This is a genomic window from Lactobacillus sp. 3B(2020) (assembly GCF_013487845.1).
GTDB classification, from domain to species: domain Bacteria; phylum Bacillota; class Bacilli; order Lactobacillales; family Lactobacillaceae; genus Limosilactobacillus; species Limosilactobacillus alvi.
In genome coordinates this window covers 1556007-1669913 of record NZ_CP047410.1, presented here as the reverse complement: position 1 = coordinate 1669913, position 113907 = coordinate 1556007, and the positions used below count along the sequence as shown (strand labels likewise).

Genomic DNA, 113907 nt, shown 5'->3' with positions numbered 1-113907 from the left:
GGTTCCAATCTTTCTGGGGTGATGTACGTCTTGGATGAACCATCAATTGGACTCCATCAACGGGATAATGACCGTTTGATTGCTTCCTTAAAGAAGATGCGTGACCTGGGGAATACCCTAATTGTTGTTGAACACGATGAAGATACGATGTTAGCAGCGGATTACATTGTCGACATTGGTCCCGGCGCTGGAGAAAAGGGTGGTCAAGTAATGGCCGCCGGGACCCCCAAGCAAATTATGCGGTCGCGGAAGTCCTTAACCGGGCAATTCTTATCCGGTAAGCAACAAATCGAAGTCCCTGCAACTCGGCGGCCTGGTAATGGAAAATTCATTACCTTAACTGGGGCGAGTGAAAATAACTTGAAGAATCTGACGGTCAAGTTCCCGCTAGGTGACTTTATTTGCGTGACCGGGGTTTCGGGCTCTGGGAAGTCAACCTTGGTTAACCAAATTTTGAAGCGGATTTTAGCGCAAAAGCTCAATCATAATTCAGAAAAGCCCGGGAAATACAAGTCAATCGCGGGACTAGAAAATATTGAAAAGATCATTGATATTGACCAGTCGCCAATTGGCCGGACCCCACGGAGTAACCCAGCAACCTACACTGGGGTTTTTGATGACATCCGTGACCTCTTTGCCCAAACTAATGCTGCTAAGGTCCGGGGTTACAGTAAGGGCCGCTTCAGTTTCAATGTTAAGGGGGGCCGCTGTGAAGCCTGTCATGGGGATGGAATTATCAAGATCGAGATGAACTTCTTACCTGACGTTTATGTACCATGTGAAGTTTGTCATGGGACCCGGTATAACTCCGAAACCCTAGAAGTCGAATACAAGGGAAAGAATATCGCGCAAATTCTTGATATGACGGTAAGTGAAGCCCTTGACTTCTTTAGCGCGATTCCAAAGATTCGTCGTAAGCTGCAAACAATTGAAGATGTTGGCCTTGGTTACGTTCGTCTTGGTCAACCAGCGACAACCCTTTCTGGTGGGGAAGCTCAACGGATGAAGTTGGCCAGTGAATTACACCGCCAATCGCATGGCAAGAGTTTCTACATTTTGGATGAACCAACGACCGGTCTTCACATGGCGGATATTCGGCGCTTATTAGCAGTCCTCCAACGGTTAGTTAATGCTGGCAATACCGTCTTGGTCATCGAACACGATCTTGACGTGGTGAAGTCTGCTGACTATCTTATTGACCTTGGTCCCGAAGGGGGCGAAGCCGGTGGTCAAATTGTTGCCACGGGGACTCCTGAAGAAGTTGCCCAAGTTGCTGAATCTTATACCGGTCAATACCTCAAGAAGATGTTGGAACGGGATAAGGAACGGGCAGAAGCAAAGTAGTAGCCAAACGCTTGGTTGCCCTATTTGATCTGTCAAAAATAAGTTGGCTAGTTTGCACAAACGTTCCTTAAATAAGAGCGGTTTTAACAAATTGGAAAGCAAGGATAGTTAAGGGAAAATTTAAAGGAAGATACAAATGAAAACAGTTGCGCTCGGGGGAAGTAAAATTCAAGCTTCCCAAATTGCTTTAGGGATTATGCGAATGGGCAATTTAGCCCAAGCGAAGTGTGATCAAGCTTTAGAAGCTGCTCTTGAAAATGAGATTAACTTTTTTGATTCAGCGGATATCTATGGGCGGGATCCAGAAATCGGCCGTGGGTCTTCGGAAGTCCATTTTGGTCAAGCTTTAAAGGATGTTGGGGTTGATCGAGAAAAAATCTTGATTCAATCTAAGGGAGGAATTTTTGCCGATGAAAATGATCATTTAACTCGCTACGAAGCTAGTAAGGAACATCTTTTAGCCTCAGTTGATGGGATTTTAAAGCGGCTTGGAATTGACTACTTAGATTTCTTCTTAATTCATCGGTTGGATGCTTTAGTAGATCCCGAAGCCGTGGCGGAAGCCTTTGATCAACTCAAGCAAAGTGGTAAGGTCCGTCACTTTGGTGTTTCAAACTGTCATCCTGGTCAAATTGAACTTTTGCAAGCAGCAAGTCATGAACCACTCTTAGTGGATCAACTCCAATTTGGTCTTGGCCATACCCAAATGATTGACGAAGGATTGAACGTTAATCGAGCTGAGGCTGACCACACCAACGGTTTGATGGAATACTTGCGCCTTCACCACATGACCTTACAAACTTGGTCCCCCTTCCAATACGGTACCTTTGCCGGAACCTTCATTGATCATCCGGACTTTCCTGAATTAAATCAGGAATTGGCAAAGTTAGCCGCTAAGTATCAAGTTTCGAAAAATGCGATTGCGCTTGCTTGGATTTTGCGCCATCCGGTAATGCCACAAGTCTTAATTGGCACGATGAACCCTAGCCATCTTCGCGATAGTGTAGCCGGTAGCGAAGTCACATTAACTCGTCAAGAATGGTATGATTTGTACTTGGCAGCTGGTCACGAATTACCTTAATTTGACAAAAATAATGAAAAGACACGCCCGGTATGTTATGATTGTCCAGTATGTTAAAAAAGGGGAGATTCTCCATGGAAAAGAAATTTGAAGTTGTGGTTATCACGGGAATGAGTGGGGCCGGAAAAACGGTCGCCGTTCATGCTTTTGAAGACCAAGGCTATTTCGTCATCGATAATATTTTGCCTAGCCTTGCGCTACAATTTATTAATGTGATTAAGCGATCGGGCGAATTTTCTAAGATGGCCATGGTCATGGATGCCCGTTCTAAGAGTTTTTATGAAGAAATGGCCCCTTGTTTGAATACTTTGCGGTCACAAGCTGATTTAAACGTTAAATTGTTATTCCTAGATGCTGACGATGTCAAGCTGGTTTCCCGGTACAAAGAAACCCGGCGGTCGCATCCCTTAGCTGAACATGATGGGGTACTAGCGGGGATTCAGCGTGAACGGCACTTAATGGCGAGCCTCAATAGCGAAGCCGACGTTAAAATTGATACGACGACCTTAACGCCCCGGAACTTAAGTTTGCGGATTGCTGATTACTTTGGGGATGGGAGTGGGCAAACCCCATTCTACGTCCAAGTTGAATCCTTTGGCTTTAAGTATGGGTTACCCTTGGATGCTGACATCGTAATGGATGTCCGCTTTTTACCAAACCCATTTTATTTACCAGAACTTAAGCATTTAACGGGAAATGATCAGCCAGTGCAAGAGTATGTGATGGCTTCTCCAATGGCCAAGGACTTTTATTCCCACTTACGTTCCTTATTAAACGTGGCCCTACCGGGTTACGTGAAGGAAGGTAAGTCGAGTTTGACGATTGCTATTGGCTGTACAGGAGGCCAGCACCGCTCAGTGACGATCGCCAACCAGTTGGCCGAAGATTTAAAGGCTGCTGGTTACCATACCTACATTGACCATCGGGATGTGGATAAAGCTAAATAAAAGGCTCTACCCGGAATTGTGCGTTGGTAAGAGTAAGCTAATTTATATCTAGCTAATCCCCAATCTCAAGGTTAATGGGATCAAAAAATGTGTGATTAATTTTGAAGCTATACAGAAAGAAATGATTTAAATGAGACATCGTCCAAGAGTTGTGGTGATCGGGGGTGGAACGGGACTTCCGGTCATTCTCCGCGGCTTGCGGGATAAAAACGTAGATATCACGGCAGTGGTAACTGTGGCTGATGATGGGGGGTCATCCGGAATTTTGCGGAATTACGTTAACGTGGTTCCTCCTGGTGATATTCGAAATGCCTTGGTAGCGTTAACTAATATTCCCAAAATCGAGCGCGATATTTTTCAATACCGGTTTGACAGTTCTGACCAGTTCTTAGCCGGCCATGCAATTGGTAACTTAATCATCACGGCGCTGGCCGAGATGAAGGGTGATATTTACCGAGCGGTCCAGGAATTAGCAGAAATGATGCAAATTAAGGGCCACATTTATCCGGTAACGAATGAGCCGTTGACCTTAAACGCTGAATTTACCGACGGCACAACTTTGAGCGGGGAATCAGAAATTACGGCAGCGCATAAGCAAATCAAGCGGGTTTGGGTAACGCCAACCAATGATGAAGACGGCCATCAACCAGCTGCGATGCGGGCTGTGATTGAGGCGATTTATGATGCTGATCAAATTGTCCTAGGACCTGGGAGTTTATTTACCAGTATTTTGCCAAACTTGGTAATTCCAAATGTTGGTAAGGCCGTTAAAGAATCGAAGGCTGAAGTGGTCTATATTTGTAACATCATGACCCAAAAAGGGGAAACCGACCACTTTTCAGACGCCGATCACGTCCGCGTCTTAAATAACCACCTCGGTGAAAACTTTGTGGATACAGTGTTAGTTAATATCCAGCCGGTTCCCGAAGATTACATTAACTTCCAGGAATGGAATGAAATTTCAGAACCAGTTAAGCATGACTTCGCCGGTCTACGTGACCAAGGTTGCCGGGTGATTTCGGCTAATTTCTTGCGGTTACGGGACAATGGGGCCTTCCACGACCGGGATAAGGTGGTCGAAGAACTTCTCAACCGGTTGCATGATGTTCACTAGTTTGACTGGAACCTAGCCACGCTTTCAAAGGAGGAAACTATGTCATACGCAAGTGAGGTAAAAAAAGAACTCACCGGCATTAAGGTGCATGCCGATAATGCCAAAGCTGAATTAATGGCCTTAATCCGGATGAATGGCTCGTTAGGAATTGCCAATCAACAGATGGTACTTTCGGTTCAAACGGAAAGTCCGGCAATTGCTCGGCGTATTTATTCTTTACTTAAAGAATTCTTTGCGGTTGAGTCTGAAATCGTGGTTCGCCGGAAAATGAAGCTTAAGAAAAACAACACTTACGTGGTACGGTTACGCCACCATGTGCAAACAATCTTGACGACCTTAGGAATCTTGGATGGTTTTAAGATTATGGAAAAGGTGCCAACGGGGATGTTGAAGAACGATTTAATGATCCAATCCTACCTCCGGGGAGCCTTTTTAGCCGGGGGATCGGTCAATAATCCAGAAACTTCTCGTTATCATTTGGAAATCTATTCGCTTTATGAAGAACATAACCAGATGATTGCGGATTTGATCAACCGCTTCGGTCTTAATGCCCGGACCACTAGTCGGCGGAGTGGCTACATTGTTTACCTCAAAGAAGCCGAAAAAATTGCCAATTTCTTACAACTAATCGGGGCAACTTCGAGCATGTTGGAATTTGAAAATATTCGGATTGTCCGTGATATGCGAAATTCGGTCAACCGACTTGTTAACTGTGAAAATGCCAATATGGATAAGGTGGCGACGGCTTCTAACAAACAAGTTGAAAATATCCGCTTGATCGAAGCAACGGTTGGGTTAAATAGTTTGCCTGATAAGTTACGGGAAATTGCCCAGACACGGCTTGACCACCAAGAAGTTAGTTTAAAGGAACTTGGGACCCTGGTACCGGGGGGACCAATTTCAAAATCAGGGGTCAATCATCGCCTCCGAAAATTGAATGCCTATGCGGAAAAAATTCGGACAGGAGCCTGATGAACCATTGCAATCATGATAGCGTTACCACTCGCAGAGCGGTGCGCTTTTTCTTATGTATCAACGGTTTGAGCGTTTGTACTTTTTTCACAAAATCACAAGAAATGCGACTTAAAAACTGTACTTTTTAGCCGAGCGTGTTAAAATAAGTTTTGTAAATTAATTATTTGTTTTCCTAAAAGGAGGAACTTACAGTATGACTGTTAAGATTGGTATCAACGGTTTTGGTCGGATCGGTCGTTTGGCTTTCCGTCGGATTCACGAATTACACTCTGATGCTATCGAAGTTGTTGCAATCAACGATTTAACAACGCCTTCAATGCTTGCTTACTTGCTTAAGTATGACTCTACTCATGGCAAGTTCCCAGGTGAAGTTTCCGCTTACGATGAAGGGATCATCGTTGATGGTAAGAAGTACCCTGTTTACGCAGAACGCGATGCTAAGAACATTCCTTGGGTTAAGAATGATGGTGTTGACTTCGTTCTTGAATGTACTGGGTTCTACACTTCTGCTGAAAAGTCCCAAGCTCACTTGGATGCCGGCGCAAAGCGGGTATTAATCTCTGCTCCTGCTGGTAACATCCCAACGGTTGTTCCTGGTGTTAACTTGGACACTTTGAAGTCAGATGACAAGATTGTTTCTGCAGGTTCATGCACGACCTCTTGCTTGGCTCCAATGGCTTACTTCTTGAACAAGAACTTCGGCCTTAAGGTTGGTACGATGACCACTGTTCACGCCTTCACTTCTACGCAAGCTATCCTTGATGGCCCTCGTGGTAAGAAGATGCGGAACAACCGGACTGCTTCTACCAACACGATTCCTCACTCTTCTGGTGCTGCTAAGGCTATTGGTCTTGTTATCCCAGAATTGAACGGTAAGCTTTCTGGTCACGCTCAACGGGTTGGTGTTGTTGACGGTTCCTTGACTGAACTTGTTTCTATTTTGGACAAGAAGGTTACGGTTGACGAAGTTAACGATGCTATGAAGAAGGCCACTGAAGGTAACGAAGCTTACGGTTACACTGAAGACCCAATCGTTTCCTCAGACATCATTGGCTCAACTTACGGTTCTGTCTTTGACCCATCTCAAACTGAAATCATGGAAGCCGAAGACGGTACGCAATTAGTTAAGACCGTTGCTTGGTACGACAACGAATACGGGTTCACTTCAAACATGATCCGGACCTTGATCCACTTCGCAACTCTTTAATTGCGAGTTGATCTTGACAATAGGTGGGAGGAGGCGACTCCGCCCACCTTTTTTAAAAAATTAAAATAAGAGAGGAGCTAGCTGAAATGGCTAAATTAACCGTTGAAGACCTTCAATTAGAAGGCAAAAAGGTATTGATGCGGGTTGACTTCAACGTTCCTGTTAAGGACGGTGTTGTTGGCGATGACAACCGGATCGTGGCTGCTTTGCCAACGATCAAGTACGTGATCGAACACAAGGGGAAGGCAATCTTGTTCTCCCACTTGGGTCGGGTTAAGAAGGAAGAAGACAAGCCCGGCCTTTCGATGCGGCCAGTTGCTGAAAAGCTTTCTAACCTTATGCAACAACCAGTTACGTTCGTTCCAGTAACGGAAGGTCCACAATTGGAAGAAGCAATTGATAAGATGAATGATGGGGACGTTTTGGTCGTTCAAAACACCCGTTACGAAGATGTTAAGGATGGCGAATACGTTAAGCGCGAATCTGGTAACGACCCTGAATTAGGCAAGTACTGGGCATCCTTAGGCGACGTCTTTGTTAATGATGCCTTCGGGACTGCTCACCGGAAGCACGCTTCTAACGTTGGAATTGCCACTAACATGCCTGGTAAGGCGGCTGCTGGTTTCTTAATGGAAAAGGAAATCAAGTTCTTAGGTGACGCGGTTGACAACCCTGTTCGTCCATTCGTCGCTATTCTTGGTGGGGCTAAGGTTTCCGACAAGATCGGGGTTATTAACAACCTCCTCGAAAAGGCTGACAAGATTATTGTTGGTGGGGGGATGGCCTACACTTTTGCTGCTGCTAAGGGTGAAAAGATTGGTAACTCCCTCGTTGAAAAGGACAAGATCGATGTTGCTAAGGAAATCTTGACGAAGGCTGGCGACAAGTTAGTTCTCCCTGTTGATAACGTAGTGGCTAACAAGTTTGCTAACGATGCTGACTCCAAGGTTGTAGAAGGCGATATTGAAGATGGTTGGATGGGCCTTGACGTTGGTCCTAAGACCGTTGACCTCTTTAAGAGTGTCCTTGCTGATGCGAAGACGGTTGTTTGGAACGGTCCAATGGGTGTCTTTGAAATGCCAAACTTTGCTAAGGGGACCTTGGAAGTTGGTAAGTTCTTAGGGACTTTGTCTGACGCTACGACGATTGTCGGTGGTGGGGACTCTACTGCGGCCGCTAAGCAACTTGGCATTGCCGATAAGCTTACGCACATCTCCACTGGTGGTGGGGCTTCCTTGACTTACTTGGAAGGCCAACCATTACCAGGGATCGTAGCATTATCTGAAAAGTAAAAAGAGGCCTTGGTACCTCAAACTTAGTTTCCGTGTCAAATACGGAGACAGCAAAAGGGACTGTTATGGAATTTATTCCATGACAGTCCCTTTTTTTGAGGCTGGGAAGAAACTCATGTTTCTTCCCAGCCGCTCTTGCATCCCCGAATGTTACTCAGTAACTAAGGTCAAAGCAGTAGCTGAATGGCAGTTGCTTCCCTACGGTCGCACCAACCTATTCAGCCTTGCATGGGCTCACAAACGCCAAACCAGTTGGCTGGTTCGCTCCAAAGCACGGCCTTAGCGGATAAGTGCGAACGAAAGGCCGATTCTAATGAATCAACCTTCGTTCTTCTTATCCCAACCAGGCCGTCAAGGAGCTTTTTTCCCAACCTCTATACCCGAACTTATAATTGCTATCTTTTTAAAATTATTCGATAATTGAGATACAGAAGGAGGGGATTACGTGCGAAAACCATTAGTTGTTGGAAATTGGAAAATGTATAAAACGATCACAGAGGCCGTTGACTATGTTGATCAAATTAAAGGGGCGTTGCCAACACCTGAAAAGGTTGAGGTTGAAATTGCTGTGCCAACTTTGTTTTTACAATCTCTAGTTGAACGAACTGCTACTAGCCCGTTAAAAATTGCGGCGGAAAATTGTTTCTATCATGATGAAGGGGCTTTTACGGGAGAGACCAGTCCGGTTGCCTTGCGTCAATTAGGAGTTAAACACGTTATTTTAGGTCACTCCGAACGCCGACGTTTGTTTTATGAAACGGATGAAGTGGTGAACCAAAAAGTGCATGCGGCTTTAAACGCTGGAATTTGTCCAATTTTATGTGTGGATGAAACGATGAAACGCGGTCAAAGCCATGGTCAGGTTGCCTGGATGGTTAGCCAAGTCATTGCTGGCCTTAAGGGGGTGAATGAAGATGAAATGGCCCGGGTCACAATTGCTTATGAACCAAGTTGGGCAATTGGGTCTGGAAAAGTTGCAGCGACCCCCAGCGAAGCCAATGAAGGTTGCTATCTAATCCGCCAAACCATCGCGGCTTTGTATAACGACCAAATTGCTAACCGGATCCGGGTTTTATACGGTGGGAGTGTTAATGAGACTAACTTAGTTGACTTGATGGCGCGGTCGGATATCGATGGGGTACTGATTGGGCGGGCGTCCTTGGATCCAACCAATTTCTTAAAATTAGTTTCGATTGTTAGCGCCAGTGAAGGAGGAAGCGATGCTTAAAAAAGTCTTAGTAGGAAATGGTTATACTGCCATTGATCATCACCAAATCAAGTTTTTACCACAAGCTTTAATTGAGATTGATACTAGTGGGGTGATCGATCGGGTCCTAGCACCAACGGCTCCTGACTACCAAGCGGCATATCAAGCCGCTCAACAAGCACACCTGCTAGAAAAAGTACCAGCCGATCAGGTTATCTTCCCTGGTTTTGTGGACCTCCATGTCCATGCACCCCAGTGGCCTCAAGCTGGTTTGGCCTTGGATAAGCCCTTGGCTGCTTGGTTAAATGATTATACTTTTCCCCTGGAAGCTAAATATCAGGATCTTGATTTTGCCCGTCAGGTTTACCATGAACTGGTTCATGAACTACTGGCCCAAGGAACCACGACCGTCCTCTTCTTTGGGACGATTCATCCGGAAGCTAATCTCGTCCTTGGTGAGGAGAGCCTTCATCAGGGGTTGCGCACCCTAATCGGTCGGGTGGCAATGGATAATCCAGATCAACCCCCCGTTTACTACCGGGATCCAAGTTCTCAAGCAGCCATCGTTGCAACGGAAACTTTTATTCATCAATTAAATGATCTTGGTAAAGGCAATCCCTTAGCCCCAATCCCGGTAATTACCCCGCGGTTTGTGCCATCCTGTACTGATGAAACTTTAGCAGGCTTAGGAAGCCTCGCCCGGAAATACGATCTCCCCGTCCAATCTCACGTGAGTGAAAGTAATTGGGAACACCAATACGCCATTGACCGTTTTGGTATCCATGATGCAGCGGTACTGGATCACTTTGGCCTTTTGACTTCTCGGACCGTTCTTGCTCACGCCACCCAATTGACGCCAGAAGATCAAGCCCTACTCCGTCAGCGCCAAACAGCAATTGCCCACTGTCCAATTTCGAATGCTTACTTTGGCAATGGGGTTCTCCCGGTTAATGATTTATTAGCAGCCAAGAATCGGGTTGGCTTAGGAACCGATATTTCAGGTGGCTATTCCCCAAGTCTTTACGATAATCTCCGCCATGCTGTTGCGCTTTCTCAGGTGCGTAACGATGGGATTAGTCGTGATGATGAAGGAATTGCAAATGCTCGGATTTCCATGGTAGCAGCTTTTTATCTTGCCACGGTTGGTGGGGCCGAAGCTTTGAATCTGCCAGTCGGTCGGATTCAAGCAGGTAAAATTGCTGATTTACAGGTGGTTAAGGATCGCTTTAAGCGGCCAACTGAGACCGCTCAAGAACGGTTTGAACGCATTCTTTACCAAACCCACCGCAGTGAAATTATGCAAGTCTACACGCAAGGAGACCGGGTTTATCAAGCTTAATGGGAAAATATTTGTTTAAGATTATGGAACCAAGCACGCTTTTGTTGAGCCTGGGAAACGTCCTGGGTAACTTCAACGCACCCAAGATATCCACCAGTTGTATCATGTAAAGCGTAAAAGGCGATGTTGACTGGATGATGATGGTAGGTGATCAGCAAAGAGATTGATTGGCGCTTGCCACTGTGCATTTGATCCAAGACAGTCTGAACGCGTTGTTTAGCATGTCCTGGATGAACTTCTAAAACGTGTTTCCCTAAATCGGCTTCGGTTCGCTTAAATAGCCGGTGTTGATTCATGGACGACCAGCGGATAATGTCATCTTGATCAATAAAATCAAATTCAACCGGAATCGTCTGAAAAATTGCCGTTAACTGTTCAAGAGTGAGCCTGCCACCTGGTAATTTTATATCGGTCATTTTAAATTCCTCCAACTCATTATTATCCTTTGTAATAATAATACCACTTAGATTATCTTTATTATAATCAACATAAAAATATTGAAAATTGATGAAAATGTTTGGGGCCATTAAGTAATAAACAAAAGTGGGGATTACTATTGATAACGCTTTCTAAAAAATAGCTGGTAAATATGACTTGTTTTAAGGTGAACAAAATAATACAATGTAAGTCGTAAGTTTAGATACTATGCAAACCATTCCAGAGGAGAGAAAAAAATGTCATTAATTACTGATATTTACGCTCGTGAAGTCCTCGACTCACGTGGTAACCCAACTGTTGAAGCTGAAGTTTACACCGAAGCCGGTGGTGTTGGCCGGGGGATTGTTCCTTCCGGTGCTTCAACTGGTGAACACGAAGCCGTTGAACTTCGTGACGGCGACAAGAACCGTTTCGGTGGCAAGGGCGTTTTGAAGGCCGTTGCTAACGTAAACAACGTGATCGCTAAGGAAATCGTTGGGATGGAAGTTACGGACCAAATTGCAATTGACAAGGCAATGATCAAGCTTGATGGTACTCCTAACAAGGGTAAGCTTGGTGCCAACGCAATTTTGGCTGTTTCCCTTGCTGCTGCCCGGGCAGCTGCAGATGAACTCCAAGTTCCTCTGTACAATTACCTTGGTGGGTTTAACGCACACTTATTGCCAACCCCAATGATGAACGTTATCAACGGTGGTGCCCACTCTGACAACAAGGTTGACTTCCAAGAATTCATGATCATGCCGGTTGGTGCTAAGAGTGTTCGGGAAGCTATTCGGATGGGTTCCGAAACTTTCCACGCCTTGAAGAAGGAATTGGAAGCTGCCGGGAAGGTAACTTCTGTTGGTGACGAAGGTGGTTTTGCTCCTGACTTTGCTAACAATGAAGAACCATTCCAATACTTGATCAAGGCAATTGAAGATGCTGGTTACAAGCCAGGTAAGGATGTTGCCATTGCCTTTGACGTGGCTGCTTCTGAACTTTGGAACGATGAAGACAAGAAGTACAAGCTTCGTTGGTCAACTGGTGAAGAATACACCACTGAAGAATGGATCGAATACCTTTCTGGTATCATCGCTAAGTACCCAGTTGTATCTGTTGAAGACCCAATTGATGAAAACAACTGGGATGACTGGGTAACTTTGACGAACAAGCTTGGTAAGAAGGTTCAATTGGTTGGTGACGACTTCTTCGTTACGAACACGGACTACCTTGCTAAGGGGATCAAGATGGGTGCCGCTAACTCCATCTTAATCAAGTTAAACCAAATCGGGACTTTGACGGAAACGGTTGAAGCGATCGAAATGGCTAAGGAAGCTGGTTACACGGCTATTGTTTCTCACCGTTCTGGTGAAACTGAAGACACGACGATTGCTGACTTGGTTGTTGCTACTAACGCCGGCCAAATCAAGACTGGTTCTATGAGCCGGACTGACCGTTTGGCTAAGTACAACCAATTGATGCGGATTGAAGATAACTTAGGTGACGTTGCTCAATACAAGGGGATCCACTCCTTCTACAACTTGAGTGAACAAGCACGCCAAGACATCGAAAACCGTTAATAGGTTAATAATTAAAAGTAAAAGAAGGCTTTCATTTTCAGATTCGAAGGTGAAAGTCTTCTTTTTGCTTTATTAAAATACAATGAGATTTAAATCATTGAATTTTTATTCTCTTTCTCTTATAATTCTAAGTGTTGTGAATTAAAAAAATTAACTTTATAGATCCTTGCACTATTGAAAAATAATTGAGGATTTATTAGTCAAGGTTAATGGGTTCTTATGAGGAGGAAAGAGAATGTCAGAGCATAAGCTTGGTGCCCCGGAGCTTAGTCGGACAATGACAAGCGGCCAAATGGAGATGATTTCCCTTGGGGGTGCCATCGGGGTTGGGCTTTTCATGGGCTCAACTTCATCCATTAAGTGGACAGGGCCTTCAGTTTTGTTGGCATATGCCTTTGTTGGCTTATTATTATACATTGTGATGCGTTCATTGGGAGAAATGATTTATCTCAATCCGGGGACGGGCTCCTTTGCTGATTATGCAACGGAATATGTTCATCCGATTGCCGGTTACCTTGCTAAATGGGCTAACGTTTTTGAATATATCGTGGTTGGGATGTCTGAAGTCGTGGCGGCTACCGAATACCTAAAGTACTGGTGGCCAAATATTTCGCCGATGATTTCTGGATTAATCATTATCGTATTCTTAGTTTTAGCTAATCTAGCAAGTGCTAAATCCTATGGATCTCTTGAATTTTGGTTTGCGATGATTAAAGTGGTTACGATCATCTTTATGATTATTTTGGGATTCCTAGTGATCTTCTTTGGCTTTGGTAACGGAGGGCATCCAACTGGTTTTTCTAACCTCTGGAGCCATGGCGGTTTCTTCACTGGTGGTATTAGTGGATTCTTCTTCTCAATGTCAATTATCGTTGGTTCTTACCAAGGGATTGAATTATTAGGGATCTCTGCTGGAGAAGTAGCAAACCCGCAAAAGGCGGTTGTAAAATCAGTTAAATCCGTGCTTTTCCGGATTTTGATTTTCTACATTGGGGCGATCTTCGTGATTGTTACCATTTATCCATGGAATCAGTTAAGTTCAATTGGTTCACCGTTTGTTTCTACCTTTGCTAAGGTTGGGATTACAGCTGCTGCTTCGATTATTAACTTTGTTGTTTTAACAGCAGCCCTCTCCGGGGCTAACTCCGGGATCTACTCTTCAAGTCGGATGTTATTTAAGTTAGCTCACGAAGGAGATGCCCCGGGAATCTTTGGTCGCTTGTCCAAGCGAATTGTTCCCGACGCTGCCATTCTCGGAATTTCCGGTGGGATTTTGATCGGGTTTGTGATTGATTTAATTGCGGCTGGCCAAAACAAGTCAATGTCTGATCTTTTCGTGGTTGTCTTTTCATCCTCAGTTCTTCCTGGGATGATTCCATGGTTCGTGATTCTCTTGGCAGAATTAAAGTTTCGCAAGCACAATCCTGACTTGATGAAGGATCATCCCTTTAAATTACCGCTTTACCCAATTTCAAACTACTTTGCCATCATTTCTTTAATTGTGATTGTTGGTTTTATGTTTGTTAACCCTGATACGCGGATTTCCGTTATAGTTGGGGCTGCAGTCTTAATCGTTGCCATCTTAATTTACGTAATTCGTTATCATGGTGATCTCCGAAAAGAAAATGTTAGATAAGTAGATTTAAATTGAGGGGCTGGGAAGAAACGTGCGTTTCTTCCCAGCCCCTCTTTTATCTCCGAATGTTACTCAGTAACTAAGGTCAAAGCAGTAGCTGAATGGCAGTTGCTTCCCTGACGGTCGCACCAACCGATTCAGCCTTGCATGGGCTCACAAACGCCAAACCAGTTGGCTGGTTCGCTCCAAATCACGGCCTTAGCGGATAAGTGCGAACGAAAGGCCGATTCTGATGAATCAGCCTTCGTCCTTCTTATCCCAACCAGGCCGTCAAGGAGCTTTTTTCCCAACCTCCCTCTTTGCGTTAAAATAAAAATGTTAGAAATTTATAGGAGGAAGAGTATGTTTGATACAATCCATCATGTTGCCATCATTGGAAGTGATTATGCCCGTTCAAAACACTTTTACGTTGACCAATTAGGTTTTAAAGTCATTCGGGAAAATTACCGGCCCGAACGCGATGATTATAAAATTGATCTCGCTTGTGGTATGACCGAGATCGAATTGTTTATTATTAAAGGGGCGCCTGAACGGCCAAACTATCCGGAAGCTCAAGGTCTCCGCCATCTTGCTTTCAAGGTTGCCGATGTAGATGCAACGGTCAAAAAACTCAATCAGCAAGGAATTAAGACCGAACCGGTCCGGTTAGATACCTTTACGGGGAAAAAGATGACCTTCTTTTTTGATCCGGACCACTTACCATTGGAAATCCATGAATAACAATTTTGACGTGTTTGGATTGATAAAAAATGGTAAACTCGGAAAGGATAATTTGATTGAGGTGATTTTTGATGGAACAACGACGGCGGTTATATAGTTTGAATTATAGTAATAGTCGTCAGATTATCCGGGCAATTTTAATTGGGTTAGTGACAGGGCTGGTAGTGAGTTTGTTTCGTTTAAGTATCCAGACGATACTGAAGTGGACGATTGAGGCCTTTAGATATTTTCATACTCATCCATTATGGTTAATTCCTTGGGCGATAGGAGCGATTATCCTAGCCCTAATTTTAGGCCATATGACCCAAAAAAACCCGAATATTAAAGGATCAGGGATTCCCCAGGTTGAAGGTCAGCTAATGGGCGAATTTGACGAAAAATGGTGGCCTGTTCTGTGGCGGAAATTCTTTGGGGGCATCTTAAGTATTGGGCCCGGACTTTTCCTTGGTCGGGAAGGTCCTTCGATTCAACTTGGGGCGACTGTCGGTCAGGGGATTGCAGAAACCAGCCAGGTAACAGCTGTTGAACGCCGAGTCGGCATTGCAAGTGGGGCAGCTGCTGGTTTATCAGCAGCCTTTAATGCTCCAATTGCTTCTTCGATGTTTATCCTAGAAGAGGTCTACCATAACTTTTCGCCACTCGTCTGGTTGTCGGTCTTTATCAGTGCCCTATGTTCCAACATGGTTTCAATGCAGTTCTTTGGTTTAAAGCCGGATTTGAATGTTCCGCACGAGAGTGTTTTTCCTTTAAACCAATACTGGCAATTAATTATTCTGGGGCTTTTACTCGGAGTTTTAGGCCGCCTTTACCAAGTTGTGATTTTACGGCTCGGAAAATGGACTCGGCAAGTAAAGTGGTTTAAACCGGCCTGGTATCCAGTGATTCCCTTCTTATTGATGATACCAATCGCTTGGTATTGGCCAGTTACCCTCGGTGGTGGTAATGGGCTGATTGTTGACCTAGCTCGGATGCAACCAGTCTTATTATGGCTCGCTTGGCTATTTGTCCTGCGTTTTGTTTTTTCGATGATTAGTTACGCCTCGGAATTACCTGGGGGAATCTTTTTACCGATTCTAACTTTAGGAGCGGTTTTTGGAGCGCTTTATAGTGCTGCCATGGCTAGTCTTGGTTTGTTGCCGATTCACTACCTTCCAAACTACGTCATCTACGCCATGGCTGGATACTTTGCTTGTATTTCAAAGGCGCCGTTTACCGCCATCCTCTTAATTACCGAGATGGTTGGGACGATGGCTCATTTAATGCCCCTTGCGGTAGTGGCAATTGTTGCCTACTTAGTTGATGACGTCATGGGGGGCCGGCCGATTTACTTTGCGATGTTTGAAAACTTTATTCATCAACGGCCACACGCTAAGTTAAAAGGAATGACCCAGATGACCACAACTATTTTTGAGGGCGCTAAGCTTGATGGAATGGCGGTAAAAAGCTTTGCTTGGCCTGAAGGAAGCTTGGTTTTAGCGATTTATCGGGGTGAAGAACAGTTAGTTCCTCACGGCAACACTAAGTTAAAAGTTGGTGATACGCTAGTGATCCAGTTAACTGGGGCTAATCATTTAACCAATCAAAAGCAAATTAATGAAGCTGCCCATGAAAGTTAAACTAAGAGTTATCAAGAGGCCGCTATCATCTATTAGAGATAAAAAGATTGTTAATTAAATATCAATATAAATCTTGACAAAAATGGCTGAAAACGCTAACATATAGTCACAAGGTATTAAGTATTTACCTTCTAATCAATTCTCTTTCTCTCTTATGCCGATCACCGTCCCCTTGGCGGTGATTTTTGGTTTATAATGAAAAAGATTTGGATGAAGGGGGAATTATGATGGCAGAACAACCATTGCTAGGAAATTTGGATATTATTGAAGAAATTACGCGTAACGATGGGACAACCTACTACGAAATCGGCAATATGGTCCATAATGGGCGGTCTGAATTGGCAGCCGAAAAAGGCTTTATTAAACAGGTCCGAATTCTAAAACTCAATATCCCACATTCCCAAAACGTTATTAAATATGAAAAGTACATTAATGAAAATTACCGGGTCCAACCGGAATCAATGGATCATTTTGAAGAATGGCAACGGACGCCGGAAATGGAAAAGATTGTGACCGCAATTTTAAAAGAGAACCACGTTGGGTGAAAAATAATTCTTTGGTAACTTTTTTTAATGGTGGAAGTTGATTATAATGGAGAGGTCTTTTAAGAGACCGCGGGAAAGCCTTCTCGGTGGTCTTACATTAAATAGATCGAGGAAAATTTATGAGAGAATATTCAAAATGGACCCCTAATAAACAGATCAGTCAACCGCCAAAGTTTGTGAGTGGGGTTGATGGTTTAAGAACCCTTGCGGTAATTGGCGTCATTATGTATCACTTATTACCAAACATCATGAAGGGGGGCTTCTTGGGAGTCCCACTTTTTTTGTTAATTACGGGCTATTTTGTAACCAACCAATTAACGCGTCAGTGGCAGGCTGGTCAACCCCTTAAATTACGTTCGTTTTATTGGCGTCGGTTTAAGCGACTTTACCCCCCGTTAGTGGGGATGCTTTTGTTTACTAGTGCTTATATCACTCTGTTTGCTCGAGAATCACTAGTCCATCTACGGATAATTATCCTGACTAATCTAACTTGGGTTTACAACTGGTGGGCAATCGGTCATGGTCAGTCATACTTTGATCGTTTCAACGGCGCTTCGCCGTTTACTCATTTGTGGACGCTTGGGGTAGAAGCCCAGTTCTACTTAATTTGGCCAGTTATCTTAATTTGGCTCCTAAAACGAGGTGGCCTTAAGCTCACGCGAAGGGTAACAATTGGCTTAGCGGTCTTGTCAATAATCCTGATGGCCGTTTTGTATCAGCCAACTAACCTGAACCGGGTCTATTATGGGACTGATACGCGGGCATTTTCGTTACTCTTTGGGAGTTGGTTAGCCCTAGTTTGGCCCCGGCAAAAGCTTAAAGTCACATTGTTGGCTAAAGAACGGTACCTCCTAAATGGAGCTGGTGCAATCAGTCTAATCCTTTTAATCATTAGTTTCTTTACAATTAATGGGGAAGTTGCTTCAACTTACCGTGGGATAATGGCACTAGATAGTCTGGTTGGTTTAGTTTTATTAGCCACGATTGTTCATCCGGGGGCGCAGGTTAATCAATGGTTGACTAATCCAGTTTTTCATTATATTGGCCAACGTTCCTACGAAATATATATCTATCAACTACCAGTAATGGTTTTTTATGAACGGCTCTTTCCAGTTGGCGATGCTCCTTGGTTAAATGCCTTAATTGAGCTCGGATTGGTCTTTGGGATTAGTGAATTGGCATATCGATTAGTCGAATCGCCGCTCAAAAGGAAGGCCCTTGGTCCGCATCGTAAGCAGTCACAGCCCCAAAAGAAATGGGTAACGTTGACGGTAATGGGCTTGATTACAGTAATTGCGGGCGTTGGGATCTTAGGTCCCCAACCGCAACCGGCAAAATCAAGTCTGCAAAAACAACTTCAACACAATAAGCAGGCCACTTCTGACCGCAATAAAAAAATTGCGGCTGGTAAAGTTCCTAAAGTTGATGTTAATAGCCCATCCTTAAAGCAAAAGTATCAGTTGAATTCAAAGCAATTAAAACAAGCGGGGGATTGGCGGATTACAGCAGTTGGCGATTCGGTGATGGTTGATGCTGCTAATGACTTACAAGAAGTAATGCCGCACGCTATGGTTCAGGCGAAAGTCGGGATGCAGGGGGCGGCTGGTTTAAATATTCTGAAGGATTTGGCGAATAAAAACCAACTGAGCCCAATTGTGGTTGTTAATTTAGGGACCAACGGGGCAATCTCTGATCAAGTAGCGGACGAGATCGTACAAACGGTTGGGGATCGGCAACTTTATTGGATTACCCCGCATGTACCAACTCGACCATGGCAAAAGGCAGTGGTTACCCAAATTAAGCGCGAAGCTAAGCAACACCCGAATGTCCATGTCGTTGATTGGAATACTAAGAGTAAAAACCATCATAATTGGTTTGGTAAAGACAACGTGCACATGAATGAAATCGGAAATGCACAGTTTACCCGACTACTGGTGACAACAATTATTAAAGAGGAAAAGTAAAATGATTAAAATGATTGCTTTAGATTTAGATAATACCTTGTTAAACAGTCAAAAGAAGATTAGCACAGTCAACGAAAAGATCTTAAAGCAACTCCATCAAGCGGGAGTCAAAGTGGTGCTCTGTACGGGGCGACCAATTAATGCGATTAGGGATTATCTGGATCAGCTGGAATTAAATCAACCTGATGACTACACAATCACCTTTAATGGGGGCTTGGTGATCAATAACCAAACCAAGGAACCCTTATTCTCGCTGGGAATGACTAAAGCTGATTTACAACCTGTCTACGACTATCTCAAGGCTAACCAATTACCAATGGACGTTTTAGACTTTGAACGAGTATATGAATTAACTGAATTGGGGCCATCACGATACCGGCAAACCGTTCAGGGAATTGAATTTGTGGATACAACGATGGATGCTCTTCCTAATGGTAACCACGTTTTTGCAAAGGCGGTTTTGGCAACCGCACCAGCTAAAGTAACGCTTGTAAAAGAAAAGATTCAGTTACCTGCTCATATTCGGGTCGTTCAATCCCAACCCCACATTCTCGAATTCTTGCCGGCTAAGGTTAATAAGATGCTTGGGTTAAATCATCTGTTGAGTAAATTAGGAATGCAGGTGGAAAATTTGATGACCTTTGGGGATGCAGACAATGATTTGGAAATGATTGCAGGTGCTGGTGACGGGGTCGTAATGGCAAATGGATTGCCCGAAGTAAAAGCAGTTGCTAACCATTTAACGGCTTCCAATGATGAAGACGGAGTCGCGCTTTACTTGAAAAAGACATTTGACATTAATTTGTAATAAAAGCCATAAAAAAGAGGATTCTGGAACCATTTTTTTCCAAACTAGGAAAAATCTGGTTAAATTCAGAATCTTTTTTTGTGGATTTGTGAAATTTTACGAGAAAAATTAGGCCAACCGAAAACCTTATTAGCTCGGGAATTTTAAGGTTAAATTAGTTTGTTCCGTTCATGATTATTACAAAAGATTACAAAAAAGGCGCTTGTTTCGGAGGAAAAGCAATTGCTCTGTGACACGCTAGTAACATTTAATCGGTATTATAGTAACCGTTGAAAGATTTGAACGAACAAATGTAAAGGATGGTTAAATTACCTTATGTTAAAGAAAAGTATGTTAACGACTGTCGCTACTCTTGGAATTGCAGCTTTTGGGATCGCCGCTGGAACTAGTGTTGCAAACGCCGACTCAATTTACACTGTACAAGCTGGGGATACGCTTTCTTCAATTTCCCAAAAGTTTGCCAAGGATAACAGCTTAGTTAACAAGCTGGCCCAAGACAATAACATCCAAGATGTCAACTTGATTTACGTTGGTCAAAAGCTTTTGATCAAGGACAATGGTCAAATCCAAGTGGCTAGTCAACAAGACGTTGCTAACAATCAAGCAGCAACTAACAACGCGGCTACTAACACGGCAACTACCAGTCAAGCATCAGCTACTACGGCTACTAACAACAGTAGCAGTTACACTTCAAGCGTTTCTGGTAGCGAAGCAGCTGCCAAGGCTTGGATTGCTGCACGTGAATCTGGTGGTAGCTACACTGCTCAAAACGGTCAATACTACGGTAAGTACCAACTTTCTTCATCTTACCTTGGTGGGGACTACTCCGCTGCTAACCAAGAACGGGTTGCTGACCAATATGTAGCTTCGCGTTACGGTTCTTGGACGGCTGCGCAAGCCTTCTGGCAAGCAAACGGCTGGTACTAAAATAAATGATCTCCAGGTATGTCGTGCTTTGGAGCGAACCAGCCAACTGGTTTGACCTTAGTTACTGAGTAACATTCGGAGATGACAAGGAGGTTGGGAAAAAAGCTCCTTGACGGCCTGGTTGGGATAAGAAGGGCGAAGGTTGATTCATTAGAATCGACCTTTCGTTCGCACTTATCCACTAAGGCCGTGCTTTTTGACCTTAGTTACTGAGTAACATTCGGAGATGACAAAGGGGCTAGGAAGAAACTCGTATTTCTTCCTAGCCCCTTTTTTTACATATAGTAGCTGGTAATAATCGCCGGAGTCCGGTTAGTGCATGATATAATTACTGCAAGAGGTGATTTAAATGGCTTTAGCTAAAACTCGTGAGCATGTTTTAAAGATTGCCAACCAACGGTACGCAACGAAAAAATACGATCCTAAAAAGCACATTAGTGATGAAGACTGGCAAACGATTCTTCAAGTTGGCCGGTTATCACCAAGTTCATTTGGTTATGAACCTTGGCGGTTTATTTTGTTAAAAGATGAAAAGCTCAAAGAAGCAATTCGCCCATTTTCCTGGGGAGCAATTAATAGCCTTGATGGGGCTGATAAAATCCTCTTAATTTTAGCCCGGAAGGATGTTACTTATGATGCGGACTACATCCAGCATTTAGTTGCGGAGGTCAAACATAAACCGTATTCACCAGATAGCCCACAATCTCAACATTTCAAGGTTTTTCAAGAACGGGATTTAAATATCCAAACCACCGAAGAACGGTTTGACTGGGCGGCTCGCCAAGCATACATTGCAATGGCAAATATGATGACGGCTGCAACCGAATTAGGAATTGATACCTGCCCAATTGAAGGGTTTAATTATCCACAAATGAATCAATTCTTAGCAGAACATCAAATTATGGATCCAAAGCATTGGCAGATTGCGGTTATGGTTAGTTTTGGTTACCGGGATCAACCAATTAAGCCCAAGGTCCGACAACCATTGGCGGATATTTACGAAGAGATTTAAAAAGCGAGAGGTTGGGAAAAAAGCTCCTTGACGGCCTGGTTGGGATAAGAAGAACGAAGGTTGATTCATTAGAATCGGCCTTTCGTTCGCACTTATCCGCTAAGGCCGTGCTTTTTGACCTTAGTTACTGAGTAACCTTCGGAGATGAAAAAGGGGAGGCTGGGAAAAAACTCCTAGTCCAAAGTAAAAACCGGATGATGAATTTCTTAAACAATTCATCATCCGGTTTTTATGTACACAGGAAGTTGCTCCTGATATGATGTAATTATCACGAAAACAAACAAAAAGGAGCGATTTCCATGTATCAAAATTATACCATAGGGCAAACCGAATTCGTACTAAACTATAACTATGATTTACCAAAGAACCATATTGCGCGACTAATTAGTGCATTTGTCGACTCAATTCCACAGGAGGTTCTATTGGAAGAGTCGGTGGCGGCTACTGGCCGCCCTGCATCGCATCCAGCAATTATGCTTAAGATCCTCTTGTTTGCCTACTCGCGTCAAACCTATTCTGGAAGAAAGATTGAAATGATGTTGGATGAGAGTCTACCAATGCGTTGGTTAGCCCATGACTATACTTATAGTTACCACACCATCAATAACTTTCGGAGCAGTCAGCACGCTAGTAATCTGATCAAGCGTGCTTTTGTCTACTTTACCATGGCTTTAACAGATCACGGCCTAATTCAAAATGATGCAGTTTTTATTGATGGAACCAAGGTCGAAGCTGATGCCAATAAATATTCATTTACTTGGCGTCGTGCAGTGGAAAAGTACCACGCTAAGTTAAGGGAAAAGACAAGTAAGATTTATGAGGAATTAGTGGAAAAACGAGTGGTGCAAGAAATGGCGCCAGAGCTGGTCACTTCTGCCGAAGGCATGAAAACAATGGAACAAGAACTCGGAGAGCAAATCACTAAATTAGATGAAGAGATTGAGCAAGAACCCAAAATCATCAAAGGTGGTTCAGTTAGGAAACGGCGTCGTCGTTTCCTAAAAAAACTTCGCCACCAGCTAAGCAACGACTTAATTCCTCGTGCCCAAAAGTATGAACATGCCGAAGATATCTTCCAAGGTCGCAATAGCTACTCCAAGACTGATCATGATGCGACTTTTATGTGTATGAAAGAAGATCCGATGATGAATCGGGAATTGAAACCTGGCTATAACTTACAAATTGCCACTCATAAGCAATTTGTTCTTGATTACGGATTATTTTCAAACCCAACTGATACAAGGACTTTAGTGCCATTTCTTAAGCAATTTCATGCCTTAGGCTTCTTTAAACATATCGTCGCTGATGCAGGTTATGGTAGTGAATACAATTACACAACGATTCTTGATCAGTTTGAAAAGCAACCTATTATTCCCTATACAACTTATCAAAAGGAACAGAAGCGCAAGTTTAAAAACGACCCAACTAACTCACAAAATTGGCAGTATAACGCCGAAGATGATTACTATATTGATCATTTAGGGGTTCGTTTTAGCTTTTATCGGTATAGTGAGCAAATCGATAAATATGGTTTCAAACGTGATTTTAAAATCTATCGGGCAGATAAGCACCAGCCGTCAGCGCAATTGGATAAATTAACGAAAACACCAGGTGGTCGGCAACGTTATATGAAGGTTAACCCGACCTGGAATTATTACAAAGCAAAAGTGAAAGCGACCCTCTCAAGTGACGAAGGTAAGGCGATTTATCGTCGACGGAAGTTCGACGTTGAGCCAGTCTTTGGTCACATGAAGAGGGATTTTGGCATACGCCGAACTCACTTGCGTGGTCAACGGGCTGTGGAAAATGACATTGGCCTGGCCCTGATGACATTAAACATAACGAAATTGGGACAATTAATTAACCGATGGAGGGCCAATTTCATAAATAATCGAAAATCCGGACTACAATTTTTGATCAAGGCAAAAATTATAGTCCGGATTTTAATGTTAGAGGGGCAAAAATTAATAGTTAATTCCCAGCCTCTCCTCTTCCTGCCCTCGCTTTCATACCCTTATGCTCTCTAAAAGAACAACTTTGCTCCGGCAATTACAAGGGCTAATAGGAGAACCGAAGAAATACCGGCCGCTAGGAGGGCTTCTTTTCCGCGCGTGAAAAGGACGTTGAAGTTAACATTCATCCCTAAAGCAGCCATGGCCATTCCGAGCAAAAGATAGGCTAATTTAACCAAGCTAGGGACGAAAGCGGCCAAGTCAGGAATAAAGGTTCCCATAACGCTGGCAAGGATAAAGCCCACCATGAACCAGGGAATTGGGACCGGTTGCTTTTTACTTGGGTTGTTTTGTTGGCTACTCCGATGGTACCAGATCCCAATAATAATAGCAGCTGGGGCTGATAAGAGGACCCGAGAAAGCTTAGTAATGATGGCGGTATCCAAACTAACCGGCCCACCAGCGCTTCCGGCGGCAACCGCGTGGGCGATTTCGTGAAGGCTTCCCCCGGTCATCACCCCAAATTGAACGGCCGTCATATGAATAAGGGGGCGGATCGAAATATCAATTAAGGTGAAAAGCGTCCCGAGGATTGCGACGATCGCAACGGCAACCACTTCATTTTCTTGATGGCGGAGATTAGTTGTGGGATCATTGCTTTCGTGAAGTTGGGACGAGATTCCCATGACGGCAGCGGCACCGCAAATTCCAGTTCCACTCGCAGTTAAGATGGCAAGGTGCTTATCAACACCAAACTTGCGTGCTAATTGATAGGTAACGGTGATTGTGAAGGTTACGACAACAACTGCTAAGGCAATCGTCTTAATCCCCGCTTGTGCTAAGGCAAGCAAATTTAATTTGAAGCCTAAGAGGATAATTCCGGCCCGTAAGAATTTATTGGCAATTAGACCAATTCCAGGACGACTATAGTCGAGAACTGGTCGCCCAACTTGCATCACCATCCCAAGTAAGAGGGAAATTACGAGGGCCCCAATCACTTTTAAATAGGGAAGACTAGCTAAGTAACTCCCAACTAGTGAACAGATTAAGGTTAAAATCGTGGCAGTAGCAAAACGACCACTCAAGATTTTTTTCAATTTTCTTCCTCCTAAATTTTAGTACATTCTAAATTTACCATGGTAGAATGATAAATAAAAATTATGATTTCTTTCTTAGGTATAAGAAAAAATTATCAAGGAGTAAAAGATGGATCACTTTCTCGATCGCCGGATTGAAACCTTAGCCATTGTGGCGCAAACCGGATCCCTTACGGCCGCGGCCAAGGCCTTATTCATTTCCCAACCAGCGGTTTCACAGCAATTAGCCAGTTTAGAAACCGACCTTAACCTACCATTGTTAAATCATCACGGGCGCCGAATTACTTTAACTCCGGTGGCTAAAGAATTAGTTTCGTATGCCAACCGGTTAGAACATGACAACCAAGCAGTATTAAATTACTTGCGAACTGGCCAAACTCCATCGCTAAAGTTGGGGGTTACGCGTTCATTAGCGGCCTTTCTCTTACCACAATTATTGAAGAAGATTGTTGCAAGTGACCATCAAGTGACGGTTACGATTGGGAATACAGCAGAATTATCAACGCAACTTTTAGCTGGTCAACTTTCCATGGCCTTAATTGAAGGTAATTTTGAACGACGTGAATTTACTGCGGAACCAATTGGGACGGCTGCTTTTGTGGGGGTAAGTAACCGTTTAATTAAGCGGCCAACCTTAGAAGCGATTTTTGACCAGCGATTGTTAGTCCGGGAGCCGGGGTCGGGAACCAGGGAGATTTTAACAACCTGGTTGGCGGCTCATAACGCCAATTTAAATGATTTTAAGCAGAGTTTGGCGCTCAGTAGCCCCTTAGCAATTATTGAAAGTGTCAAACAGGGGATTGGAATTAGTTTTATGTATCGGGCGTTGGTTGAGGAGGAACTTGATGAACAAAGGTTATTTGAAGTTGATTTACCTGGTTTTCCCTTGCAACACCCTTTAAATGTAATCTATTTAAAAGACAGCACCTTTGCGGCCGAGTTTCAGGAAATTAGCCAGCTCGCTAGTGAGGTGCTCCCAAAAAGCTAAAGGTGTTTACTTGGCAGGTAAGTTGGCATGCGGTAAGCTGAAAAAGTTAAGTTTGCATGGGGAGGTTGAAGATTTTGGGATTAAAATGGTCCCCGTTAATAATTGCAATGATCATTTTACTGAGTTGTTACGGCCACGTTGTCCGGCAGACTAACCGCAAGTTCTGGCAAAATGTGACTGTTTATTCGTGTTTTGTTTATTTACTCGTCCTTTGCTGGCTAGTCTTTACGCCTGTCGGACCCCAAATGCCGGATTCGTACAAATTACTGATGTATTTTCATGGGGTCCCTTATAATTTACGGCCCTTGCAAAATATTGATCCTGAGTTTGTGGCCAATATTTTTATGACTTTCCCATTAGGATGTTATGTCTATTGTTGGCGCCCCCGGCTTAAAAGCTGGAATTTACTCCTAATTGCCCTAACTCCCGGTTTGATCATTGAAAGCACTCAGTTTATTAGTGATCTTTTGGTTGGCAATCATCGGGTAGCTGATATTGATGACGTAATTACCAATACGCTTGGAGTATTGATAGGGTATGGTATTTTTTGGCTGTTGTCTAAGACTCCGGGCGAACGGTTATTAAATTATTTCCGGTTAGAAAAGTAAAACCACTAGCTTGGTTGCAGCAAACCTGTTGCAACAAGTTAGTGGTTTTATTTAGATTAAATCCAGTACCGTGGTTGTCATTTCCGCAGGAGCAATCGTTAATTGGGATTGTGGCTGATCAACGAAGAGCTCTTTGACTCCGGTGGTTAAAGGTTTTGTATCAAATTTAGCGAGCGCCTCGATGGCAGTTAGGCCACTAGGTGGATTCGTTTGCGAATTGATGGCGGTAAGCACTGTTTCTGGGAATTTATATGGGCTGGCGGTTGCCAAAATCACGCACGGGTGCTGGTCATTAGTTTGAGCTTGGTATTGCTGGGTAACGAAGGACCCAACCGCAGTATGGGGATCGATTAAATAATTAGCCTGCTCATAAACGCGCCGAATTTCAGCCAGCACTTGATTTGGGGTGGCATATCCAGCAGCAAAGGTTGCTTGTAACCATGCATGGACTTGCGGAGTTACTTGATAAGCGCCTTGGCTTTGGAGCTGTTGCATCAGCTTGTTAATAACTTCAGCATCTTGTTGATAGGCATCAAAGAGTAAGCGTTCCAGATTGGATGAAACTAAAATATCCATTGAAGGAGCGTTGGTAACCTGAAATTTTCGCTGCCGATCATAAGTCCCGGTTTGGAAAAAGTCGGTTAGAACATGGTTTACATTGGAAGCGCAAATCAATTTATGGATTGGTAAGCCAAGTTTTTTGGCATAGTAACCTGCTAAAATATCACCAAAATTACCGGTAGGAACGCTAAAATTAATTTTTTCGCCAACTTTGATTACTCCTTGGCGAACTAATTGGCCATAGGCGCTAAAATAATAAGTAATTTGGGGAATTAGCCGTCCAATATTCATTGAATTAGCTGAAGAAAATTGTTGCTTTTGCTGGGCGAGCTGTTGACGAATTTGGGGATTGTTAAAAATTTGTTTGACCCTTGTTTGAGCTTGATCAAAATTACCAGTAATCCCAACAACGTGAAGGTTAGCCCCCGTTTGACCTAACATTTGTAATTTTTGAATGGGACTGATCCCATCTTGCGGATAGAAGACTACTACTTGGGTCCCCAAGATGTTTTGAAAACCGCGGAGGGCAGCCGTACCGGTATCACCAGAAGTGGCGGTTAAAATAATTGTTTCGTTTGGATTACGGCCTTGTTCTTTGGCCAGACTCATTAGTTGAGGAAGGGCTTGCAGGGCAACATCTTTAAAGGCTAAGGTCGGTCCATGGAATAGTTCAAGGTAATAGTTACCAGCGATCTGTTTGGTTAGCGGGGTAATTGATGGCGTATCCCACTGAGAACCATAGGCTTTGGTGGCTGCTACCTCAAGACCACTTAGCTCATTAAAAAACCACCCGAAAACTTGTTGGGCGATTAATTGATAAGGTTGTTGAATTAAGGTTGCAAGGTCATAGTTAGGATGAGGAAAAGCAACGGGCACAAATAAGCCCCCATCTACAGCTAATCCCTGAATAATTGCTGCTAGCGCATCAGTAGCTTGCGCCGTGACGTCACGGGTACTTCGAAATTTCATAATCGGCTCCTTTCGTTGGTAACATTTTTATTTATTATACTTCAAATTAGATAATAATGTGTTATTATTTACAAAATGATTAGAAAATGATTAAAGGAAGGTGAACAAGATGGATGAAATAAAACTTGGGATGGTGGGTCTCGGAACCGTTGGGAGCGGTGTTTTAGCAATGGTGCAGAAACATGCCGCTAAAATTTCAGCAGTAACGGGTCGCCAATTAGTCGTTAAAACGGTGGTGGTTAAAAATCCCCAAAAACACCAGCAAGTTGCTGATCTAGTTCACCTTACAACCGAGCTTGATGATCTTTTAAATGATTCAGAAATAAAAATTGTCATCGAAGTAATGGGCGGGATTCATCCGGCTAAAGAGATCATTGAACAAATGCTACGAGCCCATAAACATGTTGTTTCTGCGAATAAGGACTTAATTGCTACGGCGGGGCAAGAATTAATCGCTTTAGCTAAGCAAAATCATTGTGATTTGATGTATGAAGCAAGTGTTGCCGGGGGAATTCCCATTCTACGGACCATTGCTGATAGTTTTGCGGCGGACCAAATTACTGAGGTCAAGGGAATCGTTAACGGAACTACAAATTATATATTGACGCAAATGAGTCAGAGCAATCGCTCGTACGAAGATGCCTTAAAGCAAGCCCAGAAATTAGGTTTTGCTGAGGCTGATCCCACAAATGATGTCCAAGGGAAAGATGCCGCTTATAAAATGGCGATCTTATCCCGGTTTGCTTTTGGGACGAATGTTGCGGTTGATCAGTTTAAAATCACGGGAATTGACCAAGTCGATCAAGTTGACGTTCAGCAGGCGGCAGCTTTTGGCTATACCTTGAAACTAGTTGGCATTGCCCGTTTAGTTGACCAACGGGTTTTTGTGGAAGTTGCACCGGCACTGGTTAATATCCATCATCCCTTAGCTCAAGTTAATAATGAAAATAATGCGGTGATGGTTACGGGAAGAGCAGTTGGTGATACTTTGTTTTATGGTCCTGGAGCTGGGGGCTTACCAACTGCTAATAGTGTCTTATCCGATATTACGACAGTCACGAAAAATATGATCTTGAAAACGAATGGGAATTCCTTCAATGGTTATTCTCACCCCTTACCATTTGCGGATGCAACGATGGTCAAGGACTGTTATTACCTCAGCTTAACTTTGCCAGACCAACCTGGAGAGATGCAAAAGCTAACCACCGTCATGGCGGAATTAAATGCTAGTTTTTCCCAAATCGTCCAAAAAGCGAGTGATCAGGGGGAAGCCCGGGTGATGATTATTACTCACCGCATGAGTAAAGCCCAACTTAATCAGTTGGAGCTTGCCTTGCAGGACTTAGGGACGATCCAGCTGCATTGTGCATACCGGGTAATTAATTAGGAGGCGGGAATTATGCAAATTCGGGTTCCTGCATCTTCGGCTAATTTTGGCCCGGGCTTTGATTCAATTGGGGTTGCTCTCAAGCAGTACTTAAATCTAGCGGTTTTAGAACCAACCACGACCTGGGAGGTTGAACATGACCTACCGCACATTCCGCACAATGAACAAAATTTGATCATTAAAGCGGCATTAATGGTTGAACCAACCTTACCGCCCCACCATTTATTGGTCCAAAGTAAAATTCCACTTGCCCATGGGCTCGGTTCTTCGTCGACAGCGATTGTGGCTGGGATTGAATTGGCCAACCAATTGGCGAGTTTAAAACTTACGTCAATGGAAAAGGTCCAAATAGCGGCCCAAATTGAAGGTCATCCGGACAACGTTGCTCCCGCGATCTTAGGAGGAGTGGTGATTGGAACTAGTTTAAAGGATCAATTCATAACTTATCAAGCGCCGACGCCACCCTTTACTTTTTTGGCGTATGTTCCGAAGAATAATTTAGCAACTAGTGTTTCCCGAGCAGTTTTACCATCCCAAATTGAACGATCAGTTGCCGTTCGCGGGAGTAGTATAGCGAACGCCTTAGTGGCGGCCTTGTTTAGTCGGCAATATGAAATGATTGGTTCATTGATTGAAGCCGACCAATTCCACGAAGCAGCGCGGGCAAAATTGGTCCCTGAATTAGCAATGATTCGTCAAATTGGCCATGAGGTTGGCGCCATTGCAACCTATTTGAGTGGGGCGGGACCAACGGTGATGACTTTAATTGCACCGCACTTGATGCCGGCTTTTCAAAATCGTTTACTGCAAGCAAATTTGACGGCGCCATTATTAGAATTAGCGGTTGATCAAAATGGGGTAATGGTTACGGTATAAGCTAAAATTTGCAAAAGAAAATTATCATTTTTAAAAGCGATCGCCAAATTTTTTTGCGGTCGTTTTTAGTTTGATTTCACAAAGTGATAACGAAGTGCTTTACTTTTAATATCAAGGAATTAAGCGAGATATTTTGAGGGTTCAAAGTAACAAAAAATCAATCTTTTGGATAAATTTTGTTAGAAAAATAATTTGACAACCAAAATACTTTTTGCATATAATTCGAGCATCGGATATTTTGATACTCGAAATACTTTTTGGAAGGTAGGTGACGAATGTGCCAGTAATGACTGCCCAGGAAGTGATGGATTTAATTCCGAACCGGTATCCCATCTGCTACATTGATGCGGTGGATGAGTTGGTCGCTGACCAAAAGGTAGTGGCAAGAAAGAACGTAACGATTAATGAACGCTTCTTCCAAGGCCATTTTCCAAACAATCCGGTTATGCCAGGGGTATTAATCATTGAAGCGCTTGCTCAAGCAGCCTCGATTCTCATTTTAAAATCCCCAAAGTTTTATAAGAAAACGGCATATCTCGGGGCAATTCATAACGCGCGCTTTCGCCAAATGGTCCGGCCGGGAGATGTTTTAACCTTGACGATTGAAATGGAAAAGGTGCGGTCAAACATGGGCCAAGTTGACGCGGTCGCAACGGTTGATGGTAAGCGGGTATGCACCGCTAAGCTGGTCTTCTTTGTTGCTGATCGGGAAGCAAAAATTTAGAAAAGTCGTTGTCAGGATTTGAAGTTTATGCGGCAATGTACGAACGGTTATCGCTTATAATGTATTTTGAATCATCAAATTATTTGGGTTATCAAAGAATTGAAAGGAGAATGCATATGAACGAGAACCGGGATTATCAAGAAATTAACCAGGCCTTGATCAAAACCTACGGAGGCATTATGTGGATTGAAGAGCATGAATTGCGAAAAAGTACTTTTTCGGATTTAACGATTAAGGAAATGCACGCAATTGATGCGATCAGTATGTATAACCACCAGACTGCTTCAGCGGTAGCGAAGAAGCTCCACTTAACTCCCGGGACCATGACGGCAACTGCTGATCGGTTAGTGAAAAAAGGTTACGTGAAGCGGGTTCGTGAAGATCAAGATCGCCGGGTTGTACGGTTATATTTAACCAAAAAGGGACGGGTGCTCTATCGGGCACATCGGGCTTTCCACAATATGATGGTGGCCAAGTTCCTTGATGGAATGAATGACCAAGAATTAAAGGTTGTCCGCAAAGCGCTTGCAAACCTAGAACAATTTGTAGAAGAACACGAGTAGCAGGATGAAAAGAAACCTAAAAATTGTTACTAGCGGTCAAGCCGTTCCTAAGCCTGTCGTTGCCAACCAAGACTTAACGGCTTGGTTGGATACTAGCGATGAATGGATTACCAGCCGAACTGGGATTAAAGAACGGCATTTAAGTGACGGGGAAAATACTGCCGATTTGGCGACCCGGGCGGCTAAACAAGCTCTTGAACGGGCAAAGTGGGATCCGGCTAGTCTAAACTTGATTATTGTTGCGACGATGACGCCGGAAGCTTTGATGCCGTCAACTGCGGCGACTGTTCAAGGACGGATCGGGGCAACCCAAGCGGCTGCCTTTGATCTTTCAGCTGCTTGCACCGGTTTTGTTGATGCTTTGACGGTTGCTAATCAGATGCTCCAAAATCCGCAGTTCCAACGAATTTTAGTGATTGGAGCCGAAACAATGTCAAAGATCATCGATTGGTATGATCGGACAACGGCTGTCCTCTTTGGGGATGGAGCTGGGGCAGTTCTGGTTGAAGCAACTAGTGAACCAATTGGGATTCTTGGGGTGGATCTAATGACAGATGGCCAACAAGGTCCGAAGTTAACGGCTGGACAAACTGTGGTTACCCAAAAGGCGCCCCATCCTTTGACTAGGCTTACCCCACTAAAAATGGATGGCCGGGCGGTGTACAAATTCGCTACCCATGAGGTGCCAGCTTCAATTAACCGAGCGTTAGCCCAGGCCCAAGTCCCTGTGACCGCAGTTGATCACTTTATACTCCACCAAGCTAACGCGCGAATTATTCGCCAGGTGGCCAAACGCCTTGGTCAACCGTTAGTAAAGTTTCCCCAAAATATTGATCACGTAGGGAATACTGCCGCTGCTAGTGAACCCTTACTTTTAGACGAAATTATTACAAAAGGCCAGCTTAAGCATGGTGAGACCATCGTTTTAAGTGGCTTTGGTGGGGGGCTTACGGCGGCCACGATCATTTTGAAATACTAATTAATTACTTAAAACACGAAAGGAATTTTAATTATGACTAAAGAAGAAATTTTTAACACTGTTCAAGATATTGCTGCTGAAGAACTTGACGTTGAAAAGGACAAGATCACCTTGGATGCTAAGATCAAGGATGACCTTAACGCCGATTCTCTTGATGTTTTTGAAATTATGAACGAATTAGAAGACAAGTTTGACATTGAATTAGATGTTGACGAAGGGGTTACGACGATCCAAGATGTTGTTGACTTTGTTGAAAAGCAATTAGCAGCTAAGTAATGAAATTCGGAATTTTATTTAGTGGCCAGGGCGCCCAGCGGCCGGGAATGGGGATCGACCTAATGGCGGATCCCCTTTTTGCTAGCACGATCAAGGAGGCCAGCGAAGCCGTCAAAATGGATCTCGTCCCCATTATGAAAAATGAAGCGGGTGCGCTTGATCAGACTAAAAACGTGCAACCAGCCTTGGTAGCTGTTAGTTATGGCCTTTACCGGATGTTAATGCGGGACCTTGATTTGCCAGTTGAAGGAATGATTGGCCTTTCCCTTGGTGAATACGCAGCCTTACTCGCCAGCCAAGGTTTGGAATTTCAGAGCGGAATGGCCCTTTTGGCCGATCGGGCCCGGTACATGCAAGCAGTTGCTGATAAAACCCCATCTGCGATGGCCGCACTCTTAAAGCCAGATGTTCAATCGGTTGAAGGAATTTGTGCGCAAATTACAGCTGAAGGGGATTTGGTGGCAATCGCTAATTACAACACCCCAAAGCAGGTAGTAATCGGTGGAACCGTTGCTGGCGTTAAGGCAGCAATTGAACAAATAAAGGTAACGAAAGCAGCCCGCCGGGCAATTGAACTTCCAGTTAGCGGGGCTTTCCATACGGCTATGTTTAACCCAGCACGGGATCAAATGGTTGAACGCTTGAAGACGATATCATGCCATGATCCACAAGTTCCGGTAATTAGTAATACGACGGAAGAACCCTTTGAGGCAGCTAGTATGAAAGCCATTCTGGCAAAGCAATTAGCGGTACCAACGCATTTTGGTGCAGGTTTAAAGAAGCTGGTAACGCTCGCAAATCTTGATGCTACTTTGGAACTAGGCCCTGGTAAAACCTTAACCAGTTTTGCCCAAGTAGTTGCACCAGATTTAAAGCACTATCACATTAGTAATTTAGCTGAATACCAAGCATTTATGACGGAGGTAGAAAATGGAACTGACGAATAAAGTCGCCTTAGTGACCGGGAGTACCCGGGGAATCGGCTTGGCAATTGCCAAAAATTTTCTTCAAGCCGGTGCCAAGGTGATCTTAAACGGCCGGGGTGAAAAACTAGCTCCGGAAGTAAAATCCCAATTGAATGGTGAATTTGCCTATATCAGTGGTGATTTAAGTTCACCCGCCGGTGCGCAAGACCTTGCTAAAGCAGCCCAAGAAAAGTTTGGCCCGATCCAAATTTTAGTCAACAATGCTGGCGTTAACCGGGATAAATTACTTTTGGGAATGAAACCCGCAGACTTTCATGCCGTTTTATCAACGGACTTAATGGGACCAATGATATTGACCCAAGCCCTTTTTAAACCAATGGTGAAGCAACGAACGGGTGTCATCATTAATCTTGCCAGTGTGGTTGGGTTACATGGTAATGCTGGCCAAGCTAATTACGCTGCCGCCAAGGCTGGTTTAGTCGGTTTTACCAAGACCGTGGCCCGTGAAGGGGCCTTGCGGGGAATCCGGGTTAACGCAATTGCGCCAGGAATGGTTGATAGTGCTATGACCCAAGCTTTGAGTGATAAGGTCAAGCATCAAATCTTAACGGAAATTCCATTACACCGCTTAGGACAACCGGACGAAATTGCTCAAACGGCCCGGTTCTTAGTTGAAAATGATTATGTAACTGGTCAAACGATCGTTGTTGACGGTGGAATGACGATGTAAGACAAGTTTAAAAAGAAGGAGTAACAAATGACACGAGTTGTAATTACTGGGATGGGTGCCATTGCCGCCAACGGAAATGGTTTTGAGGCCTTTACCCAAAACAGCTTAGCTGGCAAAGTCGGGATTAAGCCAATTTCAAAGTTTGATAGTTCGCAAACTGGGATCAGCGTTGCCGGGGAGATTGATGATTTTGATCCAGCCGCTGTAATTGGTAAGAAGGCGGCCAAGCGGATGGACCTTTACTCCCAATATGCAATGCAAACGGCGATGGAAGCCATGAAAATGGCCGGCATCACGGAAGAAAACACCAAGGCAGAAGATCTAGGGGTAATCTACGGTTCTGGAATTGGTGGTTTAACAACCATTCAAGAACAAATCATCAAGATGCACGATAAGGGACCCAAACGAGTATCACCGCTTTTCGTGCCAATGGCAATTGCCAACATGGCTGCCGGAAACTTGTCGATCCACTTTAACGCTAAGAATATTAGTACCACGATCGTTACGGCGTGCGCTAGTGCGACGAACGCCATTGGGGAAGCTTTCCGCCAAATTAAGGAAGAGCGGGCCCAAGTAATGATTACTGGTGGGGCCGAAGCTTCCGTAAACGAAATCGGGATTGCTGGTTTTGCTGCCCTAACTGCCCTATCAACGACGGAAAACCCAATGAAGGCTTCGCGGCCATTTGATAAAGATCGCAATGGATTTGTTCTTGGTGAAGGGGCTGGAACCCTGGTCCTTGAAGCATACGACCATGCTAAGGCGCGCGGTGCCAAGATCCTCGGTGAAGTGGTTGGTTACGGAACGACTTCAGATGCTTACCACATTACGTCGCCAGATCCAGCTGGGGTTGAAGCTGCCCGGGCAATGCGGCTAGCAATTGAAGAAGCCGGCATTGAACCAGCAGATATTGACTACGTTAACGCTCACGGGACGGCAACCCTTGCCAATGATGCGGGTGAATCCAAAGCAATTCGCCAAGTCTTTGGGGATCACGATGTTTTGGTAAGTTCGACCAAAGGGATGACTGGCCACCTCCTCGGGGCTGCTGGGGCAATCGAAGCCGTTTTAACAGCTGAAGCCCTGCGAAAGGGCGTTTTACCACCAAACACCGGTTGTGAAATTCAAGATCCAGAATGTCCAGTTGATTTAGTAAATAGTGAAAACCAAAACCACGAAAGTCATTACGCAATCAGTAATTCTTTCGGTTTTGGGGGTCACAATGCCGTACTTGCGCTTAAGCGTTGGGAGGAGGATTAGTTAAGGATGCAAGCTGAGACGCTCGAAAAAATTATGCAGGCCTTTGAAGATGGCGATACCCGGGAATTTGAGTTAAATGATGGTGATTTTCACCTTTACCTTAGTAAAAATAAGCATGTCCGGCCAAAGGAAACTAAAGTTTCAGAAGCTCCTACTATGCCAGCTGCAATGCCTACGCAACCAGCTGCTCAATCAGCGCAACCAACTACGCATAGTATTATGGCACCCTTAGTAGGAACAGTTTACCTCCAACCCAAACTGGGTGCTAAGCCTTACGTTCAGGTTGGTGATCAAGTTAAGGTTGGCCAAGTTGTTTGTGTAATCGAAGCGATGAAGATGATGACGGAAGTCAAGAGCAAAATTAACGGGACAGTTAAGCAAATTGCGGTTGAAGATGAACAATTAGTTGAAGTTGATCAACCACTTTTTGAAATTGAACCTGCTTAGAAAGGGGAACGAAATGTTAAAAGATTTAGACGTTACCCAAATTCAAAAAATCTTACCTCACCGGTATCCAATGCTTTTAATTGACCGGGTTGATGAAGTTGAACCGGGGCAATACGCAATTGCTCGGCGTAATGTCACCATTAATGAAACGGTCTTTAATGGCCACTTTCCAAATAATCCGGTCTTACCGGGGGCATTAATTGTTGAATCATTAGCCCAAACCGGTGCAGTTGCCTTGTTAAGCCAACCAGATTTTAGCGGCAAGACAGCTTATTTTGGTGGTATTAAGAGTGCTGAATTCCGGCGCGTTGTTCGGCCTGGCGACCAAATGCTTTTAAAAGTTGAGCTCGAAAAGGTGAAAGGGTCCATCGGTATCGGTAAGGCAGTTGCGACGGTTGATGGCCAGCGAGCTTGCACGGCAGAACTCACCTTTATGATTGGGTAGGTGAATTGAATGTTTAAGAAGGTCTTAGTCGCTAATCGGGGTGAGATTGCCGTACGGATTATTCGCACCCTGAAAGAAATGGGAATTACGGCCGTGGCAATCTACTCAACGGCTGATCGTGAGAGTCTCCACGTGCAGTTGGCAGACGAAGCGGTCTGTGTTGGGGGCCCGAAAGCCAAAGATTCCTACTTGAACATGAAAAATATTTTAGCGGCCGCAATTGGCACCGGAGCGGAGGCAATTCACCCAGGTTATGGTTTTTTATCTGAAAATGCCGAATTTGCCCGTTTATGTGAGTCCTGTGGGCTAACCTTTATTGGTCCTAAACCAGAAACCATTGATTTGATGGGCAATAAGGAACACGCTCGTGAACAAATGAAACAAGCCGGTGTCCCCGTTATTCCGGGGAGTGACGGGGATGTTAATTCGGTCGAGGCAGCCTGTCAAGTTGCTAGTCAACTCGGTTACCCAGTTTTGATTAAAGCCGCTGCTGGGGGTGGCGGCAAAGGAATTCGGCGGGTTGATAATGAAGCTGAATTGAAAGAAGCTTTTCCCCAAGCGCAACAAGAAGCTCTGGTTTCATTTCGTGATGGGCGGATGTACTTGGAAAAAATTCTGGAGCACGTTAAGCACATTGAAGTGCAAGTCTTTGGGGATGCCCAAGGAAATGCAGTCTATTTTCCTGAACGGGATTGTTCATTGCAACGAAGTAAGCAAAAGGTAATTGAGGAGAGCCCTTGCGTTTTGATCAGTCCAGCCGAACGAGCAAAATTAGGGGCGATTGCAATTAAGGCCGTCCGGGCGCTTCACTATTTGAATACCGGGACGTTAGAGTTCTTGATGGATCAAGATCATCATTTCTATTTCATGGAAATGAATACCCGTATCCAGGTGGAACATACCGTGACGGAAATGGTTACCGGGGTCGACCTCGTCCAATTGCAAATTGAAGTGGCGGCAGGAATGCCATTAAAGGTTAAGCAGGATCAATTGCTCCCCCATGGACATGCGATTGAATGTCGGATCAATGCCGAAGACCCGGTCAATAATTTCCGGCCAAGTACGGGGCAAGTTAAAGATCTTTACTTGCCAGTTGGCAATTTAGGGATGCGGATTGACACAGCCCTTTATCCGGGAGTAACGATTAGTCCATTTTATGATTCAATGATTGCCAAAGTGGTTGCCTTGGGGGCCACCCGGGAAGCTGCAATTGCTAAGGTGCGGCGGTTACTAAAGGAAATGGTTATTAAGGGGATTCATACTAATCAGGCTTTCCACTTACGGATTTTAGCTGACCCGGGCTTCTTGGCTGGGAAGGCAACGACTAATTATTTGGAGCAAGTGATTTTGCCGCGTTTACAGGGTGAAATTGAAACCAAAAAACGTAGCGGGCTTAGCCGTTTGACCGGTGAGTAAAGGAGAATACAATGAAACTTTACGAAAAATCAAATACGTTAAGTGAACGTCTGGTTAAGACAGATCCTCGGGCAGATGAACGAGTTCCGGATGGTATTTACCGGCGGTGCCCAATTTGTCAAACTGTTTTTACTGCTCAACAGATGGATGAATATCAAACTTGTCCAAATTGTGGTTATGGTTTTCGAATTAGTGCCCAAAAACGGTTGGGGTGGTTAGTTGATGATTTTAAGCCCTTGTTTAGCGATCTAAAGCCCGCGGACCCGCTTAAATTTCCTGGCTATCAAGAAAAGCTTGCTAAGGCGCAAGCGGCAACAGGCTTGAATGATTCAGTTTTAACGGGTAAAGCTAAGATTAAAGAGGTTGAATTTAACTTAGCAATTATGGATCCAACCTTTATCATGGGTTCGCTTGGTTCAACAACCGGTGAAAAATTAACCCGGTTAATTGAAGTGGCGACGCAGGCTAACCAGCCGGTTGTCATTTTTACAGCTTCTGGTGGGGCCCGGATGCAAGAAGGGATCCATTCCTTAATGCAAATGCAAAAAGTCAGCACGGCTTTAGCTGAACATCATCAAGCAGGTTTACTGTCAATTGTCGTCCTGACGGATCCGACCACTGGTGGGGTCACGGCAAGTTTTGCCATGCAAGCTGATCTTACTTTAGCCGAACCGCACGCCTTAGTTGGCTTTGCTGGGCGCCGAGTAATTGAGCAGACGACCCATGAGCAAATCGCCCATGATTTACAACAAGCAGAAAATGTTTTGCGGCATGGATTCATTGATCAAATTATTCCTCGTCAAGCTGAAAAGCAAACGCTACATCAATTATTACGGTTAGGGGGTCGGCAAAATGACTAATAAATTAACCGCGGCTGAAATTGTGGCCGCGGCCCGAAGTGATGATAAAATTACGGGCCGAGAGTTAATTGATGGCCTAATTACCGACTTTTTTGAACAACATGGGGACCGCTTAGGTGGTGATGATCCTGCAATTATTGGGGGTATGGGTTACTTTCATGGTCAACCAGTCACGGTAATCACAACCCACCGGGGGACTACGCCAGAAGAAAAAATGGCGACGCACTTTGGTTGTCCTAGTCCAAGTGGCTATCGCAAAGCCTTGCGGTTAATGAAGCAGGCGGCCCATTTTAACCGGCCAATCATTTGTTTTGTTAATACACCAGGGGCTTATCCTGGGCAAACAGCCGAAGAAAATGGTCAAGGAGCAGCCATTGCCCAAAACCTATTGACTATTAGTCAATTACCAGTTCCCATGATTACGGTAATATTGGGTGAAGGTGGTAGTGGAGGAGCCTTGGCTCTTTCAGCAGGGGATGAAGTTTGGATGCTCGAGCGGAGTACTTATTCAATTCTTTCACCAGAAGGCTTTGCTTCAATTTTATGGAAAGATAGCCGGCGGGCGGACGAAGCTGCTGACCTAATGCAGTTGACACCGCAAGCATTACTGAAGCAAAAGATCATCGAAGGGATTATTGACGAACCTGATGATCACCAGGAAGTTATCAGCAAAATTGATCCAATTTTAAATCAGCAGTTGCAACAATTAGAAACGCTGACGCCAACTGAATTAATTACGCGGCGCCATGAACGCTATCGGAAATTTTAACAGGGGGAACCATGGAAAATTTATTAGCAGGAAAAAAGATTTTGGTAATGGGGGTTGCTAACCAACGGTCAATCGCGTGGGGATGTGCTCGCGTAATGGCCGCTCAAGGAGCCAAAGTAATTTATACTTACCAAAACGAACGGTTGAAGAAGAGTGTGGCAAAGTTAGTTAACGATGACGACCGTTTAATTGAATGTGATGTGGCAAGTGACGAAAGCATTACAACGGCCTTTGCAACGATTAAAACCCGGTTTGGTCAATTAGATGGGCTCGTTCACGCTATTGCTTATGCAAAGAAGGAAGAATTAGGTGGCTCCATCACTAACGTATCTCGGGAAGGTTATGCCCTTGCCCAAGACATTTCTGCTTATTCCTTATTGGCAGTTGCTAAGGAAGCAGAAAAGCAAGCTCTTTTAAAGAACCCGGCAAGTATCGTGACCTTAACTTACTTTGGTTCAGAACGAGCAATCCCTAACTACAACGTTATGGGAGTTGCTAAGGCGGCTCTGGAAGCTAATGTCCGTTACTTAGCTCGTGACATGGGTGTTAACAAGATTCGGGTTAATGCCATTTCAGCTGGGGCGATGAAGACCTTAGCGGTTACTGGAATCAAGGGACATAGTGACCTTTTGAAAGAATCCCAAAACCGGACCACCGACGGCAAGAGCGTTACCCTAGATGAAATTGGGGGAACTTGCGCTTTCTTAATGAGTGATCTCAGTACTGGGGTTGTAGGCGACGTAATTTATGTAGATAAAGGGGTCCACTTAATTTAGCTAGTGAGACAAAAAGTGGCTGAACTTCAACCACTTTTTCTTTTATAGCTCTTGTAACCCCAATTTCATATTAAGGGTTACAAGCGAAGGGAGAGTTTGATTAAATGAAAATAAATTCAATTCAATTAATTACTACAACCGCAATTATGATGGCTTTGATTATTATCTTAGGAATTTTTCCGGGAATACCAGTTGGCTTTTTACCGGTACCAATTATCTTGCAAAACTTTGGGATTATGTTGGCTGGTGAGTTGTTAGGCCCGAAACGGGGGAGTTTAGCGGTTATATTATTCTTGGTTTTGGTTGCCCTTGGTTTTCCCTTCCTCTCAGGAGGAAATGGTGGCTTAGCGAGTTTTGTTGGGCCAACTGGTGGAGCGCTCTTAAGTTGGCTGGTGCCCCCCCTAATGATTGGGAGCGTGTTAAAATTAAGCTGGTGGAAAGTGAGCTGGTGGCGGGAATGGCTCGTCCTGCTCCTCTTTGGGGTCCTTTGGATTAACCTTTGTGAAGTTATTTGGTTAGCAACCCTTTTCCATTTTGGGATTATTAAGGCCTTACTTGCCGAAATGGTCTTTTTGCCTGGCGATATCTTAAAAGCGAGTTTGAGCGTAATGGTTGCCCGGCGATTACGAAAGATCTTGCCCCACCAGTTTAGTATGTAATTATGGAGGAATGCCAAATGGTGACCACACGAGAAAAAGTTCTTGCAGAATTTCTAAACCAACCCAATCGGGCGCTTACGGGGAGCGAATTAGCAACCCGGCTTCAAATTAGTCGGGAGAGTATTTGGAAAGCAATTCAAGCTTTACGAAAAAACGGTTTTGAGATTCAAGGTCAGCCAGCAAAGGGTTATATCTATCTTGGGACTAGCAAGTTGTCTGCGCCGGTAATTCAGACCGCTTGTCGAAAATTTCGTGGTCAAGTCCTAGTGTTTGATGAGCTTTCTTCAACCCAAGATCAAGCTAAAGCTGCTATTAGTCACCGGCAAGTTACCTTACCAGCTGTGTGGTTGGCCGAAAGCCAAACCGCTGGTTATGGTCGGCGTGGGCGTCAATTTTTTTCACCGGCAGCAACCGGTCTTTACTTCTCAGTTGCCTTTCAGCTCGCAGTTCCTTTACAAAATCCGGGCTTATTAACCACCGGGGTTGCCGAAGCCATTTGGCAAGTTTTACACTCCTTTTACCCGCAAGCTGACCTCCAGTTAAAGTGGGTTAACGATATCTATTGTAATGGTAAAAAAGCGGTTGGAATTTTAACCGAAGCGGTAACCGATTTGGAAACCCAATCCGCTCAAACGGTGGTAATTGGCTGTGGCATAAACCTTTCAACAACCAATTTTCCAACCGAATTAGCCCCTAAGGCCGGAAAATTAGGGGATTTGGTTGATCGTAATCAACTTGCGGCAGCCTTATTAGATGCAATTCAAATTAGAATTGGTGATTTTACGACTGGTGATTTTCTAACTAATTACCGCAAACATTCCTTGGTTTTAGGACGCCCGGTTGAACTCCGCGGAGCCCATGAAACGGTCCACGGAACGGCCACGCAAATTAATGATGATGGGGCGCTAGTAGTTATTACTCCCGAAGGAAGTCGTACCTTTGTCAGTGGGGAAGTGACAAAGGTGAATGTGAAATAAACTAAAAGAGGAGGTTGGGAAAAAAGCTCCTTGACGGCCTGGTTGGGATAAGAAGGACGAAGGTTGATTCATTAGAATCGGCCTTTCGTTCGCACTTATCCGCTAAGGCCGTGCTTTGGAGCGAACCAGCCAACTGGTTTGGCGTTTGTGAGCCCATGCAAGGCTGAATCGGTTGGTACGACCGTTAGGGAAGCAACTGCCATTCAGCTACTGCTTTGACCTTAGTTACTGAGTAACATTCGGAGATGACAAAGAGGGGCTAGGAAGAAACATGAGTTTCTTCCTAGCCCCTCGACTCTTGCTGGAAACTATTACTTTTTTGGTAAGGTGTCTAATCCGGATCCTTCAAAGATTTTCCGGAAGTAGTGTTTTGGAATTCTTGGAAGGCTTGTTCAATGGTCTGGTATTCAGTTTTGCTTAACTGAAGTTCCATTGCCTTGGCGTTAGCTTCGACTTGTGCTGCCCGCTTAGCTCCAGGAATAACGGCGCTGATGAGTGGGTTGGTGAGATACCAAGCGAGAACGACTTGAGCAACCGTAGCCTGATGGGCGTTTGCAATTGGCCGGATTTGGTCAACTGCTTGGCGGACTTGTCTAAACCGCGGTTCCTTAAAGTCGGCAATTTGGCTTCGAATATCATCATCTGGGAAGGTTACTAGGTGGTCATACTTCCCGGTTAAGAGTCCAGAAGCTAGTGGGAAGTAAGGTACAAAGCTAATTTGATTATCATGAAGATAATTTAACATGCCATCATTTAGGTGGTCTTGATGTAATAGGCTAAATTCATCTTCAACAACGTCAACGTAACCATCAGCATTCGCCTCTTTAATTTGGGCGAGGTTGAAATTGGAAACACCAATCGCCCGGATCTTACCTTCTTCCCGTAAGCGTTGTAAAGCTCCGACGGCTTCGGCTTTTGGCGTATCATGATCTGGGAAGTGAATGTAGTAAATGTCTAAGTAATCAGTTTGAAGCCGCTTTAAGCTATTTTCAACTTGTTGACGAAGGAAAGCGGGATCGTTATTGATAACTTCTTCACCAGTTGAGAAGTCGTGAGCGCCCTTCGTTGCAACTACTAAATCTTCCCGCCGGTGATTTTTAATGACCTGACCGACCAATTCCTCAGAATGACCTAAACCGTATACATAGGCGGTATCAAGCAAGTTGATGCCGCAGGCAATCGCTGCTTCCACCAGCTGTTTTCCATCTTCATCAGCTAATTGATGGAATAAGTTATACCCCCCAACGGCGTTAGTACCTAGCCCAAGCGGGTTAGCGACAACCTCAGATTTACCGAACTTAATTGTTTCCATTTTTCCACTCCTTCTTTATGAAAACGGTAACACATTAAGTTAATTATACTCGTTTTTAAGTTTGCTTGCCCTTATTTTTCTGTTTTTAAAAGCCGATATTTAGCTTTGGTTAATTGCTCAATTTTGCTTTCGTCACTAAGGTGTTTAATCGTTCGAGAAATGGTCTCGGGGGTGGTTCCCAAATAAGCGGCTAATTCAGCTAATTTAAAAGGGAGGGTAATGACGGAACTTTGTTGGTCCATTTTTTGATCATTAAAGTAAGCCATCACCCGTTCTTCAACCCGGGTTAATCCAAGGTAGTAAGTTTGGCGTTGTAGAGCATGGTTTTGATTAATCGTGAAGCGAAGGAGACGGTAAGCTAAGGTAGGTAACTTTGCTAACAAAGCTTTAAAATCAGCCATTTCGAGGTGACAAACTAGGCTATTTTGAGCAGCTGTTAAGTAGGTTGCCTGGTTAGTTTCACCAAAAAGCCATTCAGTTCCGGCGTAATCACCAGCGCTAATAATTTGGTTCACTTGTTTGGTGCCATCACTAGCCAAGGTTTCCATCCGTAATTTTCCCTTTGCCACGATAATTAACTGTGGTTTCGAAAGTGGGTCCAAAACGATTTCACCCCGGGGATGTTTGGCTTGCTTTAATAGAGCTTCAATCTGTTCTTGATCGGCTAGTGGAAGTTGATTAAAAAGGGGCACTAACTGGACACAAAGTTCTTTTGCCATTGGTGATCCTTCCCTTGTTGTTTGTTTAATCTTCATCATCGTCTTCTTCAGCGCTAGCTAAACCTTCATTAACGTTGTGGCCGAGAATTGTTTGTCCCCGCCGGATTTGGGCTTTTTGCCAACCGTACAATTCAACTAATAAGGCTGCTTGCGCATAGTGGTGTTCCTTTTGGGCCAATTCAATTGCCCGCGTAATAAACATTAATTGCGTGTCAAAATCTTGAATTAAGTCAAAGAGTTGGTCTCGGGCGGGCCTAAATTTATTCCCCAAGGATTCTTTTAACATTGTATATTCCAAGATTTGGTGGCTAGTAGTCGGGACTAAATCACCTTCATCGGCTAAGGCTTGGTTAAGGCGGTGGATAAAGTCAGCTTCCTTTGCTTGCCATTCTGGGCCGACTTGGGTTAAGAAAAGACTAACTCCACATTTTTTAACAAAGAGGGTGGCTTGTTCAATTTTAAGTTGGTGAAGCCACAAGTTTGCAATGACATGGCTAATCATTGCCCCGGCAGTTGGCGTATGGTGTTCTTGGTCAGCCCGATCTAGTTCGGCTTGGGTAAGTTTTTCGATATCAATCATTTTAAGCGAGCTCCTTTACTTTGAGATTAGTAACTGGGTAACCGAGTTGTTCGACGATCTTTTTTAATGCATTAGGATTTGCATCGTCAGTTGCCGTTAATTTAACTTTTCCGGCATTAAAAAGGACTTTACTGGAAGTAACGGTTGTTTGTTGATCTAGAGCCGTTTGAATCTTAGTTAAACAACTAGGACAGGTTAGTTGGTCAACAGCCATGGTGATTTTTTGCATGATGATCCCTCCATTTACTTTTTTTACTATTATCAAGTTAAAACTAATAAAAAACCTTGACGTGGATCAAAAGTGGCGTAATAAACGGAAACTATTTAGAATTACCACGAGGATACTAGCTTCGTGGATAAGCATTCCGGAAGCCATGTGGATATAACCTGTAAATAGGCCAATGAATAGTAACAAAACGGTTAACAAAGCAATGCTGATGTTTTCATTCATATTCCACATCGTAGCTTTAGCAATTCGATTTAAAATCGGTAAGCGAGAAAGATCTGAGGTTGGCAGGACAATGTCGGCCGTTTCAATTGCCGTATCGCTCCCGCTTCCCATGGCGATCCCCACTTTTGCTGTCGCTAATGCTGGACCATCATTAATCCCATCGCCGATAAAGGCCACTTTTTGACCCTTATCCTGGGTTGCTTGGATAAAATTAACCTTATCTTTAGGGAGTTGGTCCCCGTGAATGGCATCAAAATCAAGGCCAGCCACGGTTGCTTCCGCCACCGCTTGATGGTCACCAGTCAAGAGGGCGAGGTGGTAGTGGGGATGGAGTTGTTTAATGGCGGCTGGAGTTGTTTCCTTTAGTGGATCCATGATTTCGAGGGCGAGGGTCAATTGATTATCAACCGCCATTAAAACATGGGTGGTAGTTGGCGTAAGATTTGGTAAATTAGTGATGCCAGCCGCTTGAATTAGCTCTTCGTTTCCAACCAGCACGTGGTGGCCAGCAACCACAGCTTTAATTCCAGCTCCTTTGACGGTGGCAAGTTGTTCGGTTGGAAAGGGGGTAACCGAAGCAAAGTGGTGGACGATGGCTTTGGCGAGGGGATGGGTAGCCTCCGTTTCAACACTAACAAGATACTGAGTGTTAAGTTTTTCGTCGCCGGTTAAGTTAACGACTTTCGTAACCGCCGGATGACCGCTAGTAATCGTACCGGTTTTGTCAAAGGCAAGCCAGTTAACCTTACGGAAGGTTTCGAAAACCGTGGCTCCTTTGACCAAAATACCACTTTTGGCAGCAGTTCCAATTCCAGCAACAGTTGAAACGGGGACCCCAATCACTAAGGCCCCTGGGCAACCAAGCACTAAGACGGTAATGGCTAATTCGATTTGTCGACTAATAATGAAGACAATGAGGGCAATCACTAAGACAATCGGGGTATAGTACTTAGCAAATTGGTCAATTTTGCGTTGGGCTTGGGTTTGGCTATCTTGGGCCTCTTCAATTAATTCGATTAGTTGACCAAAAGTAGTATCTTCACCCACCCGACTAGCTTGAATTACTAAGGTCCCATCGGTTAAGTTAGTCCCCGCATAAGTTGAATTTCCAATTTTTTTAGCTTGGGGTTTGGCCTCGCCAGTGATCGGGGCTTCGTCAACATAGCCACTCCCCCTAACCACTTTACCATCGACTGGAATTTGATCCCCCGTCCTAACCAAGACATAATCATCTTCGTCGAGGTCGTCAATTGCCACTAGTTCACCTTTTCGGTCCTCGGGGCTCATAATCCGGTAAGCCGCTTTTGGAGCGAGTTGAACAAGTTCTTTAACGGATTGACGGGTTTTCTGTAAGGAAAGCTCCTCAAGTAGGTTCCCTAAAGAAAACAACCAAACGACGATCCCTGCCTCGCTGAACTCTTGGATGAAGAAAGCACCAATTACCGCAATTGTAACTAAGAGCTCAATTGAGACTAATTTAAATTTAAGGGCACTGGCCGCCCGAAGGAAGAGGGGAATTTCCCCAATTATTGCGACAAGAGCTAAAAGGGTATTAAACAGTAAGAAATTTTGCTGCCATTTAAATAGGTAAGCAATGATTAATAAGCCGGTCATGATTCCAAGAATTGTTTTTTGATGTTGTTGGTAAAAACGTTGGATTTTCATGTTGTAACCTCCATTCATAAGAACTAGTGTTAATTTTCAACTATTATATGGAGTTTACTCAAAGAAAAAATTGATCTTTATCAAAGTTTCCAAAACGATAAAAAATTAAAGTTGTCACTTTATAAACTAGTTAACGAATTTTAACTCCTCTCATTACATAGGTTGTAATTTATAATATAGATGTAATAAAAAATTATTCATTGGAGAGGAGTGGCGAAAGATGTTATTTCAAGTCTATGGTCATAGTGCTTTATGGCAGTTCTGTGGTTGGTTAATGGTTTTTGTTGCATTAATTCTCGCAAATGAAGTTGCCCGGCGCTCAAAAGCCGGCGGGATTTTCTTCTTTATAGTTTTACCAGCAATCTTAACTATTTATTTCATTGCGATTTATGTTGGGGCTGCTCATGGACAGAGTTGGGCCCTGCATAATCAGACTTATATCCATATGAATGGTTGGTTCCACTATGCTAAGTTGTATGCAGCAACTGCTGGGTGTATTGGCTTTATGATGCTGAAATACGATTGGTGGTTTGCAAAACAGCATTGGTTTAAATGTTTTCCCTTTGTAATTGTGGCCATCAATATCTTGATTGCGGTTGGAAGTGATTTTCAATCGGCTTTTAATGGCCTATCGCATTTAGCTCAAGGCCAATCTCAATGGTGGTTATCATCAGAAGGCGTTTGGCTCTATGGTGGTTGGTGGAACATTGCTAACGGCCTAGCTGGGATCTTAAATATTTTCTGTATGACAGGTTGGTGGGCAATTTATTCCTCGAAGAATCAGCAAGATATGTTATGGCCAGACATGACCTGGCTGTTTATCTTAGCTTATGATGTTTGGAACTTTGAATATACCTATGCAAATTTACCAACACATTCTTGGTATTGTGGGGTTGCCTTACTATTGGCCCCAACGTTTGCGGCTGCCTTTTGGAACAAAGGGGGCTGGATTCAAAACCGCGCCTACACGCTTTCAATTTGGTGTATGTTTGCTCAAGTCTTTCCACTTTTCCAAGACCAAGGAAAATTTGCAGTTCTCCCGGTCTTATATAAGGATGGTTTTATGAACCCAGCTGTTCACCCAAGTTCAGTTGATCCTGTTGCGATGGGCTTGATCGCAATCCTTGCTTTAGTAATTAACGTTGTCGTTTTAGCAATTATTTTGAAGCGCTCAAAGCAACTTGGGATTAACCCTTACACTCACGAAATCTTTGTTGGTACCAAGGATTATGATGAAGCAATGCGTCGGGCATAAAATATAGTAGCTTTTAATCATCTTGCGAGTAAAATCTCGGAAGATGATTTTTTATTTAAGCGAAGAAAATGAAAATCAAAAATTAATTTCAGAAAATCCTTGATCTAAAGCAGGCTTTCTTGTATGATAGTAAAAGTGCTGAACGACAGGGGCGAGAAAGCCACTCCCCCTACTGATTCAGTCAAGTTAGGCGATGAAGTGGAAGGTTGCGACACACCCGGCCGCTTTGCCACAGGATGTGGCGGTAATTTCCACGGAGCTAGTCAAATTTTAAATCTGACGAAGGAGGGAATACAATGGCAAAACAAAAGATTCGTATTCGTTTAAAGGCTTACGAACACCGCGTTTTGGATGAATCAGCAGACAAGATTGTTGAAACTGCAAAGCGGACTGGTGCTCAAATTTCAGGTCCTATCCCGTTACCAACTGAACGGACTCTCTACACGGTTATCCGTTCACCACACAAGTTTAAGAAGTCACGGGAACAATTCGAAATGCGCACCCACAAGCGGTTGATCGATATTATCGACCCAACCCCTAAGACAGTTGACGCTTTGATGAGGCTCGACTTGCCAAGTGGTGTTGATATCGAAATTAAGCTTTAATTTAAACGTATCTATCAAATAAAAATAAATCAAAATAAATTGGAGGTGTACTCATGACCAAAGGAATCTTAGGTAAAAAGGTCGGCATGACTCAAGTTTTTACTGACAACGGTGAATTGGTTCCAGTTACGGTAATCGACGTAACGCCAAACGTTGTGCTTCAAGTTAAGACAGTTGAAAACGATGGTTACAACGCAGTTCAACTTGGTTTTGATGACAAGCGCGAAATCTTGAGCAACAAGGCTGAACAAGGTCATGTAGCAAAAGCTAACACGAATCCTAAGCGCTTCATCGGTGAAATCCGCGACGCAGAATTAGGAGACGACATTAAAGTTGGTGACGAAATCAAGGCGGACGTATTCGCGGAAGGCGAAACGGTCGACGTTACGGGTGTCACTAAGGGTCATGGTTACCAAGGTAACATTCACAAGGATGGTCAACGGCGTGGTCCTATGGCTCACGGTTCTCGTTACCACCGGCGTCCTGGTTCCTTGGGTGCGATTATCAACCACGTCTTCAAGGGTAAGAAGTTGCCAGGTCGGATGGGTAACAACACTCGGACCATGCAACATTTGAAGGTTGTTAAGGTTGACCTTGAAAACAACGTTCTTTTAATCAAGGGTAACGTACCAGGCGCAAACAAGTCTTACGTAACGATTAAGAACTCTGTTAAGGCAAACACTAAGAAGAGCCTTAGCAAGCAACACAACAACTAAGAAAGGAGGAAGCTAAAATATGACTAGCGTTGCATTATACAACCAAGACGGTAGCCAAAACGGCACTGTTGAACTCAACGATGCAATCTTTGCTGTTGAAGTTAACCAACATGCTGAATTCGAAGCTATTCTTCGTCAACGTGCTTCCCTTCGTCAAGGGACTCACGCTGTAAAGAACCGTTCAGCTGTTCGCGGTGGTGGTAAGAAGCCATGGCGTCAAAAGGGTACCGGTCGTGCACGGCAAGGTTCTATCCGCGCTCCTCAATTCCGGGGTGGTGGAATTGTCTTTGGGCCTACGCCACGTTCATACAACTACCGGTTACCACGGAAGGTTCGTCAACTTGCTATTAAGTCTGCCTTAACTGAAAAGGTAGCTGATAACAACTTCGTAGTTGTTGACGGATTAAACTTTGATGCACCTAAGACGAAGGAATTCGCCGGTGTATTAAATAACTTAAACGTCAACGAAAAGACGCTGATCGTTGTAACTGATGACGACAAGTTTGCAGCACTTTCTGCACGGAACTTGACTAACGTTACGGTTGTTACCCCAGCTGGAGTTAACATCTTAAACGTAGTTGATGCTCAAAAGGTAGTCATCACTAAGTCAGCTCTTTCTCAAGTAGAGGAGGTGCTCGCATAATGGAAGCACGCGACATCATTTTACGTCCAGTTATCACGGAAGCATCAACTGCTGCCATGGACGCTAAGCGTTACACTTTTGACGTTGACTTACGAGCAACCAAGACGCAAGTTAAGAATGCGGTTGAAGAAATCTTCGACGTAAAGGTTGTTAAGGTTAACATCATGAATGTTAAGGGAAAGCAAAAGCGTCAAGGCCGTTACGTCGGTTACACTAAGCGTCGTCGTAAGGCAATCGTTACGCTTTCTGCTGACTCTAACGAAATCAAGTTGTTCAACGACGACAACGAATAATTTTAAAGGTTAGGAGGAAAACACAGTGGGAATTCGTAAGTACAAAGGTACCACTAATGGTCGCCGGAACATGAACGGCTACGACTTCGCTGAAATTACGAAGACGACGCCTGAAAAGTCTCTGTTAGCACCATTAAAGCACACTGCTGGTCGTAACAATTACGGTCACATGACTGTTCGTCACCGTGGTGGTGGTACGAAGCGTCAATACCGGATCATCGACTTTAAGCGGATCAAGGATGATGTTCCAGCAACGGTTAAGGCAATCGAATACGATCCAAACCGGACTGCAAACATTGCATTGATCGTTTATGCTGATGGAACAAAGTCATACATCTTAGCACCTAAGGGACTTAAGGTTGGGATGACGGTTCAATCTGGTTCTGATGCTGACATCAAGGTTGGTAACACTTTACCATTAAAGGATATTCCAGTTGGTACTGTTATCCACAACATTGAATTGAAGCCAGGTAAGGGTGGTCAATTAACTCGTGCCGCTGGGACTTCTGCTCAATTGCTTGGTAAGGAAGAAAAGTATGTCTTAGTTCGCCTTTCCTCTGGTGAAGTTCGGATGGTCTTGGCAGCTTGCCGGGCTACGATCGGTGCCATGGGTAATGATGAACACGCCCTCTTGATTAAGGGTAAGGCAGGTCGTTCACGCTACGCTGGTCAACGTCCACACGTTCGTGGTTCTGTTATGAACCCTAACGACCACCCTCACGGTGGTGGTGAAGGTAAGGCTCCAGTTGGTTTACCATCTCCATTATCTCCATGGGGTAAGAAGACTGTTGGTAAGAAGACTCGTTCACACAAGGCTCGTTCCAACAAGTTTATCGTTCGTGGTCGCAAGCGTGGTCCACACACCCGTTAATATTTAAACTTACCCGAGAGGAGGTACAAAAATGTCTCGTAGTTTGAAGAAGGGGCCGTTCGCTGATGCTCATCTACTTAAGAAGGTAGAAGCACAAGCCAACAGTGATAAGAAGACGGTCATCAAGACCTGGTCACGTCGCTCTACTATCTACCCAAGTTTTATTGGTTTAACTTTTGCTGTGTACGATGGTCGTAAGCACGTTCCAGTGTACGTTCAAGAAGACATGGTCGGTCACAAGCTTGGTGAATTTGTGCCAACGCGGACTTTCCATGGTCACGCATCCGACGACAAGAAGACTGCTAAGAAGTAAGGAGGGAATTGATAAATGGCTGAAAACATCACTTCAGCTAAGGCAACTGCCAAGATGGTACGGGTATCCGCACGTAAGGTTCGCCTTGTATTGGATACGATCCGCAACAAGTCAGTTGCTGAAGCCTTTGCTATTCTGAAGTTCACTCCTAACGGTGCAGCTTCAGACGTCGAAAAAGTATTAAAATCTGCTGTTGCAAACGCTGAAAACAACTTTGACCTAGATCGGGCTTCATTGGTTGTTAGCGAAGCCTTTGCCAACGAAGGACCAACCCTTAAGCGGTTCCGTCCTCGTGCCAAGGGTTCAGCTTCTCCAATCAACAAGCGGACTAGTCACATTACAGTGGTTGTTACAGAAAAATAGGAGGAATGAATAGTGGGTCAAAAGATTAATCCTAATGGTTTCCGTGTTGGGGTCATTCGTCCATGGACTGCTAAGTGGTACGCAGATAAGAACTACGCTGCTTACTTGAACGAAGACCTCCGGATCCGTAAATACATCGAAAAGCGACTTGCTGATGCCTCTGTGTCAACCATCGAAATTGAACGGGCTGCTAACCGCGTGAACGTTTCAATTCACACCGCACGGCCAGGTATGGTCATCGGTAAGGGTGGTTCAGAAGTTGAAGCACTTCGTTTGGAACTCAATAAGTTGACTGGCAAGCGGGTTCACATCAACGTTATTGAAATTAAGAAGCCTGACTTAGACGCTCACTTGGTTGGACTTAACGTTGCTGAACAACTTGAAAACCGGATTGCATTCCGGCGGGCAATGCGTGGAGCTATCCAACGTGCTATGCGTGCCGGTGCTAAGGGGATCAAGATTCAAGTTGCTGGTCGTTTAAATGGTGCCGACATGTCACGGATTGAATTATACTCAGAAGGTACAGTTCCATTGCACACGTTGCGCGCCGACATTGATTACTCATGGGACGAAGCACGGACTACTTACGGTCAACTTGGTATCAAGACTTGGATTTACCGTGGTGAAGTGCTCCCTGAAAAGAAGAATGGAGGGAAGTAAAACATGTTAGTACCAAAGCGTGTTAAGCACCGTAAGGTTCAACGTGGCCACATGCGTGGTGAAGCTAAGGGTGGCAAGACCGTTAGTTTCGGTGATTTTGGTCTGCAAGCGTTGGATTCCCACTGGATTTCTAACCGCCAAATTGAAGCAGCTCGTATTGCTATGACTCGTTACATGAAGCGTGGTGGTAAGGTTTGGATTAAGATCTTCCCACACCTCTCATACACTAGCAAAGGTGTTGGTGTCCGGATGGGTAATGGTAAGGGTGCTCCTGAAGGTTGGGTAGCCCCAGTCAAGCGTGGTAAAGTTATGTTCGAAGTTGCTGGGGTTCCTGAAGAAGTTGCCCGTGAAGCTCTTCGGCTCGCTGGCCAAAAGTTGCCAGTTCGCACAAAGATTTTAAAGCGTGAGGAAGTAGGTGGACAATCTAATGAAGACTAAAGATTACGTACAAGAACTGAATGGATTAACCACTGAGCAATTGCTTAACCGGGAAAAGGAACTCAAGGAACAATTGTTTAACTTACGTTTCCAATTAGCAACCGGTCAGTTGGAAAACACTGCAAGCCTTAAGAGCGTTCGCAAGAACATTGCACGGGTTAAGACGGTTCTTCGCCAACAAGAATTAAACAAATAAGAATACGAAAAGGAGGATTAGCGCATGAGTGACGAACGTAATGCACGTAAGGTGTACCAAGGTCGTGTCGTTTCAGACAAGATGGACAAGACAATTACCGTTGTAATTGACACTTACAAGAGTGCCCCAATTTACGGTAAGCGGGTTAAGTACTCTAAGAAGTTCTATGCCCACGATGAAAACAATGAAGCTCACGTAGGTGACACTGTTCAAATCATGGAAACGCGGCCATTATCCGCAAAGAAGCGTTTCCGTCTTGTTAAGGTTGTTGAAAAGGCCGTTATCCTTTAAGCCTTAACCACATTCGTATTCTTAATTCTTACTTAGAGATGGAAGGAGGACACTAACCGTGATTCAACAAGAAAGTCGGTTGAAGGTCGCTGATAACTCAGGTGCCCGTGAAATCCTGGTAATCAAGATTTTGGGTGGTTCCCGTGTCAAGACCGGTAATATTGGTGACATTATTGTTGCTACTGTAAAACAAGCAACACCAGGTGGCGTTGTCAAAAAGGGTGATGTTGTGAAGGCCGTTGTCGTTCGGACTAAGCATGGTCTTCACCGGAAAGATGGTTCTTACATCAAGTTTGATGAAAACGCTGCTGTTTTGATCAACAATGACAAGAGCCCTAAGGGTACCCGTATTTTTGGCCCAATCGCTCGTGAGTTACGTGATGACGACTTTATGAAGATCGTTTCACTTGCTCCAGAAGTACTTTAAGATTACCGAAAATAAGGAGGTGCACTACCACATGTTTTTAAAGACAGGTGACAAGGTTCGCGTCATTACCGGTAAGGATAAGGGCAAGGAAGGCACGATCAAGAAGACCTTTGCGAAGGAAAATCGTGTGATCGTTGAAGGTGTTAACATGATTAAGAAGCACCAAAAGCCAACTAGCATTAACCCTAACGGTGGCATCGTGGACACTGAAGCTCCAATTCAAGCTTCAAATGTGATGTTGATCGACCCATCTACGAACGAACCAACTCGAGTTGGTTTCCAAGTCGTTGATGGCAAGAAGGTTCGGATTGCCAAGAAGTCAGGCAAGCAAATTGACTAATTTTTCTGGGAAGGAGGAATATCCAGATTATGGAAAACCGTTTAAAGGCTAAGTATGAAAATGAAATTCGTCCTAGCTTAATTGAAAAGTTTAACTACTCTTCAGTTATGGCAGCCCCAAAGATCGATAAGATCGTTTTAAACATGGGGGTTGGTGACGCAACGCAAAACTCTAAGAACTTGGACGAAGCCGTTGAAGAATTAGGCTTGTTCTCAGGTCAAAAGCCATTAATTACTAAGGCAAAGAAATCTATCGCCGGCTTCCGTCTTCGTGAAGGAATGCAAATCGGTGCAAAGGTTACCCTTCGTGGTGAACGGATGTACGATTTCTTAGACAAGTTAATTAACGTTTCCTTACCACGGGTTCGTGACTTCCGTGGGGTTTCCAACAAGTCATTTGATGGCCGTGGGAACTACACCCTTGGGGTTCGGGAACAATTAATCTTCCCAGAAATTGATTATGATAATGTTAAGCGAGTTCGTGGGTTAGATATCGTCATTGTTACGACTGCTAACACTGATGAAGAATCACATGAATTGTTGGCACAACTCGGAATGCCATTCGCTAAGTAAAAAGGAGGTTCCACAATTGGCTAAAAAATCAATGATCGCTAAGTGCAACCGTCCAGCCAAGTTCTCAACCCAAAATTACACGCGTTGTGAACGTTGTGGCCGTCCGCACTCAGTTTACCGTAAATTCCACTTATGCCGGATTTGCTTACGTGAACTTGCCCATGATGGTCAAATTCCTGGGATGAAGAAGGCTAGTTGGTAAACAAATCAACGACAAAAGGAGGAAAATACACGATGTCTATGAGTGATCCAATTGCAGATTTCTTAACTCGTATTCGGAACGCTAACATGGCGCACCACGAATCAGTTGAAGCACCTGCATCAAAGATGAAGAAGGACATCGCAGAAATTTTGAAGCAAGAAGGCTTCATTCGCGATGTTGAATACGTAGATGACAACAAGCAAGGCATCATTCGTGTCTTCTTGAAGTACGGCAAGGACGGAGAACGCGTTATCTCTGGTTTGAAGCGGATTTCAAAGCCAGGTCTTCGTTCATACGTTAAGTCAGACGCTGTGCCAAAGGTCTTAAATGGTTTGGGTATTGCTATCATTTCAACTTCTAACGGAGTTGTTACTGATAAGGTAGCCCGTGCCAAGAAGATCGGTGGCGAAGTTATTGCTTACGTATGGTAATCAAATTTAATTGATAGGAGGTGTAAAGATGAGTCGTATTGGTTACAAGGAAATTGACTTACCTGAAAACGTTGAAGTATCTCAATCCGGTGATGTGGTTACGGTTAAGGGTCCTAAGGGTACACTTTCTCGTGAAATTTCACCATTGATCAAGATGAGTATTGAAGGTAATGTTATTAAGTTCGATCGTGACGGTGACGATAACAAGGTTCGTGCACTTCACGGAACTACGCGGGCTAATGTGAACAACATGGTTGAAGGTGTTGTTAATGGTTACAAGAAGACCATGAAGTTAGTCGGTGTTGGTTACCGGGCTCAATTTAAGGGTGACAAGTTGATTTTAACTGTTGGTTACTCAAACCCAGTTGAAATGGACAAGCCAGCTGATATTGATATTAAGGTTCCAGATAACACTACCATCGAAATCAGCGGGATTGATAAGCAAAAAGTTGGTGACTTTGCAGCGGAAGTTCGTGCCGTTCGTTCACCAGAACCTTACAAGGGTAAGGGGATTCGCTACGAAAACGAACACATCTCCCTTAAGGAAGGTAAGACTGGTAAGTAATCGTTACTTGCTAGCAAGTTAAATTAAGATATAGAAAATAAGAGGTGACAGTTGTGATTTCAAAACCAGATAAGAACAAGATCCGTCAACGCCGTCACATGCGCGTTCGCGGCAAAATCTCTGGTACTGCAGAGCGCCCACGTTTAAGTGTTTACCGTTCTAACAAAAACATTTACGCTCAATTAATTGATGACGTAAAGGGTGTGACGCTCGCAAGTGCCTCAACTTTAGACAGTGAAGTAAGTGGCAAGACTAAGTCTGAAAAGGCAGCTGGCGTCGGAGCATTAATTGCGAAGCGCGGAGTTGAAAAGAACATTTCAAACGTTGTCTTTGACCGTGGTGGTTATCTTTACCATGGTCGGGTTCAAGCATTAGCTGAAGCCGCTCGTGAAAACGGTCTACAATTCTAAGAAAAGGAGGAATAACCCGTAATGGCATCATCATCATTCATTGATCCAGCTAAGTTGGATCTAGACGATCAAGTTGTTTCCATCAACCGGATTACCAAGGTTGTTAAGGGTGGTCGTCGTTTGCGTTTTGCTGCATTAGTTGTTGTCGGCGACCACAACGGCCACGTTGGCTTTGGTACTGGTAAGGCTCAAGAAGTTCCTGAAGCAATTCGGAAGGCTTCTGCGGCTGCTCAAAAGAACTTGATTAAAGTGCCTACTGTAGGTACTACGATTCCTCATGAAGTAATCGGTACTTACGGTGGTGGTAAGATTTTGCTCAAGCCAGCTGTTGAAGGTTCCGGGGTTGCTGCCGGTGGTGCGGTTCGTAACGTTATGGAACTCGCCGGGATCGACGATGTTACTTCCAAGCGTCTTGGTAGCAACACGCCAATCAACGTTGTGCGGGCAACCTTCGAAGGTTTAAAGGCTTTGAAGAGCGCTGAAGAAGTTGCAAATCTCCGTGGCGTTTCAGTTGACCACTTGGCAGAATAATAGGAGGACAAATTATGGCTAAAGTTAAAGTTACTTTAATCCGCAGTGTTGCCCACCGCCAACCAACTCAACGTCGGACTGTTAAGGCGCTGGGCCTTGGCAAGCTTCACAGCTCCGTTATCCTCCCAGATAACGCTGCAACTCGCGGGGCAATCTTTAAGGTCGCTCACTTAGTTTCTGTTGAAGAAGTTAAGTAATTTAAACTTAAATAAGGAGGTGCCAAAAAAAATGAAGTTAAACGAACTACAACCTGCTGAAGGTTCTCGTTTTAAGCGGCTTCGTAAGGGTCGTGGTCTTTCATCTGGACATGGTTTTACGTCCGGTCGGGGGACTAAGGGTCAAAAGGCTCATGGTAAGACGCGTCTTGGCTTCGAAGGGGGCCAAATGCCACTCTATCGGCAAAAGCCAAAGCGTGGTTTTACTAGCATGAACCATAAGGACTACGCACTCATCAGCTTAACGACTTTAAACCGTTTTGACGACGGTGCTGAAGTTACGCCAGCTACTTTGAAGGAAGCCGGCATTGTTAAGAACGAAAAGAGTGGAATTAAGGTTCTTGGAAACGGACAACTCACCAAGAAGTTAACGGTCAAGGCTCACCAATTCTCTGCTTCTGCTAAGGCAGCCATTGAAGCAGCTGGTGGCACGGCTGAGGTGATTTAATGTTTTCAACCGCCAGAAATGCATTCAAGGTTAAAGATATCCGTTCGCGGATTCTTTTTACTTTGTTTGTGCTGGTTGTTTACCGGTTAGGTGCATCAATTACGGTTCCAGGGGTTAACGCCGCAGCGTTGGCGCAATTATCATCGTCAGGGTTAGCGTCAATCTTAAATACATTTAGTGGAGGCGGTCTCCAAAATTACTCATTGTTTGCAATGGGAGTTTCACCTTATATCACGGCACAAATTGTGGTTCAATTATTACAAATGGATATTGTACCGAAGTTTGTTGAGTGGAGTAAACAAGGTGAAGTGGGACGGCGAAAGCTAAATCAGGCAACTCGATGGTTAACCATTGTTTTGGGGTTTGTCCAATCAATCGGGATTACCGCTGGATTTAATGCACTAAGTACGATTAAGTTGGTGAACAATCCTGGGGTAGAAACCTATTTAACGATTGGTTTAATTCTGACGGCCGGAACGATGTTTGCCACCTGGATGGGTGACATGATTACTGAAAAAGGTCTGGGAAACGGGGTTTCCGTTTTGATCTTTGCGGGGATCATCGCTTCGATGCCTTCAGGAATTGAGCAACTTTGGAATGACCAAATTACTGGTGAATCCGGTACCGACCTCTGGATGGGGATTGGGTTTATTGCTCTCGTAGTAGTGGCGCTCTTGATTATTGTGGCGTTTGTTACCTGGGTTCAACAGGCTGAACGACGGTTGCCAATCCAATATACGCGTCGGACAACGACCTCACCTAAGAATAGTTACCTGCCGTTAAAATTAAATGTTTCTGGGGTTATCCCCGTGATCTTCGCTGGTTCCTTTATATCAACACCACAAACGATCTTGATGGCTTTCCAACGGACTCATAGTGGTGATACTTGGTATCAAGTGATGACCGACATTTTTAATTTACAATCGACGGCTGGAATTAGTCTTTATATTTTCCTAATTGTGATCTTTACTTTCTTCTATGCTTTTGTTCAAGTTAACCCTGAGAAGTTAGCAGAAAACCTACAAAAACAAGGGAGTTATATCACTGGGGTTTGGCCTGGTAAGGGAACTCAAGATTACGTATCGGCATTGTTGATGCGTTTGAGTACCGTCGGATCACTTTTCTTAGGATTAGTTTCATTGATTCCGTTGCTCGCAAGCAATATTTGGAACCTTAGCCAATCAATTGGTTTAGGGGGAACAAGTTTATTGATTGTTGTGCAAATCGCTTTGGATGTAAATCGGCAACTGAATGGGTTAACGATGAAGCGTGAATATATCGGCTTCATTCATGAACCAGAAGCTTAGGGGGAAAATCTTCATGAGTATGAACCTTGTATTGATGGGGCTCCCGGGTGCCGGCAAAGGGACCCAAGCCCAATATATTGTTAATGATTTTAACATTCCGCATATTTCAACCGGGGATATTTTCCGGGCTGCTATGAAAAACGAAACGCCAATGGGACTTCAAGCTAAGCAATTCATCGATAAGGGTGAATTGGTTCCTGATGAAGTTACTAACGGAATTGTAAAGGAACGCTTAGCCCAAGATGATGTCAAAGATGGCTTCATGTTGGATGGGTTCCCACGTAACTTGGCCCAAGCTGAAGCTTTAAACCAAATGCTTGATGCTGACGGTAAAAAGCTTGACGCGGTTATCAACATTCATGTTGATCCAGAAGTCTTAGTTGATCGTTTAAGTGGTCGTTTCATTTGCAGAAACTGTGGCGCAACTTATCATAAGTTGTACAATCAACCAAAAGTTGAAGGTACTTGTGATGTTTGTGGAGGCCACGAGTTTTATCAACGGGATGACGATAAACCAGCAACCGTTAAGAATCGGTTAGCAGTCAACATTAAACTCAACACTCCACTCATTGATTTCTATGAAAAGCAGGGCTGTCTGTACCAAATCAATGGTGAGCAAGATATCGATAAGGTTTACCAAGCCATTAAGGAAGTTTTGACGAACCTGTAAGCGAAAATAAGGTTAACCTTGCAACACAGGATAACCTGTGTTAAACTATGCAAGGTTTATCTAGCTCGCAGTGGGTAGCGGATTCCGCTTCCCACCTTTTTACGTAAATTCTGAGATACGGCAAGGAGGAACCGTGCAGTGGCAAAAGCCGATGTAATCGAAGTTGAGGGTAAGGTTACTGAAACTTTACCTAATGCAATGTTTAAAGTTGAATTGGAAAATGGGGTTGAAATTTTAGCTCACGTTTCTGGTAAGATCCGGATGCACTATATCAAGATCTTGCCTGGTGACCGGGTTAAGGTTGAAATGTCTCCATATGATCTGACCAAGGGCCGGATTACTTTCCGCTTCAAATAAATCTGGATTTTAGGAGGATTTTACAATGAAAGTACGTCCATCAGTAAAGAAGATGTGCGATAACTGCAAAATTGTCAAGCGTCGTGGCCGGGTTATGGTTATTTGCTCTAACCCTAAGCACAAGCAACGCCAAGGCAAGTAATTAATTATATAAAGGAGGTGCAATAATGGCTCGTATTGCAGGTGTCGACTTACCTCGTGACAAGCGAATCGTTGTCGGCTTAACTTACATTTTTGGAATTGGTGATTCTACTGCGCACAAGATTTTGGAAGCAGCTGGTGTTTCTGAAGACGTGCGGGTACGTGATCTTACGCCGGATCAAGAAGAAAAGATCCGGGCTCAAGTGGAAAACCTTAAGGTTGAAGGGGACCTTCGTCGTGAAGTTTCCTTGAACATCAAGCGGCTCCAAGAAATTGGATCATACCGTGGGATGCGTCACCGTCGTGGTTTACCAGTTCGTGGTCAACACACTAAGAACAACGCTCGGACCCGGAAGGGGAAGGCTGTTGCGATTGCCAACAAGAAGAAGTAATTATTAGTAAAGGAGGTTAGTTAGTTTATGGCAACCAAAAAGGGTACGCGCAAGCGTCGTGCAAAAAAGAATGTTGAAACTGGTGTTGCACACATTCACTCCACTTTTAACAACACTTTGATCATGATTACCGACGTTCAAGGTAACGCTGTAGCTTGGTCTTCAGCTGGTGTCTTGGGCTTCAAGGGTAGTCGGAAGTCAACGCCATTTGCTGCTCAAATGGCTTCAGAAGCTGCTGCTAAGCAAGCAATGGAACATGGTATGAAGACTGTTGAAGTTGAAGTTAAGGGTCCTGGTTCCGGTCGTGAATCTGCTATCCGTGCATTGCAAGCAACGGGGCTTGAAGTTACCGCAATTCGTGATGTAACTCCAGTGCCACACAACGGTTCTCGTCCTCCAAAGCGTCGTCGTGTTTAATTTGCATCACCGGCGATCTTTATGTCGACCAGATGCCTTTTTTATGAAATACGATCCGCGTTTGAAAGGGGTACAAGAGTAGAATGATCGAATTTGAAAAACCAAACATTCACAAAGTTGAAGAGACCGACAACTACGGTAAGTTCGTTGTTGAACCGTTAGAACGCGGTTATGGGACGACGCTTGGTAATTCTCTTCGGCGTGTAATGCTGGCTTCATTGCCAGGGGCGGCAATTACGAGTATTGACATTGATGGGGTGCTACATGAATTTAGTACCGTTGAAGGGGTAACCGAAGATGTTACTCAAATTGTCTTAAACTTAAAGAAAGTTGCTTTGAAGATCGAGTCTGAAGACGCTAAGAACCTTGAATTGGATGTTAAGGGTCCTGCAGAAGTTACTGCAGCTGACATCCAAGGTGATGGGGACGTAACGGTCTTAAACCCAGATCTCCACATCGCGACCGTTGCTGATGGGGCAGAACTACACATGCGGATGACTGCTGACACTGGTCGTGGTTACAATTCTGCTGATGTTAACAAGTCCCGGATGGATCTAGCAATTGGTGTTTTACCAATTGATTCAATCTATACTCCAATTGAACGGGTCAACTACACCGTTGAAAACACGCGGGTGGGTCAAAGTAATGATTACGATAAGTTAACCTTAGATGTTTGGACCGATGGTTCATTAACGCCAACTGAAGCAATCTCATTGGCGGCTAAGATTTTGACTTCTCACTTAACGATGTTTGTTAACCTCACGCAAGAAGCACAAGATGCTCAAGTGATGGTTGAACGGGAAGAAACGCACCAAGAAAAGGTTCTGGATAAGACGATTGAAGAACTTGATTTATCTGTTCGGTCTTATAACTGTCTGAAGCGTGCTGATATTCAAACTGTTAAGGACTTAACCGAAAAGACTGAAGCTGACATGATGAAAGTTCGTAACCTAGGTCAAAAGTCACTTGAAGAAATCAAGCTTAAATTAGCAGACCTTGGTGTTGGTTTTCGCCAAGAAGACTAATTAAATCAAAAATTTAAAGGAGGGACACTCATGAGTTACCGTAAATTAGGACGGACTAGTTCACAACGAAAGGCTTTATTACGCGATTTGACGACTGATTTGCTTGTTAATGGTTCAATCAAGACGACTGAAGCACGGGCGAAGGAAGTTCGGAAGACTGCGGACAAGATGATCACTTTGGCAAAGCGGGGCGATTTAGCTTCACGGCGTCAAGCAGCTGCTTTTGTACGGAATGTTGTCGCTGACGTTAAGGAAGATGGCGATGATGTAAAGGTACAATCTGCATTACAAAACCTTTTTGAAGAAATCGGTCCAAAGTACGCTGACCGTAACGGTGGTTACACTCGGATTCTCAAGACGATGCCACGTCGCGGGGACGGCGCACAAATGGTTATTCTTCAATTGGTTTAACAGCATAGTTAAATCTGCGTAATAAAATCACTACGGCTGATGGTATAGAGCGTTACGATGGTGGGGCAACCCTAGTCTAGCTTGAATGCGAGCAATCGTGCACCGCAGCTGTAAGTGATTTTTTTGTTTACATAAAAAACTAGGGTCCGGTTAAATTCTCTGGTAGAATAGGTACGTTACATTAGCGAGATGCGTACTTTTAAAACGGAATTAAATCAGAAGGAATTATCCATGAAAACTGCGATGATAAAGATTGAGAACTTAAATTTTAAGTATGCCCATCAAAATAAACTAACTCTAAATGATTTAACCCTACAGGTTCCAGCGGGGCAATGGCTAGCGATTGTTGGAAAAAACGGAAGTGGTAAATCGACCTTAGCTCGTTTAATTGACGGACTTCTTGAAACTCCCTCTAAGACGATTTGGGTGGATGGTTTAGAAGTTAATACTGAAAATATTGCTGCAATTCATCAAAAAATTGGTTTTGTTTTTCAAAACCCAGATAATCAATTTGTTGGAGCGACAGTGGCTGCTGATGTTGCTTTTGGATTAGAAAATCGACAAGTTTCAAGCAGTGAAATGCCCAAAATTATTGAACAGGCACTTACTTTGGTTAAGATGCAAGCTTTTCGTGATCGGGCCCCGGAGCAACTTTCGGGTGGTCAGAAACAACGGGTAGCAATTGCCGGAGCTTTAGCCTTAAAGCCGCAACTATTAGTTTTAGATGAAGCAACGAGTATGCTAGATCCGGAGGGACGCAAAGACGTACTCACCCAGTTAGCAAAGTTACGTGATCAAGGTGAATTAACGATCATTTCGATTACTCATGACCCTGATGAAGTGGCATTAGCCGATCAGGTTGCTGTCTTAGATCAAGGAAAAATTGTAAAGCAAGCTTCACCAGCAGTTGTGTTAAATGATCAAGCCTTAATTCAGAGAATTGGTTTAGTTCAACCCTTTAGTTTAATCCTCCGGGATCAACTAAAGGCTCGTGGAATAAAGGTGCCAACGAACTATCTAGGGAAGGGAGCACTCTATGAATGGATAAATCAGCAGTTAGCTACCAAGGCGTAAGTCTGTCATATGATGAAGGCATAACTTGGGCACTAAAAGACTTTTCAGCGACAATTCCTCAAGGAAAAATTACTGCCATTATTGGTCATACGGGAAGTGGTAAGTCCTCTTTAATGAATTTAACGGATGGTCTCCTTTTACCAACAGAGGGTGAATTGGTCGTAATGGGGCATCAACTAACTACCGCAACCAAACAAACGGCCCTCAATGAATTACGTCATTCTATTGGCTTTGTTTTTCAATTTCCGGAACACCAATTATTTGCGGATACAGTGTTAGCGGACGTGATGTTTGGTCCTTTAAATTTGGGGCTTAGTTCTCAGAAAGCGAAAGCTGCCGCTCAAACTGCACTCAGTGAGTTAGGGATTGGTCGTCCTTTCTATGAGCGATCTCCGTTTGAGCTATCAGGGGGGCAACAACGGCGGGTAGCAATTGCTGGTGTTTTAGCAATGAAGCCCAAATTATTAATCTTGGATGAACCAACGGCTGGTTTAGATCCAGACGGGCAACAAGAATTACTAGCCTTAATTAAAAAGCTAAAGCGGGCGGGACTAACGATTTTGCTAGTGACTCACCAAATGGAACAGGTTGCGGAATTAGCAGACCAAGTATTAGTGTTAGCAACCGGGAAATTGGTTTTTTCAGGCCGTCCACGGGAACTATTTGCGGATCCGCTACTCTTAGCAAAGCATCATTTAGTGGAACCGCAGGCGGTTACCTTTGCCCATCAATTAACGGAAACTTATCCGGAATTATTTGATCATTTTCCAATTACGCTAACGGAATTAGCTGATGCTCTAGCAGAGAAACTGAGGGGGCTGAATCATGAATAAGAAAGTGCTCTTTGGAATGTATTTGCCGGGGACTTCACTAATGCACCGTTTGGATCCGCGGTTAAAGATCATGGGATGCTTCTGGTTTGTAATTCTGGTCTTCTTTGCTAATAACCTTTTAACAAATGGTTTAATGCTGATTGCTTTACTAGGGATGGTCCTGTTAAGTCAAGTTGCCCTCAAGAAGTATTGGCTTGGGATTCGCCCCTTAATGTGGATAATATTGTTTACGGCAGTGATCCAGGCCTTTTTCTCGAGTGGTGGACATGTTTATTGGCAATGGGGGATTATTTCGTTAACTTCAGCGGGATTGGTTCAGGCTGGCTTTTTGATTTTGCGATTTTTTATTATCATTACAGCTTCAACAGTTGTCACAGTTACTACCACCCCATTAGCGATGGCAGATGGAATTGAAGCGTTAATGAAACCCCTAAAATATTTAAAGGTGCCGGTGAATCAAATTGCAATGATGCTTTCCATTGCCTTACGGTTTGTCCCGACAATTATGGATGAAGTTTCAATGATTATGAATGCTCAACGGGCACGGGGGATGGACTTTAACAGCGGATCACTGTTGACCAGAGCTAAACGCCTTGTTCCCGTGATGATTCCGCTATTTGTAGCTTCATTTAAGCGAGCAGAGGAGTTAGCTGTTGCGATGGAAGCGCGGGGGTATGATCCTAACCAACCGCGCACGAAGTATCGACAATTGAAGTGGCAAAAAAAAGATACCGGGGGGATGATTAGTCTCATCGTGCTAACTGGGATCTTATTTTTATTACGTCAACTTTAAACGAGGTAAAAAATGTATCGTTATAAAATTACTTTTGCTTATGATGGAACTAATTTTGCAGGCTTTCAGATCCAGCCACATCAACGAACGGTTGAACAAACTTTAAAAACAATCGTTAACCGGATGGCTAAAAACCCAACGCCACCGTTGAGTGTGATTGGTTCAGGCCGGACAGATGCGGGAGTCCATGCCTTAAATCAAGTGGCCCACTTCGACTTACCAACACTAATTCCAGAAAAATCAATGATGCGGGCTTTAAATAGTCAGTTACCGTTGGATATCATGGTTAAAAAAGTTGAATTAGTGGATCACTCATTTCATGCCCGTTTTAATGCTCATCGGAAACGGTATCGTTACCGGGTCCGTCAGGGAGAATTTGTGGATCCTTTCCGACGTAACTATACAGCGCACTATAAATATCCGGTTGATGTGGAAAAAATGAATATGGCGGCTCAAGATCTCCTAGGTGAACATGATTTTACCAGTTTTGTTGCTTCCGGATCACAAGCTAAAAGTAATGTCCGCACGATTTACGAGGCAAAAGTTTGGCGGGAAGAATCAAGCGGTGAAATCTGTTTTGACTTTGTCGGTAATGGTTTTTTGTACAATCAGGTCCGGATTATGGTGGCTCTTCTTTTAGAGATTGGGAATGGCCAACGACCAATAGCTGATGTCAAGCGGGTGATTGCGGCTAAGGACCGCCAAGAAGCCCGAATGACGGCACCGGCCGAAGGACTATATTTAGTGAACGTCGATTACGGCGAAAGTCAAGAAAAAGATTGACGATCTGTGGGATATAAAGTAAACTGTTAGTTGGTATTTCTTTTCCATTAATTACTCGGTACACAATTAATTGTAAAAGAAAGACAAAAATTGGAGGACTTAATCGTGAGAACGACATACATGGCAAAACCAGGTGAAGTTGACCGTAAATGGTACATCGTTGACGCCAAAGATATTCCTTTGGGTCGTTTGGCTTCTACTGTTGCATCAATTTTGCGCGGTAAGAACAAGCCAACTTTCACCCCACACGTTGATACTGGTGACAACGTTATTGTTATCAACGCTGCCGAAGTTAAGTTAACTGGTAAGAAGGCAAAGACTAAGATCTACTACCACCACTCCAACCACCCAGGTGGTTTGAAGCAACGGACGGCAGGAGATTTCCTTGCTAATGACCCTGAAAAGATGGTTGAAAAGACTATCAAGGGGATGCTTCCACACACCCCATTGGGTCGGAAGATGGGCATGAAGTTACATGTATATGCTGGTACTGACCACAAGCATGTTGCTCAAAAGCCTGAAGTACTTGACATCACTAACTTAATTTAAGGAGGGAACGGAATTGGCTCAAGAAGTACAATACAACGGTACTGGCCGTCGGAAGAACTCTACTGCACGGGTTCGCCTCGTGCCAGGTTCTGGTAAGATCACTATGAACGGTAAGGCAATCGAAAACTACATTCCGTTTGCCAACTTACGTGCCATCGTTAACCAACCATTTGATGTAACGAAAACTGAAGGTCAATATGACGTTTTAGTTAACGTTCGTGGTGGTGGGTTTGCTGGCCAAGCCGGAGCTACTCGTCACGGGATTGCTCGTGCATTGCTTGTAGTTGATCCAGATTTCCGTGATGCTTTGAAGAAGGCTGGTCTCTTAACGCGGGACCCACGGATGAAGGAACGGCGTAAGCCTGGTCTCAAGAAGGCCCGGAAGGCTTCCCAATTCAGCAAGCGTTAATATTTATATTATCGTTTACACCAAAAGCACCAGCTTCGGCTGGTGCTTTTTTTGTTTCAAGAAATAAATTAGTTTAACTAAAATTAAAGAAATAAATCATGAAATGCGTGAAAAAAATCTGAGGAATGCGGTAAGATTATATTAATAGCACAATAGGGAGGAAGTATTTTTGGCACGGAAACGCAAAAGCCATAAAAAGGGACGAAACTGGGGGCTTGCGATCCTCGCAATCCTTGTCATTTTTATGGCGGTTTACGTCGGTCATCATTTTTATGTCCGCTATCAACAAGAACAGATTATTAAAAAGGAACAGAATTCCAAGCGATTATTTATCCAAGCGATTGCGCCGGAATCTCAGGCAATGCAAAAGCAATATCATGTTTACGCTTCTATTACCATGGCGCAAGCGATTTTGGAATCGGATTGGGGCAGTAGTAAACTGGCGGCTGATTATCACAACCTTTTCGGAATTAAAGGTGAAGGTGAAAATTCTAAGGTTTTAAGTACCAAGGAATATACTAATGGTAAGTGGGTGGTAATTAAGGGTCGCTTCCGGGTTTATGATTCTTGGGCGGATTCGATTAAGGATCACACGCAGCTAATGGTAAAGGGAACCGCTTATAACCAACAAAATTATCAAGAGGTAATCAATGCAACTGATTACCAAACAGCTGCACGGGCCCTACAAAAGGCCGGCTATGCTACTGATCCGGACTATGCACAAAAGTTGATCAATGTGATTAAAACGTACAATTTAGACCAGTATGATCGTTAGAAGGTACTAAAAAGGAGGAGCTATTGATGGAAGAGCTTGTAGAACGGATTCGGGCAGTGGGGAAAGTTCTCCCCGGTAATGTTTTAAAAGTTGATGCCTTTTTGAACCATCAAGTTGATCCGGCGTTAATGCAACGGGTTGGTGAAGAATTTGCTAGCCGATTTAAAAATGCTGGGGTAACCAAAATCTGGACAGTTGAATCATCTGGAATTGCTCCTGCTTTGATGACGGGCTTAGCCCTCGGGGTTCCAGTTATCTTTGCCCGGAAGCATAAGAGTGTAACCTTAAAAGATGATTTATATACGGCTGAAGTATATTCATACACAAAGAAGGTTGCTAATAAGATCTCAATTGCAAAACAATATGTTGCTCCCGACGAAAAGGTGTTGATAATTGATGATTTTCTCGCTAATGGGCAAGCTGTGAATGGCTTACTCGAAATTGCCCATCAAGCTGGGGTTCAAGTAGTGGGGGCTGGAATCGTAATTGAAAAGGCCTTCCAACCTGGTCACCAAGAATTAGAAGCTAAGGGAATTCCGGTAGTTGCTTTAGCTAAGATTAAGTCCTTGTCAAACGGTAAAGTTGAATTTGAAGATGAGGAGGAACAATAATGGCGGGAACAGTTTTAGCGCCAGGTCAAACGTTAGGGATTATTGGCTTTGATCATAATGGGCTCGCAATGTTAAATACTGCTCATGAATTGGGACTGAAAGTGTATGCCTATGTTGATCAGCCCCATCCGGAGTTGACTAATCAAGCGGACTACACCATGGTTGGTAACTATCGCGATAAGGAGAAGTTAATGACCTTTGGAGAGGCCTGTGATGCGGTAATTTATGAAACGGCTAATATCGACGCAATTATCTTTAAGTACTTGAGTAAGTACACCTTAATTCCTCAAGGGATTGACCCCTTGGAAATTATGCAGGACCGGTTAATGGAACGGGCCTTTTTAGATCAAATCAATGTCAATATTGCCCCATACGTAACGGTGATCAGCCTAGAAGATGTTTATCAATCAATTGATTCGATTGGTTACCCGGCCGTCTTAAAGCCAATTCAACGCGGAATTGGCGAAGAATCAATGATTATCTGGAAAGAATCTGATATCGCCCGAGCAGCTAACTTTATGGTTGCCGGGACCTACTTATTAGAATCTTGGATTGATCACTCGGCTGAATATGCCATGACGGTAGCGGTAACTGGCAATCAGACGGTGATCTACCCGGTTGCGAAGATGCAATATACGGATGACCGAGAATTAGTCGGCGTTCAAGCTCCAATTAAGGTTGCGGATGATTTAGAGAAAGAAATGGAACGGATTAGCAAGGCAACCGTAAATCAATTAGGCTACCAAGGAATTTTAACCTTAGAATTCTATGTCACTGATTCGGGTAGTTTGTACGTTAAGGGGATTGAACCTGGGATCATTACTGCTGGAAATGTCTTCACGACCGCAGCTAACATTACCCCAGCCGCCCAACAAGTACGGATTATTTGTGGTATGCCAGCCCACCAGGTTTTCTCTAACCAACTAACAATCATGATGTTGACGCGTCCGGCCCAACTAAAAGCCGTTTTACGACAACGGATTTTGAAGGATAACTGGTCCTTTAACTTCTTTGTTCCGCAAAATCCAAAGCCTGATCAAGTTGTTGGGTTAACTTGGATTACCGGAACAGCCAACCAGTCATTACGATCGTTAAGTCAACAGGTGGAAGCAACTTCGGTTTGGGCTACTAAAGCAGATGCTGAACCAGAAGCTGAATAGTTAAATTACGGAATAAATTTTAACGTCATTGATCCCGATAAGGCTTACTTTTATCTGGGGTTGGTGGCGTTGTGCTGTTTAATTGAACAGGTGAAATTGTTATAATAGAAGCCGATTTAATTTTGAAAGGATGAGAGACGGCGTGGAAATGCAATCAGCCTTAGCAGGGATGAATGAACAACAAAAACAAGCGGTTTTAACAACGGAAGGCCCCTTGTTAGTAATGGCAGGTGCTGGGTCTGGAAAGACGCGGGTCTTAACGCACCGGATTGCCTACTTGATTGGAGAACAAAATGTTTTGCCATGGAAAATCTTAGCGATTACCTTTACTAATAAGGCCGCTAAGGAAATGCAAGAGCGGTTAACAACCCTGTTAGGACCTAGTGCCAATGATATTTGGGTTTCAACCTTCCACGCACTCTGTGTTCGAATTTTGCGGCGCCATATTGATAAGCTTGGCTTCAATACGGCCTTCACAATTGCCGATTCAGGGGAACAACGAACCTTAATGAAGCGGATTTTTAAAGACATGAATTTGGATCCCAAGAAGTTTGATGGTCGCAACTTCCTAAGTGCCATTTCAAATGCCAAAAATGCGATGTTGACGCCCGAACAATACCAAGCTAAATACAAGGATCCTTACCGGAAGTTAGTTGGGGAAGCTTACGTACGTTATCAAAAGGAACTTGAAGCTAACCAAACCCTTGATTTTGACGATTTGATCATGAAGACGATCGAACTTTTTAAGGCGGATCCGGAGACCCTGGAATTTTATCAAGATAAGTTCGAGTACATTCACGTTGATGAATATCAGGATACCAACGACGCACAATATGATCTGGTTCACATGTTAGCAGCTAAGTATGAAAATCTTTGCGTAGTTGGGGATGCTGATCAGAGTATTTATGGTTGGCGGGGAGCTAACATGAATAACATCCTGAATTTTGAAAAGGATTATCCCAAGGCCAAATCAATTATGTTGGAACAAAATTACCGCTCAACGCAAACGATTTTGGATGCAGCTAACCAGGTGATTGCCAACAACGTTAACCGGAAGGATAAGCGGTTATGGACGGCGAACGGCCGGGGAGAGAAGATCTCATACTACCGGGCTCAAAGCGAGCACGATGAGGCTTATTACGTTGTTAAACAAATTGAAAAGCAACGTAAAGAGCATGGTTATAATTATGGTGACTTTGCTATTCTGTACCGGACGAACGCGCAATCGCGGCTAATCGAAGAAACCTTCATGAAGAGTAGTATTCCTTACACGATGGTGGGGGGCCACAAGTTCTACGATCGGTTAGAAATTCGCGATATCTTAGCTTACTTAACGTTGGTAGCTAATCCAGATGATTCAATGAGTTTTGAACGGGTTGTTAATACGCCTAAACGGGGGATTGGAACGACTAGCCTTGATAAATTGCGGACCTTTGCAACCAGCATGGGCATGTCCTTAATGAAGGCGGCAGAAAACGTCACGATTACTAATGACCTTACCGCAAGTGCGAAAAATAAGCTGAGCGGTTTTGCAGCAGAAATGACGGCCATTCGCGATCAAGCTGATGACTTAAACTTAACTGATTTAACCGACTTGATCTTGGATAAGACGGGCTACCGAGCCAGTCTAGAGGCGACCGCTAATAAGGATTTACAAGCTCAATCGCGGTTGGAAAACTTGGAAGAATTTAAGTCGGTAACCCAAGAATTTGATAAGCAACATGGGGATGAAATTACAACTACCCAGGAAAAGCTAACCCAATTCTTAACGGATCTAGCCCTGGTTTCACCGCAAGATGATCTTGAAGATCAAGCTGATACGGTAACCTTGATGACGTTGCACGCTGCCAAGGGGTTGGAATTCCCAGTTGTCTTCTTAATCGGGATGGAAGAAGGTATCTTCCCACTTGCCCGGGCAAAAGAAAACCCAGAAGAAGAGGAAGAAGAACGACGGTTAGCCTACGTTGGGATTACTCGGGCAAAGCAAAAGTTGTACCTAACCAATGCCAACTCCCGGGTCCTTTATGGGCGGATCCAACGTAACCCCGTATCTGAATTCGTTGATGAAATTGATGATGACCTGCTTGATACTGATAGTCCAGCGCAACGGCAAAAAGTTCCGTTTGAACGGCCGCGGCAAGGCCACAGTTTTAAACGGGCAACGACGCCAACCTTTAAGGCCCGGCAAACCCATTCCACTAAGGAGATTGCTAATCAAGGGACTGGAGCTGAAAAGGGAGGCTGGCAAGCTGGTGACAAAGTTAAGCATCGGAAGTGGGGAATTGGAACTGTGGTCGCTGTTAGTGGAACTGGAACGGATATGGAATTAGACATTGCTTTCCCCAAAGAAGGGGTGCGGCGGCTACTAGCTTCTTTTGCGCCAATTGAGAAGGTTGAGGATTAACCATGAACGAAGAACAAGTACCAGTCAGTGAATTAACCGAAGCAGCGGCAAAAGCCGAACTGGGTCCTCTTCGGCAACAATTAACCCAGTGGGGAAAAGAATATTACGAACAAGACCAACCAAGTGTTGAAGATTATGTTTACGATCGGGCTTATCAACGATTAGTTCAAATTGAAAATCGGTTTCCCCAGTTAGTAACGCCGGATTCCCCAACGCAACGAGTCGGCGGGCAAGTGGCAGGACAACTTGCCAAAGTAAATCATGAAATTCCAATGCTCTCGATGGGGGATGTCTTTTCCTTAGAGGAACTAGCCGACTTTAATACCCGGCAGCAAGCTAGTTTGGCAGACCACGTTGAGTATAATTTGGAGCTAAAAATTGATGGCTTATCCCTTTCGTTAGTTTATGAAAACGGCAAATTAGTCCAAGGTTCAACCCGGGGAAACGGGCAAATTGGGGAAGACGTGACGGCCAACGTCATGACAATCAAGGATATTCCCAAGCAATTACCTGAACCTCTTTCGCTGGAATTTCGGGGTGAGTGTTACATGCCCAAAGAAGCTTTTTTAGCTTTGAACCAACAACGGGAGGCAGAGGGCCTACCAATCTTTGCAAATCCGCGGAATGCCGCTGCTGGTAGTCTGCGTCAACTTGATCCCAAAATTACGAAGCAACGCCAGCTTGCAACCTTCATGTATTATGTCCCTGACTTCCAAGCCTTAGGGGTAACTACCCAGGCCGAAGCTTTAAAGCGAATGCGGGAACTTGGTTTTCAAGTTAACGAAAACTCATTGGTGGCTAAGGATGAATCAGCAATTAATGACTATATTGCTGAGTACACTGCTAAGCGGGATGATTTACCATACGGAATTGATGGGATTGTTGAAAAGGTGAACGATTTGGCGACCCAAGTCGAACTCGGAAATACCGTTAAGGTTCCCCGGTGGGAAATTGCTTATAAGTTTCCACCAGAAGAGGCAGCTACTGTTGTGCGGGAGATTGAATGGACGGTTGGCCGAACCGGAAATGTTACTCCAACGGCAGTTATGGATCCAGTTCAATTAGCCGGGACAACGGTTTCACGGGCTTCTTTGCACAATCCCGATTATCTTGCTGAAAAGGAGATTCGGATCGGGGATACCGTTTTATTGCATAAGGCGGGAGATATTATCCCGGAAATTTCCCGGGTAATAATGGAAAAACGGCCTACCGAAAGTGAACCATATGTAGTTCCGACAACTTGTCCAGTTTGTGGATCGAAATTAGTCCACTTAGAGGATGAAGTTGCCCTGCGTTGTGTTAACCCGATGTGTCCAGCGCAAATTAAAGAAGGTTTAGCTCACTTCGCTTCCCGGAATGCCATGAATATTGATGGGCTAGGCCCAAAGATCATCGCTACCCTCTGGGAAAAGCAAATGGTGAAGAATGTAGCCGACCTTTACCGTCTTAATCACGATGAATTATTAACTTTACCTAAATTTGGTGAGAAATCAGTCCAAAACCTATTGACAGCGATCGATAATAGTCGGCATAATTCAGTCGAACGTTTGCTATTCGGCCTTGGGATTCGCCACGTCGGTGCCAAGGGAGCACAATTAATTGCGGAGCATTTTGGTAATTTAACAGCTGTAATGGCAGCAAGTGAAGCTGAAATTGCGGCAATCCCGGGAGTTGGCGCAATTATTGGTAACAGCGTAGCCACGTACTTCGCTAATGACGATGTGCAAGCCTTGATTGATCAGTTGGCTACGGTGGGGGTCAATTTTGAATACAAAGGGACGCAAGTAGTTACGGAAGGCCAATGGGTTGGTAAGCGAGTTGTTTTGACCGGAAAATTAAACGCCTTTACCCGAGGAGAAGCAACCGCTTGGCTTGAAGCCCATGGAGCAACAGTTACTGGGAGTGTTTCGAAGAAGACCGATCTGTTGATTGCTGGTGAAAAGGCAGGTAGTAAACTAACGAAGGCCAACGATTTGCAAGTTCCGGTTTGGGATGAACAACGGTTTGACCAAGCAATGAAGGAGGAAAACTAGACCGTGAAACTTAAAAAATTAGTAACCCTTGCGGCGGTCTTATCTATGGGCCTAGCATTAGCTGCCTGTGGAAACAAAAAAAGCAATGATTATTCAACCACGGGTAGTGCTACCGGGACTTACCAAGCGGTAATTAAGGATGGCCATTATCGAACAAGTAAGGCTCGGGGAGTCGCTGTTCAACAAAACGACAATACTTACAATCAAAAGAGTTTTGAAAATGGCTTGATAAACATTATCGCTAAGAAATTCTTCTCGACGAAGAGTTATATTTTCCAAGAAGGTCAATATTTAGATAGTGGTACCGTAACTAATTGGTTGGGACGGAAAACGGCTAAAAATCCAACGGGACTTAATCCAGCCGAGGGTAAGAAGAGTGATCCTAATCCGCTGTATGTTCAACAAATTGAAGAACAAGACTACATGCAACAAAGTGGGGGTTCTTTAAAGCTTAAAGGGGTCGTAATTGGGATTGGCATAAACTCCGAATATCAATACCAAAAGAAGACGGATGGCCCGTACTACACTAAGAATATTTCCAATGCAGAAGTGCAAAGCGAAGGTAAGGCTGCGGCCGCTAAAGTCCTTAAACGTCTCCGGGCAAAACCAGAACTTAAGAAGGTTCCGATCGTAATCGCATTGTACAAGCAAGCTGGTCAAGATAGTTTGGTTGGTGGAACCTTCTTTGCTTATACTAAGGCAAGTGGGAATAAAATTGGTTCTTGGACGGCCTTAAATTACAAGAATGCGGTCTTACCAAAAGCTAGCTCAGCAGCCAGTGCTAATTCAAATAGTACTGGGACAAGTGGCGCTTTCTCTAACTTTAAGAGCCAAATCCAAAACTTCTTCCCGAATATTAGTGGGGTAACTGCCCAAGCCCAATATAAGGACGGAACCTTGCAAGGAATGCACGTGACCGTGACAACCCAGTTCTATAGTCAAACGGAAATTAATAGCTTTACGGGCTACATTGTCCAGGCTGCCAAAAAATACTTGCCAAATGGGGTCCCGATCGACATTAAGATTCAATCTGATTCGGGCATTCAAGCAGTGGTCTACCGTGACTCTGGATCCTCTAAGTGGAATTCCCATGTGTTTGGTAGTTACTAATTAAAATGCATCTCCCAAAATTATAATGGACCGTGGAAATTAACGAGGTCAGATTTAAGGCCCGATCATTTATCTGGCGTGCGATTTTGGAAAGCCATGCCGGATTATGCGGGATGTAGGATGTACCCGAGGGGTAATTCATCAAAAATTAGCTATTCTCTTGTGGATTTCACATCGAGAATAGCTTTTTTAATATCAAACGAAATGGTTTTGCAAAATAAAACAAAAATTTCTGAGTAACTCACGGTAATTCTGAAAAGTACCGGCGGCATGTGATAAAATAAAACATTGTATAGAATTTGGAAAAGAGGTTAGGAGAATGGCTGAAAAGTTAGGCCGAGAAGCGGCCAAGCACGTTGCGGAATTAGCCAAGCTTTCATTTACAGATGAAGAGCTCGATCAATTTGTGCCACAACTAGAAGATACGATGCATTTGTTTGACGATCTTCAAAAGATGGATACGACGGGAGTTGAACCAATGTACTCCCCAACCCAAGAAGCAAACGTAATGCGAGAAGACGTTGCCGTACCAAGCGGGCAAAGAGATGCCCTCTTAGCCAATGCCCCCGAAACGGATAAGGGCTTGATCAAGGTACCAGCAATCATTGACGAAAGCGAGGATTAGAGAATGGCGTTTTATAATACCGACGTTGCTCAACTCCACGATGATCTCGTTAACAAGCGGGTTAGTGCAACTGAGTTGACGAAGGCGGCCTTTAAGCAAATTAAGGCGACTGACGACGACGTTAAGGCCTTTTTAGCACTTAACGAAGAAGCCGCTTTGGACCAAGCAGCTAAGCTTGATCAAGCAGGAATCGACCCTAACCAACCATTAGCGGGGATTCCATTGGCGGTTAAAGACAACATTGTTACCAAGGGGCTGACGACGACGGCCGCTTCAAAGATTTTGGCTAACTTTAAGCCCGTCTATGATGCCACGGTCGTGGAAAAGTTATTAGCTGCTGGGGCGATTAACGTTGGGAAGACTAACCTGGACGAATTTGCCATGGGGTCTTCGACGGAAAACTCGGCCTTTCAAACGACGCGGAATCCATGGGACTTAACCCGGGTTCCTGGTGGTTCTTCAGGTGGCTCCGCAGCAGCAGTTGCAGCAGGGGATGTTCTTGGAGCACTTGGAACGGATACGGGTGGTTCAATCCGGCAACCAGCATCCTTTAACGGGGTAGTTGGAATGAAGCCAACTTATGGACGAGTTTCCCGTTGGGGAGTGATTGCCTTTGCTTCTTCCTTTGACCAAGTTGGTTGGCTTTCCCAAAGTGTCAAGGATAACGCTTACTTAATGCAAGCGATCGCTGGGGCTGATAAGCGTGATATGACGAGTGCTAACCGGGAAGTGCCTAACTACGTCGCTAACTTGGCTAAGGCAGACGTCGAGGGGCTCCGGATTGCGGTGCCAAAGGAATACTTTGGTGACGGTATTGATGCTGATGTCCAAGAAGTCGTTAAAGCGGCGCTTGCCCATTATGAATCTTTGGGAGCAATCATCGATGAAGTTTCCTTACCACACACGAAGTATGGGATTCCGGCATACTACATTTTGGCTTCATCTGAAGCATCTTCTAATCTCCAACGGTACGACGGGATTCGTTACGGTTTCCGGGCAAATGATGTTAAGAACTTGGAAGACGTTTATGTCCGGACGCGGACCGAAGGCTTTGGCCCTGAAGTTAAGCGGCGGATCATGCTTGGGACCTTCTCCCTTTCTGCTGGTTCATACGATGCTTACTTCGCTAAGGCAGCTAAGGTTCGGCGGTTGATTACCGACGACTTTAACAAGATTTTGAAGGAACATGACGTTATCATGGGACCAACGGCGGTTTCCACGGCCTTTAAGATTGGCGCGGAAGTTACTGATCCGACCAAGATGTACATGAATGACTTATTAACGGTTACCACCAATATGGCTGGGCTGCCAGGGATGTCAGTACCGGCAGGCTTCTCCAAGGAAAATGGGATGCCAGTTGGGCTCCAAATCATTGGGAAGGCCTTTGATGAACAAACCGTTTACGATGCCGGTTATGTCTTTGAACAAACAACCGACTTCCACAAGCAAACGCCACGGTTAGGGGGTCAAAACTAAGATGAATTTTGAAACCACAATTGGGCTTGAAGTCCACGTTGAATTAAAAACTAACTCCAAGATCTACAGTCCATCACCGGTTGCTTATGGGTCAGACCCTAACGCCAATACCAACGTGATCGACTGGGGATACCCTGGGGGTTTACCTAGCCTAAACAAGGGCGTTGTCCGGGACGGGATCATGGCTGGTTTGGCTTTGCATGCCCAAATCACTAAGCACATGCACTTTGACCGGAAAAACTACTTTTATCCAGACAACCCCAAGGCTTACCAAATTACCCAATCCGAAACGCCAATTGCTCATGATGGTTGGGTTGAAATTGAAGTTAACGGTAAGAAAAAGAAGATTGGGATTGCTGAAATGCACATCGAAGAAGATGCCGGGAAGAACACCCACACGGGTCAATACTCCTACGTTGACTTGAACCGGCAAGGGACCCCATTGATTGAAATTGTTTCTAAGCCTGATATTGCTTCCCCTGAAGAAGCAGTGGCTTACTTGGAAGCTTTACGGCAACGGATCCAATTTACTGGGATTTCCGATGTGAAAATGGAAGAAGGTTCCATGCGGGTTGATACCAACATCTCTGTACGCCCATTTGGTTCCGATAAGTTTGGGACGAAGACGGAAATGAAGAATATCAACTCCTTCAATTACGTGCGTAACGCCCTTGAATTTGAAGAAAAGCGGCACCAAGCCGTGATCCTTTCTGGAGGGCAAATTGTCCAAGAAACCCGGCGGTACGATGAAGCTACTAAGGGGACGGTTTCAATGCGGACTAAGGAAGGAAGCGATGACTACCGTTACTTCCCAGAACCTGACTTACCACCACTGGACGTTTCGGATGATTGGATTAACGAAATTAAGGAAGCAATGCCCCAAATGCCTGGCGAACGGCGGGAACATTATGTTGAAGACCTCGGTTTAACTGACTACGATGCCATGGTCTTGACTCAAACCAAGGAAATGGCGGACTTCTTTGAAGCAGCTGTTGCCGATGGGGCCGATGCTAAGCGGGTTGCCAACTACTTGATGAACGATGTGAACTCTTACTTGAATGATGAACATATCGACTTACAAGATACGAAGTTGACCCCTACCCACCTTGCCGGGATGGTTAAGTTGATCGATGATGGGACGATTTCATCTAAGATGGCCAAGAAGGTCTTTGCCGGAATTATTGACGGGGAAGAACCAGCTGAATTTGCCAAGGCCCATGGATTAGTTCAAATTTCCGATCCAGCCGAATTGAAGCCAATTATTGACGGTGTTCTTGATAACAACGAACAATCAATCATCGACTTTAAGAATGGGAAGGACCGGGCTGTTGGTTTCTTGGTTGGTCAAATCATGAAGCAAACCCGTGGGAAGGCCAACCCGAAGATTGTTAACCAAATCTTGATGAAGGCTTTGAACGAACGTTAATTTACAGGGGGTTAGTAAATGCGTAAACGAGCACGAATTATCTATAACCCCACCTCTGGTCGGGAAGCCTTACGAAGTGATTTAGTCGATATTTTGGCCGTTTACGAACAGGCCGGTTATGAAACCAGCGCCTACGCAACGACGCCAGAACCCGACTCAGCTAAAAACGAGGCCACTCGGGCAGCCAAGGAGGGCTTTGATCTCATCGTGGCTGCTGGTGGGGATGGGACCTTAAACGAAGTTATCAATGGGATCGCTGGCCTGGAAAAACGGCCAACTTTAGCCGTAATTCCGGCGGGAACGACGAACGATTACGCCCGCGCTCTCCGGGTTCCCCGGGAAGATCCAATCGCGGCCGCCAAGTTGATTTTGAATCCCGATAACCGGTTTAAGATCGACATTGGAAAGGCGAACGAAAATTACTTTATGAATATTGCGGCCGGAGGCACCCTTACAGAATTAACCTATGAAGTGCCTTCACAAATGAAGTCACTTTTCGGTTACGCCGCCTACTTTGCGAAGGGGGCTGAATTACTTCCCCAAGTTAAGCCAGTCGAAATGAGCATCAAGTACGATGGTCATGAATTTCGGGGGAAGGCGTCCACCATCTTCTTAGCGTTGACGAACTCGGTTGGGGGCTTTGAACAGATCGTTCCTGATGCTTCTTTGGATGATGGAAACTTCTCTTTGATTATTGTTAAGGATAGTTCTCTCTTTGGGATGATGCAGTTAATGGCTAAAGCCTTGAAGGGAACGCACGTTGATGATCCACGGGTTATTTACGTCAAGGCTAAGGACGTTGTTGTGACCCCCCTCGATAAAGATGATCGCTTAATGATCAACCTCGATGGGGAATACGGTGGCGATGCCCCAATGCACTTCGTTAATTTGCACCAACACTTACAAGTGGTTGCTAACATGGACGAAATTCCGGATAATGCCTTAACGGCCGCCATGCAAAAGATGGAAGATGATTTTGTTCGTGAAATTGGTGGGATGAAAGACCCAGATCAAAAATAAACCAAAGAGGTCGTGGAGGATAAACTCCCAACCTCTTTTCTGTACATAAAAAATCAAGGAGGAACAACGATGAAGGTGCAACTACCAGTGCACAAAAATGAACAAAGGACCGGGACGGTAACTGATTTGACCTATGAAGGGAATGGGGTCGTTAAAGTTGATCACTACCCGATCTTTATCCCCAATGCCTTACCTGGCGAAGCGATTGAATATGTGGTCACAAAGGTCACCAAGAACTTTGCTTGGGGTCGGGTCTTGGCTTGGCAAAGCAAGAGTCCTGACCGGGTTGATTTAGCTGATCAACGCTACCTGCAAACGGGGATTGCACCCCTGGGGCACCTGGCATATCCAGCGCAATTACGCTTTAAGCAAAAGTTGATCCAAGATCTTTTGCAAAAGGCGCACTTGGATTTAGCAGTTAGTCCAACCATGGGAATGGCCAAGCCGTATCAATACCGGAATAAGGCCCAAGTACCCGTTAAGTTGGTCAAGGGACAACTTCAGACAGGTTTTTACCGGCGGGGTAGTCACCAGTTAGTGCCAATCGAAGACTTCTACATCCAAGATCCTGTAATTGACCAAACGATTTTAGTCGTGCGGGATGCCCTCCGGAAGTTTAAGCTTACGCCGTATGACGAAAAGACTGGCAAAGGAATTATCCGAACAGTAATGGTGCGGCGGGGTTACTACTCACATGAAGTCATGGTTGTTTTGATTACCAAGACGCAGCACTTGCCGTATGCCAAGGAACTTACAGCTACAATCAAAAAACAGGTACCAGAACTTAAGAGTTTGGTGCAAAATATTAATTCGAAGCCAACCAATAAGTTGCTGGGGGATGAAAACCGTCTGTTGTGGGGGCAAGCAACAATTGAAGATCGACTCCTTGGTATTGACTTTAAGATCTCCCCGTTGTCCTTTTACCAAGTTAACCCGCAACAAACCGAACGTCTTTACCAAACGGCGATTGATCAAGCCGGCTTGGATGGTCGTCAAACCGTAATTGATGCTTATTGTGGGATCGGAACGATTTCCTTGGCCGTAGCTAAGCACGCTAAGCAAGTTTATGGGGTTGAAATTGTCCCGGCTGCAATTGAAGATGCTAAGCAAAATGCTGCTTTAAATGGGATTACGAATGCCAAATTTGTTGTGGGTAAGGCTGAAGAACAAATGGCTAAGTGGCAAAAGGCGGGATTAAAGCCAGACGTGCTCATCGTTGATCCACCACGAAAAGGCTTAGCTGAAAGCCTGATTACTGCCGCCGGTCAAATGGCGCCAAAGAAGATTATTTATGTCTCCTGTAATCCCGCCACCCTCGTCCGTGATCTTCAACGCTTTGTGGAGCAGGGTTACCACGTCACCAAGCCAATCCAACCCGTCGACCAGTTTCCTCAGACAACGCACGTTGAGTCAGTAACCGTCCTAGAACGGACACAAAACGATTAAAATTTGCTGAAGGGTTGGTTGGCCCGCTGGCCTCGGATTGCGCTATCCTTTGACCGGTGCGGGATAGGCAGATAGTGTTCAAACGAGGATAATGAGTGATTTCTAACAAATTGAGTGGACGAAATCCAAAACTATGACAGTTAAAAAGTTAGAGTGCAACTTTTAGGAAGGAGGGTAACTGGGAATGGCCATAAACAGAATGGAAAAATTTGAAAATCTGATTATGATTGAAGTGCTAAAAGCGATGCAGACACTTGGCGGTCGGGTAACGCGCAAGGAAGTAAAACGTGAGATTCGCGATCACTCCGAAGTAATTTCAGAGGAGAAGGTCGATGAAGTTAAAAAGTCAAAGAAAACAGGCGCCCCATACCGCCCTTTTGATTATCGTTTTAATTTTGCGGTTAAACATTTGATTACGACTGGTTTTATTTTCACTGAAGATAATCGCAATCTTGAGCTATCAGAAAAAGGGCGGACGGTTAAGCTAGAAGATTTTGATCCGATCCGTGATGTGCGGGCAGTGCTATCCAAAGAATCAGCCGATGAAACTGATGTAGAAGAAGAGACTGAGATTGAAGAAGAACCCTGGAAAGCTGAATTGTTAGCAGCCTTAGCTAAGATGTCACCACAGAAGTTTGAGATGTTTAGTCGTGGCTTGCTAATTCACATGGGCGTTGACCTTGACGACAATATTGGCGTTCGTTATGTCGGCGACGGTGGCCTAGATGGCTTTGGCTACATTACTTCAGATGATTTTCGAACAACTCGGGTCGCCTTACAGGCCAAACGTTGGGACGGTAAAGTTTCGGCGCCAGAAATCGACAAATTCCGTGGGGCAATGGACAAGTACAATGCCGAATACGGAATCTTCATCACGACCTCAGACTTTACCCGTGAAGCCATGAAAACCGCTAAAGCCGGTACCCGGATAATTACGCTCATCAATGGGGACAAGATTTGTGACTTAGTGGCTAAGTACCATTACTATGTAGAGCCTGTGACAACTTACAAGCTGAAGAGCTTTTTTACGGACGACGAATAAAACCCTGATAATAGCTAAGCTACTACCAGGGCATTGTGTTAGAATTTATTTACAGGTTAATTTTTATTGAATCGCCATTTTGGAATTCTACTTCACAGTAGGTTTCCTGAATGGTGATTTTTTTGATTAGTTGTCGAACGAGGTGTTCATCAAACTCATTGAGTTGCTTACTATTGATATCAATGAAATTTTGTAGGTTAACATTTTTCTGAACGACCTCATTTTGACGATCAAGGGTTAATTGAAGTTCATCGCGTTGTTGCTGAATCCTATTGAACTCATCCGAAATTTTGTCATAATCCTTGGAATGGGTTGTCTGATTGATTAAAAGAATTTGTAGGCGGTCCAGTTCACGGTCTAATTTTGTTGCTTGTTCTTCATTTACTTGGTTAATCGCATGACGGATATTATTTTGGAGCTTGGCCTGGAATGTTTTGTTAGGTTCAATAATTTTATTAAAAGCTCTTAGGCAGACTTCTTTTAATTGTCGTTCAGAGATGGCGCGTCCATGGCAAGTCACAAGATCATGGTCATGGCCAGTCATACAAAGCCATTTTACGACTTGCCCGTTTTCGTCGGAGTAGTTATAGGCAACACGGTGATAAATATCTCCACAGCGGCCGCAGAATACTTTTAAGGAAAAGCAGGTGCGGTTATTGTAGTGCCTTGTTTTACCGCAGGGAACCTTGATTCCAGCCCGGCGACGCTTTCTTTCTTCTTGCACCCGGCGAAAGAGATCTTTAGGAATGATTGCCTCATGGTCGTCTTTGATATAGTACTGAGGCATAATCCCTTGGTTGCGAATTCGCTTTTTGGTTAAAAAGTCGATGGTGTATGACTTCTGTAAAAGAGCATCGCCGATATACTTTTCATTTTTGAGAATTGAAGCGATATTGGAATCGCCCCATTTAGTATTACCAGCACCGTTGGGGATGCCATCAGTGGTTAATCGCCGAGCGATTTGTTTACAAGAATATCCCTCCAAGTATTCGTAGTAGATGCGTTTTACTATTTTAGCTTGTTCGGGGTCAACAATTAGGTGTCCTTCTTCATCTTTGGTGTAGCCAAGGAACCAATTATGGTTAACCATGACTTTTCCTTGTTGATAGCGGTATTGTAAGCCGAGTTTAACGTTTTGCGATAAAGATTGGCTTTCTTGCTGAGCTAGGGAAGCCATGATTGTTAAAAGAACTTCCCCCTTGGCGTCAGTGGTTTTGATGTTTTCTTTTTCAAAGTAGACGGCGATATTCTTCTCTTTTAGTTGCCGAATGTAGTGAAGACAATCGAGAGTATTCCGGGCAAAACGGCTAATTGACTTGGTAATGATAAGGTCAATTTTGCCGGCCATGCAGTCTTCAATCATTTGGTTGAATTGCTCCCGCTTTTTGGTGTTGGTCCCAGAAATCCCATCATCGGCATAAACATTAACCAGATCCCAACCGTCATGGTTTAGGATGTAGTTGGTGTAATGGCTAACTTGGGTTTGGTAACTAGAGTTTTGTTCCTCGTATTCGGTACTTACCCGGCAATAGGCAGCTACCCTTAATTTGGGTATATCTTCCTCAAAGGGGACCGGCTTGCTACCGATATGGCGGCGGGCAGGAATGATTTTCATTTTTTTGTTGGGCATTTAAGATTCCTCACTTTCGATTAGCTGGTACAAGTATTCGGCTTGTTTAGCGGGAATATTGTACCGGTGATGTGATCGGTTCATTTTGAACTTAGTTTGGGGATAAAACTCTACCTGCTGTGTTGGTAAGTTGGTACGTCCTAAGTTTAGGGCTCGTTGATGAAGTTCAGTTTGGAGACGGTTAAAAATTTCCGGTGTTATCAACGGTGGATAGTATTTATCCCCAAGGTAGGTTTGATTAATTAAGATTCGTTTGATGGCACCGTGGAATTTAAAACCATTTTTTAAGGCGACATCTGTCAGGGAATCACCATTCAGATAGTCTTTAAAAATACTTTGAACGCGGGGGCCATTAACTGGGTCAACTTCAATCTTGCCATCTTTGATGTGGTAGCCAAAAGTAACGGTACTCATCGGCTTCAAATCCTTTCTGGTAGATTTAATCCACAGAACAAGTGGAAAACTAGATGTGAATTATCTTCAATTGTGATTTTTTCCACGGCTTCTTCAAATAATCGAGGATTAAACTCGGTTTGAATCGGGTGGCTATCTACGTAATTTAAAAGTTCACGAGTGGCAATAATCAGACTATCGTTTTTACCAATTGTGGAGCGGAGTTTACTCAGCTCTTGCCGGTATTGATTGGACTGGTCGATTAGTTTGGTCATCTTGGTCATCATTTCTTTGGGCTCGATCAAGTCTTGGGATAGCATCGTCATCAAGGTATCACGTTTTTCAGTATTGCTTAAAATAGCTGATTCTAATTCTTTAATCCGCTTATACTTGTGGTTTGCTGGTTGGTTTCGCAATGATTGAAGATAAGGCTGCAAAAGTTTCGTCCTACTGAAGATAAGTTTATTTATCATGGTCACAAAGGCGACTTCAATTTGGCGTTCATCAACTGGCTTAACCGGGCAAGACTTCTTTTCCTTAATATGAGTTTGGCAAGTCCAAGTTACCCGCTTAGCCTTCTTTTGGCGTTTAAATGTACCGCCGCAATGGCAGTTAAGTTTGCCGGAGAAAAGATATTTTTGCCGGTACTTTTGGCTACGTGTCTTGGTGTTGCGTTGCTTAGCTCTTTGCGTCAGCAAAGCCCGGGTCCGTTCAAATTCATCAAAGCTGATAATTGGCTCATGGTGGCCTTGATACCAGGTCATTGTCTCTTCATCGTAGTTGATGTGTCGGTTGAAGGCATCGTCGGTATAAGTCTTTTGCAAGCGCAGGTTGCCGGTATAAGATTCATTACGAAGCATAGTTCGAATGGTACTATCGCTCCATTTACCAACGGATGGCGCCGGAACGGTCAAGTTTTTAGCGATTGTTAGGCTGCTTTGACCATTTAAAAAGTCAGTAAAAATTTGTTTAACCACTTTAGCTTGGCTAGGAATAATTTCAAAGTTTCGGTCATAGCCATAGGGCGGAGTCGAAACTTTAAAATAGCCATTGGCCATCCGAGTTTGAATTGACCAGCGGTTGTTAGCGGCAATTGATTTTGATTCACTTTCCGCCATGCTACTAAGGACGGTTAAGATGAATTCATCGTCCATATTGCTGGTGTTCAGATTTTCCCGCTCAAAGATAATGGGGATATTGAGGTCCTTTAGCTGACGGACAATGTCCAAACAATCGGCAGCATTACGGGCAAGCCGGCTAATTGACTTGGTAATAACTAGGTCAATTTGGTGGGCTGCACAGTCCCTTAACAAGTGAAGCAACTCTGGCCGTTTATTCTTCTTAGTTCCAGAAATTCCTTCATCGTAGTAGATTCCTGCAAGTTCCCAGCCGGGATGGTTGCTAATGTAGTGTTGATAGTGTTCACGTTGAGCCTTAAGACTTTTTAACTGCTCGTCGGAACCGGTCGAAACCCGGCAATAAGCAGCAACCCGTTTTAGCTCCCGGCTGGGAATGAAATTTTGCATGATTTTTTTAGTTTCCATTGTTTTTTCCCTCCTTTCATCAGTCATGCATGTTAGCTCTGAGTTTTAGACACATCAACGAATTAAAGCTGTAATAAACCCAGTAATAGCGGGAAAGTTTGCCGGTTTTCTTGTTCGATTCGTTGGGCAATTTCAGGTGTGATTAGTCCTTGTTCTAATAGTTCTTTCGTGATTTCTTGTGCCTTTTGAAAAAGTAGTTCATTTTGAATTTGTTGATTAGTAAGGGTCATAGTTTTACCTCCTCACTGTTAGGACAGTTAGAGGCAAAAAATACAGCGGTTTTGGCAAAAAAATAAGGCCCACAGGCGAATGAGCCCATGGACCTTATATTTATAGCAGTTGATTGACGCGTCTTTGAACGGTAGTTGGATCATAGCCAGCCGCACGCAGTTTTTGACTACGTTGGGGGTCATTGCCCCATTTACCTTGAATGACTTCACGGGCCAAGGTGTCAATGGATTTTTGATTCAGCCTTTGATTTACGGCTGCTTGAATAGAGGAATAGTTATACCCAGCCGCAGAGAGGCGGTTCTTGCGGTCAGTGCCGTTACCCCATTTACCAGCTAAAACTTCAGCAACTATTTCATCTGTTGACTTTAAAGGCTTAGTATTGGCGCCATAGCCATTCAGGCCTTTTTTTCTGATGATAGCCGGATAGTCGATGTAGGAGTAGTCTAGGTCAACGTTACCGCTAATCCCGGCGATTGAACCATTAGAAGAGTATTGCCAAATCCCGCAGTTTCCGCTGTAGTTGAGACGGGGATTATATTCGGCAATCCACAAAGCATAACGACTAGCAACATCAGGAGAAATATAGTTTTGTAGCGGTGATCGTGAAATATAGAGTCCAGCATAGTAGCCATGGCTTTCAATCTCTGAACAAAATGCTTTAACCAATTCAGAACAAAAGTCTGTTCCTTGCTTAAATTGGCTCTTTTCTTCAAGGTCAAAGTAAATCGGGTAATCAAATTGTTTTCCGGCAATGGCGGTTAAGCAGGTATCGGCTTCTAGTTTTGCGTCGGTAGCGGAGTCCGCATATGAGAACCAATATGCCCCAACATTGAGTCCAGCGGCTTTGGCCCGACCGTAGTTTTGTTCAAAGTATGGATCCTTTTGGTGAATCGAATGGCCATATCCGGCATTAATAATCACGAAGTCAATCCTACTTGCTTTAACGGCATTAAAATTAATATTTTTTTGCCACAGTGAAACGTCAATTCCTTTATAAATTCCCATTTTCATCAATCCTTTTTATCCTTGTTGTTTTGGAGTTGTTCTAAGACATCTTTGAGTTGTTTGGGAAAGGGGAGTCCTAAGCGTCCAGCATTTTCTAAAAGGGAAATTCCTTCGTTGGAAATGTAGAAACAGATGGTGGCGGTTCGCAGTGGGGTGCCGTGCTTGAGTAAGTGCATATCGATGATATTTGCGAGACCAACCAAGATGAAAATAAGGACTTTCCGGTTTACGCCACGTAGGCCCACTTCACTGGAAAGCTTACGTTCACTAATCGCATATAGAATTCCCGTTATATAATCAGCAATTACAAAGGTAAGGAGAGCATACAGTAAGTCGTCCAAACCTCCGAGAAACCAGCCGATAAAGCCACCTAGGACTGCCCAATACATACTAATAATTTTCGTTTTGATCATATTGTCACTTCTTTTTTAAATCGTCTGGTGGAGTGGTTGAAGTTTCCATTGCTACCTTGCACTGTAGGTAGCGGTGCCGGTACTTCACATCATCTATGAACTTGATGTTGTACCAGTGGCCATTAAACCAAATTTCGGTTGATTCTTTAACGCCTTCGATATAGCGGAAGGTCATGGAGACTTCTCTTTCAACTTTAACCATTGCGGCGGTGTAGTACTCTGTCCCGTGAAGGTTTGATACATAAGCCCAAACTTCCGCTAATAAAACAGCCTTAGTCATTGGTTGGTAGGTATTGGGATTACGTCCGTAGGTAACTTTGTTATAGAGTCGGATGCGGTCGCGCATCTCACCAATATTTACAAGCTTTGAGTTATCTTCACCAGCTTTTTCCATCAAAAAGCCTCCTTCCGATAAGGTGTTAAAATTGCCCGTAAAAATTTGATCATGGCATCAAAATCAGCAGTTTCCCGGTATTCATATAGGTAAGCCACAGTATAAAAAATAGCGGTGCGAATATCATCGGGGACCACATCGTAGTCGCTAATTGGATGCCGCAGAATATTTTCAATCGTGGAAACTGCGGCTGCAATGAAATGGGTAATTAAATCATCCTCAGTGGTGCCATCAACCCGGAGGTAGGTTTTAATTTCTGCTAAGGTGGGTGTTTTGGTATTTGCTTCATCTCCCATTTACTCACTCCTATTTACCAGCGCCCATCTTCAAAGTTGTTAAAGCTTCAGGAAGAATGGTCTTGGCATCGACACGTTGGGAACCTAAGAAGCCAACTTGACCATTTACGGCGTACAATTCGTTGAGTCGTTTGAAGGTCCGTCCTTGGCGATCAGCAATCCAGTAGTAGGAAAAGTCACCAAATAGGACGGCTTTGTTACCGGTGGTCAAGTTAGGCATATATTGGCTTGTGTAAACTGGACAATTCAGAATCATATCTGGCGTTCCGGCTTGGATAGAAGGTTGCCAGATGTATTGATCGTTCTTGTCCTTTAACTTACGAATAGCCTTAACTGTGTCATCGTTCATCAAAAAGACAGCATTTTTACGGTAGGGTTCTTTAAGTGAGTAATAAAGGTCGATTAATTCATCAAAGGTAATTACCGTTGCCGAAGCGGTGGTAATGCCATCTTTGGCACCGTTAGTATCGTTAAGGATCCCAGTTGGGCGTCCTGTACCATTACCGGTTAAGAAGGCTTCTTCTTCAGCATCGCCCAAACGACGGGCAAACTCAGAAGAAATGTAGTTAGTTAAATCAAAAGCTGAGTCGTTCAGTAATTCTTCAGAAACTTTGATTAAAGTTCCCAGCTTGTGCGCACCAAGGGTTACTTGGCTGAAAGTAGCATTACTTTCGGTGTAGGCTGCTTCTTCGTCTAACCAAGCAGCGGTTCCTTCACTAGCAACAACTGGAATCTTATGGTCACCGCTGGAAGTTTGGATGACGTGGGAAATAGAGCGGAGGACATTTTCTTGGTGGAGTTTTTGAACGAGTTGCTTTTCAAATTCATCAGGAACTAAGTAACCCCCGTCTGCATCTGAACCTTCCTTTAAAGCATTCATGACATTGGCGGAGATATTTCCTCGCATCATGTTCCAGAATGATTGGTTGTATTGGTCTTTAGTGTTTGGTACTTTTCCAAGAGTTGGGGTATTAACAATGGCATTAGTGGTAGGTTGGTTGAGTTCGTTGTCGATGGTTACTTGTTTGGTAAGACGATCGATTTCCTTACCGAGAGCAACCACTTCTTTTTCCATTCGTTCGTATTGGGCATTATCTTCAGCCGATAAAATGTCTGACTTAGTTTGTTTTTCATCCAGAAAATCCTTCGCTTGTTTCCAAACTTTAGCCCGTTTTTCTTGTAATTCGATAATTTTGTTCATAGGTTTGTCCTCCTGAAATTTAGTGTTCTAATAAAGAAAGCCGCCTTTGCAGCGACTTTACAGAGATATTCGATTTTGTTTTGGGTTTAAGCTTATTGAGTAAAACTAGATCAGCCTGATGGTCTGAGTAGGTGTAACAATTAGTTGGTGGTTCATCAGGATTACCGAGCATTTCATCGGCAAATCCTAGTTGAATTGCCTTGTTGACGTTCATCCAGGTTTGATCATCCATCATTGCCGAGATTTTTTCACGTGGCAGACCGGTTTTAAGTTCATAGGCATTGATGATGCTTTCCTTAGTTTCATTGAGCAGTTGGATTGCTTTTTGCATATCACCAGCTTCACCCTTGGCTAGCGTAAGGGGATTATGAATCATTAACATCGCAGTCGGGGCCATTGAGACCGTTGTTCCAGCCATAGCAATTACCGAAGCTGCCGAAGCCGCAACGCCATCAATCTTGACGTTCACATCATCTCTATAGTTCATCAACATGGTGTAGATTTGACTAGTAGCAATGCAGTCACCGCCAGGCGAATTGATCCATAGTTCAATTGGCCCCTCACTTTCGTTGAGTTCATCTTGAAAGAGTTGGGGAGTGATTTCATCGTCTAACCAGCTTTCTTGGGCAATCGTACCGTTAATGGTTAATACCCGTTGGTTAGTCGGACCACTCCAGTTCCAAAAATGTTTCATTGGTTTGTTTCCTCGCTTTCATTTTTCTTGTCATAGAAACCGCCTGCTCTATCTAAGGGCAGCATGTTCCCGTTAACTAAGTACATGTCGCCACCTTGTTCACTAGAAATTTTGTTCAAATCCTCAAGCTCTCGGATGTCGTTGGCAGAAAGCCAGCCGTTTTGACGTCCAATCGCATAACCGTTCATGCGACTTTCATAATCGCCCCGTAAAAGCCCATCAACGTTGAATTTAACGAAGACCTTACCTTGTTCTTTAGGCGAGAGTAGTTGTTGATTCATGGCTTGTTCCCAACGGACGCACCAAGGATTTAAGGTGTATTCAACAAATTCTAGCGATTGCTGTTCAATGTTTGAAAAGGTAGACCGGTCTAAGTCTCCGATTAGGTGGGGTGGGATTCGAAAAATACGGGCAATTTCATCAATTTGAAACTTCCGGGTGTCCAAGAATTGGGCTTGATCAGGCGGAATCGACAGTTGCTGGAAGGTCATGCCTTCTTCAAGGACAGCAATGTTATGCTGGTTGCTTCCTTGAAATTGGGCATTCCAACTTTTACGTAATCGTTCCGGATCCTTGACCACATTTGGATGCTGCAAGATTCCGCTTGGGGTGGCATCGTTTTTAAAGAAAGTTTCTCCATATTGTTCGGCGGCCATTGATAAGCCAATTGCGTTTTTAGCCATGGCAATTGGGCTATAGCCAATCAAACCGTCAAAGCCTAGTCCCGAGATATGCAAAACTTCATCTTTTAGGAGAATAATTTGTTTGGCTTGGTTTTTAGCACCATATTCATCAAAGTCCTTTGTGTAGGTATAATACAGTTCACCATTTTGTGCCCGGTTGACGTCCATTTTGTTAGGCATCAACGGGTAGAGACCAGTAATCTCACCGCGTCCGTTGCGGATGATTTGGGCATAGGCATTGCCCCATAAAAGCAAATGGCTCATTAGTGTTTCACGAAAAACAAAACTGGTCATTTCTGGATTAGGGGAGTCATGCAATAAGAAATAGAGGGGATGCTTTAAATCCCTTTGCTTGCTACCTTCATCCCCATAGCGATAAACATGAAGGGGAAGTTGGGCCAAACTTTCTGCTAACACCCTGACGCAGGCATAAACGGCAGTATTTTGCATGGCGGTTCGTTCGGTGACATTTTGCCCGGACAAGGTACCGCCAAACAAAAACGACCAAGTACTGGATAGGGAGTTAGCTGGTGAAGCCTTATTTTTGTTGAATAGTTTGTTAAAGATACTCATAGGAATAATAACCCTCTTTCATCATAAATTGAGTCTTCCGTTTCGCCTTCATTGCGAATGGCCCGGTCAAGCGCCATAATGGTTGCTACCACGCCATCAATCTTTTCAGTTGATTTAGCTTTATCGGGTTTAATGTTGCCCGCCGGGTCGGTGCGGATGTAGATGTTATCCATCATCCAGCGCAAAACAGGGTGGCCACCGTGGGCAATTTTCTTTTCTAAGGTCAACTTCATCAATTCTTTAGTGGTTGGCGACATATCTTTAAATCCCTGGCCGAATGGGACAACTGTAAAGCCCATCCCTTCTAGGTTTTGGACCATTTGCACGGCCCCCCAGCGGTCAAAGGCGATTTCTTGGATATTGTATTTTTTGCCAAGATTATTTATGAATTGTTCAATATAGCCGTAGTGAATGACGTTACCCTCGGTTGTTTCAAGATAACCTTGCTGCTTCCAAATATCGTAGGGAACATGGTCGCGCCGGACACGTAGGTTAACATTATCTTCCGGAATCCAAAAGTGAGGGAGAATAGTGTAGCCTTCTGACTCATCTTCAGGCGGAAAGACTAAAACAAAGGCAGTAATATCAGTTGAAGAAGAAAGGTCTAAACCGCCGTAACAAACTCTGCCTTCAAGCGCTTGTTCATCAACAGGAAAAGCACAGGCATCCCATTTGTCCATTGGCATCCACCGGACTGATTGCTTAACCCACTGATTAAGTCGGAGCTGGCGAAAGGTATTTTCTTCAGCGGGGTTTTCCTTAGCGGAATTGAAAGCCGCCTTGACCTTATCGATTGAAACAGTAATCCCAAGTGAAGGATTGGCTTTCTTCCAAACACTAGGGTCGGTCCAATCATCACTTTCTTTGGAGCCGTAAATAACAGGATAAAAAGTCGGATCATGCTTGCGACCGTTCATAATATCGAGGGCCTTTTGGTGGACTTCATAACAGATCGAGTGGGTATCCGTTCCGGCGGTTGTGATTAAAAAGTAGAGGGGTTGCGTGCGGGCGTCTCCTGATCCTTTTGTCATCACGTCATAGAGTTTACGGTTAGGCTGGGTATGCAGCTCATCAAAAATCACGCCTGAAACGTTAAAGCCATGCTTGGAATAGGCATCGGCAGAAAGGACCTGATAGAAACTATTGGTTGGCTGATAGATAATCCGCTTTTGGGAAGCTAAGATTTTAACCCGTTTCTTCAAGGCTGGGTTCATTCGGACCATGTCAGCTGCCACATCAAAGACAATCGCGGCTTGTTGCCGGTCGGCCGCACAACCATAAACTTCGGCCCGTTCTTCTCCGTCAGCGCAACAAAGTAAAAGAGAAACGGCTGCGGCCAATTCCGACTTACCTTGTTTCTTAGGAATTTCAATATAGGCGGTGTTAAACTGCCGATAGCCATTAGGTTTTAAGGTGCCAAAGATGTCACGGATAATTTTTTCTTGCCAATCAATTAGTTCAAAGGGCTTGCCCGCCCAAGTTCCTTTGGTATGACAGAGACATTCGATAAAGGACACGGCAAAATCGGCAGCATCTTTGTTATAAGTGGAGTCTTTATCCATATATTTGGTGGGTTGGTAGTTTTCTAACTTGCGCAAATGATAATCACATCCTTTCTACGTAAAAAGGCACCAGTCCCTAAATAGGTCAGTGCCTTTGGTTATTATTCGAAGTTGCCGGTTAAGATGAAGTTAATGTAGTCGGCACGTCTTTCTTCTAAGAAGCACACCAGGTAGTGGCAGTTGTAGTAGTAGGCCAGGCGTTTAACGTTTGGAACATCAAACATATTAACTTCGCCGGTGTTGCGAATTTTATCAATTTCATTTCTGAGTTGGTCGTGTAATGCTAGTTCTCTTTTGATGCGGTCCATTTGATTACCTCCCTTAATATTTAGGCTTCTGTGTCTTTATCATTGTTCTTCTTAGGATCATGGAGGAAGGAGGCATTCCCGGAGAGATTCTTCAAAAGAATACGTCGGTCCGTTTTGTATTCCTTGCCGATAAAGCCGAGTTTTAATAAGAACCCGCGGAAGGAGTATCTTTCATTGCTGTATTCGCGGGGCCGGGAAGTCACTCTTTGCAACTTCATTGACAGTTTTACCAGTTTATCAAGGAAATGAGCGTAGGCTTTAGCTTCTTCCGGGGTGACCTTGCCAAACCAAGGGAAGCTAATTGTTTCATCGGTGATTTCAATCGGCAGGTCGTTAACTCCAAGTGCGTGTTTAATCAAGGTTGCCTTGGCTCTGACCAAGCGTTGAAGGTTGAGCAGGGCTAGTTCAGTAAATTTATTAACCGGGTAAGAAATAACCAGGTCACTTTCAGCTGTGGTTTGTTCAAAGCCCGCATTTTTAAGGGCAGTAATTAAGTCCTCGGGAACCGAGTAGCCACAAATTAGTTCGCCGTTGCGAGTCACCCGATATGGGCCAATTTGATAGGCAAAAGTTGGGGTGCCTTCATATTCAGCGGTCAAACCAGTGAATGCTTCAATTTCTCTAACTAGGGCTTTACGGCCATTACCTTGAACATTGTATTGTAGTAACATTTTAAATTTCCTCCTGTTCTTTGGTTACTACATACATCACTCTAAAGCCCTGTAATAGCAAGTTATTTCGCACTTTCTTTATCAGAAAGATTGAGTTGAGAATAAGGGATAGTTTGGCCGCCACGTTCAACGGTTACACCATCAGAAGTACCGGCTTGTTCCAAATACCGCTTAACAATCACATCGCAGAATTTTGGGTCAAGTTCAATCATGTAGCAAATCCGGTCGGTTTGTTCGCAAGCAATCAAGGTGGATCCTGAACCACCAAACGGATCGAGCACAGTACAATTACTCATGGTTGAATTGGTAATTGGATAGGCCAAGAGTGGAACTGGCTTCATGGTTGGGTGATCAGCATTTTGCTTGGGCCGGTCAAACTCCCAAATCGTTGATTCCTTACGGCCGGTGTACCACTCATGTTTACCTGACTTTTTCCAGCCATAAAGAATAGGCTCGTGTTGCCATTGGTAAGGTGAGCGGCCTAAAACTAGTGATTGCTTTTTCCAAATGCAACAGCCGGATAAATAAAAACCAGCATCTTGAAATGCTTTCCGGAAGTTTAAGCCTTCTGTATCGGCATGGAAAACATAGATGCTGGCATCATCGGCCATTGAATCATACATACAACGAAATGAATCTAGAAGAAACTGGTAAAAGTGATTATCATCTTGGTGGTCGTTTTTAATCTTACCGGCATTGCCCTGATAGTTAACATTATAGGGTGGGTCAGTTAAGACCAGGTTAACTTTATGATTACCGAGCAGTTTTTGGTAAGATTCAGGTTTAGTTGAATCACCGCATAGTAAGGTGTGCTTACCTAGGTGCCAAAGATCGCCTGTTTTACAGAAGGTCGGCTTTTCTAATTCACTGTCGATGTCAAAGTCATCGTCTTTGGCTTCCTCATCAGTTCCGAGTAAGTCGGTAATTTCATTTTCAGCAAAACCGGTTAGTGACACATCAAAGTCGGCAGCTTGCAGGTCAGTGATTAAGAGCCCTAATTTTTTATTATCCCAATCACCACTGATTTTATTAAGGGCAACATTAAGGGCTTTTTCCTTTTCTTCATCAAAGTCAATTACCACGCAGTCGACTTCCTTGATACCGTCTGCTTTAAGCACCTTTAAACGTTGATGGCCGCCGACAACATTACCGGTTCGATTATTCCAAATAATCGGCTCAACGTAACCAAATTCATCAAGCGAACGTTTTAGTTTTTCGTATTCAGGGTCACCGGGTTTTAAGTCCTTCCGAGGATTATATGTGGCAGGAATTAAATCCGTGAGTTTCTTTTTTGCAAATTCCATTAGTTCATTCCTTTCCGGGAGCGCAAGAGGCGTTCCATCACATCATCTTGGGGCGTGTTACCTTGATAAGTTGTCGCATTGTTTTCTTTAACAACCTGAAAGATTTGAAACCAAAGTTGGCTTGATTGCTTCATATAGTCCCGGCTCATTGAGACGTAAGGTGAAGCAATCGCATTCCCAGTTGTCGGGTGACGAGCGAGAAAACCGTATTCTGAAATGCATTCCTCGCATTGAATCCACCGACTAACGCTCATGGCATATTGTTCGATTAACTGGGTATTAACGAGATTTTCACAGCCCCGTTCCATCAACCACTTCCAGGTGTCTTCAAAAATCTCTGCGGCCTCCAGGTCTCTGCCATTTTTTTGTTTTGCTTTTAAATAATCCTTGACTGGTGGCATTTCTCGTCCCTCAATAGGAGTTGGGGTAGGCAAGTCGAGGACCTTACCAGTTTTGCCTTCCGCTAATTTATCGGCTAAGGCTTTAGGTTTTCGACCGGCACCAACCCGCGCGCCACCACGATTAGTTCCGTCCTTAGCCACGGTTAAAAATCATCTCCTTATTACATATATGCTAGCTGTCGGGGTAGGGGGTAATACCCTGTTTGAATTCGATTTTTTGTACGCGAAGGCCCACCCCCGTTCCCTTGGCGCTTGCCAAAAGCGATTTAGACCGCCCCTCCCGTCAGTAATGATAGGTTTGGAGTCGGTGGTGCCAGCGGTCGTCCATTTCAGCTGTGATCCTAGAATGGCATGGCTTGCAAAGTGACATCAGGTTGTCTTGGGCGTTGGTGCCACCTTGGGAGATAGGTAAGACGTGATGAACTTCAGTTGCTTGGGTGTAGCGCCCTGACCGCAGGCACATCTCGCAAAAAGGATGGAGTTGAATGTAGTGGTTGCGTGCCCGTTGCCAGGCGCGACCATAGCTTTTCTTAGTACGATCTGGGCGTTGGTACTTGTCGTAGTTTCTAGCAACCAACTTTGCATGTTCTTCGCAGTAGGTTTGGTGGGTTAACTTGCAACATCCGGGATAGCGACAGGGTTTCTTGGGTGAGTAGGGCATGATAGACCTCCTTTCTGAGTCCATAACAAAAGCCCAGCGGTTAGAAACCACCAGGCTTAGTTAGGAAATTCAATTTGTTTTACTACTCTACACTATCAGTATAGCACTGGGAATTAAGAAGTGTGTTCACGTTTTTACCTTCTTAATGGTGGCTACCATAGAGTAGGAGGGTCAAATGGTCCAGAGCTTTGTTCTTCTTGTTGTAGGCGGTGGTCTTAGCGATGAAGTACTTGTTCATCAAGACTGTAAGGCCGTGGTTGAGTGACTGATTGGGGATGCGGTAACAGGAATCTAGGACAAAGCGTTCCTCGTCGGTGAGCTGCTGCCAAGCGGGTTCAAACCAATCAAAGTAGTCGCGAGCAACTTGGTAGCGTTCGTTGACCTTATCTAGTTTAGTGATGCCAGAGATTAAGCGGGTTTCAGTTGCATTGTCATTACCAGTTCCATTAGGGATGCCACCAAGTTTTGGAGATTGTAGGTGGAGCATCTTTTCTTTAATTTTATGAACTTGGTTTTGATAGTCATTGATGATGAACTGCATGTCATTATAGTCTTTGAGCGCGGCGACAGTAGCTTCACGCTTGTCGAGATAGTTCCACATGATATTAGTCATTGGTTAACCACTCCTTTTAAGTTAGCTTTGACAGCATTGATTAAAGCTGTTTGCGTTTTATCTTTTCGCTTCAAGGCAGCAAGAATATCTTCATCAATCGTGCCTTGGGTGACGATGTGGTGGATGACGACCGGATTAGTTTGTCCTTGACGCCAGAGCCGAGCGTTGGTTTGTTGGTAAAGTTCCAGACTCCAAGTTAAGCCATACCAGATTAGAGTAGAGCCACCAGCTTGTAAATTTAAGCCATGCCCAGCCGATGCGGGATGAATTACACCGATAGTAATCTTTCCTTGGTTCCAGTCGGTAATGTCTTGGTTGCTTTTAACTTCTCGTACTTCAAAGCGTTGCTTGATTTTCTCCAGATCATGTTTGAACCAATAAGCAATCAATACTGGTTTACCGTTGGTAGCTTCAATCAAGTCTTCCAGCGTATCAAGTTTTCGTTCATGAATTACAACCTGATTTTTATCACTGTCATAAACAACTCCGTTAGCCATTTGCGAAAGCTTGTTAGAAAGGGAGGCTGCATTTAAAGCATCGATTTGTTTGTCTTGGGTAGCGACGACTAACTGTTCGCGCAAGGTATTGTAGACGACAGCTTCTTTATCAGAAAGTTGAACTTTGACGGTGTTTAACGTGAGCGGTGGCAACTTTAGGTAATCTTTGGACTTCATAGAGATGGTGATGTCACTAATTTGTTGGTAGATTTGTTGTTCTGCTCCAAGTTTAGGCTTGTAGGTAAAAATCATATGCTGGTTACGTTTGTCGGGGTCAAAGTAGGTAGTGCGATAGTGACTGATGTAGCGCCCTAAACGTTGCCCCATATCAAGGACCCGGAATTCAGCCCAGAGGTCCATCAAGCCATTTGATGATGGGGTTCCAGTTAAACCAACGATTCGTTTTACCCGAGGGCGAACTTTCTTGAGACATTTAAACCGTTGGGACTGATAGGATTTAAAACTAGATAGCTCATCAATGACAATCATATCGTAGCAAAAGGGAAAGCCAGACTCTTCAACTAACCACTTTAAGTTTTCACGATTAATGATGTGGAGATTGGCGTCTTTTTGGAGGGCAGCTAAACGTTGTTGCTTAGTTCCCGTTACTACTGAATAGGTAATCTGTTTTAAGTGGTCCCATTTCTTAATTTCAGCGGGCCAAGTATTTTTAGCCACTCGCAACGGGGCGACGACTAAAACCCGGTTAACTTCAAAACGGTTATAGATGAGGTCGTTGATGGCGGTCAGGGTAATTACGCTCTTACCCAGACCCATATCAAGTAAAATCGCTGCAACAGGGTGGTCAATGATAAAGTTGGTCGCATATTGCTGATATTCATGAGGATTGTATTTCATCCAGGATTCCTCCAATTTGATTTAAGTTGTCACAGCAATAGACTAGAAAACCTAGTTGCTGGAGTTGGTTGATTCGGTTGATTTGTAAAGGGCGGGGATGCTTGCCGGGTGCTTTCATCTCAACAAAGGCCAAGTGACCACCGGGTAAAAGGACAAGCCGGTCAGGAACACCGGCCATTGAAGGTGAGACAAACTTCAAGCATAGTCCGCCCCGTTTTTTACATGCTTTCACAAAGGAAGCTTCAATTTTGTTTTCACGCATACTTTTCTCCAAGTTAGGGAGGTGACATTAGGGCGACTGCCAGTAGTGATTATCACATCAAGGATTTAGCGGTGTTTATGACACCCCTGTCAGCCGTTTATCTATCCTTCCCTATACTATTTTTTTACTTTTTTCTCTTTATATACTTATTAGTAAAGAGGTGACAGAGGTGTCATAGAAAAGAAGAATGACCGTTGTTATCGGCTTTTTCACGTCTGATGAATGACACCTCAATGACGCCTCCTTAGGCTAGAAAATCAAAATCAGTGTTTTTCAAACGGACGCCAGTGATGAATCGTCCGTTGGTAGACCGCTTCCGCCCAAAGCCAGCAAACTTTAAGGCAGTATAAAAGTCGGCACTATTTCGGATGTATTCACCTTGACGTTGGCAATAAAGGCGGTATTCGTTGTAAAACTCACCCGATTTTTCAGAATAGTTTGGGTCAATTTCGCAACATTCTTCAAGAAAGTTTCCGAGCCAGTCATTTTCTGCGTGGTAAGCTTTAATGGCATCTTTGACGACTGGAGGTACGGTAGGTTGGAAGTTGGCGGCAATAATCTTTTGGGCGCCTTCGATGATCCATTGCATGACTGCTTCCCCGGCATTTTTGGTTAAGTAGTCGGTGTAGTTTTTGATATCACTTTTACCAGCAATTTTGGCCTTAAAGGGGATGACAATCAGCCGGCGCCAGATACCATCGTCGTTGCCCCCAACCTTAGGTAGGTAATTGGTATAAAGGACCAGAGTGTGGCTGGGGACAAAGGAGAAAGGTTTCATATATTTCTTTTCTGCGTAGATTTCATCGGTTGAGCAGAGCTGTTTAATGGTTGAGGTGTTGAGCCGTTTACCTTCTTCTAGTTCGGCTGAAATGATGAGTCGCTTACCCTTAACTTCAGCCATTTCGGGTTTGATATTACGGCGAACGCCAACGGTCAAGGCATCTGCGGACAGGTGGCCGGTATAAGAACCCATAACGTTAGCGATAGTATTCCAGAAGGTGGACTTCCCGTTACGCCCATCTCCATAAGCGATAATCAGGGCTTCTAAGAAAACTTGTCCGATTGCCACTAGACCAACTATTTCTTGGACATAATCAATCAATGCTTGGTCATTACAAAAGAATGTTTGCAAGGCCTCTTGCCAAGGGTCGGCTCCTTTGTTACTTGGGGAGAAGTCGGTCATCTTAGTAATCAGTTCTGAGGATTTGATGTCTTGTTTACCGGTGAGACCTTTTTTCAAGTTGTAGGGTCCAGCCGGGGTATTGAGTAGGAAAGGATCGGCGTCAAAGTCATTAATCTCACGGACAAGTTTAGGGCGCGAGTTACTCAAACAGCCGGCGATACCGCGCACGCTGCGTTCCTTAATCACAAAGTCACGAAATTGCTTAGCTGCTTCGTATTCTTCGTAGCTTTTGATCTGTTCCTCGCTAAAGGCTTGGTAAGCTTTGGCTTTACTCATGACCTTTAACATTTGGGCGACACCATTCTTTTTGATTTGGGTAGCTGCAGTGGCAACCAAACTATCCGCATAGGCCAGTTGTTTATCGGTGAAGCGTTGGACTTCGCCTAGGGCTAGGGCTTCCGATTCTTGCCAAACTTTACCATCAAACCACATGAAACCAGTTTGGTTGGTGTAAGTTACCCGATCCTGGCAGTAATTAGCAAAAGCATAGGTTTGACCAGTATCGGAGTAATCAGCTGGTTTGAGTTTTTCATCTTGTTGTCCGTATTGGGATGGTGGGATATAGCCGGGTTGCTTGGCTATGCGTGTCCCAAACTTAATGGCGCTTTGCCAAATGGTGCTAAGTTCCTGGTCAGCTAAAGGCGGATCACATTTAGCGACTTTATCCATAAAAGCCTGGTAAGCTTCATCAGTATTTCCAAGTCGCATAATGACCCGTCCGGCGAAATGGGAAAGGGTTGAGTTTCGGTTACCTTGGCTGATTGTAGTAGCGTGGTTAGCTTGACTAAAGAAGCGCTGGCTCATGATAAATTGGTCGACAGTTTCATTTTCTTCAACCCAGACAATTTCTTGGTTCGTTACGCCAAAAACAAAACGGGCAGCGTCTAAAGCATTCCCGTCAAAGTAAGGGAAGAAGTTTTGAATTTCGTGTTTAAGTTCAGCATAAGTTTGAGCATTAGTCATTTCCTTAATCGGAAAGTAAACATGAAATTTTGGTCGGGGTTCTTTACCATGCTTGGCTTTCATATGATTACGACTAAAGGTAATTGCATGAGCAACACCATCAAAGTACTTTTGAATATCTTCGGGCTTTATCCAAGCAGTAGTGTCATCGGAGTGGTCGTTGTCACAATCCATGACGAGACAGTCAGCTTTGATAAAGTTAGCAATGTTACGCTTATGATTTTTAAATTCAGCACAGGTATTATCGGTTTTAATGGCAGTTAGTAGATCCTGCCTTGATGAAATTACGACTTGATTTGGGTAGAGGGTGTTGGCTTGGTTACCAGCAGTGTTAGCGGTAAATAGAGTGAACTTCATTTAATAACCTCCAAAGATTCAGTAAAGTAGCGGACGGGTTGATCTTTCTTTTGGGCTTTTTTGATTTCCCATTTCATATCGCCAGTTAACTTACCAAAGGCCCAGATTTCAGAGCACTTGCGCATCCAGACAATATCCATAAAAACGGCGGCGTTTAGCTCGTTATAATTGCGTAAGTTGAGGAAACGGGGCAGGTAAAGTTGCGGGCAAATGGGGATGCCACCACATTCATAAACAAAGCGACAGTAGTTTTCAACTTGTCGGATGACCTTGCGATTGTTCATGACAACGGCAGTATAAGGAGCACAGATGTAAATTATCGGACGATAATTGGGATTAGCTTGGTCTTTTTGCAGATTTGCAATGACTTCCTTAGCGGGTGCTAATAAGTCATGCGGGATTTCAAGCGATAGTTCTGTTTTCATCAAAATCAGATCCTTTCATTTTTAATTGCGAGAACGTAAAAAACCTCCTCACTGTTAGGACAGTCAGGAGGGAAAAATAAAGTACTTTTGAAAAAAATTCCTAATCTTTTTTGTAAAAGTCGGTGACAAAACCAGCGGCATTTAGTTTTAGGTCATTAGCCCAGGTCGGAACCGTGGCCATTAGCTTTTCAATCTTTGAAAGTGAGGTACCTTTAGGGGCTTCAATTACGACTTCATCATGGATGTGCATAACAATCTGATAGCCGGCTTGAGTTAGATTTTGCATGGCATTGGCTAGCAGGTCACGACTGGTGGCTTGAACGATATTTTCTACAAGCTTAGCGCCGTAAGTTTCTAGGCGCTCCCATTTTTTAGTGGCGCCGATTCCTTCATAGGTAATTGATTCATTCCCAAAACGATTAGTTCCAATTTTGGGTTTGACATAGCAAATCCGGCGACCGGATGGCAGGAAGATAAAGAGGCATCCCGACTGGCATTTAAACTTAATGCCATGGGTCTCAGTATCCAATCTTTGTTTGATACAAGTCGTCGCGGCTTTATCAACGTCCCACCAAAACTGGACAATATTAGGACTAGCCTGACGCCACATGTTAACTAGGGGTTGGAGTTCATCTTCTTTAACTCCCATTTTCAGAGCCCCCATTGCTTTTAAGGCACCAACAGAGCCTCCATAACCTAGGGCGAGTTCAGCAATTTTACCTTTTTGGCGCAGGTGGCCATTTATCCCATGTTTAACCACCGGAACATGGAACATTTGGGTAGCCGATTCACAATAAATATCGCCATTCTTGGCAAAGACCTCTTGGCGCCATTGTTCTTTAGCCAGCCAAGCAATTACCCGGGCTTCAACAGCTGAAAAGTCAGCAACATAAAATTGACAGCCCGGTTTAGGAATAAAGGCAGTGCGGATCAGTTGGGATAAGACGTCTGGAACTGAATCGTAAAGTAGATTTAGCGATGCCTGATTATTAGAACGGACGAGATCGCGAGCTTCTTTGAGGTCGGACATAGAATTACGGGGAAGATTTTGAACTTGGACCAAGCGACCTGCCCAACGTCCGGTGCGGTTGGCGCCATAGAATTGTAGTAGTCCATGGGCTCGGCCATCGGAACAAAGCGCCGTTTGCATGGCCGTGTATTTCTTGACACTGGACTTGGAAAGTTGCTGGCGTAGTAACAGGACTTTACGGACGTCACCAGTTGCCGATTGAAGAGCGGAATCAACATCAGCTTTAGACAGTGAGGGAATGTCTAATCCTTGTTCGTGTAGCCAAGCCTTTAGTTGGGTCGGTGAATTAGGATTATCAAGGCCAGTTAGTTTCTGAGCTTCATCTAGGTATTGTTGGCGGAAACTTTGGTCGCAAGCAATTGCATTTTTGACAAGTACCTGGTCTAACATAATTCCGCAGTCATTGATTTCTTGGTCGAGCCAATAATTATGCCATTCTGATTCTTGGACCGGAAAGCGGGCGAGTTTTTGATTAATCTCAACTTCAACCTCAACGTCGCGTTGGTTATATTGCTTGAATTGTTGCCACTTAGCCGGATCGTGATAGGGCAAATTTCGCGTTCGTTGATGGTTAGCTTGCGTTGGTTTACAGGGAGTGCAGAAGTAGCGGACGAGATCTTTACCAGCTTCAAGTTTTTGCTTTTCCAAGCCTAGGACAGCTCCGACGCCTTTTAGCGAAAGGGGCAGCCCCAAAGTAGCAGCCCAGACCATAGAACAGTGCCAACCTTTTGGCTTTAGTCGTTTCCCAAGAAAGGAGGACAAGCAAACCCGTTCAAACTGGGCATTAAAGGCTGACTTGATGATTTCGGGCTTGGACAAGGCAGCGATAATTTCTTGGGGGATAGTTTCACCCTGGGTAAGGTCGACCACCTTAACCGGACCTTCATCGATGGCGTAGGAAAACAGGAGAAGCTGAAAGTCATCGCTAGTGGCGTACCGATAAACGCCAGCTTTTGCTAGACTGACCGATGAGTAGGTTTCAATATCAATGGAGATTAATTGCATAAGTGCTCCTTTCAAAAAACGGGCAGGGTTAAAGAACCCCACCCATTTAAAGTCTTAGGCTAAGAAATCATTATCGTCGTCTAAAGAGGTAAAGTCGTCACTGGCTGAAGACTTACCACCAAAGCGTTCACCATCGCGGACCTTTTGGACATTACCCAATCCGCAAGCTACGCCCCGGTTGCCGTTGACGTTGAAGGCGTAGAAGTTCAAAGATACTCGAGCGTACATGCCACTGTAAATTTCTTCAGGATCAAGAATTGGTTGCAGGTGGCGGTCGACAATTTGGGGCTTGGAAATGGAGTTAGCATTTAAGAAGTAGCTGTCTTGGTAGGCAGCATCATCACGTTCAACATCACCATCGCGTAAAGGCGTTTTGATAGCTTTCATGTTTGGCATCTTGCCACCAAACTTTTCTAAGTTGTTCTTTACAGCGTTTTGGATGGCTGCTTCAATTTGAGCGAGAGTCTTGGTGTCGGACTTGGGGATAATAATACTTGCTGAGTATTTTTCCTTTCCGCCACCAAGCGGAGCAGCCGGTTCCAGTAGGTGGACATAAGAAAGCCGGGTGTTTAAACCAGTAACAACTTTAGTTCCGTTAAAATTAGTATTTACCATAATGCTATACCTCCGTAAATTCATCTTGTGCATTAGTTGTGTCAACCGCTGGTCGCTTGTCGGAATTAGGGACAAGGGTTAGTTTGCCAGCCGGTTTGTAAATGTAGGGTCCCAGTAGTTCATCAAATTTCTTCTTTCCCATAACCTTTTCAAGTTTAGTAATAGGGAGTAGGGACTGCTGGTAAATATCAGTGAATCCATTAGCTTCTGCGACTTGAGCCACCTTAGCCTCATCTTTGTACTTTCTAATCGAACGACCTTCGACGACTTTAAAACCAGCCCATTGTTTACCATGATTGATGGTTAGATCTTGGGCATAGGCTTTAACTTGGTTGGCCCATTTGATTAGTTCATCAACGTTAGCGAGAACTTCTTCAATTTCGTCGTTGCTCATCAAATGGGGAGATTTGAGTTGCAGGTCTTGAAGCTTTTTGTATTGATCATAGCGAACCCGTAAGACCGCATTGCAATTTGAGAACTGCAGCCAAGGACCATACTTGATGACACCTTGACCATTAATGGCCAGTTCTGCTTTTTCTTTAAGTTCGGTCTTGGCCCAGTGAAGTAAGGTATCCGTTTCAAGTGACCAGGTCGATACGTTACCAATCCGAGGCTGAAAGATGGTCATCTTAATTGTGTCGGGGCGGTTGTAAAGCATGGAATAGTTGTTTAATGCTCCCAACGCGTAAAGCTTCATTTGCGGATTGTTTTCCGATGCTACTCGGACACCTTTACCATACTTAAAGTCGATGATGTGCATTAGTCCATCGGCAATGATGATACAGTCACCGGTCCCAAAACCATCAGGAACATATTTTGAAAAGTCTAACCGCTGTTCAATCAAGACAGTTGTTCCGGGATGGTTAAGCTTGGCCTTTTGGAATTCTTCCATTACATAAGAGCAGTAATCGTCAGTGTAAGCTTCCATGTCGTCATTATCAAAATCAGACGCCGGTCGTTTAACCTTTTGTCCCAGGGCCTTACGGAGTTTGTACTCACCTAAGGCATGGGCTGCGGTTCCTTCGGCTGCCATTGGGCTAGCGTCTATGGGAAAGAACTTTTCTAACTGCGGTAGTGGTGGAGCACTCAACCACCGGTGGGCACTAGAAGCTGAAAGAGTCGCATGAACTTGAGGGGATGCCATTATTGACCGACCCCCTGTGCTTCTAAAAAGAGGTCTTCATAATTTTTAGGGTCAACATCAGACAGCTTTTCAGCACCATAAGTCTTGAGTAATTTGCGGATTTCATCTGAGTGACCTTCACTGGCCTTTTTGGCTAATTCTTTACGAACATCTTCAAGCTTGATCTTTGGTTTTGCTGGTAGTTCGAAGTCAGGTTCTTCATTTTGAGCAGATTGTCCTTGTTCTAAGGCGATAACTAGCTCTTCAATCGTGTTGTTCAAGTTTTCTAAGTCATCTTTGAGGTTGACTAGTAGTTTAGTTAGACTCATGGTTAATTTCCTCCTTTAAAGGTTGAATTTGTAGTTGCTTTACGCTGTCATCAGGAGCGATAACCAACAAATGAGCTGGTGTGCCTAACAGCCAACGCAGCAGGCGTTCCCGAATAGTCACGCGTTTTAAGCTGACGGTCCCAGCTTGCGGGCGTTTGGAAACGGAGATGGAAACTTGATGTTCCATTTAAATCATTCCTTTCAAAATAAAATCAGTGGTAAGGTTTCGTACCTTCCACTGATAGGCCATTCGCGTCTAAAAATTAAACGAGTTTGACCAAAATTTTTTGATCTTTTTGAAGAGAGCTTGTTTATGGTTGCTAAAGTTTTGAACTGACACATTTAACCGAGCCGCTAGTTCCTTATCTTTAAGCCGTTCTTCATTATTAGTGAGGGCATCGTAAACAAGTTGTTGAGGCTTAGTTAATTTTGGATAGATGGCCATTAACTTTTGGTGATCTGCCTCCTGCTTTGATAAACGTTCTTGTTCGTCAAACTTATCTAAGTAGATAGTTTCTGGAGTCTGCACTTCAGCCGTCAGTTGTTGAAGTGGGTCTCCACCAGCAGAAATCAGCTTGTTGTCAGGGTCATAAGCATCCAGGGATACTTTGTGCCGAGTATTTTTGTGGTCGACGTTATATTGATCATGTTTAAGATCGAGGACAACCACAGCTTGGTCTGCTGTCAGGGTTACGATTCGCTTGCCCATATTTTCGAGGCAAACAACTACTGAACCGTCTTCGTGCTTAGAAACAATTTCAACATCTGAGTTGTTGAATGAATTATTTAACATAAAAAACCTCCGATTGGATCTGACTGACCCGAAACGAAGGATTTAAAGGCAAAAAAATACTGGAAAAGTATGCTAAACAATCCTTAACGAAATACTTCGTTACGGGCTGCAGCTGGCATACCTTCCAGTGGTAGTTAAGTTGCAAAAGTTATTAAATTGGTGATGACCTGGATGAGCTGTCTAGCTTTGACAGCGACCATCAATTAGGGAACAAAAGTTTCAGAATTGATTTTGTGAAACAACACAAAAATGATAAAATTAAGGATACAGTGTAATATCTGAAGTTCTTTATTTCCTATGACTTTATGATATGTGAAAGTGAAATTTAAATACTCCAGAAAGTTACGTTAAAACTCCAAAAAAAAGTCGGAGGTTTTGGGGCATTGGTAAGATTCGATTTTGCTGAATATGCATTGATTTTAAAAAGATACATGATACATAAAAATGCCCTCGAATTAATCGGAGCCTTATATGATTCAATAGTTGTACCGTTAGATTTAAAGAACGAAAAAGGACCGTATAAAGGAGAATCAATTAAAGTCTCGTCTGGTAGGGCTAGTGAATTAATGAACAGAAAAGTAAATCCGCATAAAAGCATTATTAGTCATTCGGGTGATCCTAGAGTTCAATCTAAAATTAATTCATATTTTGAAGACTTGGTGATTCCGCTATTAATGGGTAATAAGCTGGATGAACTATCTAATGCTCTAATCGGAACAATCAAGCATGATGCTGAAATTCCTGAGGATACAAAAAAACTTCTTGATGAGTCAAGAAGTTCAGAGCTATCAGAATTTTTAGCTGAGTGTTTTCTGTATGTGTTAACAGTGGATAATACTGGGAAACCAGCTAAGAGTTTAAAGTCTATAAAAAATATTCCGCAAAGTACGCTATCCTATGATCCTTCTGACCACAAGTTGCATATCGATAATATTGAAATACCACTTTCGGAAAATTTGGTTGTACCTGAGAATGTAGGTGAAGAAGAGTTACCGTACTTGACTGCCTTATGTGAAGCCTATAGTGATAAATTGGGGCAAACTATTACTGTTCAAAATATTAAATCTTGCTCAAGTGAACGTGTAAAAATGGATTTTGAAGATGAACGCAATTACTTCAATAGTGTTCAAAGTAGGATACGTGGCATACGTGATGTTTATGCTGATACGGATAAACAATATGAAGTTTTAAAGAAAGAAGCTTATGAAGGCATAAAGGAGACCTATTATGATGACTACGATAATGGCTTCAAAAGACTTATGGAAGTTTTGAAAAAGATTACAAGTACGACATTAGGTGCTTCTGACTTGATGAAAATTAGTAATTTAATTGGTAATGCTGAGAAGAAAGGGCTGTGTCATGTTCTGGTTAATGATGGGAAGATACAGACGTGGGTAGATATCGATGAATGGTAAGTTGTTTAACGGCCCAATGGAATTACTTCTGAGGGCTTTAATTATTTTGACAATAAAAAGTCCATTAAATGTTGATCATATTTCTATGATTGACTTTGTTAGCACTTATGGAAGATATTTTGGAATATCAGAAAATAATCTTCACGGTGATAATGAATTTGGTCTTCAGGAATTTTCATTAAGGCGAGAATTGATGAACGATGCAATCCGACAAGCTGTCCTTAAGGGTTTAATTGAAATCGTTGAGAATCAAGATGGATTTAGTTATAAATTATCTACTAATGGAACAAGGGTATATTCAGAAATTTCTAAGAGTATGTATGCTTTGGAATATTCTGAAAATGCTAAAAAGGCGGAAAATATAGTAGCCGTGAGCAACAAAGAGTTTATGGAAATGATAGATAACAAATTATGGGGTGGTAGTATTGTTTAACGGCTTATTTATAAAGTCAATCACAGCTTCTGGACCAAATGTTGAAACTTCTACAGTATCACTAAAAAATGGATTGAATATAATATCTGGACCTTCAAATACTGGGAAAACAGGTATAGTTCGCTGTATATTGTATGTTTTAAACAAACATTGGAAAACTGATGGAGAGAAATATTTTCCTTTTGCTGAAAAATATGGGTATAAAGAGGTTTCAGTTGAATTTGTTAATGATGATGGATATGCATTATTTACGCGTGGTATCGACGACAAAAACGTAAATATTAAGAGTAATATACCAGGAATAAAAAATGGCTTTATAGGTATCAGTAGCAAGAAGGAAAACCTAAATGATATTATCCTAAAGTTAATTGGAATTAATGAACGACATCAAGTTCCGAAAAATACAAAATACGCTACACAAAGTCTTACTTGGAATGGTGTATCTAGTCTTTGGTATCTTGACGAGGAGAGTATCACTCAGAGTAATCCAATTATGCTACCCGGGCAAGTAATTCAAAGAACAGCTTTTCTATCTTCGCTACTGTTTATGATAACGGGAAAAGAAATTGATATACCCGAGGGAATCAAGGATCCTAAAATTAGTAAGGCTAAGAAAGACGCTGTTAAATCGCAGTTAAAATTACAATTACAAGAAATCGGGGAAAAGACAAAAGAATTATCAGAAGCCCTGATTTCCTCTCCTATAAATAGTATCGAAGATAAATTTAATAATTTATTGGAAGAAATTAAAGAGGTAGAGAAAGCAGTATCTAATCAAATAAGTGAAATTAAGGAAGTCCAGAGTAATATTACAGAAATTAATCAAAAAGTAATAGATGCTACTGTCTATATTTCTAGATATGATGATTTAAAAACTCAATATATAGCAGACATAAAGCGACTTAGTTTCATTGTAGATGGTGAAAAGGCTGTTAATAGTATTCCTGAAAACAAAGAATGTCCTTTTTGCCACCATGAAATCACCTCTATAGAAGGTCATTCGCACATAGATGCGGCTAATGCGGAGCTGGGGAGAATATTAGAACAACTGGATGGGCTTAAAAAATCTACTGACAATGTTACGGATAAAAGAAAAAAGTTGTTGAGACAATTAGAATATCTAAAAGAAAAAAGAGACAGTTTAAATGATATTTTGAGGCGAGAGCTAAAACCTAAGTTAGAGAATTTAACCAATTTAAAAAAGGATTATCAGGGGTATATCAGCTTAAAAAGTCAACTAGATGTTTATCGTCAAATGAGCAGTGACTGGACTAATAGAATCATTGAAATTGAGAAAGATAGCAAAAAAATTCATCAATATCATCCTAAAGAACATTTTCCAGATAACTTTGCGAATGATATTAGTAGCTACGCACGCGATATATTAACAAGATGTAATTATGGGAACTTGAATTCTGTAATTTTCAATCTTGATACTTTTGAAATTGAAATAAATGGTAACGAAAAATCAGAAGTGAATGGGAAAGGATACAGATCATTTTTGAATACTGTAGTTAATTTGTCTTTCAGAAGGTATATGGCACTGAAATCAGTATATAAAACTGGAACAGTTATTATAGACACACCATTTTTAGGCCTAGATCAAGGTGAAGAGAATAATACCCCAGACGGATTAAAAAACGGGTTAATCCAGTACTTGAACAATTCTCAAAATGAAGGACAAGTGATTCTTATTGAAAATTCCGATGCAATGCCATCGATTGATAATTTCAAGCAAGACAATATTAATTTCATTAAGTTTACGAAAAATAAGGATAAAGGAAGATATGGTTTCTTATTGAATGTACCAAAATAATTAAGTGGAGATAGGTGAACAATAGATATGGCAACAAAGTCAAAAGAATTAAGTATTGAAGATAAGCTTTGGCAAACGGCTGATGCATTGCGTGGTAGCATGGACTCATCTGAATATCGAAATGTTGTTTTAGGGTTGATTTTCTTAAAATATGTTTCAGATTCGTTTGAAACCAAATATGAAGAGTTGATGAAATCAGATTATCCAGAAGATGCGGAAGATCCTGATATGTACTTATCAGAAAATATTTTCTGGGTTCCACAAGAAGCTCGCTGGTCATTAATTCAAAAGTCAGCAAAGACCCCACAAATTGGTGAAATTATTGATGGCGCTATGGATGCAATTGAGAAAAATAATGATTCATTACGTGGCGTTTTAAGTAAAAATTACTCTTCACCAGATTTAGATAAAACACGGTTAGGTGAAGTGGTCGACTTAATTTCAGATATTACCTTGGTTAACAAGCATGAAAAACATTCGGATGTGTTGGGAAGAGTATATGAATACTTCCTTAATCAATTTGCTTCTAGCGAAGGTAAAAAAGGTGGTGAATTCTATACCCCACAATCAATTGTGCGGACGCTCGTTGAGATGATTGAACCCTACAAAGGGAGAATCTATGACCCTTGTTGTGGTTCTGGAGGGATGTTTGTTCAATCGGATAAATTCGTTCAAGAACACCAAGGAAAGATTGGCGACTTATCTGTTTATGGTGAAGAGTCTAATCCGACTACTTGGAAATTAGCTAAGATGAACTTGGCAATTCGAGGGATTGATAATAATCTTGGACCACATCAAGGTGACACTTTTACTAATGATCTACACAAAGGTGAAAGATTTGATTTTATCTTAGCTAATCCACCATTTAACGTAAAAAATTGGAATGGTGACAAATTAAGAGAAGATGCTCGCTGGCAATATGGTGTTCCACCTGTTGGTAATGCCAACTATGCTTGGATTGAACATATTATTAGTAAATTAGCGCCTGACGGGAAAGCTGGATTCGTATTAGCTAACGGCGCTTTGTCGACATCTACGAAGGAAGAGTATGCTATCCGGAAAGCCATTCTCGAAGATGACAAGATTGATGCGATCGTTGCCTTACCGGATAAAATGTTCTATTCCACTGGCATCCCGGTTTCACTTTGGTTTATTGATATGAATAAGAAATCTGAGGATGAAAGAAATCGAAAAGGTGAAACTTTATTTATCGATGCACGTAATCTTGGTGAAATGATTGATCGCACTCACCGGGCATTCTCTAAGGAAGATATTAAAAAGGTAGCTGACACATACCATGCATATCGTGGTACCAATGATCAAGAGTACAAGAATGTTCCCGGATTTTGTAAGGTAGCTAAACTAGATGAAATTGCAAAAAATGATTACGTATTAACCCCTAGTAGGTACGTTGGCTTGGCAAAGCAACAAGATGATGGGGAACCATATGAAGTCAAGATGGCTCGTCTGACTGGAGAATTGAAAAAACAGTTTGAGGAGAGTAATAAACTCCAAGCTGAAATAAAAGATGTATTGAAGGAACTTGGATATGAGATTTGATAGTTTATGTAATATCTGTACAACCGTAACAGATTATGTAGCTAATGGTAGTTTTAAAGCATTAAAAGAAAACGTATCACATAAAAACGCTCAAGATGGTTATGCAATTTTAATTAGGTTAGCTGACTACAGGAATAAATTTAAAGGGCCCTTTGAATATATAGATAGACATGGTTATAACTTTCTCAGTAAAACTAAACTTTATGGTAATGAGATTATAATTTCAAATGTAGGCGCACATTTAGGCACTGTTTTCCGTACACCAACGCTTGGAACCCCCATGTCTCTCGGCCCTAATGCAATTTTATTAAAGACAAAATATATTGATGATTATTACTATTATTTTTTTACTAGTAAGAAAGGTCAGGCTTTACTTAAGACTATTGTTTCCGGAAGTGCACAGCCAAAGTTTAATAAAACCGATTTAAAAAAGCTTATAGTTCCTGTACCAAGTTTAGATGAACAAAATAAAATTTCTCGAAAGCTTTTAGCCATTGATAAAAAAATTCAAATAAATGAGCAAATAAATGATAATTTAGTGGCTTAAAAGTAGTGCTCTAATAACTCCTGTTTCAGCTTAGATAAGATAATATTTTCGTCTTCTAGGCTTCTTATCTTTGAAAATATTGGTTTCATCCGGCTATCAAATCTAGTCAATTCACAATCATCTGGTGCTTTAATGGTTAAAGAATTTAGATTTCTTTGTGATATTTTCTTTTGAACCGCTCCAGTAACTATTCCTTTAATATTTCTTTGTAGGAAGAACAAATAAAGCCATTCAGTTGAAACATTCTTTCCCTGTAAAACATGGGCATGGTTATTTGGCCAGAATCTACCATGTATATATTGCAAAATAGGGAATCCGTTCTGGTCTTGGACAGTTCCATCCTCTCCAAGTAATAGATATATCCCGTCGAAATTATACTTATTTATATAATCGTTAACAGATGTCGCACCTATATACCTATATTTCCCGGGAATCTGGCTTCGTTGCTTTTTGGAAAGTGGCTTCCTATTTCTGTCGTAATTTTTAATATAGGAACCAATTTCATCAGTGCCCTCATTTACATTAGGGAACATTTCCTTAAATATAGTTTTCGCCAACTCAAGCAAATTATCATTTAGCCATGAACCAACACTGTGTGGTGTAATAGTCTTAAAAACGGAGATTTAAACCATGCAGAAAATAGAGGTAGATCGAGTGGTCAGGGAAATGCTGCCATATTTAAACAATCAGCAGCTAATGAGGCTGAAAACGGTGTTAAGTAGCCTTACCGATACTACAATTAGAAACGAGATGGACGACAATGAGGTACTACTGGAGCGGTATTTTGCAGCTAAACGGACCGAGGGATGTTCTGAAAAGTCACTAAAGTACTATAAAGCGACCTTAACCAAAGTATTGGCTGCAATTGGTAAGAATGCCAAAGAGATCGTAACTGATGAACTAAGAGATTACTTAACCAACTATCAAGCAGTTCACGCGTCCAGCAAAGTGACGATTGATAACATCAGGCGCATTATGTCTAGTTTCTTTAGCTGGCTTGAAGATGAGGACTACATTGTCAAAAGTCCAGTACGGCGGATTCATAAGGTAAAGGTATCGACCACGGTAAAAGAAACTTATTCTGATGAAGAATTAGAAAAATTACGTGATAGTTGTACCCAAATGCGAGATTTAGCAATGATTGACTTCTTGGCTTCAACCGGAATCCGGGTTGGAGAATTGGTACTGCTAAATCGTGAAGATATTGATTTTCAAGAGCGCGAATGTGTGGTGTTTGGTAAGGGAAATAAAGAACGGATTGCCTACTTTGATGCCCGTTCAAAATTGCACTTGCAAAAATATCTGAATAGTAGAGACGACAGTGAACCAGCTTTATTTGTTTCGCTAAACAAAAACCGGACCAGGTTGACGATTGGCGGAGTGGAATCGCGGCTTAAAACATTAGGCCAGAAAGTAGGGATAGTGAGAGTCTATCCACACAAATTTAGGAGGACGCTTGCAACAACGGCAATTGATAAGGGAATGCCAATTGAGCAATTGCAGCAACTATTAGGACATAAGCGGATTGACACAACCTTGCATTACGCAATGGTTAAGCAGCAAAACGTGAAGATAGCACATCGAAAGTATATAGGGTGATTTAATGTGAAAGTAAGACTAGGTGAAGTTATTCAACTTAATCCACGAGAACAGTTACCTAAAGGAAAAGTAGCTAAAAAAATTGCTATGGATAATTTGAAACCATTTTCCAGAGAAATTGCTGGATATGAAATGGGTGCTTATAACGGTGGAACAAAATTTAGGAATGAAGATACATTGTTAGCCCGAATCACTCCTTGTCTGGAAAATGGAAAAACGGCATATGTAAATATATTAGATTCGGAAGAAGTTGCATTTGGATCTACGGAGTACTTTGTACTTAGGGCAAAGAAAGAGTTAATTGATCCACTTTATTTATATTATTTAAGTATTTCAAACGATTTTAGGAATGTTGCTATTAAGTCTATGACTGGTACATCAGGAAGACAGCGGGCCCAAAAAGAAGCTATTTTGAATTATGAATTTGATTTGCCAAGTTTGAGTGACCAGAGAAAAATAGCCCATATTATAGGTTGTTTAGACGACAAAAAAGTTTTGAATAACAGGATAAATGATAATTTAGACGCATTATTAACCACTATTTTTAATGATCATATGGAAAGAGCTAGTTTTGAGGAAGCAAGTCTAACAGATATTGCCACTTATAAGAACGGGCTTGCAATGCAAAAATATAGGCCTGAAAATCATAAGCAAAGTTTACCAGTGCTTAAGATCAAAGAACTAAATCAAGGCCATACTGACGACTCCTCAGATAGATGTTCAGCACATATTGATGAAAGTGT

Annotated in this window: 130 protein-coding genes (2 of these 130 running past the window's edge); 93 read left to right on the top strand and 37 right to left on the bottom strand. The window is 43.5% G+C overall.

Features of this window, described 5'->3' with window-relative positions; all coding sequences use genetic code 11:
- The 9 genes from uvrA to GTO83_RS08425 form a co-directional block, all read left to right on the top strand.
- Window positions 1–1344: the 3' portion of an excinuclease ABC subunit UvrA gene (uvrA, locus tag GTO83_RS08465; RefSeq protein ID WP_180870396.1), read on the top strand. 1506 nt of this gene lie to the left of the window's left edge; 1344 of the gene's 2850 nt are visible here — the last part of the coding sequence; its start codon lies beyond the left edge, outside the window; the stop codon is at window positions 1342–1344.
- Between the two features lie 136 nt (window positions 1345–1480).
- Window positions 1481–2425 (top strand): aldo/keto reductase family oxidoreductase, encoded by a 945-nt coding sequence (locus GTO83_RS08460; protein ID WP_180870394.1) that lies wholly within the window; start codon window positions 1481–1483, stop codon window positions 2423–2425.
- Between the two features lie 74 nt (window positions 2426–2499).
- Window positions 2500–3372: an RNase adapter RapZ gene (gene rapZ / locus GTO83_RS08455; protein WP_180870393.1), complete on the top strand. Its 873-nt coding sequence runs from the start codon at window positions 2500–2502 to the stop codon at window positions 3370–3372.
- A gap of 130 nt (window positions 3373–3502) precedes the next feature.
- On the top strand, window positions 3503–4486 hold the full coding sequence (yvcK, locus tag GTO83_RS08450) for a YvcK family protein (RefSeq protein ID WP_180870391.1): 984 nt from the start codon (window positions 3503–3505) through the stop codon (window positions 4484–4486).
- 39 nt (window positions 4487–4525) lie between these two features.
- Window positions 4526–5458: a DNA-binding protein WhiA gene (gene whiA, locus GTO83_RS08445; protein WP_180870389.1), complete on the top strand. Its 933-nt coding sequence runs from the start codon at window positions 4526–4528 to the stop codon at window positions 5456–5458.
- A gap of 196 nt (window positions 5459–5654) precedes the next feature.
- Window positions 5655–6668, top strand: coding sequence for a type I glyceraldehyde-3-phosphate dehydrogenase (gap, locus tag GTO83_RS08440; RefSeq protein ID WP_180870387.1), 1014 nt, complete (start codon window positions 5655–5657; stop codon window positions 6666–6668).
- Window positions 6669–6754: 86 nt separating this feature from the next.
- Window positions 6755–7960, top strand: a complete 1206-nt coding sequence (pgk, locus tag GTO83_RS08435; protein WP_180870386.1) for a phosphoglycerate kinase — start codon at window positions 6755–6757, stop codon at window positions 7958–7960.
- Window positions 7961–8405: 445 nt separating this feature from the next.
- Window positions 8406–9188, top strand: a complete 783-nt coding sequence (tpiA, locus tag GTO83_RS08430; RefSeq protein WP_180870384.1) for a triose-phosphate isomerase — start codon at window positions 8406–8408, stop codon at window positions 9186–9188.
- Window positions 9181–10506: an amidohydrolase family protein gene (locus GTO83_RS08425; RefSeq protein ID WP_180870382.1), complete on the top strand. Its 1326-nt coding sequence runs from the start codon at window positions 9181–9183 to the stop codon at window positions 10504–10506. The genes tpiA and GTO83_RS08425 overlap by 8 nt, the downstream gene beginning before the upstream one ends.
- Here GTO83_RS08425 and GTO83_RS08420 read toward each other — a convergent pair.
- A complete protein-coding gene (locus GTO83_RS08420; protein WP_180870380.1) occupies window positions 10503–10922 on the bottom strand; it encodes a PAS domain-containing protein in 420 nt (139 codons plus the stop codon). The two genes, GTO83_RS08425 and GTO83_RS08420, sit on opposite strands and share 4 nt — an antisense overlap.
- Before the next feature lie 258 nt (window positions 10923–11180).
- Here GTO83_RS08420 and eno point away from each other — a divergent pair, with 258 nt between their 5' ends.
- The 10 genes from eno (at window position 11181) to GTO83_RS08370 (ending at window position 23758) form a co-directional block, all read left to right on the top strand.
- Entirely contained in the window at window positions 11181–12503 is a 1323-nt protein-coding gene (gene eno, locus GTO83_RS08415; protein ID WP_180870379.1) for a phosphopyruvate hydratase, read from the top strand.
- A 235-nt stretch (window positions 12504–12738) separates the two neighbouring features.
- Window positions 12739–14139 (top strand): amino acid permease, encoded by a 1401-nt coding sequence (locus tag GTO83_RS08410; protein WP_255463116.1) that lies wholly within the window; start codon window positions 12739–12741, stop codon window positions 14137–14139.
- A 342-nt stretch (window positions 14140–14481) separates the two neighbouring features.
- The gene (locus tag GTO83_RS08405) at window positions 14482–14859 is read left to right on the top strand and encodes a VOC family protein (RefSeq protein ID WP_180870377.1); all 378 of its coding nucleotides are present in this window, start codon (window positions 14482–14484) and stop codon (window positions 14857–14859) included.
- A gap of 71 nt (window positions 14860–14930) precedes the next feature.
- A complete protein-coding gene (locus GTO83_RS08400) occupies window positions 14931–16475 on the top strand; it encodes a ClC family H(+)/Cl(-) exchange transporter (RefSeq protein WP_180870376.1) in 1545 nt (514 codons plus the stop codon).
- Window positions 16476–16702: 227 nt separating this feature from the next.
- Window positions 16703–17020: a hypothetical protein gene (locus tag GTO83_RS08395; protein ID WP_180870374.1), complete on the top strand. Its 318-nt coding sequence runs from the start codon at window positions 16703–16705 to the stop codon at window positions 17018–17020.
- Window positions 17021–17139: 119 nt separating this feature from the next.
- Window positions 17140–18984 (top strand): acyltransferase family protein, encoded by a 1845-nt coding sequence (locus GTO83_RS08390; protein WP_180870372.1) that lies wholly within the window; start codon window positions 17140–17142, stop codon window positions 18982–18984.
- Between the two features lies 1 nt (window position 18985).
- Window positions 18986–19792 carry a Cof-type HAD-IIB family hydrolase gene (locus tag GTO83_RS08385; RefSeq protein ID WP_180870371.1) on the top strand — a complete coding sequence of 269 codons (807 nt, stop codon included), beginning with the start codon at window positions 18986–18988 and terminating at the stop codon, window positions 19790–19792.
- A gap of 315 nt (window positions 19793–20107) precedes the next feature.
- Window positions 20108–20719, top strand: a complete 612-nt coding sequence (locus GTO83_RS08380; RefSeq protein WP_180870369.1) for a LysM peptidoglycan-binding domain-containing protein — start codon at window positions 20108–20110, stop codon at window positions 20717–20719.
- A gap of 349 nt (window positions 20720–21068) precedes the next feature.
- Complete coding sequence (locus GTO83_RS08375) at window positions 21069–21731, top strand: NAD(P)H-dependent oxidoreductase (protein ID WP_180870367.1); 663 nt, start codon at window positions 21069–21071, stop codon at window positions 21729–21731.
- 299 nt (window positions 21732–22030) lie between these two features.
- Window positions 22031–23758 carry an IS1182 family transposase gene (locus GTO83_RS08370; RefSeq protein ID WP_180870366.1) on the top strand — a complete coding sequence of 576 codons (1728 nt, stop codon included), beginning with the start codon at window positions 22031–22033 and terminating at the stop codon, window positions 23756–23758.
- Here the strand turns inward: GTO83_RS08370 and GTO83_RS08365 are convergent.
- Window positions 23755–24780, bottom strand: coding sequence for a YeiH family protein (locus GTO83_RS08365; protein WP_180870364.1), 1026 nt, complete (start codon window positions 24778–24780; stop codon window positions 23755–23757). The genes GTO83_RS08370 and GTO83_RS08365 overlap by 4 nt on opposite strands.
- A 109-nt stretch (window positions 24781–24889) precedes the next feature.
- Here GTO83_RS08365 and GTO83_RS08360 point away from each other — a divergent pair, with 109 nt between their 5' ends.
- Both GTO83_RS08360 and GTO83_RS08355 read left to right on the top strand, forming a co-directional pair.
- Window positions 24890–25768, top strand: a complete 879-nt coding sequence (locus GTO83_RS08360) for a LysR family transcriptional regulator (protein ID WP_180870362.1) — start codon at window positions 24890–24892, stop codon at window positions 25766–25768.
- A gap of 74 nt (window positions 25769–25842) precedes the next feature.
- Window positions 25843–26376, top strand: coding sequence for a VanZ family protein (locus GTO83_RS08355; RefSeq protein ID WP_180870361.1), 534 nt, complete (start codon window positions 25843–25845; stop codon window positions 26374–26376).
- Window positions 26377–26427: 51 nt separating this feature from the next.
- Here the strand turns inward: GTO83_RS08355 and thrC are convergent, their stop codons facing one another.
- A complete protein-coding gene (gene thrC / locus GTO83_RS08350) occupies window positions 26428–27906 on the bottom strand; it encodes a threonine synthase (RefSeq protein ID WP_180870359.1) in 1479 nt (492 codons plus the stop codon).
- Window positions 27907–28015: 109 nt separating this feature from the next.
- Here thrC and GTO83_RS08345 point away from each other — a divergent pair, with 109 nt between their 5' ends.
- From GTO83_RS08345 to GTO83_RS08265, 17 genes are all read left to right on the top strand, one after another.
- The gene (locus tag GTO83_RS08345; RefSeq protein WP_180870358.1) at window positions 28016–29293 is read left to right on the top strand and encodes a homoserine dehydrogenase; all 1278 of its coding nucleotides are present in this window, start codon (window positions 28016–28018) and stop codon (window positions 29291–29293) included.
- Window positions 29294–29305: 12 nt separating this feature from the next.
- Entirely contained in the window at window positions 29306–30169 is an 864-nt protein-coding gene (gene thrB, locus GTO83_RS08340) for a homoserine kinase (protein WP_180870356.1), read from the top strand.
- A 277-nt stretch (window positions 30170–30446) separates the two neighbouring features.
- Entirely contained in the window at window positions 30447–30893 is a 447-nt protein-coding gene (gene fabZ / locus GTO83_RS08335) for a 3-hydroxyacyl-ACP dehydratase FabZ (RefSeq protein WP_180870355.1), read from the top strand.
- A gap of 116 nt (window positions 30894–31009) precedes the next feature.
- On the top strand, window positions 31010–31456 hold the full coding sequence (locus GTO83_RS08330) for a MarR family winged helix-turn-helix transcriptional regulator (RefSeq protein ID WP_180870353.1): 447 nt from the start codon (window positions 31010–31012) through the stop codon (window positions 31454–31456).
- Window positions 31457–31460: 4 nt separating this feature from the next.
- Window positions 31461–32435 carry a beta-ketoacyl-ACP synthase III gene (locus GTO83_RS08325; RefSeq protein ID WP_180870351.1) on the top strand — a complete coding sequence of 325 codons (975 nt, stop codon included), beginning with the start codon at window positions 31461–31463 and terminating at the stop codon, window positions 32433–32435.
- 33 nt (window positions 32436–32468) lie between these two features.
- Window positions 32469–32711 carry an acyl carrier protein gene (locus GTO83_RS08320; protein WP_180870349.1) on the top strand — a complete coding sequence of 81 codons (243 nt, stop codon included), beginning with the start codon at window positions 32469–32471 and terminating at the stop codon, window positions 32709–32711.
- Window positions 32711–33658, top strand: a complete 948-nt coding sequence (locus GTO83_RS08315; protein ID WP_180870348.1) for an ACP S-malonyltransferase — start codon at window positions 32711–32713, stop codon at window positions 33656–33658. The genes GTO83_RS08320 and GTO83_RS08315 overlap by 1 nt, the downstream gene beginning before the upstream one ends.
- Window positions 33642–34367 (top strand): 3-oxoacyl-ACP reductase family protein, encoded by a 726-nt coding sequence (locus GTO83_RS08310; RefSeq protein ID WP_180870346.1) that lies wholly within the window; start codon window positions 33642–33644, stop codon window positions 34365–34367. The genes GTO83_RS08315 and GTO83_RS08310 overlap by 17 nt, the downstream gene beginning before the upstream one ends.
- A 27-nt stretch (window positions 34368–34394) precedes the next feature.
- Entirely contained in the window at window positions 34395–35627 is a 1233-nt protein-coding gene (fabF, locus tag GTO83_RS08305) for a beta-ketoacyl-ACP synthase II (protein ID WP_180870344.1), read from the top strand.
- Window positions 35628–35633: 6 nt separating this feature from the next.
- Window positions 35634–36074: a biotin/lipoyl-containing protein gene (locus GTO83_RS08300; protein ID WP_180870342.1), complete on the top strand. Its 441-nt coding sequence runs from the start codon at window positions 35634–35636 to the stop codon at window positions 36072–36074.
- A 13-nt stretch (window positions 36075–36087) separates the two neighbouring features.
- Window positions 36088–36519 carry a 3-hydroxyacyl-ACP dehydratase FabZ gene (gene fabZ, locus GTO83_RS08295; protein WP_180870340.1) on the top strand — a complete coding sequence of 144 codons (432 nt, stop codon included), beginning with the start codon at window positions 36088–36090 and terminating at the stop codon, window positions 36517–36519.
- Window positions 36520–36528: 9 nt separating this feature from the next.
- Window positions 36529–37935, top strand: coding sequence for an acetyl-CoA carboxylase biotin carboxylase subunit (gene accC / locus GTO83_RS08290; RefSeq protein WP_180870338.1), 1407 nt, complete (start codon window positions 36529–36531; stop codon window positions 37933–37935).
- An 11-nt stretch (window positions 37936–37946) separates the two neighbouring features.
- The gene (locus GTO83_RS08285; protein WP_180870337.1) at window positions 37947–38795 is read left to right on the top strand and encodes an acetyl-CoA carboxylase carboxyltransferase subunit beta; all 849 of its coding nucleotides are present in this window, start codon (window positions 37947–37949) and stop codon (window positions 38793–38795) included.
- Complete coding sequence (accA, locus tag GTO83_RS08280) at window positions 38788–39564, top strand: carboxyltransferase subunit alpha (protein WP_180870335.1); 777 nt, start codon at window positions 38788–38790, stop codon at window positions 39562–39564. The genes GTO83_RS08285 and accA overlap by 8 nt, the downstream gene beginning before the upstream one ends.
- A gap of 11 nt (window positions 39565–39575) precedes the next feature.
- A complete protein-coding gene (fabI, locus tag GTO83_RS08275) occupies window positions 39576–40340 on the top strand; it encodes an enoyl-ACP reductase FabI (protein WP_180870333.1) in 765 nt (254 codons plus the stop codon).
- Window positions 40341–40444: 104 nt separating this feature from the next.
- Window positions 40445–40999, top strand: coding sequence for a biotin transporter BioY (locus GTO83_RS08270; RefSeq protein ID WP_180870331.1), 555 nt, complete (start codon window positions 40445–40447; stop codon window positions 40997–40999).
- Window positions 41000–41016: 17 nt separating this feature from the next.
- Window positions 41017–41976 (top strand): biotin--[acetyl-CoA-carboxylase] ligase, encoded by a 960-nt coding sequence (locus tag GTO83_RS08265; RefSeq protein WP_180870330.1) that lies wholly within the window; start codon window positions 41017–41019, stop codon window positions 41974–41976.
- Window positions 41977–42307: 331 nt separating this feature from the next.
- Here the strand turns inward: GTO83_RS08265 and GTO83_RS08260 are convergent, their stop codons facing one another.
- From GTO83_RS08260 to GTO83_RS08240, 5 genes are all read right to left on the bottom strand, one after another.
- The gene (locus tag GTO83_RS08260) at window positions 42308–43288 is read right to left on the bottom strand and encodes an aldo/keto reductase (RefSeq protein WP_180870328.1); all 981 of its coding nucleotides are present in this window, start codon (window positions 43286–43288) and stop codon (window positions 42308–42310) included.
- 71 nt (window positions 43289–43359) lie between these two features.
- Window positions 43360–44007 (bottom strand): Crp/Fnr family transcriptional regulator, encoded by a 648-nt coding sequence (locus tag GTO83_RS08255; RefSeq protein ID WP_180870326.1) that lies wholly within the window; start codon window positions 44005–44007, stop codon window positions 43360–43362.
- Window positions 44008–44032: 25 nt separating this feature from the next.
- The gene (locus GTO83_RS08250) at window positions 44033–44587 is read right to left on the bottom strand and encodes a DNA-binding protein (protein ID WP_180870325.1); all 555 of its coding nucleotides are present in this window, start codon (window positions 44585–44587) and stop codon (window positions 44033–44035) included.
- 1 nt (window position 44588) lies between these two features.
- Window positions 44589–44816, bottom strand: a complete 228-nt coding sequence (locus tag GTO83_RS08245; protein ID WP_180870323.1) for a heavy-metal-associated domain-containing protein — start codon at window positions 44814–44816, stop codon at window positions 44589–44591.
- Window positions 44817–44882: 66 nt separating this feature from the next.
- Window positions 44883–46703, bottom strand: coding sequence for a heavy metal translocating P-type ATPase (locus GTO83_RS08240; protein ID WP_180870321.1), 1821 nt, complete (start codon window positions 46701–46703; stop codon window positions 44883–44885).
- A 220-nt stretch (window positions 46704–46923) separates the two neighbouring features.
- Here GTO83_RS08240 and GTO83_RS08235 point away from each other — a divergent pair, with 220 nt between their 5' ends.
- The 48 genes from GTO83_RS08235 (at window position 46924) to GTO83_RS08000 (ending at window position 81777) form a co-directional block, all read left to right on the top strand.
- A complete protein-coding gene (locus GTO83_RS08235; protein WP_180870320.1) occupies window positions 46924–47958 on the top strand; it encodes a DUF5692 family protein in 1035 nt (344 codons plus the stop codon).
- A 296-nt stretch (window positions 47959–48254) separates the two neighbouring features.
- Window positions 48255–48563, top strand: a complete 309-nt coding sequence (gene rpsJ / locus GTO83_RS08230; protein WP_180870318.1) for a 30S ribosomal protein S10 — start codon at window positions 48255–48257, stop codon at window positions 48561–48563.
- A 53-nt stretch (window positions 48564–48616) separates the two neighbouring features.
- A complete protein-coding gene (gene rplC, locus GTO83_RS08225; RefSeq protein WP_019206049.1) occupies window positions 48617–49279 on the top strand; it encodes a 50S ribosomal protein L3 in 663 nt (220 codons plus the stop codon).
- Between the two features lie 19 nt (window positions 49280–49298).
- Complete coding sequence (rplD, locus tag GTO83_RS08220) at window positions 49299–49922, top strand: 50S ribosomal protein L4 (protein WP_180870317.1); 624 nt, start codon at window positions 49299–49301, stop codon at window positions 49920–49922.
- Window positions 49922–50215, top strand: coding sequence for a 50S ribosomal protein L23 (gene rplW, locus GTO83_RS08215; protein ID WP_180870315.1), 294 nt, complete (start codon window positions 49922–49924; stop codon window positions 50213–50215). Before rplD ends, rplW begins: the two co-directional genes overlap by 1 nt.
- Before the next feature lie 25 nt (window positions 50216–50240).
- Complete coding sequence (gene rplB, locus GTO83_RS08210) at window positions 50241–51086, top strand: 50S ribosomal protein L2 (protein WP_180870313.1); 846 nt, start codon at window positions 50241–50243, stop codon at window positions 51084–51086.
- 31 nt (window positions 51087–51117) lie between these two features.
- Window positions 51118–51399, top strand: coding sequence for a 30S ribosomal protein S19 (gene rpsS / locus GTO83_RS08205; RefSeq protein WP_180870312.1), 282 nt, complete (start codon window positions 51118–51120; stop codon window positions 51397–51399).
- Between the two features lie 15 nt (window positions 51400–51414).
- Window positions 51415–51762 (top strand): 50S ribosomal protein L22, encoded by a 348-nt coding sequence (gene rplV / locus GTO83_RS08200; RefSeq protein ID WP_006500617.1) that lies wholly within the window; start codon window positions 51415–51417, stop codon window positions 51760–51762.
- A 12-nt stretch (window positions 51763–51774) separates the two neighbouring features.
- Complete coding sequence (gene rpsC, locus GTO83_RS08195; RefSeq protein ID WP_180870310.1) at window positions 51775–52422, top strand: 30S ribosomal protein S3; 648 nt, start codon at window positions 51775–51777, stop codon at window positions 52420–52422.
- 3 nt (window positions 52423–52425) lie between these two features.
- Entirely contained in the window at window positions 52426–52860 is a 435-nt protein-coding gene (rplP, locus tag GTO83_RS08190; RefSeq protein ID WP_180870309.1) for a 50S ribosomal protein L16, read from the top strand.
- Window positions 52850–53056 carry a 50S ribosomal protein L29 gene (gene rpmC / locus GTO83_RS08185; protein WP_180870307.1) on the top strand — a complete coding sequence of 69 codons (207 nt, stop codon included), beginning with the start codon at window positions 52850–52852 and terminating at the stop codon, window positions 53054–53056. Before rplP ends, rpmC begins: the two co-directional genes overlap by 11 nt.
- Before the next feature lie 24 nt (window positions 53057–53080).
- On the top strand, window positions 53081–53347 hold the full coding sequence (gene rpsQ / locus GTO83_RS08180; protein ID WP_019206040.1) for a 30S ribosomal protein S17: 267 nt from the start codon (window positions 53081–53083) through the stop codon (window positions 53345–53347).
- A 58-nt stretch (window positions 53348–53405) separates the two neighbouring features.
- Complete coding sequence (rplN, locus tag GTO83_RS08175; RefSeq protein WP_006916624.1) at window positions 53406–53774, top strand: 50S ribosomal protein L14; 369 nt, start codon at window positions 53406–53408, stop codon at window positions 53772–53774.
- A 31-nt stretch (window positions 53775–53805) separates the two neighbouring features.
- The gene (gene rplX / locus GTO83_RS08170) at window positions 53806–54114 is read left to right on the top strand and encodes a 50S ribosomal protein L24 (protein ID WP_180870305.1); all 309 of its coding nucleotides are present in this window, start codon (window positions 53806–53808) and stop codon (window positions 54112–54114) included.
- A 29-nt stretch (window positions 54115–54143) separates the two neighbouring features.
- Complete coding sequence (gene rplE, locus GTO83_RS08165; protein ID WP_180870303.1) at window positions 54144–54686, top strand: 50S ribosomal protein L5; 543 nt, start codon at window positions 54144–54146, stop codon at window positions 54684–54686.
- A gap of 16 nt (window positions 54687–54702) precedes the next feature.
- Window positions 54703–54888 carry a type Z 30S ribosomal protein S14 gene (locus GTO83_RS08160; protein ID WP_180870302.1) on the top strand — a complete coding sequence of 62 codons (186 nt, stop codon included), beginning with the start codon at window positions 54703–54705 and terminating at the stop codon, window positions 54886–54888.
- 32 nt (window positions 54889–54920) lie between these two features.
- Window positions 54921–55319, top strand: coding sequence for a 30S ribosomal protein S8 (gene rpsH / locus GTO83_RS08155; RefSeq protein ID WP_180870300.1), 399 nt, complete (start codon window positions 54921–54923; stop codon window positions 55317–55319).
- Between the two features lie 28 nt (window positions 55320–55347).
- Window positions 55348–55884: a 50S ribosomal protein L6 gene (gene rplF / locus GTO83_RS08150; protein WP_180870298.1), complete on the top strand. Its 537-nt coding sequence runs from the start codon at window positions 55348–55350 to the stop codon at window positions 55882–55884.
- Between the two features lie 44 nt (window positions 55885–55928).
- On the top strand, window positions 55929–56294 hold the full coding sequence (gene rplR, locus GTO83_RS08145; protein ID WP_305066881.1) for a 50S ribosomal protein L18: 366 nt from the start codon (window positions 55929–55931) through the stop codon (window positions 56292–56294).
- A gap of 21 nt (window positions 56295–56315) precedes the next feature.
- Window positions 56316–56825 (top strand): 30S ribosomal protein S5, encoded by a 510-nt coding sequence (gene rpsE, locus GTO83_RS08140; protein WP_180870294.1) that lies wholly within the window; start codon window positions 56316–56318, stop codon window positions 56823–56825.
- 14 nt (window positions 56826–56839) lie between these two features.
- Entirely contained in the window at window positions 56840–57022 is a 183-nt protein-coding gene (rpmD, locus tag GTO83_RS08135) for a 50S ribosomal protein L30 (protein WP_180870292.1), read from the top strand.
- Between the two features lie 31 nt (window positions 57023–57053).
- Window positions 57054–57488 (top strand): 50S ribosomal protein L15, encoded by a 435-nt coding sequence (gene rplO / locus GTO83_RS08130; RefSeq protein WP_180870290.1) that lies wholly within the window; start codon window positions 57054–57056, stop codon window positions 57486–57488.
- Window positions 57488–58795: a preprotein translocase subunit SecY gene (secY, locus tag GTO83_RS08125; protein WP_180870288.1), complete on the top strand. Its 1308-nt coding sequence runs from the start codon at window positions 57488–57490 to the stop codon at window positions 58793–58795. Before rplO ends, secY begins: the two co-directional genes overlap by 1 nt.
- A 13-nt stretch (window positions 58796–58808) precedes the next feature.
- Entirely contained in the window at window positions 58809–59465 is a 657-nt protein-coding gene (locus GTO83_RS08120; protein ID WP_180870286.1) for an adenylate kinase, read from the top strand.
- Window positions 59466–59603: 138 nt separating this feature from the next.
- Window positions 59604–59822: a translation initiation factor IF-1 gene (infA, locus tag GTO83_RS08115; RefSeq protein WP_006500601.1), complete on the top strand. Its 219-nt coding sequence runs from the start codon at window positions 59604–59606 to the stop codon at window positions 59820–59822.
- A 25-nt stretch (window positions 59823–59847) separates the two neighbouring features.
- Entirely contained in the window at window positions 59848–59964 is a 117-nt protein-coding gene (rpmJ, locus tag GTO83_RS08110; RefSeq protein ID WP_006916637.1) for a 50S ribosomal protein L36, read from the top strand.
- A gap of 25 nt (window positions 59965–59989) precedes the next feature.
- On the top strand, window positions 59990–60355 hold the full coding sequence (rpsM, locus tag GTO83_RS08105; RefSeq protein ID WP_180870284.1) for a 30S ribosomal protein S13: 366 nt from the start codon (window positions 59990–59992) through the stop codon (window positions 60353–60355).
- Window positions 60356–60382: 27 nt separating this feature from the next.
- Window positions 60383–60772, top strand: coding sequence for a 30S ribosomal protein S11 (gene rpsK / locus GTO83_RS08100; RefSeq protein ID WP_003716676.1), 390 nt, complete (start codon window positions 60383–60385; stop codon window positions 60770–60772).
- An 83-nt stretch (window positions 60773–60855) separates the two neighbouring features.
- Window positions 60856–61797 (top strand): DNA-directed RNA polymerase subunit alpha, encoded by a 942-nt coding sequence (locus GTO83_RS08095; protein WP_180870282.1) that lies wholly within the window; start codon window positions 60856–60858, stop codon window positions 61795–61797.
- Between the two features lie 30 nt (window positions 61798–61827).
- Entirely contained in the window at window positions 61828–62208 is a 381-nt protein-coding gene (gene rplQ / locus GTO83_RS08090) for a 50S ribosomal protein L17 (RefSeq protein ID WP_180870280.1), read from the top strand.
- A gap of 231 nt (window positions 62209–62439) precedes the next feature.
- Entirely contained in the window at window positions 62440–63282 is an 843-nt protein-coding gene (locus GTO83_RS08085; RefSeq protein WP_255463115.1) for an energy-coupling factor transporter ATPase, read from the top strand.
- On the top strand, window positions 63249–64115 hold the full coding sequence (locus GTO83_RS08080) for an ATP-binding cassette domain-containing protein (protein ID WP_180870279.1): 867 nt from the start codon (window positions 63249–63251) through the stop codon (window positions 64113–64115). Before GTO83_RS08085 ends, GTO83_RS08080 begins: the two co-directional genes overlap by 34 nt.
- Window positions 64108–64908 carry an energy-coupling factor transporter transmembrane protein EcfT gene (locus tag GTO83_RS08075; RefSeq protein WP_180870277.1) on the top strand — a complete coding sequence of 267 codons (801 nt, stop codon included), beginning with the start codon at window positions 64108–64110 and terminating at the stop codon, window positions 64906–64908. Before GTO83_RS08080 ends, GTO83_RS08075 begins: the two co-directional genes overlap by 8 nt.
- A gap of 12 nt (window positions 64909–64920) precedes the next feature.
- Window positions 64921–65691 carry a tRNA pseudouridine(38-40) synthase TruA gene (truA, locus tag GTO83_RS08070; RefSeq protein ID WP_180870275.1) on the top strand — a complete coding sequence of 257 codons (771 nt, stop codon included), beginning with the start codon at window positions 64921–64923 and terminating at the stop codon, window positions 65689–65691.
- 105 nt (window positions 65692–65796) lie between these two features.
- Window positions 65797–66240 (top strand): 50S ribosomal protein L13, encoded by a 444-nt coding sequence (gene rplM, locus GTO83_RS08065; protein ID WP_180870273.1) that lies wholly within the window; start codon window positions 65797–65799, stop codon window positions 66238–66240.
- Between the two features lie 13 nt (window positions 66241–66253).
- On the top strand, window positions 66254–66649 hold the full coding sequence (rpsI, locus tag GTO83_RS08060) for a 30S ribosomal protein S9 (protein WP_180870272.1): 396 nt from the start codon (window positions 66254–66256) through the stop codon (window positions 66647–66649).
- A 169-nt stretch (window positions 66650–66818) separates the two neighbouring features.
- Window positions 66819–67424 (top strand): glycoside hydrolase family 73 protein, encoded by a 606-nt coding sequence (locus GTO83_RS08055; RefSeq protein WP_255463114.1) that lies wholly within the window; start codon window positions 66819–66821, stop codon window positions 67422–67424.
- Window positions 67425–67450: 26 nt separating this feature from the next.
- Window positions 67451–68035, top strand: coding sequence for a xanthine phosphoribosyltransferase (locus GTO83_RS08050; protein ID WP_180870270.1), 585 nt, complete (start codon window positions 67451–67453; stop codon window positions 68033–68035).
- Complete coding sequence (locus GTO83_RS08045; RefSeq protein ID WP_180870269.1) at window positions 68035–69195, top strand: ATP-grasp domain-containing protein; 1161 nt, start codon at window positions 68035–68037, stop codon at window positions 69193–69195. The genes GTO83_RS08050 and GTO83_RS08045 overlap by 1 nt, the downstream gene beginning before the upstream one ends.
- A gap of 130 nt (window positions 69196–69325) precedes the next feature.
- Window positions 69326–71599 (top strand): DNA helicase PcrA, encoded by a 2274-nt coding sequence (gene pcrA / locus GTO83_RS08040; RefSeq protein WP_180870267.1) that lies wholly within the window; start codon window positions 69326–69328, stop codon window positions 71597–71599.
- 2 nt (window positions 71600–71601) lie between these two features.
- Window positions 71602–73632 carry an NAD-dependent DNA ligase LigA gene (gene ligA, locus GTO83_RS08035; protein ID WP_180870265.1) on the top strand — a complete coding sequence of 677 codons (2031 nt, stop codon included), beginning with the start codon at window positions 71602–71604 and terminating at the stop codon, window positions 73630–73632.
- 45 nt (window positions 73633–73677) lie between these two features.
- The gene (locus GTO83_RS08030; RefSeq protein WP_180872167.1) at window positions 73678–74742 is read left to right on the top strand and encodes a CamS family sex pheromone protein; all 1065 of its coding nucleotides are present in this window, start codon (window positions 73678–73680) and stop codon (window positions 74740–74742) included.
- 319 nt (window positions 74743–75061) lie between these two features.
- The gene (gene gatC / locus GTO83_RS08025) at window positions 75062–75367 is read left to right on the top strand and encodes an Asp-tRNA(Asn)/Glu-tRNA(Gln) amidotransferase subunit GatC (RefSeq protein ID WP_180870264.1); all 306 of its coding nucleotides are present in this window, start codon (window positions 75062–75064) and stop codon (window positions 75365–75367) included.
- A 3-nt stretch (window positions 75368–75370) separates the two neighbouring features.
- Window positions 75371–76843 carry an Asp-tRNA(Asn)/Glu-tRNA(Gln) amidotransferase subunit GatA gene (gene gatA, locus GTO83_RS08020; protein WP_180870262.1) on the top strand — a complete coding sequence of 491 codons (1473 nt, stop codon included), beginning with the start codon at window positions 75371–75373 and terminating at the stop codon, window positions 76841–76843.
- Window position 76844: 1 nt separating this feature from the next.
- The gene (gene gatB, locus GTO83_RS08015) at window positions 76845–78269 is read left to right on the top strand and encodes an Asp-tRNA(Asn)/Glu-tRNA(Gln) amidotransferase subunit GatB (protein ID WP_180870260.1); all 1425 of its coding nucleotides are present in this window, start codon (window positions 76845–76847) and stop codon (window positions 78267–78269) included.
- A gap of 18 nt (window positions 78270–78287) precedes the next feature.
- Window positions 78288–79289, top strand: coding sequence for a diacylglycerol kinase (locus tag GTO83_RS08010; RefSeq protein ID WP_180870258.1), 1002 nt, complete (start codon window positions 78288–78290; stop codon window positions 79287–79289).
- Between the two features lie 69 nt (window positions 79290–79358).
- Window positions 79359–80735, top strand: a complete 1377-nt coding sequence (rlmD, locus tag GTO83_RS08005) for a 23S rRNA (uracil(1939)-C(5))-methyltransferase RlmD (RefSeq protein WP_180870256.1) — start codon at window positions 79359–79361, stop codon at window positions 80733–80735.
- 184 nt (window positions 80736–80919) lie between these two features.
- On the top strand, window positions 80920–81777 hold the full coding sequence (locus GTO83_RS08000; protein ID WP_180870254.1) for an Mrr restriction system protein: 858 nt from the start codon (window positions 80920–80922) through the stop codon (window positions 81775–81777).
- Window positions 81778–81826: 49 nt separating this feature from the next.
- On the opposite strand, the gene GTO83_RS07995 is transcribed toward GTO83_RS08000, so the two are convergent.
- From GTO83_RS07995 to GTO83_RS07860, 28 genes are all read right to left on the bottom strand, one after another.
- Window positions 81827–83407: a recombinase family protein gene (locus GTO83_RS07995; protein WP_180870253.1), complete on the bottom strand. Its 1581-nt coding sequence runs from the start codon at window positions 83405–83407 to the stop codon at window positions 81827–81829.
- The gene (locus tag GTO83_RS07990; protein ID WP_081530745.1) at window positions 83408–83821 is read right to left on the bottom strand and encodes a hypothetical protein; all 414 of its coding nucleotides are present in this window, start codon (window positions 83819–83821) and stop codon (window positions 83408–83410) included. It abuts the gene before it with no gap.
- A gap of 5 nt (window positions 83822–83826) precedes the next feature.
- Entirely contained in the window at window positions 83827–85344 is a 1518-nt protein-coding gene (locus GTO83_RS07985; protein ID WP_180870251.1) for a recombinase family protein, read from the bottom strand.
- A 62-nt stretch (window positions 85345–85406) separates the two neighbouring features.
- Complete coding sequence (locus GTO83_RS07980; protein ID WP_161517660.1) at window positions 85407–85574, bottom strand: SHOCT domain-containing protein; 168 nt, start codon at window positions 85572–85574, stop codon at window positions 85407–85409.
- Between the two features lie 100 nt (window positions 85575–85674).
- Window positions 85675–86580: a GH25 family lysozyme gene (locus GTO83_RS07975; protein ID WP_180870249.1), complete on the bottom strand. Its 906-nt coding sequence runs from the start codon at window positions 86578–86580 to the stop codon at window positions 85675–85677.
- 5 nt (window positions 86581–86585) lie between these two features.
- A complete protein-coding gene (locus GTO83_RS07970; protein WP_066024073.1) occupies window positions 86586–86993 on the bottom strand; it encodes a holin family protein in 408 nt (135 codons plus the stop codon).
- A 4-nt stretch (window positions 86994–86997) separates the two neighbouring features.
- Complete coding sequence (locus tag GTO83_RS07965) at window positions 86998–87387, bottom strand: phage head closure protein (protein WP_066024072.1); 390 nt, start codon at window positions 87385–87387, stop codon at window positions 86998–87000.
- Complete coding sequence (locus tag GTO83_RS07960) at window positions 87387–87683, bottom strand: head-tail connector protein (protein WP_066024071.1); 297 nt, start codon at window positions 87681–87683, stop codon at window positions 87387–87389. The genes GTO83_RS07965 and GTO83_RS07960 overlap by 1 nt, the downstream gene beginning before the upstream one ends.
- A 10-nt stretch (window positions 87684–87693) precedes the next feature.
- The gene (locus GTO83_RS07955; RefSeq protein WP_180870247.1) at window positions 87694–88884 is read right to left on the bottom strand and encodes a phage major capsid protein; all 1191 of its coding nucleotides are present in this window, start codon (window positions 88882–88884) and stop codon (window positions 87694–87696) included.
- 19 nt (window positions 88885–88903) lie between these two features.
- A complete protein-coding gene (locus GTO83_RS07950; RefSeq protein ID WP_066024069.1) occupies window positions 88904–89578 on the bottom strand; it encodes a head maturation protease, ClpP-related in 675 nt (224 codons plus the stop codon).
- Window positions 89575–90834: a phage portal protein gene (locus GTO83_RS07945; RefSeq protein WP_180870245.1), complete on the bottom strand. Its 1260-nt coding sequence runs from the start codon at window positions 90832–90834 to the stop codon at window positions 89575–89577. The genes GTO83_RS07950 and GTO83_RS07945 overlap by 4 nt, the downstream gene beginning before the upstream one ends.
- A complete protein-coding gene (locus GTO83_RS07940) occupies window positions 90831–92396 on the bottom strand; it encodes a terminase large subunit (protein WP_083213904.1) in 1566 nt (521 codons plus the stop codon). The genes GTO83_RS07945 and GTO83_RS07940 overlap by 4 nt, the downstream gene beginning before the upstream one ends.
- 101 nt (window positions 92397–92497) lie before the next feature.
- Window positions 92498–92704, bottom strand: a complete 207-nt coding sequence (locus GTO83_RS07935) for a DUF5049 domain-containing protein (protein ID WP_180870244.1) — start codon at window positions 92702–92704, stop codon at window positions 92498–92500.
- A gap of 20 nt (window positions 92705–92724) precedes the next feature.
- Window positions 92725–93375: a hypothetical protein gene (locus GTO83_RS07930; protein WP_066024066.1), complete on the bottom strand. Its 651-nt coding sequence runs from the start codon at window positions 93373–93375 to the stop codon at window positions 92725–92727.
- Between the two features lie 62 nt (window positions 93376–93437).
- Window positions 93438–94679 (bottom strand): site-specific DNA-methyltransferase, encoded by a 1242-nt coding sequence (locus tag GTO83_RS07925; RefSeq protein WP_180870242.1) that lies wholly within the window; start codon window positions 94677–94679, stop codon window positions 93438–93440.
- Entirely contained in the window at window positions 94679–95221 is a 543-nt protein-coding gene (locus GTO83_RS07920; protein WP_180304693.1) for a P27 family phage terminase small subunit, read from the bottom strand. The genes GTO83_RS07925 and GTO83_RS07920 overlap by 1 nt, the downstream gene beginning before the upstream one ends.
- 142 nt (window positions 95222–95363) lie before the next feature.
- Window positions 95364–95741: an HNH endonuclease gene (locus tag GTO83_RS07915; protein ID WP_083213901.1), complete on the bottom strand. Its 378-nt coding sequence runs from the start codon at window positions 95739–95741 to the stop codon at window positions 95364–95366.
- A gap of 142 nt (window positions 95742–95883) precedes the next feature.
- A complete protein-coding gene (locus GTO83_RS07910; RefSeq protein ID WP_066024063.1) occupies window positions 95884–96354 on the bottom strand; it encodes a restriction endonuclease in 471 nt (156 codons plus the stop codon).
- The gene (locus GTO83_RS07905) at window positions 96351–97709 is read right to left on the bottom strand and encodes a DEAD/DEAH box helicase (RefSeq protein ID WP_180870240.1); all 1359 of its coding nucleotides are present in this window, start codon (window positions 97707–97709) and stop codon (window positions 96351–96353) included. Before GTO83_RS07905 ends, GTO83_RS07910 begins: the two co-directional genes overlap by 4 nt.
- Window positions 97690–97971 carry a VRR-NUC domain-containing protein gene (locus GTO83_RS07900; protein WP_066024061.1) on the bottom strand — a complete coding sequence of 94 codons (282 nt, stop codon included), beginning with the start codon at window positions 97969–97971 and terminating at the stop codon, window positions 97690–97692. Before GTO83_RS07900 ends, GTO83_RS07905 begins: the two co-directional genes overlap by 20 nt.
- 244 nt (window positions 97972–98215) lie before the next feature.
- A complete protein-coding gene (locus GTO83_RS07895; protein WP_180870238.1) occupies window positions 98216–100474 on the bottom strand; it encodes a phage/plasmid primase, P4 family in 2259 nt (752 codons plus the stop codon).
- Complete coding sequence (locus GTO83_RS07890) at window positions 100471–100899, bottom strand: hypothetical protein (protein ID WP_180870236.1); 429 nt, start codon at window positions 100897–100899, stop codon at window positions 100471–100473. The genes GTO83_RS07895 and GTO83_RS07890 overlap by 4 nt, the downstream gene beginning before the upstream one ends.
- A gap of 100 nt (window positions 100900–100999) precedes the next feature.
- Window positions 101000–102934 (bottom strand): DNA polymerase, encoded by a 1935-nt coding sequence (locus GTO83_RS07885; protein WP_180870235.1) that lies wholly within the window; start codon window positions 102932–102934, stop codon window positions 101000–101002.
- A 54-nt stretch (window positions 102935–102988) separates the two neighbouring features.
- Window positions 102989–103573 (bottom strand): DUF2815 family protein, encoded by a 585-nt coding sequence (locus GTO83_RS07880; protein ID WP_219634244.1) that lies wholly within the window; start codon window positions 103571–103573, stop codon window positions 102989–102991.
- Entirely contained in the window at window positions 103554–104693 is a 1140-nt protein-coding gene (locus tag GTO83_RS07875; protein WP_180870232.1) for a DUF2800 domain-containing protein, read from the bottom strand. The genes GTO83_RS07880 and GTO83_RS07875 overlap by 20 nt, the downstream gene beginning before the upstream one ends.
- Window positions 104693–105001 (bottom strand): hypothetical protein, encoded by a 309-nt coding sequence (locus GTO83_RS07870; protein ID WP_180870230.1) that lies wholly within the window; start codon window positions 104999–105001, stop codon window positions 104693–104695. The genes GTO83_RS07875 and GTO83_RS07870 overlap by 1 nt, the downstream gene beginning before the upstream one ends.
- Window positions 104988–105188: a hypothetical protein gene (locus GTO83_RS07865; RefSeq protein WP_180870229.1), complete on the bottom strand. Its 201-nt coding sequence runs from the start codon at window positions 105186–105188 to the stop codon at window positions 104988–104990. The genes GTO83_RS07870 and GTO83_RS07865 overlap by 14 nt, the downstream gene beginning before the upstream one ends.
- 69 nt (window positions 105189–105257) lie before the next feature.
- Window positions 105258–105794 carry a hypothetical protein gene (locus tag GTO83_RS07860; RefSeq protein ID WP_180870227.1) on the bottom strand — a complete coding sequence of 179 codons (537 nt, stop codon included), beginning with the start codon at window positions 105792–105794 and terminating at the stop codon, window positions 105258–105260.
- Between the two features lie 383 nt (window positions 105795–106177).
- Here GTO83_RS07860 and GTO83_RS07855 point away from each other — a divergent pair, with 383 nt between their 5' ends.
- From GTO83_RS07855 to GTO83_RS07835, 5 genes are read left to right on the top strand one after another with little or no spacing between them, the layout of a single operon-like run.
- Entirely contained in the window at window positions 106178–107209 is a 1032-nt protein-coding gene (locus GTO83_RS07855; protein WP_180870226.1) for an ABC-three component system protein, read from the top strand.
- Window positions 107199–107642, top strand: a complete 444-nt coding sequence (locus GTO83_RS07850; protein ID WP_180870224.1) for an ABC-three component system middle component 2 — start codon at window positions 107199–107201, stop codon at window positions 107640–107642. Before GTO83_RS07855 ends, GTO83_RS07850 begins: the two co-directional genes overlap by 11 nt.
- Window positions 107635–109458 (top strand): AAA family ATPase, encoded by a 1824-nt coding sequence (locus tag GTO83_RS07845; protein ID WP_180870222.1) that lies wholly within the window; start codon window positions 107635–107637, stop codon window positions 109456–109458. The genes GTO83_RS07850 and GTO83_RS07845 overlap by 8 nt, the downstream gene beginning before the upstream one ends.
- Window positions 109459–109485: 27 nt before the next feature.
- Window positions 109486–111018 carry a class I SAM-dependent DNA methyltransferase gene (locus GTO83_RS07840; protein WP_180870220.1) on the top strand — a complete coding sequence of 511 codons (1533 nt, stop codon included), beginning with the start codon at window positions 109486–109488 and terminating at the stop codon, window positions 111016–111018.
- Complete coding sequence (locus tag GTO83_RS07835) at window positions 111008–111565, top strand: restriction endonuclease subunit S (protein ID WP_180870219.1); 558 nt, start codon at window positions 111008–111010, stop codon at window positions 111563–111565. The genes GTO83_RS07840 and GTO83_RS07835 overlap by 11 nt, the downstream gene beginning before the upstream one ends.
- Here GTO83_RS07835 and GTO83_RS07830 read toward each other — a convergent pair.
- On the bottom strand, window positions 111562–112122 hold the full coding sequence (locus tag GTO83_RS07830; RefSeq protein ID WP_180870217.1) for a restriction endonuclease subunit S: 561 nt from the start codon (window positions 112120–112122) through the stop codon (window positions 111562–111564). The genes GTO83_RS07835 and GTO83_RS07830 overlap by 4 nt on opposite strands.
- Before the next feature lie 73 nt (window positions 112123–112195).
- Here GTO83_RS07830 and xerA point away from each other — a divergent pair, with 73 nt between their 5' ends.
- Both xerA and GTO83_RS07820 read left to right on the top strand, forming a co-directional pair.
- Window positions 112196–113164: a site-specific tyrosine recombinase/integron integrase gene (xerA, locus tag GTO83_RS07825; RefSeq protein ID WP_180870215.1), complete on the top strand. Its 969-nt coding sequence runs from the start codon at window positions 112196–112198 to the stop codon at window positions 113162–113164.
- 6 nt (window positions 113165–113170) lie between these two features.
- Window positions 113171–113907, top strand: the 5' portion of a protein-coding gene (locus tag GTO83_RS07820; RefSeq protein WP_180870213.1) for a restriction endonuclease subunit S. Its footprint extends 373 nt past the window's final position; 737 of the gene's 1110 nt are visible here — the first part of the coding sequence; it begins with the start codon at window positions 113171–113173; its stop codon lies off the right edge, out of view.

Bases quoted from the DNA above. Each gene is read 5' to 3' on its own strand.
- gap (WP_180870387.1), top strand. From the start codon at position 5,655: ATGACTGTTAAGATTGGTATCAACGGTTTTGGTCGGATCGGTCGTTTG.
- GTO83_RS07890 (WP_180870236.1), bottom strand. From the start codon at position 100,899: ATGAAAACAGAACTATCGCTTGAAATCCCGCATGACTTATTAGCACCC.
- secY (WP_180870288.1), top strand. From the start codon at position 57,488: ATGTTTTCAACCGCCAGAAATGCATTCAAGGTTAAAGATATCCGTTCG.
- rpsE (WP_180870294.1), top strand. From the start codon at position 56,316: ATGGCATCATCATCATTCATTGATCCAGCTAAGTTGGATCTAGACGAT.
- GTO83_RS07960 (WP_066024071.1), bottom strand. From the start codon at position 87,683: ATGGGAGATGAAGCAAATACCAAAACACCCACCTTAGCAGAAATTAAA.
- GTO83_RS08325 (WP_180870351.1), top strand. From the start codon at position 31,461: ATGAAAAGAAACCTAAAAATTGTTACTAGCGGTCAAGCCGTTCCTAAG.
- GTO83_RS08080 (WP_180870279.1), top strand. From the start codon at position 63,249: ATGGATAAATCAGCAGTTAGCTACCAAGGCGTAAGTCTGTCATATGAT.
- GTO83_RS07860 (WP_180870227.1), bottom strand. From the start codon at position 105,794: ATGTTAAATAATTCATTCAACAACTCAGATGTTGAAATTGTTTCTAAG.
- GTO83_RS08345 (WP_180870358.1), top strand. From the start codon at position 28,016: ATGGATGAAATAAAACTTGGGATGGTGGGTCTCGGAACCGTTGGGAGC.
- thrB (WP_180870356.1), top strand. From the start codon at position 29,306: ATGCAAATTCGGGTTCCTGCATCTTCGGCTAATTTTGGCCCGGGCTTT.
- rpsM (WP_180870284.1), top strand. From the start codon at position 59,990: ATGGCTCGTATTGCAGGTGTCGACTTACCTCGTGACAAGCGAATCGTT.
- GTO83_RS08045 (WP_180870269.1), top strand. From the start codon at position 68,035: ATGGCGGGAACAGTTTTAGCGCCAGGTCAAACGTTAGGGATTATTGGC.
- pgk (WP_180870386.1), top strand. From the start codon at position 6,755: ATGGCTAAATTAACCGTTGAAGACCTTCAATTAGAAGGCAAAAAGGTA.
- GTO83_RS08250 (WP_180870325.1), bottom strand. From the start codon at position 44,587: ATGATTGATATCGAAAAACTTACCCAAGCCGAACTAGATCGGGCTGAC.
- rplP (WP_180870309.1), top strand. From the start codon at position 52,426: ATGTTAGTACCAAAGCGTGTTAAGCACCGTAAGGTTCAACGTGGCCAC.
- GTO83_RS08310 (WP_180870346.1), top strand. From the start codon at position 33,642: ATGGAACTGACGAATAAAGTCGCCTTAGTGACCGGGAGTACCCGGGGA.
- GTO83_RS08370 (WP_180870366.1), top strand. From the start codon at position 22,031: ATGTATCAAAATTATACCATAGGGCAAACCGAATTCGTACTAAACTAT.
- rpsJ (WP_180870318.1), top strand. From the start codon at position 48,255: ATGGCAAAACAAAAGATTCGTATTCGTTTAAAGGCTTACGAACACCGC.
- GTO83_RS07870 (WP_180870230.1), bottom strand. From the start codon at position 105,001: ATGAGTCTAACTAAACTACTAGTCAACCTCAAAGATGACTTAGAAAAC.
- GTO83_RS08260 (WP_180870328.1), bottom strand. From the start codon at position 43,288: ATGGAAACAATTAAGTTCGGTAAATCTGAGGTTGTCGCTAACCCGCTT.
- GTO83_RS07865 (WP_180870229.1), bottom strand. From the start codon at position 105,188: ATGGAACATCAAGTTTCCATCTCCGTTTCCAAACGCCCGCAAGCTGGG.
- gatB (WP_180870260.1), top strand. From the start codon at position 76,845: ATGAATTTTGAAACCACAATTGGGCTTGAAGTCCACGTTGAATTAAAA.
- GTO83_RS07955 (WP_180870247.1), bottom strand. From the start codon at position 88,884: ATGAACAAAATTATCGAATTACAAGAAAAACGGGCTAAAGTTTGGAAA.
- GTO83_RS08405 (WP_180870377.1), top strand. From the start codon at position 14,482: ATGTTTGATACAATCCATCATGTTGCCATCATTGGAAGTGATTATGCC.
- accA (WP_180870335.1), top strand. From the start codon at position 38,788: ATGACTAATAAATTAACCGCGGCTGAAATTGTGGCCGCGGCCCGAAGT.
- GTO83_RS08030 (WP_180872167.1), top strand. From the start codon at position 73,678: ATGGGCCTAGCATTAGCTGCCTGTGGAAACAAAAAAAGCAATGATTAT.
- rplX (WP_180870305.1), top strand. From the start codon at position 53,806: ATGTTTTTAAAGACAGGTGACAAGGTTCGCGTCATTACCGGTAAGGAT.
- rpmD (WP_180870292.1), top strand. From the start codon at position 56,840: ATGGCTAAAGTTAAAGTTACTTTAATCCGCAGTGTTGCCCACCGCCAA.
- fabZ (WP_180870340.1), top strand. From the start codon at position 36,088: ATGTTAAAAGATTTAGACGTTACCCAAATTCAAAAAATCTTACCTCAC.
- rplE (WP_180870303.1), top strand. From the start codon at position 54,144: ATGGAAAACCGTTTAAAGGCTAAGTATGAAAATGAAATTCGTCCTAGC.
- GTO83_RS08255 (WP_180870326.1), bottom strand. From the start codon at position 44,007: ATGGCAAAAGAACTTTGTGTCCAGTTAGTGCCCCTTTTTAATCAACTT.
- rplD (WP_180870317.1), top strand. From the start codon at position 49,299: ATGACTAGCGTTGCATTATACAACCAAGACGGTAGCCAAAACGGCACT.
- GTO83_RS08385 (WP_180870371.1), top strand. From the start codon at position 18,986: ATGATTAAAATGATTGCTTTAGATTTAGATAATACCTTGTTAAACAGT.
- GTO83_RS08000 (WP_180870254.1), top strand. From the start codon at position 80,920: ATGGCCATAAACAGAATGGAAAAATTTGAAAATCTGATTATGATTGAA.
- GTO83_RS08375 (WP_180870367.1), top strand. From the start codon at position 21,069: ATGGCTTTAGCTAAAACTCGTGAGCATGTTTTAAAGATTGCCAACCAA.
- rplW (WP_180870315.1), top strand. From the start codon at position 49,922: ATGGAAGCACGCGACATCATTTTACGTCCAGTTATCACGGAAGCATCA.
- GTO83_RS07990 (WP_081530745.1), bottom strand. From the start codon at position 83,821: ATGAGTACCGTTACTTTTGGCTACCACATCAAAGATGGCAAGATTGAA.
- whiA (WP_180870389.1), top strand. From the start codon at position 4,526: ATGTCATACGCAAGTGAGGTAAAAAAAGAACTCACCGGCATTAAGGTG.
- GTO83_RS07970 (WP_066024073.1), bottom strand. From the start codon at position 86,993: ATGATCAAAACGAAAATTATTAGTATGTATTGGGCAGTCCTAGGTGGC.
- GTO83_RS08095 (WP_180870282.1), top strand. From the start codon at position 60,856: ATGATCGAATTTGAAAAACCAAACATTCACAAAGTTGAAGAGACCGAC.
- GTO83_RS08300 (WP_180870342.1), top strand. From the start codon at position 35,634: ATGCAAGCTGAGACGCTCGAAAAAATTATGCAGGCCTTTGAAGATGGC.
- GTO83_RS08235 (WP_180870320.1), top strand. From the start codon at position 46,924: ATGTTATTTCAAGTCTATGGTCATAGTGCTTTATGGCAGTTCTGTGGT.
- GTO83_RS08315 (WP_180870348.1), top strand. From the start codon at position 32,711: ATGAAATTCGGAATTTTATTTAGTGGCCAGGGCGCCCAGCGGCCGGGA.
- GTO83_RS07910 (WP_066024063.1), bottom strand. From the start codon at position 96,354: ATGACTAATATCATGTGGAACTATCTCGACAAGCGTGAAGCTACTGTC.
- thrC (WP_180870359.1), bottom strand. From the start codon at position 27,906: ATGAAATTTCGAAGTACCCGTGACGTCACGGCGCAAGCTACTGATGCG.
- GTO83_RS08460 (WP_180870394.1), top strand. From the start codon at position 1,481: ATGAAAACAGTTGCGCTCGGGGGAAGTAAAATTCAAGCTTCCCAAATT.
- GTO83_RS08395 (WP_180870374.1), top strand. From the start codon at position 16,703: ATGGCAGAACAACCATTGCTAGGAAATTTGGATATTATTGAAGAAATT.
- GTO83_RS07995 (WP_180870253.1), bottom strand. From the start codon at position 83,407: ATGCCCAACAAAAAAATGAAAATCATTCCTGCCCGCCGCCATATCGGT.
- ligA (WP_180870265.1), top strand. From the start codon at position 71,602: ATGAACGAAGAACAAGTACCAGTCAGTGAATTAACCGAAGCAGCGGCA.
- GTO83_RS07835 (WP_180870219.1), top strand. From the start codon at position 111,008: ATGAGATTTGATAGTTTATGTAATATCTGTACAACCGTAACAGATTAT.
- GTO83_RS08425 (WP_180870382.1), top strand. From the start codon at position 9,181: ATGCTTAAAAAAGTCTTAGTAGGAAATGGTTATACTGCCATTGATCAT.
- rpsS (WP_180870312.1), top strand. From the start codon at position 51,118: ATGTCTCGTAGTTTGAAGAAGGGGCCGTTCGCTGATGCTCATCTACTT.
- GTO83_RS07925 (WP_180870242.1), bottom strand. From the start codon at position 94,679: ATGGAATTTGCAAAAAAGAAACTCACGGATTTAATTCCTGCCACATAT.
- GTO83_RS07880 (WP_219634244.1), bottom strand. From the start codon at position 103,573: ATGAATTTACGGAGGTATAGCATTATGGTAAATACTAATTTTAACGGA.
- GTO83_RS07950 (WP_066024069.1), bottom strand. From the start codon at position 89,578: ATGAAACATTTTTGGAACTGGAGTGGTCCGACTAACCAACGGGTATTA.
- GTO83_RS07895 (WP_180870238.1), bottom strand. From the start codon at position 100,474: ATGAAGTTCACTCTATTTACCGCTAACACTGCTGGTAACCAAGCCAAC.
- GTO83_RS07930 (WP_066024066.1), bottom strand. From the start codon at position 93,375: ATGTTACTACAATACAATGTTCAAGGTAATGGCCGTAAAGCCCTAGTT.
- rplC (WP_019206049.1), top strand. From the start codon at position 48,617: ATGACCAAAGGAATCTTAGGTAAAAAGGTCGGCATGACTCAAGTTTTT.
- GTO83_RS08400 (WP_180870376.1), top strand. From the start codon at position 14,931: ATGGAACAACGACGGCGGTTATATAGTTTGAATTATAGTAATAGTCGT.
- GTO83_RS08390 (WP_180870372.1), top strand. From the start codon at position 17,140: ATGAGAGAATATTCAAAATGGACCCCTAATAAACAGATCAGTCAACCG.
- fabI (WP_180870333.1), top strand. From the start codon at position 39,576: ATGGAAAATTTATTAGCAGGAAAAAAGATTTTGGTAATGGGGGTTGCT.
- rplF (WP_180870298.1), top strand. From the start codon at position 55,348: ATGAGTCGTATTGGTTACAAGGAAATTGACTTACCTGAAAACGTTGAA.
- GTO83_RS07875 (WP_180870232.1), bottom strand. From the start codon at position 104,693: ATGGCATCCCCTCAAGTTCATGCGACTCTTTCAGCTTCTAGTGCCCAC.
- GTO83_RS07885 (WP_180870235.1), bottom strand. From the start codon at position 102,934: ATGCAATTAATCTCCATTGATATTGAAACCTACTCATCGGTCAGTCTA.
- gatA (WP_180870262.1), top strand. From the start codon at position 75,371: ATGGCGTTTTATAATACCGACGTTGCTCAACTCCACGATGATCTCGTT.
- rapZ (WP_180870393.1), top strand. From the start codon at position 2,500: ATGGAAAAGAAATTTGAAGTTGTGGTTATCACGGGAATGAGTGGGGCC.
- GTO83_RS08120 (WP_180870286.1), top strand. From the start codon at position 58,809: ATGAGTATGAACCTTGTATTGATGGGGCTCCCGGGTGCCGGCAAAGGG.
- rpmC (WP_180870307.1), top strand. From the start codon at position 52,850: ATGAAGACTAAAGATTACGTACAAGAACTGAATGGATTAACCACTGAG.
- GTO83_RS07945 (WP_180870245.1), bottom strand. From the start codon at position 90,834: ATGAGTATCTTTAACAAACTATTCAACAAAAATAAGGCTTCACCAGCT.
- GTO83_RS08420 (WP_180870380.1), bottom strand. From the start codon at position 10,922: ATGACCGATATAAAATTACCAGGTGGCAGGCTCACTCTTGAACAGTTA.
- rplV (WP_006500617.1), top strand. From the start codon at position 51,415: ATGGCTGAAAACATCACTTCAGCTAAGGCAACTGCCAAGATGGTACGG.
- GTO83_RS07905 (WP_180870240.1), bottom strand. From the start codon at position 97,709: ATGAAATACAATCCTCATGAATATCAGCAATATGCGACCAACTTTATC.
- rpsQ (WP_019206040.1), top strand. From the start codon at position 53,081: ATGAGTGACGAACGTAATGCACGTAAGGTGTACCAAGGTCGTGTCGTT.
- GTO83_RS07965 (WP_066024072.1), bottom strand. From the start codon at position 87,387: ATGGAAAAAGCTGGTGAAGATAACTCAAAGCTTGTAAATATTGGTGAG.
- GTO83_RS07915 (WP_083213901.1), bottom strand. From the start codon at position 95,741: ATGCCCTACTCACCCAAGAAACCCTGTCGCTATCCCGGATGTTGCAAG.
- pcrA (WP_180870267.1), top strand. From the start codon at position 69,326: ATGAGAGACGGCGTGGAAATGCAATCAGCCTTAGCAGGGATGAATGAA.
- rplQ (WP_180870280.1), top strand. From the start codon at position 61,828: ATGAGTTACCGTAAATTAGGACGGACTAGTTCACAACGAAAGGCTTTA.
- GTO83_RS07940 (WP_083213904.1), bottom strand. From the start codon at position 92,396: ATGGATAAAGACTCCACTTATAACAAAGATGCTGCCGATTTTGCCGTG.
- GTO83_RS07980 (WP_161517660.1), bottom strand. From the start codon at position 85,574: ATGACCCTTACTAATCAACAAATTCAAAATGAACTACTTTTTCAAAAG.
- rpsH (WP_180870300.1), top strand. From the start codon at position 54,921: ATGTCTATGAGTGATCCAATTGCAGATTTCTTAACTCGTATTCGGAAC.
- GTO83_RS07900 (WP_066024061.1), bottom strand. From the start codon at position 97,971: ATGCGTGAAAACAAAATTGAAGCTTCCTTTGTGAAAGCATGTAAAAAA.
- GTO83_RS08265 (WP_180870330.1), top strand. From the start codon at position 41,017: ATGGTGACCACACGAGAAAAAGTTCTTGCAGAATTTCTAAACCAACCC.
- rpmJ (WP_006916637.1), top strand. From the start codon at position 59,848: ATGAAAGTACGTCCATCAGTAAAGAAGATGTGCGATAACTGCAAAATT.
- rpsK (WP_003716676.1), top strand. From the start codon at position 60,383: ATGGCAACCAAAAAGGGTACGCGCAAGCGTCGTGCAAAAAAGAATGTT.
- GTO83_RS08380 (WP_180870369.1), top strand. From the start codon at position 20,108: ATGTTAAAGAAAAGTATGTTAACGACTGTCGCTACTCTTGGAATTGCA.
- gatC (WP_180870264.1), top strand. From the start codon at position 75,062: ATGGCTGAAAAGTTAGGCCGAGAAGCGGCCAAGCACGTTGCGGAATTA.
- GTO83_RS08010 (WP_180870258.1), top strand. From the start codon at position 78,288: ATGCGTAAACGAGCACGAATTATCTATAACCCCACCTCTGGTCGGGAA.
- GTO83_RS08050 (WP_180870270.1), top strand. From the start codon at position 67,451: ATGGAAGAGCTTGTAGAACGGATTCGGGCAGTGGGGAAAGTTCTCCCC.
- yvcK (WP_180870391.1), top strand. From the start codon at position 3,503: ATGAGACATCGTCCAAGAGTTGTGGTGATCGGGGGTGGAACGGGACTT.
- eno (WP_180870379.1), top strand. From the start codon at position 11,181: ATGTCATTAATTACTGATATTTACGCTCGTGAAGTCCTCGACTCACGT.
- GTO83_RS08245 (WP_180870323.1), bottom strand. From the start codon at position 44,816: ATGCAAAAAATCACCATGGCTGTTGACCAACTAACCTGTCCTAGTTGT.
- rplO (WP_180870290.1), top strand. From the start codon at position 57,054: ATGAAGTTAAACGAACTACAACCTGCTGAAGGTTCTCGTTTTAAGCGG.
- GTO83_RS07975 (WP_180870249.1), bottom strand. From the start codon at position 86,580: ATGGGAATTTATAAAGGAATTGACGTTTCACTGTGGCAAAAAAATATT.
- GTO83_RS08360 (WP_180870362.1), top strand. From the start codon at position 24,890: ATGGATCACTTTCTCGATCGCCGGATTGAAACCTTAGCCATTGTGGCG.
- fabF (WP_180870344.1), top strand. From the start codon at position 34,395: ATGACACGAGTTGTAATTACTGGGATGGGTGCCATTGCCGCCAACGGA.
- GTO83_RS07985 (WP_180870251.1), bottom strand. From the start codon at position 85,344: ATGGAAACTAAAAAAATCATGCAAAATTTCATTCCCAGCCGGGAGCTA.
- truA (WP_180870275.1), top strand. From the start codon at position 64,921: ATGTATCGTTATAAAATTACTTTTGCTTATGATGGAACTAATTTTGCA.
- GTO83_RS08085 (WP_255463115.1), top strand. From the start codon at position 62,440: ATGAAAACTGCGATGATAAAGATTGAGAACTTAAATTTTAAGTATGCC.
- GTO83_RS07840 (WP_180870220.1), top strand. From the start codon at position 109,486: ATGGCAACAAAGTCAAAAGAATTAAGTATTGAAGATAAGCTTTGGCAA.
- GTO83_RS08075 (WP_180870277.1), top strand. From the start codon at position 64,108: ATGAATAAGAAAGTGCTCTTTGGAATGTATTTGCCGGGGACTTCACTA.
- GTO83_RS08320 (WP_180870349.1), top strand. From the start codon at position 32,469: ATGACTAAAGAAGAAATTTTTAACACTGTTCAAGATATTGCTGCTGAA.
- GTO83_RS08330 (WP_180870353.1), top strand. From the start codon at position 31,010: ATGAACGAGAACCGGGATTATCAAGAAATTAACCAGGCCTTGATCAAA.
- GTO83_RS08270 (WP_180870331.1), top strand. From the start codon at position 40,445: ATGAAAATAAATTCAATTCAATTAATTACTACAACCGCAATTATGATG.
- GTO83_RS07935 (WP_180870244.1), bottom strand. From the start codon at position 92,704: ATGGACCGCATCAAAAGAGAACTAGCATTACACGACCAACTCAGAAAT.
- GTO83_RS07850 (WP_180870224.1), top strand. From the start codon at position 107,199: ATGAATGGTAAGTTGTTTAACGGCCCAATGGAATTACTTCTGAGGGCT.
- GTO83_RS08285 (WP_180870337.1), top strand. From the start codon at position 37,947: ATGAAACTTTACGAAAAATCAAATACGTTAAGTGAACGTCTGGTTAAG.
- rlmD (WP_180870256.1), top strand. From the start codon at position 79,359: ATGAAGGTGCAACTACCAGTGCACAAAAATGAACAAAGGACCGGGACG.
- accC (WP_180870338.1), top strand. From the start codon at position 36,529: ATGTTTAAGAAGGTCTTAGTCGCTAATCGGGGTGAGATTGCCGTACGG.
- GTO83_RS08410 (WP_255463116.1), top strand. From the start codon at position 12,739: ATGTCAGAGCATAAGCTTGGTGCCCCGGAGCTTAGTCGGACAATGACA.
- xerA (WP_180870215.1), top strand. From the start codon at position 112,196: ATGCAGAAAATAGAGGTAGATCGAGTGGTCAGGGAAATGCTGCCATAT.
- GTO83_RS08240 (WP_180870321.1), bottom strand. From the start codon at position 46,703: ATGAAAATCCAACGTTTTTACCAACAACATCAAAAAACAATTCTTGGA.